This is a genomic window from Pigmentibacter sp. JX0631 (assembly GCF_029873255.1).
Lineage (GTDB): Bacteria > Bdellovibrionota_B > Oligoflexia > Silvanigrellales > Silvanigrellaceae > Silvanigrella.
On sequence record NZ_CP123622.1, the window covers coordinates 2,318,014 to 2,433,356 of the forward strand.

Annotated in this window: 101 protein-coding genes, 2 tRNA genes and 1 riboswitch (2 of these 104 only partly in view); of the genes, 62 read left to right on the forward strand and 41 right to left on the reverse strand. The window is 29.8% G+C overall.

What is annotated here, in order from left to right:
• The 6 genes from QEJ31_RS10190 to QEJ31_RS10215 all read left to right on the forward strand — a co-directional run.
• Nucleotides 1-994: the 3' portion of an AI-2E family transporter gene (locus tag QEJ31_RS10190; protein ID WP_280589832.1), read on the forward strand. The gene continues 86 nt to the left of window position 1, outside the view; only the last 994 of its 1,080 coding nucleotides appear in the window; its start codon lies beyond the left edge, outside the window; the stop codon is at nt 992-994.
• A gap of 123 nt (nt 995-1,117) precedes the next feature.
• Nucleotides 1,118-2,566, forward strand: coding sequence for a CRTAC1 family protein (locus QEJ31_RS10195; protein WP_280589833.1), 1,449 nt, complete (start codon nt 1,118-1,120; stop codon nt 2,564-2,566).
• A gap of 14 nt (nt 2,567-2,580) precedes the next feature.
• On the forward strand, nt 2,581-3,624 hold the full coding sequence (locus QEJ31_RS10200; protein WP_280589834.1) for a squalene/phytoene synthase family protein: 1,044 nt from the start codon (nt 2,581-2,583) through the stop codon (nt 3,622-3,624).
• Nucleotides 3,625-4,002: 378 nt separating this feature from the next.
• On the forward strand, nt 4,003-6,168 hold the full coding sequence (locus QEJ31_RS10205) for a histidine kinase dimerization/phosphoacceptor domain -containing protein (RefSeq protein ID WP_280589836.1): 2,166 nt from the start codon (nt 4,003-4,005) through the stop codon (nt 6,166-6,168).
• On the forward strand, nt 6,147-7,271 hold the full coding sequence (locus QEJ31_RS10210; RefSeq protein WP_280589838.1) for a response regulator: 1,125 nt from the start codon (nt 6,147-6,149) through the stop codon (nt 7,269-7,271). The genes QEJ31_RS10205 and QEJ31_RS10210 overlap by 22 nt, the downstream gene beginning before the upstream one ends.
• Nucleotides 7,272-7,476: 205 nt before the next feature.
• On the forward strand, nt 7,477-7,644 hold the full coding sequence (locus QEJ31_RS10215; RefSeq protein WP_280589840.1) for a hypothetical protein: 168 nt from the start codon (nt 7,477-7,479) through the stop codon (nt 7,642-7,644).
• 130 nt (nt 7,645-7,774) lie between these two features.
• Here QEJ31_RS10215 and ggt read toward each other — a convergent pair whose 3' ends face one another.
• Complete coding sequence (ggt, locus tag QEJ31_RS10220) at nt 7,775-9,529, reverse strand: gamma-glutamyltransferase (RefSeq protein ID WP_280589842.1); 1,755 nt, start codon at nt 9,527-9,529, stop codon at nt 7,775-7,777.
• Between the two features lie 354 nt (nt 9,530-9,883).
• Here ggt and QEJ31_RS10225 point away from each other — a divergent pair, with 354 nt between their 5' ends.
• The 3 genes from QEJ31_RS10225 to QEJ31_RS10235 all read left to right on the forward strand — a co-directional run bounded on the left by QEJ31_RS10225 (nt 9,884) and on the right by QEJ31_RS10235 (nt 12,246).
• Nucleotides 9,884-10,534, forward strand: a complete 651-nt coding sequence (locus QEJ31_RS10225; RefSeq protein ID WP_280589844.1) for a transporter — start codon at nt 9,884-9,886, stop codon at nt 10,532-10,534.
• 163 nt (nt 10,535-10,697) lie between these two features.
• Entirely contained in the window at nt 10,698-11,846 is a 1,149-nt protein-coding gene (locus QEJ31_RS10230) for a histidine decarboxylase (protein ID WP_280589846.1), read from the forward strand.
• 31 nt (nt 11,847-11,877) lie between these two features.
• The gene (locus QEJ31_RS10235; protein ID WP_280589848.1) at nt 11,878-12,246 is read left to right on the forward strand and encodes a hypothetical protein; all 369 of its coding nucleotides are present in this window, start codon (nt 11,878-11,880) and stop codon (nt 12,244-12,246) included.
• Nucleotides 12,247-12,297: 51 nt separating this feature from the next.
• Here the strand turns inward: QEJ31_RS10235 and QEJ31_RS10240 are convergent, their stop codons facing one another.
• On the reverse strand, nt 12,298-13,359 hold the full coding sequence (locus QEJ31_RS10240; protein WP_280589850.1) for an LD-carboxypeptidase: 1,062 nt from the start codon (nt 13,357-13,359) through the stop codon (nt 12,298-12,300).
• A 124-nt stretch (nt 13,360-13,483) separates the two neighbouring features.
• On the opposite strand from QEJ31_RS10240, the gene QEJ31_RS10245 reads away from it, so the two are divergent.
• Nucleotides 13,484-14,785 (forward strand): DNA recombination protein RmuC, encoded by a 1,302-nt coding sequence (locus QEJ31_RS10245; protein ID WP_280589851.1) that lies wholly within the window; start codon nt 13,484-13,486, stop codon nt 14,783-14,785.
• A 2-nt stretch (nt 14,786-14,787) separates the two neighbouring features.
• Here QEJ31_RS10245 and QEJ31_RS10250 read toward each other — a convergent pair whose 3' ends face one another.
• The 4 genes from QEJ31_RS10250 to QEJ31_RS10265 all read right to left on the reverse strand — a co-directional run bounded on the left by QEJ31_RS10250 (nt 14,788) and on the right by QEJ31_RS10265 (nt 18,616).
• Nucleotides 14,788-15,666 carry a hypothetical protein gene (locus tag QEJ31_RS10250; protein ID WP_280589853.1) on the reverse strand — a complete coding sequence of 293 codons (879 nt, stop codon included), beginning with the start codon at nt 15,664-15,666 and terminating at the stop codon, nt 14,788-14,790.
• Between the two features lie 142 nt (nt 15,667-15,808).
• Complete coding sequence (locus QEJ31_RS10255; RefSeq protein WP_280589855.1) at nt 15,809-16,183, reverse strand: RidA family protein; 375 nt, start codon at nt 16,181-16,183, stop codon at nt 15,809-15,811.
• A gap of 158 nt (nt 16,184-16,341) precedes the next feature.
• Nucleotides 16,342-17,862: a D-glycero-beta-D-manno-heptose 1-phosphate adenylyltransferase gene (gene rfaE2, locus QEJ31_RS10260; RefSeq protein ID WP_280589857.1), complete on the reverse strand. Its 1,521-nt coding sequence runs from the start codon at nt 17,860-17,862 to the stop codon at nt 16,342-16,344.
• A 55-nt stretch (nt 17,863-17,917) separates the two neighbouring features.
• Nucleotides 17,918-18,616 (reverse strand): hypothetical protein, encoded by a 699-nt coding sequence (locus QEJ31_RS10265; RefSeq protein WP_280589873.1) that lies wholly within the window; start codon nt 18,614-18,616, stop codon nt 17,918-17,920.
• A gap of 90 nt (nt 18,617-18,706) precedes the next feature.
• Between QEJ31_RS10265 and QEJ31_RS10270 the strand changes: the two genes are divergently transcribed.
• The 4 genes from QEJ31_RS10270 (at nt 18,707) to QEJ31_RS10285 (ending at nt 25,574) form a co-directional block, all read left to right on the forward strand.
• The gene (locus QEJ31_RS10270) at nt 18,707-20,563 is read left to right on the forward strand and encodes a hypothetical protein (protein ID WP_280589875.1); all 1,857 of its coding nucleotides are present in this window, start codon (nt 18,707-18,709) and stop codon (nt 20,561-20,563) included.
• Between the two features lie 89 nt (nt 20,564-20,652).
• Nucleotides 20,653-22,452 (forward strand): hypothetical protein, encoded by a 1,800-nt coding sequence (locus QEJ31_RS10275; protein ID WP_280589878.1) that lies wholly within the window; start codon nt 20,653-20,655, stop codon nt 22,450-22,452.
• Nucleotides 22,453-22,653: 201 nt separating this feature from the next.
• Complete coding sequence (locus QEJ31_RS10280; RefSeq protein ID WP_280589879.1) at nt 22,654-24,426, forward strand: DUF2079 domain-containing protein; 1,773 nt, start codon at nt 22,654-22,656, stop codon at nt 24,424-24,426.
• 185 nt (nt 24,427-24,611) lie between these two features.
• Complete coding sequence (locus tag QEJ31_RS10285) at nt 24,612-25,574, forward strand: glycosyltransferase family 2 protein (RefSeq protein ID WP_280589880.1); 963 nt, start codon at nt 24,612-24,614, stop codon at nt 25,572-25,574.
• Between the two features lie 8 nt (nt 25,575-25,582).
• Here the strand turns inward: QEJ31_RS10285 and QEJ31_RS10290 are convergent, their stop codons facing one another.
• Both QEJ31_RS10290 and rny read right to left on the reverse strand, forming a co-directional pair.
• On the reverse strand, nt 25,583-26,518 hold the full coding sequence (locus tag QEJ31_RS10290) for a TIGR00282 family metallophosphoesterase (protein WP_280589882.1): 936 nt from the start codon (nt 26,516-26,518) through the stop codon (nt 25,583-25,585).
• Nucleotides 26,508-28,082: a ribonuclease Y gene (gene rny / locus QEJ31_RS10295; RefSeq protein ID WP_280589883.1), complete on the reverse strand. Its 1,575-nt coding sequence runs from the start codon at nt 28,080-28,082 to the stop codon at nt 26,508-26,510. The genes QEJ31_RS10290 and rny overlap by 11 nt, the downstream gene beginning before the upstream one ends.
• A gap of 530 nt (nt 28,083-28,612) precedes the next feature.
• Between rny and QEJ31_RS10300 the strand changes: the two genes are divergently transcribed.
• From QEJ31_RS10300 to QEJ31_RS10320, 5 genes are all read left to right on the forward strand, one after another.
• A complete protein-coding gene (locus tag QEJ31_RS10300) occupies nt 28,613-29,959 on the forward strand; it encodes a DUF4178 domain-containing protein (protein ID WP_280589884.1) in 1,347 nt (448 codons plus the stop codon).
• 173 nt (nt 29,960-30,132) lie between these two features.
• Nucleotides 30,133-30,360, forward strand: a complete 228-nt coding sequence (locus QEJ31_RS10305; RefSeq protein WP_280589886.1) for a DUF350 domain-containing protein — start codon at nt 30,133-30,135, stop codon at nt 30,358-30,360.
• A gap of 9 nt (nt 30,361-30,369) precedes the next feature.
• A complete protein-coding gene (locus tag QEJ31_RS10310) occupies nt 30,370-31,866 on the forward strand; it encodes a polyamine aminopropyltransferase (protein WP_280589888.1) in 1,497 nt (498 codons plus the stop codon).
• Complete coding sequence (locus QEJ31_RS10315; RefSeq protein WP_280589889.1) at nt 31,856-33,475, forward strand: NAD(P)/FAD-dependent oxidoreductase; 1,620 nt, start codon at nt 31,856-31,858, stop codon at nt 33,473-33,475. Before QEJ31_RS10310 ends, QEJ31_RS10315 begins: the two co-directional genes overlap by 11 nt.
• Nucleotides 33,476-33,834: 359 nt before the next feature.
• Nucleotides 33,835-34,833, forward strand: coding sequence for a zinc-binding dehydrogenase (locus QEJ31_RS10320; RefSeq protein ID WP_280589891.1), 999 nt, complete (start codon nt 33,835-33,837; stop codon nt 34,831-34,833).
• A 119-nt stretch (nt 34,834-34,952) separates the two neighbouring features.
• Here QEJ31_RS10320 and QEJ31_RS10325 read toward each other — a convergent pair whose 3' ends face one another.
• Entirely contained in the window at nt 34,953-36,272 is a 1,320-nt protein-coding gene (locus QEJ31_RS10325) for a glycosyltransferase (protein WP_280589892.1), read from the reverse strand.
• A 391-nt stretch (nt 36,273-36,663) separates the two neighbouring features.
• On the opposite strand from QEJ31_RS10325, the gene QEJ31_RS10330 reads away from it, so the two are divergent.
• Nucleotides 36,664-38,634: a S8 family serine peptidase gene (locus tag QEJ31_RS10330; protein WP_280589894.1), complete on the forward strand. Its 1,971-nt coding sequence runs from the start codon at nt 36,664-36,666 to the stop codon at nt 38,632-38,634.
• A 9-nt stretch (nt 38,635-38,643) separates the two neighbouring features.
• Complete coding sequence (locus tag QEJ31_RS10335) at nt 38,644-39,264, forward strand: hypothetical protein (protein WP_280589896.1); 621 nt, start codon at nt 38,644-38,646, stop codon at nt 39,262-39,264.
• A gap of 133 nt (nt 39,265-39,397) precedes the next feature.
• On the opposite strand, the gene QEJ31_RS10340 is transcribed toward QEJ31_RS10335, so the two are convergent.
• A tRNA-Leu gene (locus tag QEJ31_RS10340) sits at nt 39,398-39,480 on the reverse strand.
• Nucleotides 39,481-39,550: 70 nt separating this feature from the next.
• Here QEJ31_RS10340 and QEJ31_RS10345 point away from each other — a divergent pair.
• Nucleotides 39,551-40,531: a putative sulfate exporter family transporter gene (locus QEJ31_RS10345; RefSeq protein WP_280589898.1), complete on the forward strand. Its 981-nt coding sequence runs from the start codon at nt 39,551-39,553 to the stop codon at nt 40,529-40,531.
• On the opposite strand, the gene QEJ31_RS10350 is transcribed toward QEJ31_RS10345, so the two are convergent.
• From QEJ31_RS10350 to htpX, 5 genes are all read right to left on the reverse strand, one after another.
• Nucleotides 40,528-41,934, reverse strand: coding sequence for a DHA2 family efflux MFS transporter permease subunit (locus QEJ31_RS10350; protein WP_280589900.1), 1,407 nt, complete (start codon nt 41,932-41,934; stop codon nt 40,528-40,530). The two genes, QEJ31_RS10345 and QEJ31_RS10350, sit on opposite strands and share 4 nt — an antisense overlap.
• A gap of 2 nt (nt 41,935-41,936) precedes the next feature.
• A complete protein-coding gene (locus QEJ31_RS10355) occupies nt 41,937-42,758 on the reverse strand; it encodes a nitrilase-related carbon-nitrogen hydrolase (RefSeq protein WP_280589902.1) in 822 nt (273 codons plus the stop codon).
• A gap of 68 nt (nt 42,759-42,826) precedes the next feature.
• Nucleotides 42,827-43,549 carry a hypothetical protein gene (locus tag QEJ31_RS10360; RefSeq protein ID WP_280589903.1) on the reverse strand — a complete coding sequence of 241 codons (723 nt, stop codon included), beginning with the start codon at nt 43,547-43,549 and terminating at the stop codon, nt 42,827-42,829.
• Nucleotides 43,546-44,679 (reverse strand): hypothetical protein, encoded by a 1,134-nt coding sequence (locus QEJ31_RS10365; protein ID WP_280589904.1) that lies wholly within the window; start codon nt 44,677-44,679, stop codon nt 43,546-43,548. The genes QEJ31_RS10360 and QEJ31_RS10365 overlap by 4 nt, the downstream gene beginning before the upstream one ends.
• Nucleotides 44,680-44,782: 103 nt before the next feature.
• Nucleotides 44,783-45,682 carry a protease HtpX gene (gene htpX / locus QEJ31_RS10370; protein WP_280589906.1) on the reverse strand — a complete coding sequence of 300 codons (900 nt, stop codon included), beginning with the start codon at nt 45,680-45,682 and terminating at the stop codon, nt 44,783-44,785.
• Nucleotides 45,683-45,816: 134 nt separating this feature from the next.
• On the opposite strand from htpX, the gene panB reads away from it, so the two are divergent.
• Both panB and QEJ31_RS10380 read left to right on the forward strand, forming a co-directional pair.
• The gene (gene panB, locus QEJ31_RS10375) at nt 45,817-46,623 is read left to right on the forward strand and encodes a 3-methyl-2-oxobutanoate hydroxymethyltransferase (RefSeq protein WP_280589907.1); all 807 of its coding nucleotides are present in this window, start codon (nt 45,817-45,819) and stop codon (nt 46,621-46,623) included.
• 6 nt (nt 46,624-46,629) lie between these two features.
• Nucleotides 46,630-46,902: a (2Fe-2S)-binding protein gene (locus QEJ31_RS10380; protein WP_280589909.1), complete on the forward strand. Its 273-nt coding sequence runs from the start codon at nt 46,630-46,632 to the stop codon at nt 46,900-46,902.
• Nucleotides 46,903-46,934: 32 nt separating this feature from the next.
• Here the strand turns inward: QEJ31_RS10380 and QEJ31_RS10385 are convergent.
• Nucleotides 46,935-47,010 (reverse strand) — tRNA-Trp (locus tag QEJ31_RS10385).
• Nucleotides 47,011-47,106: 96 nt separating this feature from the next.
• On the opposite strand from QEJ31_RS10385, the gene dut reads away from it, so the two are divergent.
• The 10 genes from dut to QEJ31_RS10435 all read left to right on the forward strand — a co-directional run bounded on the left by dut (nt 47,107) and on the right by QEJ31_RS10435 (nt 53,697).
• Nucleotides 47,107-47,562 carry a dUTP diphosphatase gene (gene dut, locus QEJ31_RS10390; protein WP_280589911.1) on the forward strand — a complete coding sequence of 152 codons (456 nt, stop codon included), beginning with the start codon at nt 47,107-47,109 and terminating at the stop codon, nt 47,560-47,562.
• A gap of 120 nt (nt 47,563-47,682) precedes the next feature.
• Nucleotides 47,683-48,012, forward strand: coding sequence for a hypothetical protein (locus QEJ31_RS10395; protein WP_280589912.1), 330 nt, complete (start codon nt 47,683-47,685; stop codon nt 48,010-48,012).
• A 111-nt stretch (nt 48,013-48,123) separates the two neighbouring features.
• A complete protein-coding gene (locus QEJ31_RS10400) occupies nt 48,124-48,366 on the forward strand; it encodes a hypothetical protein (RefSeq protein WP_280589913.1) in 243 nt (80 codons plus the stop codon).
• A gap of 21 nt (nt 48,367-48,387) precedes the next feature.
• Nucleotides 48,388-48,873, forward strand: coding sequence for a type II 3-dehydroquinate dehydratase (locus tag QEJ31_RS10405; RefSeq protein ID WP_280589915.1), 486 nt, complete (start codon nt 48,388-48,390; stop codon nt 48,871-48,873).
• On the forward strand, nt 48,866-49,792 hold the full coding sequence (locus QEJ31_RS10410) for a hypothetical protein (protein WP_280589917.1): 927 nt from the start codon (nt 48,866-48,868) through the stop codon (nt 49,790-49,792). Before QEJ31_RS10405 ends, QEJ31_RS10410 begins: the two co-directional genes overlap by 8 nt.
• Nucleotides 49,789-50,862, forward strand: coding sequence for a type I phosphomannose isomerase catalytic subunit (locus QEJ31_RS10415; protein ID WP_280589918.1), 1,074 nt, complete (start codon nt 49,789-49,791; stop codon nt 50,860-50,862). The genes QEJ31_RS10410 and QEJ31_RS10415 overlap by 4 nt, the downstream gene beginning before the upstream one ends.
• Nucleotides 50,862-51,443: a hypothetical protein gene (locus tag QEJ31_RS10420; protein WP_280589920.1), complete on the forward strand. Its 582-nt coding sequence runs from the start codon at nt 50,862-50,864 to the stop codon at nt 51,441-51,443. The genes QEJ31_RS10415 and QEJ31_RS10420 overlap by 1 nt, the downstream gene beginning before the upstream one ends.
• Before the next feature lie 99 nt (nt 51,444-51,542).
• Nucleotides 51,543-51,983 carry a hypothetical protein gene (locus tag QEJ31_RS10425; RefSeq protein ID WP_280589921.1) on the forward strand — a complete coding sequence of 147 codons (441 nt, stop codon included), beginning with the start codon at nt 51,543-51,545 and terminating at the stop codon, nt 51,981-51,983.
• Between the two features lie 300 nt (nt 51,984-52,283).
• On the forward strand, nt 52,284-52,916 hold the full coding sequence (locus QEJ31_RS10430; RefSeq protein WP_280589924.1) for a hypothetical protein: 633 nt from the start codon (nt 52,284-52,286) through the stop codon (nt 52,914-52,916).
• A 31-nt stretch (nt 52,917-52,947) separates the two neighbouring features.
• Nucleotides 52,948-53,697 carry an amidohydrolase family protein gene (locus QEJ31_RS10435; protein ID WP_348524558.1) on the forward strand — a complete coding sequence of 250 codons (750 nt, stop codon included), beginning with the start codon at nt 52,948-52,950 and terminating at the stop codon, nt 53,695-53,697.
• On the opposite strand, the gene QEJ31_RS10440 is transcribed toward QEJ31_RS10435, so the two are convergent.
• From QEJ31_RS10440 to QEJ31_RS10450, 3 genes are all read right to left on the reverse strand, one after another.
• Complete coding sequence (locus QEJ31_RS10440) at nt 53,694-54,716, reverse strand: hypothetical protein (RefSeq protein WP_280589925.1); 1,023 nt, start codon at nt 54,714-54,716, stop codon at nt 53,694-53,696. The two genes, QEJ31_RS10435 and QEJ31_RS10440, sit on opposite strands and share 4 nt — an antisense overlap.
• Nucleotides 54,717-54,785: 69 nt before the next feature.
• Nucleotides 54,786-55,991 (reverse strand): radical SAM protein, encoded by a 1,206-nt coding sequence (locus QEJ31_RS10445; RefSeq protein WP_280589926.1) that lies wholly within the window; start codon nt 55,989-55,991, stop codon nt 54,786-54,788.
• Complete coding sequence (locus QEJ31_RS10450; protein ID WP_280589927.1) at nt 55,975-57,468, reverse strand: PLP-dependent aminotransferase family protein; 1,494 nt, start codon at nt 57,466-57,468, stop codon at nt 55,975-55,977. The genes QEJ31_RS10445 and QEJ31_RS10450 overlap by 17 nt, the downstream gene beginning before the upstream one ends.
• A 220-nt stretch (nt 57,469-57,688) precedes the next feature.
• Between QEJ31_RS10450 and QEJ31_RS10455 the strand changes: the two genes are divergently transcribed.
• From QEJ31_RS10455 to rlmM, 4 genes are all read left to right on the forward strand, one after another.
• The gene (locus QEJ31_RS10455) at nt 57,689-57,925 is read left to right on the forward strand and encodes a hypothetical protein (protein WP_280589928.1); all 237 of its coding nucleotides are present in this window, start codon (nt 57,689-57,691) and stop codon (nt 57,923-57,925) included.
• A gap of 92 nt (nt 57,926-58,017) precedes the next feature.
• A riboswitch (cobalamin riboswitch) is annotated at nt 58,018-58,223 on the forward strand.
• A gap of 49 nt (nt 58,224-58,272) precedes the next feature.
• Nucleotides 58,273-60,423, forward strand: a complete 2,151-nt coding sequence (locus tag QEJ31_RS10460; protein WP_280589930.1) for a TonB-dependent receptor — start codon at nt 58,273-58,275, stop codon at nt 60,421-60,423.
• A complete protein-coding gene (locus QEJ31_RS10465) occupies nt 60,423-61,625 on the forward strand; it encodes a hypothetical protein (RefSeq protein ID WP_280589933.1) in 1,203 nt (400 codons plus the stop codon). The genes QEJ31_RS10460 and QEJ31_RS10465 overlap by 1 nt, the downstream gene beginning before the upstream one ends.
• A gap of 12 nt (nt 61,626-61,637) precedes the next feature.
• On the forward strand, nt 61,638-62,729 hold the full coding sequence (rlmM, locus tag QEJ31_RS10470) for a 23S rRNA (cytidine(2498)-2'-O)-methyltransferase RlmM (protein ID WP_280589935.1): 1,092 nt from the start codon (nt 61,638-61,640) through the stop codon (nt 62,727-62,729).
• A gap of 10 nt (nt 62,730-62,739) precedes the next feature.
• Here rlmM and QEJ31_RS10475 read toward each other — a convergent pair whose 3' ends face one another.
• Complete coding sequence (locus QEJ31_RS10475) at nt 62,740-63,957, reverse strand: GAF domain-containing sensor histidine kinase (RefSeq protein WP_280589936.1); 1,218 nt, start codon at nt 63,955-63,957, stop codon at nt 62,740-62,742.
• An 82-nt stretch (nt 63,958-64,039) separates the two neighbouring features.
• Nucleotides 64,040-65,119, reverse strand: coding sequence for an aminotransferase class V-fold PLP-dependent enzyme (locus QEJ31_RS10480; RefSeq protein WP_280589937.1), 1,080 nt, complete (start codon nt 65,117-65,119; stop codon nt 64,040-64,042).
• Between the two features lie 377 nt (nt 65,120-65,496).
• On the opposite strand from QEJ31_RS10480, the gene QEJ31_RS10485 reads away from it, so the two are divergent.
• Genes QEJ31_RS10485 through QEJ31_RS10500 form a run of 4 tightly spaced genes read left to right on the forward strand, consistent with a single transcriptional unit; the run spans nt 65,497 to nt 69,539 of the window.
• Entirely contained in the window at nt 65,497-66,267 is a 771-nt protein-coding gene (locus QEJ31_RS10485) for a transporter substrate-binding domain-containing protein (protein WP_280589939.1), read from the forward strand.
• Nucleotides 66,236-67,111, forward strand: coding sequence for a leucine-rich repeat domain-containing protein (locus QEJ31_RS10490; protein ID WP_280589940.1), 876 nt, complete (start codon nt 66,236-66,238; stop codon nt 67,109-67,111). The genes QEJ31_RS10485 and QEJ31_RS10490 overlap by 32 nt, the downstream gene beginning before the upstream one ends.
• 27 nt (nt 67,112-67,138) lie before the next feature.
• Nucleotides 67,139-68,329, forward strand: a complete 1,191-nt coding sequence (locus tag QEJ31_RS10495) for a multidrug effflux MFS transporter (RefSeq protein ID WP_280589942.1) — start codon at nt 67,139-67,141, stop codon at nt 68,327-68,329.
• A gap of 7 nt (nt 68,330-68,336) precedes the next feature.
• The gene (locus tag QEJ31_RS10500) at nt 68,337-69,539 is read left to right on the forward strand and encodes a phosphodiester glycosidase family protein (protein WP_280589944.1); all 1,203 of its coding nucleotides are present in this window, start codon (nt 68,337-68,339) and stop codon (nt 69,537-69,539) included.
• Between the two features lie 11 nt (nt 69,540-69,550).
• Here QEJ31_RS10500 and QEJ31_RS10505 read toward each other — a convergent pair whose 3' ends face one another.
• The 4 genes from QEJ31_RS10505 to ffh form a co-directional block, all read right to left on the reverse strand.
• Nucleotides 69,551-70,240, reverse strand: a complete 690-nt coding sequence (locus tag QEJ31_RS10505) for a transporter substrate-binding domain-containing protein (RefSeq protein WP_280589946.1) — start codon at nt 70,238-70,240, stop codon at nt 69,551-69,553.
• Nucleotides 70,241-70,468: 228 nt separating this feature from the next.
• Nucleotides 70,469-70,873: a RidA family protein gene (locus QEJ31_RS10510; RefSeq protein WP_280589947.1), complete on the reverse strand. Its 405-nt coding sequence runs from the start codon at nt 70,871-70,873 to the stop codon at nt 70,469-70,471.
• A 40-nt stretch (nt 70,874-70,913) separates the two neighbouring features.
• The gene (miaB, locus tag QEJ31_RS10515; protein ID WP_280589949.1) at nt 70,914-72,449 is read right to left on the reverse strand and encodes a tRNA (N6-isopentenyl adenosine(37)-C2)-methylthiotransferase MiaB; all 1,536 of its coding nucleotides are present in this window, start codon (nt 72,447-72,449) and stop codon (nt 70,914-70,916) included.
• A 31-nt stretch (nt 72,450-72,480) separates the two neighbouring features.
• The gene (gene ffh / locus QEJ31_RS10520) at nt 72,481-74,091 is read right to left on the reverse strand and encodes a signal recognition particle protein (protein WP_280589950.1); all 1,611 of its coding nucleotides are present in this window, start codon (nt 74,089-74,091) and stop codon (nt 72,481-72,483) included.
• Nucleotides 74,092-74,291: 200 nt separating this feature from the next.
• On the opposite strand from ffh, the gene fabD reads away from it, so the two are divergent.
• The 8 genes from fabD to QEJ31_RS10560 all read left to right on the forward strand — a co-directional run bounded on the left by fabD (nt 74,292) and on the right by QEJ31_RS10560 (nt 84,697).
• A complete protein-coding gene (gene fabD, locus QEJ31_RS10525) occupies nt 74,292-75,230 on the forward strand; it encodes an ACP S-malonyltransferase (protein WP_280589951.1) in 939 nt (312 codons plus the stop codon).
• Between the two features lie 21 nt (nt 75,231-75,251).
• Entirely contained in the window at nt 75,252-76,076 is an 825-nt protein-coding gene (map, locus tag QEJ31_RS10530; protein WP_280589953.1) for a type I methionyl aminopeptidase, read from the forward strand.
• Nucleotides 76,077-76,080: 4 nt separating this feature from the next.
• Nucleotides 76,081-76,764 carry a dihydrofolate reductase family protein gene (locus tag QEJ31_RS10535; RefSeq protein ID WP_280589955.1) on the forward strand — a complete coding sequence of 228 codons (684 nt, stop codon included), beginning with the start codon at nt 76,081-76,083 and terminating at the stop codon, nt 76,762-76,764.
• Between the two features lie 24 nt (nt 76,765-76,788).
• On the forward strand, nt 76,789-78,042 hold the full coding sequence (locus QEJ31_RS10540) for a multidrug effflux MFS transporter (RefSeq protein ID WP_280589957.1): 1,254 nt from the start codon (nt 76,789-76,791) through the stop codon (nt 78,040-78,042).
• A gap of 180 nt (nt 78,043-78,222) precedes the next feature.
• Entirely contained in the window at nt 78,223-79,737 is a 1,515-nt protein-coding gene (locus QEJ31_RS10545; RefSeq protein WP_280589961.1) for an ABC transporter substrate-binding protein, read from the forward strand.
• A 23-nt stretch (nt 79,738-79,760) separates the two neighbouring features.
• Nucleotides 79,761-82,172, forward strand: coding sequence for a hybrid sensor histidine kinase/response regulator (locus tag QEJ31_RS10550; RefSeq protein ID WP_280589963.1), 2,412 nt, complete (start codon nt 79,761-79,763; stop codon nt 82,170-82,172).
• 109 nt (nt 82,173-82,281) lie between these two features.
• Nucleotides 82,282-83,064, forward strand: coding sequence for a flagellar hook-basal body protein (locus QEJ31_RS10555; RefSeq protein ID WP_280589965.1), 783 nt, complete (start codon nt 82,282-82,284; stop codon nt 83,062-83,064).
• A 169-nt stretch (nt 83,065-83,233) separates the two neighbouring features.
• Nucleotides 83,234-84,697, forward strand: a complete 1,464-nt coding sequence (locus QEJ31_RS10560) for a TolC family protein (RefSeq protein WP_280589967.1) — start codon at nt 83,234-83,236, stop codon at nt 84,695-84,697.
• Between the two features lie 7 nt (nt 84,698-84,704).
• On the opposite strand, the gene QEJ31_RS10565 is transcribed toward QEJ31_RS10560, so the two are convergent.
• Both QEJ31_RS10565 and QEJ31_RS10570 read right to left on the reverse strand, forming a co-directional pair.
• Complete coding sequence (locus tag QEJ31_RS10565) at nt 84,705-86,162, reverse strand: HAD-IG family 5'-nucleotidase (RefSeq protein WP_280589969.1); 1,458 nt, start codon at nt 86,160-86,162, stop codon at nt 84,705-84,707.
• 49 nt (nt 86,163-86,211) lie between these two features.
• Nucleotides 86,212-87,315, reverse strand: coding sequence for a saccharopine dehydrogenase C-terminal domain-containing protein (locus QEJ31_RS10570; protein ID WP_280589971.1), 1,104 nt, complete (start codon nt 87,313-87,315; stop codon nt 86,212-86,214).
• A gap of 121 nt (nt 87,316-87,436) precedes the next feature.
• On the opposite strand from QEJ31_RS10570, the gene QEJ31_RS10575 reads away from it, so the two are divergent.
• Together QEJ31_RS10575 and QEJ31_RS10580 are read left to right on the forward strand one after the other, a co-directional pair.
• The gene (locus tag QEJ31_RS10575) at nt 87,437-88,783 is read left to right on the forward strand and encodes an arginine deiminase family protein (RefSeq protein WP_280589973.1); all 1,347 of its coding nucleotides are present in this window, start codon (nt 87,437-87,439) and stop codon (nt 88,781-88,783) included.
• An 86-nt stretch (nt 88,784-88,869) separates the two neighbouring features.
• The gene (locus QEJ31_RS10580) at nt 88,870-90,897 is read left to right on the forward strand and encodes a lytic transglycosylase domain-containing protein (RefSeq protein ID WP_280589975.1); all 2,028 of its coding nucleotides are present in this window, start codon (nt 88,870-88,872) and stop codon (nt 90,895-90,897) included.
• A 4-nt stretch (nt 90,898-90,901) separates the two neighbouring features.
• On the opposite strand, the gene QEJ31_RS10585 is transcribed toward QEJ31_RS10580, so the two are convergent.
• The 8 genes from QEJ31_RS10585 to QEJ31_RS10620 all read right to left on the reverse strand — a co-directional run bounded on the left by QEJ31_RS10585 (nt 90,902) and on the right by QEJ31_RS10620 (nt 101,851).
• On the reverse strand, nt 90,902-92,638 hold the full coding sequence (locus QEJ31_RS10585; protein WP_280589976.1) for an ABC transporter ATP-binding protein: 1,737 nt from the start codon (nt 92,636-92,638) through the stop codon (nt 90,902-90,904).
• An 18-nt stretch (nt 92,639-92,656) separates the two neighbouring features.
• Nucleotides 92,657-94,612 (reverse strand): O-antigen ligase family protein, encoded by a 1,956-nt coding sequence (locus QEJ31_RS10590; protein WP_280589977.1) that lies wholly within the window; start codon nt 94,610-94,612, stop codon nt 92,657-92,659.
• Between the two features lie 12 nt (nt 94,613-94,624).
• The gene (locus QEJ31_RS10595) at nt 94,625-95,809 is read right to left on the reverse strand and encodes a glycosyltransferase family 4 protein (protein WP_280589979.1); all 1,185 of its coding nucleotides are present in this window, start codon (nt 95,807-95,809) and stop codon (nt 94,625-94,627) included.
• A 120-nt stretch (nt 95,810-95,929) separates the two neighbouring features.
• A complete protein-coding gene (locus tag QEJ31_RS10600) occupies nt 95,930-96,859 on the reverse strand; it encodes a bis-aminopropyl spermidine synthase family protein (RefSeq protein WP_280589981.1) in 930 nt (309 codons plus the stop codon).
• A gap of 14 nt (nt 96,860-96,873) precedes the next feature.
• Entirely contained in the window at nt 96,874-97,557 is a 684-nt protein-coding gene (locus tag QEJ31_RS10605) for a hypothetical protein (RefSeq protein WP_280589983.1), read from the reverse strand.
• An 84-nt stretch (nt 97,558-97,641) separates the two neighbouring features.
• Nucleotides 97,642-99,363, reverse strand: coding sequence for an NAD-dependent malic enzyme (locus QEJ31_RS10610; protein WP_280589985.1), 1,722 nt, complete (start codon nt 99,361-99,363; stop codon nt 97,642-97,644).
• A 21-nt stretch (nt 99,364-99,384) separates the two neighbouring features.
• The gene (ung, locus tag QEJ31_RS10615; RefSeq protein ID WP_348524559.1) at nt 99,385-100,068 is read right to left on the reverse strand and encodes a uracil-DNA glycosylase; all 684 of its coding nucleotides are present in this window, start codon (nt 100,066-100,068) and stop codon (nt 99,385-99,387) included.
• A gap of 142 nt (nt 100,069-100,210) precedes the next feature.
• A complete protein-coding gene (locus QEJ31_RS10620) occupies nt 100,211-101,851 on the reverse strand; it encodes a DEAD/DEAH box helicase (protein WP_280589989.1) in 1,641 nt (546 codons plus the stop codon).
• Between the two features lie 293 nt (nt 101,852-102,144).
• Between QEJ31_RS10620 and QEJ31_RS10625 the strand changes: the two genes are divergently transcribed.
• Nucleotides 102,145-102,402, forward strand: coding sequence for a hypothetical protein (locus tag QEJ31_RS10625; protein ID WP_280589991.1), 258 nt, complete (start codon nt 102,145-102,147; stop codon nt 102,400-102,402).
• A gap of 22 nt (nt 102,403-102,424) precedes the next feature.
• Nucleotides 102,425-103,114 carry a signal peptidase I gene (lepB, locus tag QEJ31_RS10630; protein WP_280589992.1) on the forward strand — a complete coding sequence of 230 codons (690 nt, stop codon included), beginning with the start codon at nt 102,425-102,427 and terminating at the stop codon, nt 103,112-103,114.
• Nucleotides 103,115-103,255: 141 nt separating this feature from the next.
• On the opposite strand, the gene QEJ31_RS10635 is transcribed toward lepB, so the two are convergent.
• Nucleotides 103,256-103,393 (reverse strand): hypothetical protein, encoded by a 138-nt coding sequence (locus tag QEJ31_RS10635; RefSeq protein ID WP_348524539.1) that lies wholly within the window; start codon nt 103,391-103,393, stop codon nt 103,256-103,258.
• A gap of 426 nt (nt 103,394-103,819) precedes the next feature.
• Nucleotides 103,820-104,968, reverse strand: a complete 1,149-nt coding sequence (locus tag QEJ31_RS10640; RefSeq protein ID WP_280589994.1) for a glycerate kinase — start codon at nt 104,966-104,968, stop codon at nt 103,820-103,822.
• Between the two features lie 208 nt (nt 104,969-105,176).
• Here QEJ31_RS10640 and acpP point away from each other — a divergent pair, with 208 nt between their 5' ends.
• The 6 genes from acpP (at nt 105,177) to QEJ31_RS10670 (ending at nt 110,137) form a co-directional block, all read left to right on the forward strand.
• Complete coding sequence (acpP, locus tag QEJ31_RS10645; protein ID WP_280589996.1) at nt 105,177-105,428, forward strand: acyl carrier protein; 252 nt, start codon at nt 105,177-105,179, stop codon at nt 105,426-105,428.
• Nucleotides 105,429-105,525: 97 nt separating this feature from the next.
• Nucleotides 105,526-105,981, forward strand: a complete 456-nt coding sequence (gene rpiB / locus QEJ31_RS10650; RefSeq protein ID WP_280589998.1) for a ribose 5-phosphate isomerase B — start codon at nt 105,526-105,528, stop codon at nt 105,979-105,981.
• Nucleotides 105,978-107,270, forward strand: coding sequence for a serine hydroxymethyltransferase (gene glyA / locus QEJ31_RS10655; protein WP_280589999.1), 1,293 nt, complete (start codon nt 105,978-105,980; stop codon nt 107,268-107,270). The genes rpiB and glyA overlap by 4 nt, the downstream gene beginning before the upstream one ends.
• A gap of 7 nt (nt 107,271-107,277) precedes the next feature.
• The gene (nrdR, locus tag QEJ31_RS10660; protein WP_280590001.1) at nt 107,278-107,775 is read left to right on the forward strand and encodes a transcriptional regulator NrdR; all 498 of its coding nucleotides are present in this window, start codon (nt 107,278-107,280) and stop codon (nt 107,773-107,775) included.
• A 44-nt stretch (nt 107,776-107,819) separates the two neighbouring features.
• Nucleotides 107,820-108,467: a riboflavin synthase gene (locus QEJ31_RS10665; RefSeq protein ID WP_280590003.1), complete on the forward strand. Its 648-nt coding sequence runs from the start codon at nt 107,820-107,822 to the stop codon at nt 108,465-108,467.
• Nucleotides 108,468-108,499: 32 nt separating this feature from the next.
• The gene (locus tag QEJ31_RS10670; protein WP_280590004.1) at nt 108,500-110,137 is read left to right on the forward strand and encodes a hypothetical protein; all 1,638 of its coding nucleotides are present in this window, start codon (nt 108,500-108,502) and stop codon (nt 110,135-110,137) included.
• Between the two features lie 161 nt (nt 110,138-110,298).
• Here QEJ31_RS10670 and QEJ31_RS10675 read toward each other — a convergent pair whose 3' ends face one another.
• Nucleotides 110,299-110,433 (reverse strand): hypothetical protein, encoded by a 135-nt coding sequence (locus QEJ31_RS10675; RefSeq protein WP_280590005.1) that lies wholly within the window; start codon nt 110,431-110,433, stop codon nt 110,299-110,301.
• Nucleotides 110,434-110,589: 156 nt separating this feature from the next.
• Here QEJ31_RS10675 and QEJ31_RS10680 point away from each other — a divergent pair, with 156 nt between their 5' ends.
• Entirely contained in the window at nt 110,590-112,599 is a 2,010-nt protein-coding gene (locus QEJ31_RS10680) for a YcaO-like family protein (RefSeq protein WP_280590006.1), read from the forward strand.
• A 65-nt stretch (nt 112,600-112,664) separates the two neighbouring features.
• On the opposite strand, the gene pth is transcribed toward QEJ31_RS10680, so the two are convergent.
• Together pth and QEJ31_RS10690 are read right to left on the reverse strand one after the other, a co-directional pair.
• The gene (pth, locus tag QEJ31_RS10685; RefSeq protein ID WP_280590007.1) at nt 112,665-113,216 is read right to left on the reverse strand and encodes an aminoacyl-tRNA hydrolase; all 552 of its coding nucleotides are present in this window, start codon (nt 113,214-113,216) and stop codon (nt 112,665-112,667) included.
• A 7-nt stretch (nt 113,217-113,223) separates the two neighbouring features.
• Nucleotides 113,224-113,772 carry a 50S ribosomal protein L25 gene (locus tag QEJ31_RS10690; protein WP_280590009.1) on the reverse strand — a complete coding sequence of 183 codons (549 nt, stop codon included), beginning with the start codon at nt 113,770-113,772 and terminating at the stop codon, nt 113,224-113,226.
• 286 nt (nt 113,773-114,058) lie between these two features.
• Here QEJ31_RS10690 and QEJ31_RS10695 point away from each other — a divergent pair, with 286 nt between their 5' ends.
• The gene (locus QEJ31_RS10695; RefSeq protein ID WP_280590011.1) at nt 114,059-114,544 is read left to right on the forward strand and encodes an OmpA family protein; all 486 of its coding nucleotides are present in this window, start codon (nt 114,059-114,061) and stop codon (nt 114,542-114,544) included.
• Between the two features lie 56 nt (nt 114,545-114,600).
• Here QEJ31_RS10695 and QEJ31_RS10700 read toward each other — a convergent pair whose 3' ends face one another.
• On the reverse strand, nt 114,601-115,343 hold the 3' portion of the coding sequence (locus QEJ31_RS10700; RefSeq protein ID WP_280590013.1) for an HAD family hydrolase. It continues 31 nt past the right edge of the window; the window shows 743 of its 774 coding nt (coding positions 32-774); its start codon lies off the right edge, out of view; it ends in the stop codon at nt 114,601-114,603.

Sequence of the window (115,343 nt, forward strand, 5' to 3'; positions counted from 1 at the left end):
TATATTAATAGGAATTTCATTAGCATATTTATATGAACCTCTTTTAGAAAAAATTATTTTAAAATATGAATTAAAAAAACAAATTTGGAAAGTTATTATAAGCTTGTTTTTAGTTATTTTAACTCTTGCTGCAATTATTGCTCCTTTTTTAACTCTTATTTCTTCTGGGTTTCAAGAATTGAGTGCATTAATAAATTCATTGGATACTGATTTTAAAAATCCTAATTTTATAAAAGAATCTTCTGATAATTTAAGTGTTTTTTTAGATAAATTTTCAATTCACTACACTTCAGATGAATTACTACTAAAAGGAACAGAAGTTTTAAAGAAAGCAGGTACTTTTTTAGTTTCATGGTTTGGTACAGCAATTACTGGTACACCTGGAATGATGCTAAAATTTATGATTTTCATTTTAACTTGGTTTTTCTTTTTACTTTATGGCAAACATTATAGAAATATTATCTTACCAAAATTAATCCCTTGGGAAAAAGAACGAATCATCATAGGAAATAGTATATCAGCAGTTTTAAAAGCTTTAATAGTGGCAAATGTTTTAGTTTCTTCTTTACAAGCAATATTAATAACTTCTTCTCTAGCTTTTTTTGGAATTCCAAGATTTGCTTTATTAGGAATTATAGCTTTTTTTTCTTCCTTTATACCTATCATTGGCACAGCTCCAATTATGCTCGGAGCTGCTGCTTGGTGTTATTTTAGCCAAGAACGACTCGGTGCTTCAATTGGTATTATTTTATGTTCTGTTTTAATAAGTGTTGTCGACAATTTAATGCGTCCTTTATTAATGAAAGGAGGTGTAAACTTGAACTTCTTCTGGATGTTTTTAGCTATTCTTGGTGGTATGTCTCAATTTGGAATAACAGGAGCTGTCCTTGGACCTGCTTTTTTCACACTTTTTATTGCGTTCTTAAAGGATGAAGAAAATGATAGTAATGCAGAAATGGTACAACAAATAGATGAAAATCCTCCCAATCCTTGATCAATATCGCCTTATTTAAATTAAATGATTAAATTATTTTCTTTTTTTCCTCTCTCCTGTAAGTAAGACTAGTTACTTGTTTATGGATGACGTAGGGCACTTTTTTTAAACTATGGGTTCGTAATGATCAGTAAAAATAAGAAAAATAAGATACTTTTTCAAGATGCTTCGTTTGTACTAGAAGATAACTTTCCTTCTCAATACTTTGGAGTAGCTATTTTTGATATAGATGGAGATAATGATCCGGAAATCTTGGTTGCGAATGCTAGCGGAAGTAATATCATTTACAAGTATAATCAAGAATCCCAAACATTTATAAATATAGCCCCTGAAAATTTTCAAGCAAAAAAGCTAGCAACAATTAGTATATGTGTTGGAGATTTTTTAGGTAATGGTACTCCTGCTATCTATATGCTTCATTCTGATACTTTTTCGGGTATGAAAACACAATATGATAGTCTCTTCATTCCTATACAAGTATCAGATAATAAAATACTTTTAAAAGATTTCTTAGGGAAAAAATCACAGTTGAGTAACCCATATGCTGGTCGTAGCGTTGCCGCTGTAGATTATAACGGCGATGGTAAGCATGCATTTTATGTTGTGAATTATAATGCACCAAGCTTATTTTATAGTTATGATCAAGAAAAACAGCAAGTTGAAGAGCTATCCATGCAACTTGGTATCAGACAATTTGCTGGTGGAAGAAGTGTTTTAGCTCAATACATCACTAATAATAATGCATTAGATATTTTTGTAGGAAATGAGAATGACCCTAATGCGCTATTTTCAAAACAAAATGAAAAAGAATATGTTGAAATAGCTTCAAAGTATGAGCTCACAGATAAAGACAACCATGCAAGGGGAGTTGCTGTAGCCGATTTTGAAGGTAATGGAAGGGCAGATCTGGTAATTGGAACTTGGGAAGGTGAAAATTCAATTTTCTTTCAATCAGAAAATGGTGAATTTGAAAATCTTTCTCCAGCTTTATTTTGTGAACCGCGAAGTATTCGAAGTGTTATTGTTGCTGATTTTGATAATGATGGAAATGAAGAAATTTTTATCAATACAAACAGAAATAAAAATAAAATGCTTAGGTATCTTGGAAATAAAGAATGGGAGGAATTAGATATTGGTGCTTTGGCAAGTAAACAGATCAATGGAACAGGTGCTGCAATAGGAGATCTGACTGGTAATGGTTTTTTAGATATTTTTATAGCAGTTGGTGATTTATTGCCTGGGGAAAATAAACTTTTTCTTGGGGTTCCAAATGGAAACCATTGGCTACGAATTCAGCCTCTTACAAAAAATGGTTTTCCTGCTTTAGGAGCTAAAGTCAGATTGTATGTAAAAAATTTCAAAACTCAAACTAAATTTATATGTTCTGGAAGTGGGTATTTATGCCAAATGGAGCCTGTAGCGCATTTTGGTCTTGGATTAAAAGAACCAATTATTGAAAAAATTGAAATTATTTGGCCAGGTAATGGTGCGGATACTCCTCCGACCAGAATCATCCCCGGAAGTCAGATTAAATATAATTCTTTTATTCAAATACCATTTCCAAAGGTTTAAGAAAGAAAATTTAAATGGATTTGTCGACTACTCAGAAACTAGATATTGAATATCAATCAGCACTAAATTATTGTTTTACTATACTCCCTAATGTTTCAAGATCTTTTGCGATAGGTATTGAATTTTTAACTGGAGAACTTCAAAATTCTGTGCTTATAGGTTATTTGTTGTGTAGAATTATAGATACAATTGAAGATGATAAAGATCTGGATATCGCTTTAAAACATAAATTTTTGCAAGAGTTTCCTAAATGCTTTGAGAATGATTCCATTCTGATTGAGTATCAATATCTCGCAAAAAAACTGACTGGTGATAAACAGCATACAAATTTGCTAGAAAACATTGATAAAGTATTTTGTGTTTTTAAAAATTTAACAGAAGATTCAAAAATTGTTTTAAAAAAATGTGTTATAGAAATGGCCTATGGTATGGCTGATTTTGTTAGCCGTTATCCAAATGGAATAAGAATATCTTCTGTAGAAGAATATAAAAAATATTGTTATTATGTTGCTGGTACTGTTGGTGTTTTATTGACTGACCTTTGGTCTATTCATGGACGTTGTATTTCTAAGCAAAATTTACAATTATTAAATAAAAATTCCATTCTTTTTGGTGAGGCTTTACAAACTGTAAATATATTAAAAGATATAGTTTGGGATGCTAAAAATGAAAATTCAATTTATATCCCAGAAAGTTTATTAAGAAAACATGGTCTTGATCATTCAAACTTTTTGCTTCCAGAAAAAGAACAGCAATCTTTTTCTGCTATAAATGAAATGCTAATTCTTGCTAATGATGATGTTAATTACTCTTTAGATTATGTTCGAAAGTTACCATTAGCTAATTTTCGAATAAGGTTTTTTTGTATTTTTCCTTTGCTTTTAGCTATTGCTACATTGCGCGAAATTCGTAAATCAGAGAATATTATTTTTTCTGGAAAGAATATTAAAGTTTCGAGGAAGCAAGTTATATTTATAAAATACTATTCAATTCTCGCTTCCCTTTTCAATTTTTTATTGGCTGAAAATGTCGTAAATAAAATTTATTTTTTAAAGTAACAGATTTTTCCTTGACATGTAAATGAAAAGTTAATAATATCTTTTTATCCTGTAAAATAAAAATCCTAAAAAGTGAGAAACTTATGAAAAAAATAACTTCCTTGACCATATTTGTCTCAATCTGTTCAATATTTTTTTCTTCATTAGCACAGGCTCAATATTTTAAACCTTCAATAGATGGTTCATGGCTTTATTCTGTCAACAATAAAACAATCGTAGCTGATAGTGGCATATTTTGTAGTTGTCTTATTAAGCCTAAAATGTGTAAAAAAAAGATATATTAAGCAAAGAATAAATATTGCACTTTATTGACATGTTTCTTTGAACTCGGCTATTTTTTTTAGTATTCTTATGAATAAACTTAAACTGAGAAAAAAGATGAGTTCAAATACTTTTAGTTATTGTGAAAATCTTAAAACCAATAATTTTTCATGTATCCAAGAATTTGGAATCTTCCTTGCAATCAAAAAAAATGATTTTACAATTGTTTCTGTTTCAGAAAATATTTCATTCATTGCTAATTTAAAAGCTTTAGATTTAATTGGAAAAGATCTAACACTTTTTATTTGTGATAAGAGTAAGGAAAAAATTAACAAAATAAAGTCCAATTTAGAAGAAACTAGTGTTAATTTAAATTACTACGTTTCAGATATTTCTTTTTGTTTCTCTAAAAATTCAAAAACATTAAAAGAATGTTATTTTTATCAAAAAGATACTTTAATTATTGTAGAAGTCTTTAATGAATATAATTCAAAAGAAAATGAAATTATAACTAGTCTAGTATCAAATTTTAATAGATCATTGTCACTTCCAATTTATGAAGATGATGAGATACTAGCGCATGATATCTGCAAACTTGTTAAAAAGATTACAAATTATGATAGAGTCTATTATTGCCACTTTGGGGAAGATGAACACGGATATGTTATTGGAGAAGCAAAAAATGAGAATTGTGACTCAATTCTTCATCATCACTTTCCTGCATCTGATGTTCCATTTATAGTCAGAAACTTATATCTCAGAAATAGGATGAGAATTATCCCAAATGCCGACTATAAAGAAGTAAAAATTATTGGTGAAATTGAACAATTTAATTTAGATCTTTCATTAGTGCGTACAATTGGTAAGACCCATATTCAATATATTAAAAATATGGGTATTTCATCTTCAGCATCATTTAGTGTTACCAATGGAAATAGATTAGCTGGACTTATAGGATGCCATAATTATACACCGAAAGAAATATCTTTGTATATTATGAATAAGTTAAGTAATTTAATAGAACATATTTCTACGAAAATAGAAATTAATACTCTGAAAAAAAATAGTATTTACCGAGACGAAATTTTGAAAGAATTTATTAATCATTTTGTAAATTGTAGTTGCCATTTAGAAAATATGGATGAATCGCATTTTTTGGGATTACAAAATGCAGTAAAATTTGATTACATAGTTTTTGGAAATAAAAATAAGATTATACTATCTAAACAATTAGAAAATATAGTACCAGAAACTGAAATAAAAAAATTAATTAATGAATTAAATAAAGGAAAGATATTTATTACTAATGAAGTAAGAAAGTATAATAATTTTTTTAATGGTATAGCAAATTTTTCTGGGGTAATGCTTTTTAATGTAGAAGATAAATTTGGTGATTTTATTATGTTTGTAAGAAAGGAACAGATAGAAACTTTAAAATGGAGTGGCAATCCAAATGACTACAATGAATCTAATGGTCAAATAGGACCTAGGAAATCTTTTGAAACATGGTATCAAGAAGTTAAAAATAAAAGTGAGGTTTGGAATAAGTCAGATAAATTTTATTTTGATAAAATAAAATCTTTAATTTCTGAAGAAAGATCGAAGTATCTTTCTAATCTGGAAATAAATAATCAAAATCTCCAAGAAAAAAATAAACAGATTGAGGTTTTATTAAGTGAGGTTCATCATAGAGTCAAAAATAATTTATCTATTTTAAATGCACTATTTGATTGGAAAATTAGAGAAGCAAAAAACTCTGAAGTAACTAGCACTTTAAAGGAAATGAAAAGTAGAGTTTCTTCCATAAGTTTACTGCATGAATCACTATATCAAGAAAATAACTATGGTGTGATGGATTTAAAAAAATATATTCAAAACTTATCTATATTTACTAAAAGTATATACAAAGATACAAATAATCTTGATATTAAAATTAAAATACCAACTAATACGAAAATACCTTTACAACAATCACTTCCATTTGGTCTAATTGTTCATGAATTTATAACCAACTCTATAAAATATGCTTTCAAATCTATAGAGAAGCCACTTATTACTATAGAATGGAATGAATCTGATAAAAATGTTCTTTTTTCTTTAAGTGATAATGGTATTGGTTGTGAAGATTTATTAAAAGATGGAAGAAAATCTATCGGAATAGAATTAATAAAAATGTTAATAAAACAGTTAGATGGATTACTTGAATGGAATGGAGAAAATGGGGTTAAAATTGATATAAATTTTTCTAAAAGGAAATGTTCATGGTTGGAAATGAAACTATAGCGAAGAAAAAAATATTAATTGTGGAAGATGAAACAATACTAGCAAAAAATTTAGAAGATATTTTAACAGATTTAAATTACCAAGTTGTAGGGATTGCGGATAATTCAATGAAAGCTATAATGCAGTTTTTTATGCATAATCCAGATTTAATTCTAATGGACATTCATTTGAAAGGTCAGGATGATGGCATTAAAACAGCAGAAATAATATTAGAACAAAAATTAGTTCCAATCATATTTATAACTGCAAATCAAGATTCAGCGACATTTAATCGAGCAAAACTGAATGGCGCTTATGGATATGTTTTAAAACCTTTTCAAGAAAGAGAATTGCAGATAGTAATTGAAATTGCATTTTCTCAATTTGAGGATAAAATTAAAATATTGAAGTTAGAAAATCTTATTAGTGATGTTGAACGATTAAATGCTGTTGACACTTTTGCATCTGGTTTTATTCATGCTATTAATACGTCATTAACACAAATTTTTATGGCTTATAATACATTAAAAAATGAGCAAGTATTATCAACAAATTTAAACGTAATAACAGCTTTAAATTTAATAGATACCGCTTCTAATTCAATTAAGTCTACCGTAAAAAATTATAACCACTTGTTAGATTCTTTGGAATTAGACGCTCCTGTTAGTTTTTCAATTTTTGAAGGTTGTAAAGAGGCATTGGATATTTGTAAATATTATGCTCTTTCAAAGAAGGTGCTAATAAAAGAACTAAAAGGTTCAAAGCAAACTTATATTTATATATCAAGGTCAGTTTTATTTTTATCGCTTGTTAATGTAATCAAAACAATTTGTGATTTTATTCAAAATGATTCCGATTCATGGATTGAGATTAATTGGGAAGAAAATACTATCAAGGATGAAAGAATAATAAAAATTTCGTTTAGTGGGGAGCTATTAGATTCTGAAATGCGGAAAAATATTTTTAATCCTCTCTCAGATAGTAGTGAGAAAATAAAAATAAATAAATTTGCTTTGGTTACAACAAAAAATTTACTAGAAAAATGTCATAGTGATTTATTTTTTGGAACAGATGAAGATATAAATTGTTTTGCAATTAAGGTAAAAATTCTCCAAAAAAATTAGTTCAATGGTTAATGTATAGTGAATTATTCTTTATTATTAACTTTTAAAATTTAACATAGCTATCAATTTATATTTTTTAGATAAATTCTGTTTATTTTATAATAAATTTATTGACTACACAGTCAAAATAACTTATATATAAATTGTTCTTTAAAACAAGTCCTTCCTAATCCAGAATTCTTATATATATAAAGTAGGTGATACCATGAATATATATACAATCATCAAAGTTTCTATTGCAATTTCTGCATGTGGGATATTTATTTTAACAAATACAAGTTTACTAAAACCAATAGAAGATAAAAAGATAGAAAAATCTTCAAATGAAAAAAAAGTAATTAAATATATTGTTAGTAAAAATTCATATTTTTAGTAAATGCAGAGGAAATTGTATGAATATCAGAACATTTTTTATTTTAATTTTATTTTTTATTTCTTTGTTTTTTTACTTGCATTCTAATTAATTGAGTAAACATTAGAGGATGTTTAAAGAACAGGCGCAGTTACTGGAAAAAACCAATAGCTGCGCCACCTTCTGTTCGTGGATCAGTAAATCCAAAGTATTGTTTATTTAATTCTTTTACTTCTGCAGCTTGCAAGGAACCAAATGGTTCACTTAATTTAATTTTATGACCCATTTTTACCATTTTTTCTAATGTATCTGGGCTAGTCCCCTCTTCATAGAAAAAAATGTCCGGCCATAATTGATTATGAAATTTGGGAGTTGCAATACATGTAGCAATATTTTTATGATAATCAATATATCTGACTAGAAAATTAAAAACTTGGGAAATTATTCTGCTTCCGCCTGGAGCACCTACAACCAAAATAGGCTCAGATTTGTCGTTTAATAAAATTGTTGGACTCATTGAGCTTAAAGGTCTTTTTTGTGGAGCAATAATATTTTTCTCACCTTGCACTAACCCATATGAATTTGCACTTCCAATTTTTGCAGTAAAGTCTCCCATTTCATTATTAAGTATAAAACCAGCTCCTTTAACTACTTTTCCATTTCCAAATGAAAAGTTTAAAGTGTAAGTATTAGAAACCATATTTCCTTCGCTATCTATAATTGAAAAATGAGTAGTATTTATCTCTTCTTTTTTAGAATTTTTAGAACTTTCTATTTTGCTTGAAGGTGTATGTGTTGAGAGGTTTATTTTCTTAGCTAATAGTTTTGAATATTCTTTATTTGTTAATAAGTCTAATGGATTTTTTACAAAATTAGGATCACCAAGTTTATTATTTCTATCAAAATATGCATAACTCATTATTTCATTCATTAAATGAAAATATTTCGCACTATTTAAAGGGTATTTTTTTAAGTCAAAGTTTTCCAGGATATTTAACATTTCAATGATGGTCACTCCGCCTGAGCTAGGAGGAGGAACTGAATAAATGTTATAATTTTTATACTTTCCATGAATTGGTGTTTGTTCTTCCACATTGTAATTTGATAAGTCTTCAAGAGATATAATTCCTCCATTTGCTTTCATATCATCTACTATTTTTTTTGCTATTTCTCCTTTATAAAATCCATCACTTCCTAATTCAGAAATTATTTTCAACGTTTTTGCCAGATCATGTTGAATTAAATTATCTCCTACTTTTATAGGTTTTCCATTGTTAAAAAATATTTTTTTTGTTTCATTGCTAGTTGAAAGAAGTTTTTCTGAATCGATTAAAGATTGCGATAAAGCATGAGAAACAATAAAGCCATTTTCAGCAAGGTCAATTGCAGGTTTTATAACTTTATCTAGTGGAAGTTTTCCATATTTTTTTAAAGCATAAGTTAGACCCATAACTGTTCCAGGAACACCAGTTGATAAATAACTTTTATCTAATTTATCATTATCAATATTACCATTGGCTTTTAAAAACATGTTTTTAGTGGCTAAAAAGGGTGCTTTTTCACGATAATTAATGTTTATGGCTTTTTTTTCTTTATTTAGCCAAATCATCATAAAACCTCCCCCACCAATATTTCCAGCCTCTGGAAAAGTTACAGCTAAAGCAAATCCTACAGCTACAGCTGCATCAATTGCATTTCCTCCTTGACGAAGAATTTCTACGCCTATTTTTGAAGCCATTTCTTCTTCACTAACAACTATCCCATTTCTTCCAAAAATTGGTTTATATATTTCAGTATTTTTCTCTATATTTTGAAACTGTGTTGCGTCTATTAAGGGGAATGCATAATTAATGTTAACAGAATTAATTAATAATATTTTTAGTAAAAAATAAGATATTTTTTTCATTGTTTTTCCTTTGTATAATTTTGACTTTGAATATACTTTAGAAGTTTAAAAATTACAATTCTGATTTTATGAATAATTGTTACATAATTTTTAATTATTCAAGAAGAGATAGAAAAAGAATAAAAATAACGAATTAGTCCGATAAGTAATTAATAAATTAATGCGTTAATTGTTTTTAATTACTTAGTTTTTTTATAATTATTATTAAAATATTGATAAAATTATATTTTATATAATATATAAAACCATGATTTTATTAAATAAAAAATATAAAAAAAATCAAAAAAAATGATTGTGGAAAAATAAAAAATAACTTAGATAATACACTCTTTTTTTATTTATGAAGGAGTTTGTGTGTTTAAATTATACTTATCTGTAATAATTAGTTTTTTAATTTTTTCGTTAACTGCGAGAGCAGATGAATCCGAAAAAAAAGAATCCCAAAAAATAAATTTAGATATTTATGGATATACAGGATATAGATTGATGACTCTAAAAGATAAAGATGTTTTTGGAAGAAGTCCAAATTTATCTGGAGGTAATCTGACAGTTGGTGCATTATACACCTTTCAAACAAAAACAAAAATAAAACCTGTTGCAGGTTTAGCATTAGAAGGTGCCTACGTTACTGGTGATTATTACAACGACGGAAGGGTTGACGTTAAATATTCATATTCTACTATAACTGCAAATGGCGGCATAAAATATAATATTAACGACAGCTTTTCTGTTATTGGCTTGGCCGGAATTGGTACAAGCTTTAGAGATGAATATGAATATAAAAGAGATTTAATTATCGGTGATATTAAAACTAAAACAAGTGTTTCTAATCACTACATATATGGCGTAAATCTAATGGGATTATATAGATTTGGAAATCTCTTTAGTATGGGTGCAAATGCAACATTTAATGTTCATACAATGGAACAAAAATATGAAGCACTAAGTGCAGATCTTACTTATTATGAAAGATCATTAAACTTACTATTCATGTGGTCAATTTAAGAAAATTACATCACTTGCTTTTTGCAAACTCCCCTTTTATAAATTTTATAAAAGGGGAGTTTTTATACTGCAATGTATTTATTTTAATTATAAAAATATTGACATTTCCTGAGAATTATATAGTATAAAAAAAAATTAAAATAGAATATATTGGGGGATCTGTATGACTCAAAAAGTGATTCAACCTTACCAAAACTTGCTAATTAATGAATATAGTAATTTGCTAGAAAAAAAGAATTTAATTTCAGGATATCCAGAAAATCAAAAATTTAGCTACAAAGAATTAAATAAATTTTTTAAACTGTCAATTAATAATGTTGGAGATTCTTTTCAAGATTCGAACTATCCTTTAAATACATTAAAATATGAAGCTGAAGTTGTGAAATATTTTTCAGAACTTTATAATAAAAAAAATGACTATTGGGGATATATTACTTCAGGAGGTACTGAGGGTAATTTATTTGCAATTCATTTGGCTAGAACAAAATTTCAAAATGGAATAGTTTTGTTTAGCTCTCACAGCCACTATAGCATCATGAAAGCGGTAGCAGTTACCCGGAGTCAATTTTCTATTATTTCAGCTCAAGAAAATGGAGAAATTGATTATTTAGATTTTGAAAAAAATATTACTAAATTTAAAAAAATACCAATAATTGTAGTTTTAAATATTGGTACAACAATAACAGGAGCAATAGATAAATTAGAGATTATTAAAAATATTCTTCAAAAGCATAAGATTAAAAAATACTACATTCATTGTGATGCTGCTTTGCATGGTTTTATTTTACCTTTTTGTGAAAATCATTTAAATATAGCTTTAGATAAAATAGATAGTTTATCAATTAGTGGGCATAAATTTATTGGATCACCAATACCATGTGGGATTTTTTTAACTCATTTAGAATTAAAAAAAAGAATTGAAAAAAGTATAGATTATTTAAGAGCAAGTGACACAACTTTACTTGGATCTCGAGAGGGGATATCTTCGCTAATATTATGGGTTGCTATCCAACAAAAGTCAAAGGATGATTTTCGTAAATTAGTTAAAAATTGTCTTAAATTAGCTGAATATGCCGTTCGCAAAATGTTGAAAATTGGAATTCATGCTTGGGTTAATAAATTTTCTCCAATAGTAGTATTTCCAAGGCCAAATGATTCTTTAATTAAAAAATGGTCTATAGCCCCCTATAAAAATATAGCTCACATAATAACATTGCCACATATGACCAAAAAAAATATTGATAAAATAATTACCGATATGCAAATTGACATGAAAAAAAGGATAGTTTCGAAAAAAATAATTGTGCGATAATAATTTTGTTTACTTAACAAGGGGGTGTTAGATGAAGTTTCGTTCTGCTTTTGCAATTCTTGCTATGATTCTTTTTACCTTAGCACATCTGTCTGTTTTGGCAGCTTCAGGCAGTGGCGGTGGCGGTTCTGGCGGCGGCGGCGGTGGTAAGGGAGGTTCTGGAGGAGGCGGCGGAGGCGGCCAAGGTGGAGGAGGTAAAGGCGGATCAGGAGGAGGTTCGGGTGGTGGTCAACAAGGAGGTGGGCCTGGTAAAGCTGGAGATAAAGGCAAAGGCGCTGATGATAAAGGCAAAGGTGGCGATGATAAAGGCAAAGGAGCCGATGATAAAGGCAAAGGAGCCGATGATAAAGGCAAAGGAGCCGATGATAAAGGTGGACAAAAGTCCCAAAACCCTTCATAATTTATTTTGAATCTAGTAACCCTCGCTTCTTTAGGAGCGAGAGGATGTCAACTAATCACGCTGTGCATATTGTTTTGCACTATCTGTAAAAATAAAATAACTTTTATCAAACTCAAACGTTATTTTATTTAATTTAGAATCTATAGTTGCAAGTGTATTTAAAAGTATTGGGTAGTTTTTTTTTCCATGACCAAAAGTATCTAATTTAAAAACTGGAATTTGTACTTCTTCAGTAAACCGCTTAAGAGCAAAGTTTACTGAATCATCGTTACCTATAAATTCACCCAATACTATTGCTTTAGCATTTTTGAAAATATTAGATTGTAAGAGATGCGTGAATGCTCTGTCTAATGAGTATCCTTTTACGTTAGTTTCTTCTAGGAAAACAATTTTATCATCTGTTTTAATTTGCCACTGTGTTCCAATGCTGCTTAGTATAATTTCTAAGTTTCCACCGGTAGTTAGACCTTTTAAAATGTTTGAATTTCTTGCTAAATTATTTTCTAGCTTAATATTACTGTAGGACAATTCCCCTTTCTTACAATTGATTAATTTATCAAGCAAAATAAAATTCTTTTTATCTTTACTATTTTCTAAAAGTTCTCCTAGAGTAGAGCCGTGTATTGTAATCCAATTCCAGTTTTGATTAAAAAATAGATGAAGAAAAGTAACATCACTATATCCAATAAAGATCTTCCGATTTTTAGATTTTTCTAATTTTTTTAAAAATGGAAATAATCTTGAAGATCCATAACCCCCACGAGTTGCCCAAATAATTTTATTTTCATTATTTATTGCTTCTTTTATCTCATTAAACCTTTCAAGATCAGTGCTTGCTAAGTAAGGTATACTAGAATTGAAATTTAAATTTTTGTTGAAGTATAAAAAATTAAATTTTTTTAATTCTAGCAATTTCTCTGTTTCTAAAGGAGAAGAAGGTGATATTGCATTAACTTTTATTTTTTTTAAATTTTCAAACGCATTTTGATAGAAGTTAGTATTAAATTCATTCAATAATTTTTCAGCTGCTGTTTTTTCATTATAGTAGTTTGCATAAATATTTATATTTATAAAAAGTGATAAGCAAATTAATGATTTATTAAAACTCAACATTTTATCCCTCGACTATATTAATTATATATAGAAATTGATTGCAAAAAAAGAAATAGGTTAATAAAATTTACATATTCTATATTTTTAAGCATTAATTTATTTTTGAGTTATTTGGAGTTAAATAATGATAATATATTTCCTAATAATTTCTTTATTTTTCCTATTTATTGTTATTTATATAATAAAATATAAAAAAATAGTTTCGGAGTATTCTGTAAAATGTAATAAATTGATCGAAGAAAATTACGAGCAAACCGATGAGCTAAATTCGTTGAAAGAAAAAAATTCAGAATTAAGTAATAAATTAACAAAACAAGAAAATTTAATTTTAGAATATAAGCTAAAATTAAATTCACTAGAATCAGAAAATAACTTTTTTCAAAAGGAATTAAATAACCAAAAAGATTACTTTAATTTTATAAAAATAAATTTTAAGCATGAATTTGAGAATTTAGCAAATTCAATATTAGAACAGAAAACAAAAACTATAAATGAAATGGCAGAAAAAAATTTTAGTAATTTGCTTCATCCGTTTAAAGAAAAATTAATAAATTTTGAGAAGAGTATTGAACTAAAATATATAAATGAACTTAATGATAGAAACTCTTTGAAGTTTGAAATAGAAAGTTTAGTGAAACTAAATCAACAAATGTCTGATGAAACTAGATCGTTAACTCAAGCACTAAAAGGCGATTCAAAATTTCAAGGTGATTGGGGTGAATTTATTTTAGAAAAGACTTTAGAAATTTCTGGATTAAGAAAAGAATTTGAATACACTACCCAAACCTCTTTTACTGATTCAGAAGGGGATAAGTATAGGCCAGATGTAATTATTCATTTACCAGAAAATAAACATATCATAATAGATGCAAAAGTATCATTAAAAGCATATGAAAAATATAGATCGTCGACAGATGAAATTGAAAGAAAAAAAGCAATTGATGAACACATTTATTCAATAAAGAAACATATTATTCTTTTATCTGAAAAACCTTATACAGAGTTAAAAGAACTCAAAACACCCGAATTTGTTTTTTTATTTATCCCAATAGAAAATGCTTACTTAATTGCTATGCATTTTCAAAAAGAACTCTCTGAATTTGCTTGGTCTAGAAAGATAGCACTTGTTACAGCTACTACATTGTTAACAAGTCTTAAAACTGTAGCTTCTATTTGGAAACTTGAAAATCAAAATAAAAATGCTTTAGAAATAGCTAGAGAAGGGGGGAAACTATATGATAAATTTGTTGGTTTTATGGAAGATTTCGAAAAAATAGGAAAAACTTTTGACCTTGGACAAAGACAGTATAGTGATGCATTTAATAAACTTAAAAATGGTGGTGGTAATATTTTTAAACGGATTGAAAATTTAAAAGAACTAGGAGCTACACCAATAAAACAAATTAAACAAGAATTTATAGAATAGTATTAGGTTGGTTTTAAAACAACTACTTTAGCTCTTCTTTTTACAACCCAACTCGACTTCTCTTTACTAAAAACCGAAATAGCAGGGAGAGTTTCAGAGATAACTAAAGATTTAATTTTATCATTTTCATCAAATATACCCACTTTTTGTGAAAGTTTGATAATGCTTTGAAATTCTTCAGGAGAACAATGCTCCGTTACTTCTGCAGTTTGTAGTTCTGGAGCATATGCTTTCCAAAGACTATCTTCAATTTTAAAATTATACTTTTCTAATTTAAAATTAATTTGTGAAATTTGACTACTTACTATCTGGATATTTTTTTGCAATTTTAGACAGTGAGCTTCAGCATCTTTTAAATTCATTTTTTCATCAATAATATTAAATAAAATAGTTTGGATTTGTTTTGACAATAAATTGTTAATTAAAAAACTGCGCATAAATTCTGCAATTTCAATTATTCCTGAATTTTCTATAGTTTCAAGATTAATATTTGTGAAATTAGATTTAGCTTGAACAAGATCTTGGGAAGCATTTTGGATAAAAAATGTAGCTCTATCAAATGAATCCATTATTTTTTCATGTAGTGCTTCTTGTTTTGCAGGAAGATTCTCCATAATTTTTAAACGTTCAGTTATTACTTGAATATTATTTTGTTGAAAGCTAAGGCATTCTGCTAATTGATCTGAAAGAGTTTTAATGGAATCCATATTTCTTTGATTCATTAATATTAATTCTTGGTTTTCAGCACGCAGTGTATTTACTACTTTTTGACTTTCAAACCCAAACAACCTTTTTAAAAATGAGGACTTTTCAGTATGCTGAAAGTTTTTTGCTGAGGGAATAGGCTTTATGGCTGATTTTTGCATGGGTTTCATGTTCATTGAGACCTCCTCTTGTCGCATGCTGAGGTATTTTATACTTTATTAAAGTCGTCAGTCAAAAAAAGCTGAAGAATAATCTTTATAAACATGAAATTCATAGGAAAATTTAAAAGCATTTTAAAATTAATTTAAATTTTTCAAACTATAGTGTGGCAATACATTCTATTTCGACCATGACATCTAATGGTAATTTTGCAACTTGAACAGTAGACCTTGCAGGAGCGTGGCCTTTAAAAAGTCTTTCATAAACGCCATTCATTTTTTGAAAATCATCCATACTTTTTAAAAAAACTGTAGTTTTTATTACTTTATCTAAAGCTGAACCAGCTTGTGTTAATATTGCTTCCATATTTTTAATAACTTGTTCAGTTTGTCCTTCAATAGAATTAGCTTCTACCTTCATAGAGTTAGGATTTAAAGGTATTGAACCTGAGCAATAAACCATATTTCCTAGAACAATAGCTTGTGAATAAGGACCAATAGCTTTTGGAGCATTTTCTGTAGCGATAATTTTCATTATAAATTTCCTTAACCTATTATGTAAAATTTAAAATTCAATATCTTTTTAATTAATATGATTCTACAATCCAAAACTATTTTCTTAATTGAAAGAATCATTCTAATTCCTTAACAAAACCATATATAAGAAAAAAAGAAGCAAGTAAAGTTTTGTTACTATCTTGATAATTGTGCTTTCTGAATAATAGAAGTTGTGCTTCTGCCAGGTAGTAAGGAAATATGCTCAACACTTCCTCCCCATTCAAGAACTTCTTTCGCTCCAATTGTGTTCTCTAAATTATAATCAGCTCCTTTAACTAAAACATCTGGTTTCAAAGTTTTAATTAATTCAAGAGGATTATCGTCTTCAAATATCACGATATAATCAATACAAGCTAACGATGCTAAAATTGTTGCACGATCATTAGCATTTTGGACGGGTCTAGAAGGACCTTTTAATTTAGAAACACTGCTATCAGAATTTAATCCTACTACTAGAAGATCTCCTCTAGCTCTTGCTTTTTGTAAGTAGTCAACATGTCCAGCATGCAAAATATCGAAACAACCATTAGTAAACACAGTTTTTTTCTGCTGTTGTTTTAATTCATTAATTAATAAAGATAAAGAATGAATTGGCATAAGTTTTTCTGGATGAATTGCTTCGTTTCTTGATTTTATTGCATCAAGAAATTCAGCAAGAGTAATTGTTGCTGTTCCTGATTTTCCACAGGCAATTCCTGCAGCTATATTGCCCAATTCAGTAGCTCTAGATAAAGGAAGTTGAGCGGCTAAACTCATAGCTAAAAAAGAAATTAAAGTATCTCCAGCACCTGAAACATCAGCTACTTGCAATGCATGTGTAGCAAAATTTAAAGTTCCTTCAATATCTTTACCTTTTGTCATAACCCCATTTTCAGATAAGCTCATAACAAGGTTTTCACACCCGCTTGCTTCTAAGTAACAATCTGCAATAGTTTCAATTTCATTTTTGAGTGATTTTGCAACAAAACCTGGTTTTAAAACTTTTAATACAGAACGACCTTCATTTAAATTAGGTTTAATGACAGTTGAACCATGGTATCTAAAAACATCTTCACTTTTTGGATCAGTAACTATTGGAACATGATATTGTTTACTTAATAGTATTAATGATTTTATCAAAGATTTTGTTAAAAAACCTTTCCCATAATCAGAAATAATTAAACAACGATTGCCACCTTGTAGTAAAAATTTTTCATAAAGTTTAACTACTCTTTCTTCTTCACTTTTTGCTAGCTCAACAAATTTTTCTTTATCAATTCGAACAATTTGTTGCGATCCAGAAGTTAATAAACTACCAGATACAACTCTTATTTTAGCTATTGTTGGGGCATCTTTTGAGATAATTATAGAATTGGTATCAATGTTGTAGTCTTCGAGAATGCCTTTTAGAATATGGGCTTCAGCATCATTTCCAACTCTTCCACACAAAAAAGCCGCTCCGCCGACGCTGGAAATATTGGCCGCAACATTTCCAGCACCTCCTGGAACGAAGCGTCTTCCTGTTTCTAAAACTACAGGTACTGGTGCTTCGGGGGAAATTCTAGATACTTTTCCCTCAATATAAGTGTCTAGAATAATGTCTCCAGCAATAAAAATTCTTGTATTTTTAAGTGCCAAAGCGTCTTCAGGAGTGGAATGTTGTTCATAACTAGCCATAGTAAAGAATTCCCCATCTTATAGGAGTCGTTTTTCTCATCTTTCCATTGAATTATCAGTTTGGTTCTTGAAACTCAAGGACTATATAAAAATTGTCTTTCGAAGGATTTTCAATATTTTCAGAAGCATATTGATGTTTTTGGTATTGTTGGAGCCAAGCTGATATTTCGGAAATAGTTAAATCACTTAATTCCTTCAAAAAAGCTTTTTCAATCAATTTATCAACATAAAGTAAATTGCCAGTTAATGGTTCGAATTTATTCACAGCTATATTAACTACTGTATTATTTTCTCGTTTGTAATGGAAATACACTTTGTATTGTTTAGGAAAGATATTTTTTCCCAACAAATTTTTTGGTAATTTTAAGCTTTCTATAGGATTAACCTGTATGATTTGCTGAGATAAGGAACTATCTAGCATTTCATTATTGTCAATTTTATTTTGCTTTTCCTTAAATTCGGGGATTGCTTTTGTTTCTATAAAAGAGCTCTTTTTTCCTTCAAAAGTATTTTTCTTGTTTTTTTGAAATTCTTGTTTATGGGGAACTTTTGAAGAATAGACAGGGGGGGCTGGTATTTCAGTTGCTTTCTTTACGAATTCTAAATGAACAATATTGTTATATGGCACAGGGGAAGGTGTAATATTTTTGATACTTTTTTTATAATATAATAAAAATAAAAATAAATGAATAATAATAGAGCAAAAAAAACATGTTAAAAATGTAAAATTATTTTCTCTAGCCTTTTTCTTCACCTTGAGTAGATCCATGATATTATTACTAATAAAATAAATAGCCTAAAAAGCTTTTGGCGAATACCCGGAAGTAAACTTATGGGGAAACCAATGTCAAAACAAGTTAAGATTATAATATTATCGATTTTGGGTGTAGTATGCGCCTGTACGGCAATCGTTATTATTTTTACGCAAAATGAAAATTTAGAACTAAACAATTCATTACCTGAGTTGGGAACGGCAATTGCTTCGCAAGATACAAAATCTTTTCCTGTTCCAGATAATATTTCATCTAATTTAAAGTATAATTCTTGGTATGTTATTAAATTAGGAAATATTCCAATCGGTGTTGCTAGTATCGGGGTAGAGAATCAGAACTCAGGTTATCCATCAAACTATATTTTACAATTTGTAAGTAGAATCGGGGCGTCTCCTTTATTGTCTGTTTTAAAAGGTGACTTTAGTCTAGAAGATAATAAAAGTTATAAATTGCAACAGTCTATTATGTCACAAACTGAAAATGGTTCTTTCAAAGAGTTGCAAAATGTTTGGCGGCAAGAACCAAAAGATTCAGCATTGAATTTGATTAAAGATTCTGGTGCTAGTCTATTAGGAATTATTCCATCTTCTATTACAAAAGGAAAAGTTAAATTACCGATGGATGAAGGAACGGCTCTATTTTATTATGCTTCAAAAGAAAAAAATACTGCTAATAGTAAAGTATTTGTTCCTTTTTTAGGTCAATTTTTTTCCCAACAAGATATTGATGCAAAATATGATGAAGATGGTTTTCTTAATACAGCTATTTTACCTTTTGAAGGGGGAGCCGAACTCGCATTTTCAAGAGTAACAAAAAGTAAGTATAATGAATATACAAAAAATGTCGCTGATACATTAATTGATTTTGGTTGGTTTTCATCATTTAATTCTATAAAAAATGAATTTGAGATATTAAAAAAATCTTTAAGTAATTGCTCAGAAAGAACATCAATATTAAAGAATAAAATGTTACATTATTTGCCGCAAAGTTCATACTTGTCTTATAGAAGAATTGTAAATATGTCACATTTTTGTTTAAGTTTAAATCGAGAAGTAACCCAAAAAGAAAATGAAAATAATTTGGTAAAGTTAAATACTATAGCAAATGCAATAAAAAATTTATTAAAAGAAAATTCACAAGAATTACCATATTTTTTGGCCTATTCTCCGGATACAAGTTTATTTTATAATGATACAATTTCATATTTATGGCCAAGAATTACTTCACTAATTACCCAAACTGCATTAAATGAATTAGAAAATAATTTTGATTTAGATAAAAACAGAAAATCATTGGTCGGTATTCAGCTAAATATTGCTAATTTACAACCTAGAGCGGTAGTTAGAGCGCAAATAAAATTAATAGATGCATCGCTTAGTTTTAAAGTTGAAACAGCAAAAATTGCTAGTATGAGTGGAACGAGTTTAACAGAAATACCAGCATCATTTAATAAACAATTTTCAGTTATTTATTTAAATGGGCAAGCATTTGCAAAAAAAATGGAAATTAACATTGACAGTATTTGCAAGCTAAACAATGGAAAAATTGGAATTGATTTAGGAGATGCACCGCAATTTGCCATAAATGCAGATACTGTTAGAGGTGTCTGGGATATCCAAACACGAGTAGAAATAGCAAGGCAGTTTGCAATAAAGTCAACAATTTCTAAAAGCTGTACTGAGGTTTATTTTAGGGTTCCTTTGAATATAGAAAAAGCAGTAATTAAAGAAATTGAACAATTTAAAAAAGAAACCCTAGGCTCTGAAAATGAATTGTTACTTTCAAATAATGTTCAAAAAAAGTTATGGATATTGCCTGGTAAATATAGATTAACAGTCACTTCTCTTGTAACAGGTGCAGTTATTTCAGCTCAAGAATTTTCTGTTGCTAGCGGATATAATACAAATGTAACTGCAAAAATAAACTAAAAATAAATTAAATTTTAATGTTCTAAATACTTTGCATAATAAATTTTTTTATTTTACTATAAAATATGCATGTATAGAGGAATTAACATGTGAATAAAATAAGCTTTTCTTATCAAAAGAAAATTTTTATTTTCTTGGTTGTAATTAACTTTACAAGTTGTGGAAGAAATGATTCTTCTGGTCAAGCTACTAATTCTCCAATTTATTCTTTACCAAATGGGGGAATCACAAATGACATTACGGAAAATAATTCTTTTTATTTTGACCCAATTTTATATGGCAAAAATGAGAATGATAATATAACTGATAGAGTTGAAGATTTAACTTTTGCTAATGATAAGTGGATAAGTGATAAAAAAAATTTTAATTACATTACTTCTGTCGGGCACATTGTTACTCTTGATAGTGAAAATGGTAAGCCTAATGCAAAAATTTTCTATATAGCTTATTCTTTAAATGACAATTCAAAAAAAAATAGACCTATAACATTTGTATTAAATGGGGGGCCAGGTCAAACACAGTTTTTATCAGCATTAAGTGCCTTTTCTCCAAAAACTATAAACAAAGAAGAAGATAAACTTGTAAACAATAAGCATTCGATTTTAGAAAAAACAGATTTGGTCTTTGTTAGTCCTGTTGGAACAGGTCTATCATCAGCCATTGCTCCCTATGTAAACAAAAACTTTTGGGGAGTAGATCATGACGCTAAAAGTATGATGGAATTTATATTACGGTTCCAAGAAAAAAATTTAAGACAAGAATCACCTATTTACTTAATGGGTGATTCTTATGGTTCTATAAGAGCTATTATTTCTGCGAAAAATTTATATACAAAATATATGAAAGTTAAAGGATTAATTCTTTTATCTCCTTTAATAAACTATTCAAATTGGTTGAATCCCGTTGGAGTGTTTCCAACTATAGCTGTAAATGCTTGGTATCACAAAAAACTTTCTCAAGAATTGATGAATAAACCTTTCAATGAATTTATGAAAGAAGTAATTGATTTTACAAAAAGTAAATATTACCCATGCCTTAATTTTTGGAGAGATAATTATAAGGATTTTATAAATTTAGTTTATAATAATCCTGATAAAGACACAGCCTTACTGCTTAAAAATTTAATTAAATCTAGTAGTTCTTATGATGAAATTGTTTTAATTTTAAAAAATGGAAATTTTTATCAAAAAAACTTAGCCGAAAAAATAGAAAAAGTAATAAATTTATTGCAACCTATGGATTGGGATTTAGCAAGTATAGCAAGTAATTATTCAAATATTTTACCGAAAATATTTAGAGATTTAACTGAGTTAAATTATAACAAAAGACCTTTTTTTGATCTACTTAATTTTCATTTAACATCGCTTTTGGCAGAAGATAATAATTCTATTAGCGCTTACGATGGTAGAAAAATAAGTAATTATAAAAGAATATCTTTTAATGATATTTTACAAGTGGATAATGATTCTGATTTTTTATTTTATCAAAATAAAATGCTTGATTTATGGAATAATTTATTAAATACTGAGTTGCATTATTATTCTGCTAGTGAATTTATAACCAAGAATGAAAATGTAGAAAAAATATGGGATTTTCATCATATAAATGCTTTTAATACTTTAAACGACAATATATTTGATTTAAATTTTTACTATGATTTTCTTAATTTAATAAATTTAAACTCAGAATTAAAAATATTTATAGCTAATGGAATTTATGATTCTGTAACACCATTTTATCAAAATGTAATTGACTTAAAAATTTTTCTTTCAGATGAAGTAATTATAAAAAATATTAAAATGATTAACTATAATAGCGGGCATTTTATTTACTTAGATCCCGTTTCGAAAGATCTTCTGCAAAATGACATTAAAGATTTTTATGATTAAATCATATTACTTAATTAGGCAAAAAAACTTGGTTGCATTTTAAGATTCTAAGATCAAGTAATCATTTATTTTTTTTAGATATCCTATTTAAATAATAAAAAATTGTGTTAAATTGAATAAATCGGAATAATTTTGCATTTAATAAAGGCATTTCTGGTGAGATTCTTTTGGTTTGAGTTATTTTATGTAGGAGAGTCCTCCATGAGTAAAAATAAAGCTTTTAATTTAAATATTAGCAAGTTTTCGTCCTTTTTTAAATTTTCAATTGCTATAGTAGGAATACTAGTTATTTTTGCAATAGTTCCAAACTCTTTTGCTATATCTATTGTTGGAGCTGCTTTTAGTTTTTTCTGGCTCTTAACAAATAATAAAAAAATAACCTATTTTGAAAAATTAAGAGAACAAAGTTTCTTTAAATTTCTAACATTGTGGACTTGTTTAGTTGTTACTGCAGGTTGTATTCATGCATATTTAAGATACGTTTCTCCTGGATACGATTTATCTTGGTTTGCTCAGACAATTACTAATGCAACTATCGGGGACGGATTAAGAGTAACATCTGAAAGAGAAATAACTCACTTGGTGCAACACTGGGAACCAATTCTATTTACAGCAACTCCTTTAACTCTTCTTTTTAATGGTTCTATTTCCATTGTGCTTTGGCAGGGTTTAGCTTATATTGGTGGATCTATAGCTGCTTGGAAAATATCAAAATTTCTTTTTAATGATAGTAATCTAAAGTCCTTGAAATACCTTACTACAATTCTATTTTTGTTGGCCTGGTTAAATGTTAATCCCCTAATGTTTGATGCTCATCCACCGGTTTTTGGAACATTACTTATAATTCCTTGGATTTTTTATTGTATTATTACGAAAAAAAGTCCTTTTATTATTATTCTTCTTTCATTAATTTTAATGCAATGTGGCGAAATATTTTTTGCAATTGCTCCTGTTTTTATTATTTACTGTTTAATTCAAAATAAAGTTACTAAATTAAAAATAATGTTATCTTTAATTATCTTTTTTTCTGGATTTCTATTAGTAGGTGCATATCAGAGATATTTTGGACCATTTATAACAGGAGATCCTTTTTTTCCTTTTCAAAACCGATATTCTTCAATAGGTGGAGATGGTATTGGAATTTTAAAAACTTTTTTTACTGACCCTTTGCAAGTTATTTCAAAAATATTTACAATTAACAAACTAAAAACAATCTTAAAAATATTTATTTATTGTGGGCCGTTTGTTTTTTTTGCATTACTTTCACATAAATATAGAGTTATTGCAGTTTGTTTAATATTTGCGTGTTTACCCTATTTTATTCAAGCTGGTCTTTCTCCCAGTATGGAAACTAATGTGCATTATGTGTCTTCAATAGGTACCATATGGTGGTTACTTTCTGTCATAGGGATTTATTATCTTTTATATGAAACAAAAAGTAATAGTAAACTTCTTCCATTTAAAAAACTAATTTTTAATGAACAAAAACTTTTCCCTTTTTTTCTTATTTTATTTTTTCTTAATACTTCTGAATGGAGAAAAAGTTTACTTTATCCTTTTAGAGCCATTGTGGATAGAGATAATGTAAATAGTGAAGTAAGAAAGTATCTTACAAATATTCCAAGAGAAAAGGGAGTTATTTTTGTCGGATCAGAGTGGCTTTGTCCTCTGTCTGCTGATTATAGAAAATGGCTTTTGTGTGAAGGGATTGCAAATAAATTATTTCCAAAAATGCCGTTAGATGTTGTTGTTGCAAATAAACCAGATTTAATAAATTTTTATAATAATTTAGAACCTTCATTGAAAAATAGTATTATTGGAAATACTATACTAGCTTTAAATAATGATAACCCAGAGATTGTTGGATGGAAAAAAGTGGGAGAATATGCACAAAATTCAGAACCAAATACTAGTAAATTCAAAAATATTTTACATTTTACTATTTGGGAAAAGATAGATTCTATTGATAAGTAATACAATTTTTTTATAAAGTTTTTAGAAATATTCTCAATTTGATTAAATTTTTTTGCATTAAATTAAAGATTTAAAAAAAGGAGTTGAAGTTGAGTAAAAAGTTTGGAATTAGTAAATAAATCACTTAGTTGATTATTTGCTTTATTTTTGATCTTATTATCAATAATAATTTAAAAGGAGAATAAATGACTTTTGTTTCAATTGTTGTCCCATGCTATAATGAGGAATTGGTAATCAGGCATACCCATCAAAAAATATTAGAAACTATGTTAAAATTAGAGCATGAAAAAAAAGTTTCTTTTGAAATTGTATATGTTAATGATGGAAGTTCTGATAGTACTTTAACAATGTTACAAAATATTTATCAAGAGTCTTTAAACTCTCTAAATAAAGAAAATAAAGTGGTTATTATTTCTCTTGCGAAAAATTTTGGACACCAAGTAGCTCTTACCGCAGGGTTAAATTATGCAAAAGGAGCAGCTATTATTTCTATTGATGCTGATTTGCAAGATCCTCCAGAAATTATGGAAAAAATGTTAAATTATTTGGAACAAGGATTTGATGTAGTTTATGGGGTCAGAATCTCAAGAGAAGGAGAAACTTGGTTCAAACTCATTACAGCAAAATTATTTTATATTTTATTAAAAAAAATTACTAACTGTGACATACCTTTAAACTCTGGTGATTTTCGTCTTTTAAGTAGAAGAGCTGTTGATGTTTTTAATTCATTGCAAGAGAGAAATCGTTTTATCAGAGGATTGATTCCATGGATTGGATTAAAACAAACACCTATTTATTATGAGAGACATCCAAGATTTGCTGGGACAACAAAATATCCATTAAGAAAAATGATTAAGTTAGCGTTTGATGGATTTATTGGTTTTAGTCATTTTCCAATAAAATTTTCTTTTTACTTGGGATCAGTAACTGCTATTTTTTCTTTTTTATATGGAATTTATATTTTGCTTTATTCATATTTTAATGAATATGCTATCCGTGGATGGAAAAGTATAATGGTTACAATTTTATTTATAGGAGGAGTGCAATTAATTTCTATAGGTATATTAGGTGAATATATTGCCAGAATATACGATGAAGTAAAGAAAAGACCCCTTTTTATTATAGATGACAAAAATAGTAGATTTTAGAAAAAAATTTAAAGTGAATTTTTAAGAATACTACTAACCAACCAAGTTTCTTCTTCAAGACTTCTGCATTGAAGTCTATGGCAAGCAATTGTTTTATTTAATTTAGGACAAATTTCGACTAAAAATCCACAAAACCAAAGATCTTTTTCTGCCACTTCATAGGGTAACTTGAGTTGTGGATTAGTAAATTTACTTATAACTCTGCTTTTTTCCATTCCTATGACGCTGTCGTAAGGGCCTGTCATTCCAACATCGGTCAAAAAAGCTGTTCCATTTTCAGTAATTCTTTCATCACTTGTTGGCGTGTGTGTGTGAGTACCTATCAATGCTGCTAAAATACCATCATAATACCAAGCTATTGCTTGTTTTTCTGAGCTTGCTTCAGCATGAATATCCGCGATGACAATATGTGAACCAGAATTTACCTTATCTTGAAAATTATCTTTTTCATGTTTTAGAAATTCAAAAGGATCTTTATATTCTTCTTTCATAGCGAAATTACCCATTAAATTAATAATGTTTAAGGTTTTATTTCGCTTCTCAAGAAAAAACTGAGGTACTTTGTCGATATCACTTATTCCAATTAAATTTTGCGGTAGAATAAGATCATGATGTTTTTTTCTAAGAATATGTACATCAGATTTATCTTTCCAATGGTTTCCCATAGTAAAGGCATCTACGCCTGCAAGTTTCATTTCATCATATATTTTATGTGTTATTCCAAAACCACCAGCTAAATTTTCGCCATTAATAGTTATAAAATCTAATTGAATTGCTTGTTTTATTTCAGGCAATATTTTTTTTACTATCCTTCTCCCGCCTCGGCCTAGGACATCTCCAAGCATAAGGATTTTTATGCTTTGCTCTTGAGTCTTGGTTAAGTTAACTAAAGAAGGATAGAAGTTTTCGTGCGAAAAATGATTTACTATTATTTTACTTTGCAAGATGTGTTGCCCGCTGCTCTCTAATCATTGTTACTTTAATATTACTTGCTTGGTGAAGATCATTGCGTAGCTTTTTAGCGACACTTTTAGCTAATAAAGTTACTGCTTCATCATCCATAACAGTAGGAGAGACCATTGCTCTCACTTCCCGGCCAGACTTAATCACAAAAGCCTGTTCAACGCCATCAAATTCTTCAACGGTGGTTTCCATATCTTTTAAGCGATCGATAGCTTTTTCTAAAAACTCTTTCCGTGCACCTGGTCTAAAATTACTCAACATATTTGCTGTTTGAACTATGATGGTTATTGGATTTACACCATGTAAACTTTCACTGTGGTGTTTAGCTGCGGCTTCAATAACTTCTTGTGATTCTCCATATTTTTGCAAAAATAAAGCACCTACATGGGAATGACTGCCTTCTGCCTCTTCATCTAGACTTTTGCCAATGTCATGTAATAAAGCTGCTCTTTTTGCCAAGCGGACATTTAAATCGAGTTCTGCAGCAATAATGCCTGCTATTTGAGCTGTTTCAATAGAATGTTGGAGAACAGATTGTCCACCTGTTGATAGATATTTTAATTTTCCAAGCGCTTGTATTACTTCAGGATGTAATCCTGTAATCCCGCAATCAAAAGAGGAACGTTCACCAGCTTCACGAATCATTTGTTCGAATTCACTGCGAGTTTTTTGCACTACTTCTTCAATTCTTGCTGGATGGATACGCCCATCAGCAACTAAACGTTCGATAGCTGTTTTTGCAATTTCTCTTCTGATGGGATTAAAACAAGAAATGATAACTGCTTCAGGAGTATCATCGATGATAAGATCTACTCCAGTAGCCTGCTCTATTGTTCTGATATTCCTGCCTTCGCGGCCAATTATTCTTCCTTTCATATCATCAGTGGGTAAGCTTATTACTGATACAGTTGAGTCAGTTACAAACTCGTTAGCGATTCTTTGAATGGAAGTTGCTATGATTCCTCTGGCTCTCTCTTCAGCAATTTTTCGTGCTTCATCTTCTGCAGCACGAATTTCAGAACTAGCTGATTTTCGCACTTCGACTTCTATAGTTCTTTTTAATTGCTCACGCGCTTCTTCAAGCGATAATCTAGCAACGGACTCTAGTTTGTGTTTACTATCTTCTAAATTTTCTTCAGCTTTTTTTAATGCTACAGTGACTTTTTGTTCTTCAGTTTCTAGTAATTCATATTTTTGTTTTAAGTCTTTTTCTTTTTGGTCAAGCTGTTGTGCTTTTTTATCTAGGGTTTCTTCGCGTTTTTGAATGCGGGCTTCAATTTTTTTAATTTCAAGGTTTTTTTCACGCTGAATGCGCTCAAAGTCTCTTCCTTCGTTAATAGCAACATCTTTGGCTTCTTTTAAAGCCTTTTTTACAAGTTCTTCAGCTTGTTGTCTGGCTTCAGACAATCTTTTCTCAGCTTCTTCATGTTTTATCTTCAGTTCTCGCGCTAAAGCACGCATATTCATGGTATGCACACCTAAAAACGCAAGGGCTGCCACAGCTAGACCGATAGCTATGATCAATACATATTCCCAAGCACCCATTTTTAATTAACTCCAATTATCAATTAATTTGTTTTTCAAAACCCATCCCAAGTCCTTTTAAGGGCATAGATAGGAATTTACAGTTTTTGACCTTAGAACATCGTATAGATTTTTACCAGTAATAGGAATAATGTGAAACAGACTATTATTAAAAATAAATCTACTGAATTCAGTCTCCCAAGGGGGTCGAAAGCTTCCGTCAATCTCATGGCATTTACTAAATGCTTAAGTTTTAAACAATGTTGAAAGGAGAAGAAAAAGGAAAATATTTTTTTTAAAAATAAATTTCACTTGCTCAAACAATGAAAGAAATAATTTTACAATTAATTAAGATGATAAATTAATGATGAGTTTGAAAGAAATATTTGTTTAGCATATCTTGCATTTTCCTTTCTGTTAATTTACTAAGCTATTGTTTTATTTTTATTAATAAAAACTTTTATAAAAAAGAAGTTTTTTTACTACAACTTTATATTTAATTATTTGCGAATATTTAAGGCGAATTGGTGAAAAGTAGGAATAAGAGGTCTTTGAAAGAAAAAAGAGGAGTAGTAACTTGCTATAATTGTTTAGCTAATATTCCAACAAAAATAAGTACAAAAACTAAAAAATTAAAATGTGCCAAATGTATATCTAAAAATATTGTAAATAACAATTTAACTTTGGAAAACTCAGAAACGGTTTCTAATAGTCAAATTTCTAGATCTAAAGAAGATGAAATGAAAAATTCTGTTAAAGAACAACTAGAAAATGAAAGAAAAATTTCAATCAAAGAACAATTAATTCCTTTGGGAAGTTTAGTTACTATTAAAGATCATAAATGGGAAGTTTTAGGATATTTAGAAGTAGCTGAAAAGTTTGATGGTGAAGAGGACGTTTGGTGTGAATATTTACTAGAGAATAAAAGTTTAGGGTATCGTTGGCTAACTGAGTTTGATGGGCATTGGAATTTTATTTCTCCTTGTGAAAAGAAAGACATTAAGTTAATCCCTAATACTAAAAAATATTCTTTAAATAAAGTTCCAGTATATTTTGAAAGAGAATATCAACTTTTTCATATAGGAAAAGGGGTTATTAAATTTATCAATGGCAATTTTTTTTGGCCAGTTAAAATTGGTGATACTTTTGATTTTGAAGACTTCATATCACCTCCTTATGTTCTTACATGTGAAATAAATGGTAACGAAAAAAATTGGTTGCATGGTGAATATCTAAATAAAAAAGAAGTAAAAAAAATTTTACCTGCAAAAAAAATTTTACCTGCAAAAAAAATTCCTTATAGATTTGGTGTTTATCTTAACCAAGTAAATAAATATAGAGAAATAAGGAAAAAGTTAAAAAAGTTATGGTTTTTATTTTTAATTATTGTTACTTTTTTTCAGTTTTACTTTGTTTTGACAGCAAAAAATAAATTAATATTCGAACAATCTTTTGTGCATTTACCTAGGGTTAATGAAAAATCACAAATTTCTAAACAATTTGAACTAACAGATGGCGATAAAAATTTAGAACTTAAGTTAACCGCATATGTCAATGATAATTTTTTTGATATGAATGGGAAAATAATAAATGAAGAAAATGGTAAAATTTATAATTTTTATGATAGTATTTATTACAGTTCAGAAGAAGATTCTGGATCGCAAATTAATACATTAAATTTTTCATCTATTCCTAATGGAAAATATCGTTTCATATTAGAAGGCTCAACCGATGCTTTAACTGATATACCATGTAAAATAATGCTGTTAAGAGATGTCACAAATTGGTCAAATTATATATTGTCTATTATTTTTCTATCAATAATACCTTTAATTTTTCTTATATTAGAATTAAGATATGAAGAAAAAAGATGGAAAAATAGTAATTTTATCCCATAATTAGAGGAATAAAATGATAAAATATATTTACATAATATCGTCAATTTTTGTCTGCGGAAATTTTTTTCAAATATCTAATAAAGGAGAGATATTAATTAATACTTTATTACCATTGATTTATAATCCAACAAATTTTGGCAGTAGCGATCACCATCATAAATAAAGGTTTTAAAATGGAAACTATATTAGATTATATAAATTTGAAATATATTATTTCAGCAGTTGTTTTTTCACTTTTAGGTGTTATTATTTTAGCAATAGCATTTTATATTTTTGATAAATTAACACCAGGCAACTTATGGCATGAAATTGTGGTTAATAAAAATATTGCACTTGCCATTACAACGGCAGCTATGACTCTTGCAATTGCACAAATTATAGCATCAGCAATACATGGATAGTAAATAAAAATGATCTATGTATTGCTTTTTTCTGTATTTATTATTTCTACCTGTGGTCTTATTTATGAACTTATTGCAGGAGCTTTAGCCAGTTACTTGCTTGGAGACTCTATTACTCAGTTTTCAACTGTAATAGGTTCTTTTTTATTTTCAATGGGAATTGGTGCTTACTTATCAAAGCATGTTAATAAAAATTTAATATATACTTTTATCCTAGTTGAATTAATAATTGGAATGGTTGGAGGATTTTCTGCAACTATTTTATTTATTGCATTTGAGTATATCGTTCATTTTAGAATTTTACTTTACTTAATAGTAGGTATAATTGGTACATTTGTTGGGTTTGAAATTCCAATTTTAATGCGTATTTTACAAAATAACTTTGCCTTTAAAGATCTTGTAGCAAAGGTGTTTACCTTTGATTATGTTGGTGCATTAATAGCTTCTATTTTATTCCCACTTTTTTTAGTACCACATTTAGGTCTTATAAAAACAGCTCTTGTGTTTGGTATTATCAATGTTTTAATTGCAATTTGGGCCATCTTCATATTTAAAAATAAAATTTCCAATATAAGGACTTTGCAAGGAACAGCATTTTGTGTTTTAAGTATTTTAATAGTTGGAATTATTTTTTCTGATAAGCTAGTAGAAATTAGTGAAAAAGGAAACTATCAGGATAAAATTATATATTCAAAATCTTCAAAATATCAAAAAATTGTGTTAACAAAATCTACAAATGAATTTAAACTATATTTAAATCGCAATTTGCAGTTTAACTCGAAAGATGAATATAGATACCATGAATCACTAGTGCATATTGGACTTTCTAGTATAAACAATCCTAAAAATGTTCTTATTTTGGGAGGTGGTGATGGATTAGCTGTAAGAGAAATACTAAAGTATAATTCAATTGAAAAAATAACTTTAGTTGAATTAGATAGTGAAATTACAGAAATGTTTTCTAAAAACAATTTATTAACAAAGATTAATTCAAGATCTCTCCTTTCTGAAAAAGTGAATATTATAAATGCTGATGCTTTCGTATGGCTAAAAGAAAATAAAAAAAAATTTGATTTTATAGTAGTAGATTTCCCAGATCCAAGTAATTTTTCAATTGGAAAATTATACACAAATTCATTTTATAGATTACTTTATAATGCTATAGAAAATAATGGATTAGCTGTAATCCAAAGTACGTCACCTTATGTGGCTAAAAAAAGTTTTTGGTGTGTGAATAATACTTTAAGATCCGTTGGTTTTCTAACTTATCCATATCATGTTTATATCCCTTCATTCGGTGATTGGGGTTATATTTTAGTTGCAAAAAACAATTTTCAAGTCCTAAATCAATTTCCTAAAGATCTAAAATTTATTAACTATGAATTAGCAAAAACATTTTTTCATTTTCCGCAAGATAGCAAAGTTGAAGTAAATGAAATAAATAAATTAAATAACCAAATTTTAGTAAGATATTTTGAACAAGAATGGTCTGATTATGTCCAGTAACATTTCCTCTAGAAGAAAATTTATAAAAAAAATTGCCTTGGCTTCTGTTTTAACCGCTTCTAGCGGATATGCTTTGCGAAAAATTACGGCTCAAAAAAAAGAATTATCTATAACTGGTTCTATATTAGGAGCTAATGCAAAAATAGGCCATAAAGTAAATACAGAAATTAAAGATATTAAATTTTCAGCAGTCGAAAAAATAAGTACACTAATAATTGGTGGTGGAGTAGCAGGATTATCTGCTGGCTGGTGGTTAAAAAAAAATAATTACAAAGATTTTAAAATTTTAGAAATGAATGCAGAAGTTGGCGGTAATTCTTTTTATTCTGAAAATAATATTTCGAAATATCCTTGGGGTGCGCATTATTTAGTCATGCCAACAAATGAATCTATTTATCTAAAAATTTTATTAGAAGAAATGCGAGTTATTAAAGGGTATAAAAATTCTTTACCAATTTATGATGAATTTTCTTTATGCGCCGACCCACAGGAAAGATTGTTTTTCCAAGGAGAGTGGCAAGAAGGATTGTTACCTTATAAGGGTGTATCAGAATTAGATAAACAACAATATAAAGAATTTTTTACTCTAATAGAAAGATTAAAAAACCAAAAAGGAGCTGACAATAAACCGCTGTTTGCTATCCCAATAGATTATAGTTCCCAAGATAATGAATATTTAAATTTAGATCATATTTCCATGGCAGAATTTATGCACCAAAAAGGCTGGAATTCAAAAACATTAACTTGGTACATTAATTACTGCTGTCGGGACGATTTTGGAATGGGATATGAAAAAGTTTCTGCTTGGGCAGGGTTACATTACTTTGCTGCACGTAATGGGAGAGCTGCGAATGCAGAAGCAAATACAGTGCTTACTTGGCCTGAAGGTAATGGATTTTTGGTTAATTATCTTAAAAAGTATTCAACAGAAAGTATTGTAAACAATTGTTTTGTTACTTCTATCGAAAATTTTAAAGATTTTTGTAATGTTAATGTTTTTAATACGAAAGATAATACTTATATTCAATATCAAGCAAAGCAAGTAATATTTTGTGCGCCAAGATTTATTGCAAATAAAGTGATAAAAAATTATGAAAAAATGAATTTACCTGAAACCTCATCTTGGCTAATAGCAAATATAACTTTGCAGAATGTTCCAGCATCACTATCAACATCAATGGCTTGGGATAACGTCAGTTACTATAGCAATTCTTTAGGATATATTGTTGCAAATCATCAAAGTTTAAAAATTCCTAAAAATGATCTTGTGTTAACTTATTATTTACCACTCGACATTCTATCAGCGAAAGAAGAAAGAATGCTTGCTTTAAAACGCAACTATAATGACTGGCTTAATATTCTTTTATCAGATTTAAATAAAATGCATTCTGAAATTAAAAATTCCATTAAAAATGTTGATTTTTGGATTTGGGGGCATGGTATGGCAGCACCAGGGATTGGTTTTCTCTGGAGTGAGAAACGGAAAAAACTAATGGAACCATTTGGAAATATTGATTTTGCTCACTCTGAAATGAGTGGCATTTCATTATTTGAAGAAGCTCAATATAGAGGAATTGAAGCAGCTAAAAAAGTTTTACTTCGGGGATGAAGGAAAGGTGGGAGAAAGGTATGGTATTAGATATGATTAAATTATTAATTGATTTTGGAAATAGCCTTTAAAGCATGTTCTAAAAATAAATATTTTTTTACTAGACTTTAGTTACTTTTTTTATCACCATTTACTCAATAAATATCTATAAATTTTTAAAAATTATTCATTTTTTAATAAAATTGTAAGTTAAATTTATTTGACATTTTGTTTAGAAAAATAGTAATAGTTAAATGTAGATAATATTTTTAATTGTTTTTTATTAATAAAATATTTTTATAATATAGGAAGTTAAAATAAATTATAATTCTAATTGCAAAAGAAATTAGCATAAGAAATACTAGATAAGGAAAAGTCTTTTGAAAGCATATGAGATTAATAATTTTGGTGATGAAAATGTTTTTCAAAAAGTTGATATTGATATCCCCAAAATAAAAGATTATGAAGTTTTAGTTAAAGTTATAGCTACAAGTGTTAATCCAATTGATTATAAATTGCGTAGAGGTGATGCTCCAAATTTTGTAAAATTTCCAGCAATTTTACATGTCGACTTTTCAGGTGAAATTGTTGAAATTGGTACAAATGTAAGAAAAAATTTTCCTGAATATAAAATAGGTTTAAAAGTATATGGGTTAGCCGGAGGTATTTTAAATAAATCTGGAGCATTAGCTGAATATATAGCTGTTAATATTTTTCAAATTGATTTAGTACCAGAAAATATTAGTAGTATTCAAATCGCATCTGTGCCATTAGCTGCTTTAACAGCTTGGGAATGTATTTTAGATCGAATTAAATTGAAAAGAAATTCTAAAATATTAATTCATGGGGGTGCCGGAAGTGTAGGAAATTTTGCCATCCAATTTGCAAAAATGAAAAATGCTGTAGTTTACACAACTGTTAGTAGTAATGAAAAGTTAGAAATTGCTAAAAGAGCGGGTGCAGATTTTGTAATAAATTACAAGTTAAATTCTAAAGAAGAATATGTAAGAGAATATACAGATAATAATGGATTTGACTTTGTAATTGATACAGTTGGGCAAGAAAACTTTTATTCTGCAGTATACTGTACAAAATTCAAGGGACATATAGTATCAACTCTAGCTAGAAATTCATTTGATTTATTGGAATCATCATCTAAAGGATTAAACATTCATCTAGTAAATGTAATGATACCATTAATTAAAAATTTAAATTTAATTCAGCAAAACAATAATTTAAAAAAAATATCAAATTACTTAAAAAATAAAAAATTATTGCTTAATATAGACAAAAAAGTTTTTAATTTTAGTGAAGTTAGTCTTGCTCATAAATATGCAGAAAGTGGTAGTTCATTAGGAAAAGTTTGTATTAAATTTTGAATTATGAATTCAGGAAAATTATTGCATAGCAAAAAATATTAGTATTTATTAATTTTTTTTGTTATTTTAAATTTATGAAGATTAATTTTAATTTTTCGCTTGAAAAATGCACAGATAAATCAATTAACCTCTCTCTCAAATTTACTACTATGTGGAGTAGGTAGTTCGGAACTTTTGTGTGAGTGAGAGTAATATTTAATAAAGCGATGTCCAAGGGTATCAAAGAAAACAGCCCCTTTATATCCTAAAGCAGTTAATTCTTTTTCTAATTTTGCATCACTCATCTGACAATTAGCAAAGTAGAAATATTTTTCATCAAATATATCAGCTTTCAGCATGATAAATCTTTGTGCAAGAAGCATAGAGTTAATTATGATTGGATTTCTAGTATTAATTGCATTACCCAAATTTTGGGACATGTAGTCAGAAAAAACAGAATCCTCGGTTGGTAAATTTTTTGAATGTTTTTCATTCAGATAGTAATTATATACCTTATTTCTTTTTTGATATCTTTCAAGCATATCAAATAAAACAATATCAAAAAATAAAGCACCTTTGTTTCCTAAGATGGCGGAACATTCAGGTCTAACTGACATCTTTGCAGCTGAAAAATAATATGAATCATGGGATTGTGTATATATTGATGGTGTTGTTGAAAGATTAAGCTTTTGATTGGCAAAACTCGATGCAACTCTTCCGTGTTCAAGATTTGATAGAGCAAAGTATTCTTCATAAACAGAGCTATTCATATATGATTTTATAGCAATATATTTAGCGCCAAATTCAGGAATTTCACTTAAAGTTGAAATTTTTTCCGTAATTCTAGTATTCGTATCAACATATAAGCCACCATATAAAAGTAAAGCAATTAACCTTAATGCGTCGGTACTATAGGCGGTTTTCTTAAAGTAACCACTATTTTCACCATAAATCATTTGAATGATTTCATTTCGTTTGTTTATACTGAGATAGCTACAACTAGGCGTATTTTTAAATTCATTTAATAGATCACTTACGCTCTTTACAGTGAACTTAATGGGTGGAATAGTATTTTCTGACAGTATTTTTAGTGATCTATTTGTTATTTCAATTTTTTCTGCATCAACCCAAAATATTCCTTCTGCATTTAATTTTTTTAAATTAGATAAAAAGTAAAGTTGAATTTTTTTTGGTATTTCTTTGCCTAAATAAAACGTATGAACTAGTTTTTTGTTTAAAGAAACACCAGTAATATTTTTGAGATGTATAATATTATTATTTATTGTTCTTGCGGGATAAGATGTTTTACTTGCAAAACCAAGTGAACGACAGGTGGGGCAAATGTCACATGTATAAGAAATATTATTTTGAATAAATTCACTTTTCTTGTTGCAAATAATGCAATTAGTTTCAAAATACTTATGAGGATTTAAAATAGTTTTCTTTTTAAATAGACGCATCCTTGCTCTCCTATACTATTCTATAAATATTTAATGTTGCATATCATTTTGTCTGATATACTTCTTTTAAATATTTGGATTACATTAATTTATAAATTTTAATTGCACAACAACATTTTTTTATATTTTATAATTATCTTAAAAATTAGTTATTTAATTATTTTAAATTAACAATTGAGTAAATGTAAAACAATTAATTAAAAAACAAATTGGAAGGTTAAAAAATTAAGCAATGATTGGTTAATAGCGACTATAAAAATCAATAATATCAATATGTTAAAAATTGTATTTTAATAAAGTTCATGAAAAAAAAGATTATTTTTTTTTTATTCAATCCGAAAAGACCGGAGAAGCCTTTATAGCGTTGAAATGTAAAGGATGGTGATAAAGTATGAAAGAACCTACTCCTTCAATTTTAAAAATTTTTTTATCAGTTAGTATTGCTTTCTTATTTTCGTGTAGTAATTCAAAGAAAGAAAATACTGGTAATGGTAATAGTAAAGCTAAATTTAGAATTTGTACATTTGAGAATTCAAAATACAATCAAGGTTTGCCAAATCCATTTTGTACAGATCTAAATAACAATTCATTAAATCCTTTAGGAAAGTATGAATGGCATTTAAAAAATACAGGTCGTAATGTTTTTTCTTCGCAAAATCCTTCTGCTAACGAAGATATAAATGTTTATGATGTTCTTAATACTTCTTGTTTAAGTGGAAAGAATATTCCTGTTGCCATTGTCGATTCTGGTTTAGAGATGTTACATCCTTCCTTACTACCTAACGTAAATAATTCTGGTAAAGTTCAATCTATTAATTTTTTAGCTAATGAAATAAATAATCAATGCATTAATGATCCTACACCCGATTCAAGCGTAACAACAGATCATGGTACCATGGTTGCTGGAATTGTTGGGATGAGAAGTAATCTAGGATATGGTGGTAGTGGCGTCGCTCCACTTGTTTTACTTTCCGGATATAATTTAACAAGCAGTGCAGAAACCCAAACAATTTCCAACTTTGGAGATTCTTTAGGACAAAGCGATGAGTCGAAGAATAATTACATTTTTAATATGAGTTTTGGCTCAAAATCAGATATTCCTATTCAATTTGACTATGTATATCAATTATTAGCCGATGGAATTTTTCTTGAAGGAGTGAATTCCTTACGAAATGGGAAAGGTGCTATTTTTGTAAAATCTGCTGGAAATTCATTTAAAGATTATAGCTCTTCAGTATCATTCTTAAATTGTGCAAATGCTAATATTATTGGAATTACCTGCATTCCTGCCAATATGGATCCTGTTAATACTCTTCCTTATGTTATTGTTGTAGGAAGTAGCAATGCTTCTGGAAAGCACGCTAGTTATTCAAGTACGGGCTCAAATCTTTGGGTATCTGCTCCTGGTGGTGAGTATGGTTTAGATAAAAATTGGATAGTTAGTAAATATGATAGTACATTGCCTCCTTTTTCTATAAGTTCTACTGATGTGTTATTTTTTCCAGCAATTATTACAACAGATCTTTCTGGTAGTCATAGAGGTTACAGTTTACCTTTTTTTGGAAAATTAAATTATGATAAAGCTATTTTTATTAAAAATTCATTTAATGCTGGTTTAGCATTAGATGATGACGGAAAAATACTGAATTCTAATTACAATTATGTAGCTACAATGAATGGAACTTCTTCAGCTGCACCAATAGTTTCTGGAGTTGTTGCTTTACTATTAGAGGCAAATCCTAAATTAACATGGAGAGATGTGAAACATATTTTAGCTTCTACTGCAAAACAAATTGATCCAGGATTGTCTGCAAAAAATTCTGCAATTGGTGGCGGTGTTCTTTATACCTTTGAACAAGGTTGGGTGAAAAATGCTGCCGATTATTTTTTCTCGAATACCTATGGATTTGGGAGGGTTGATGCAGGCAGAGCGGTTGCGATGGCAAAAACCTATATCTTAGGATCGCTTGGAAAATTTATTGAAACAAATTTTTTCTCCCCTTCTATTACTTTGCCTATTAATGTTCCGTTAGGTCTCAACGGAACAGACGATCAAATTAAAATAAACGTCACAAATTTCCTTACTATTGAATCTGTTACTTTGTCGGTTTCAGGTACTAGCAATTACTTGGCGGATGTAGCTATTGAAGTTTATTCTCCTTCTGGAACGAAAAGTATCGTTTGGAATGCTGGTAATTCAGCGACAAGTAGCACTGCTAAATTTTTAAATACACATATATCTTCAAATGCGTTTTATGGTGAAAATTCCCATGGGACTTGGGTAGTAAAAATAATTTGTACTGGGATTAGAGCTACCAACGCAAAATTTAGTGATGTAAAATTAAAAATTTCTGGGCATTAAGGAAAAACTATGAAAGTATTACATTTTATTCAACTCTGGATACTGTTTATATTGATTATTGGCTGCAAAAATATTAATGGAGATTCTTCTATGCAAAATGAATCTCCTTCAATTATTCAGAAAAACTATTCTGAATCTATAAAACAGTATGAAAATGAAAATATTTCACAAGATAATAATATCTATGTTACTTATAAAAATATTGCAGCAGAAAAAAAAGCTAATTTTCAAAGTGATAAAAATGATGTGTATATAAAAAACGATCAGCTTGTCATAGATAATTTTGTAATTTATAAAAAAGAAAAAGAATCTGAAGACAGCGGTTCTGTTAAAAAAAATGATAACTTTGATGTAGTGTACAATAAAACTTCAGGTAACTTTGCAATTATTACAAACAATATTATTGTTAAAATTCAACCGAGTAAAAAATTAATTTTACCTAATTCAACAAATTATAAAATAAAAAAATCATTTAAAAAAATTGGGGTTTATATCATTCAAATACCTTCAAATATAGATATTTCAAAAGTAAAAAATGAGCTTGAAAAAGCAAATCACATAGCAGAAGGAAGTGATAGTAAAGTAATTATTGAAACTATAGAACTGGTAAAAGTAAATAAACCGGCTTAAATAAAATTACTTATAAAATACAACAAAATTTATACAATATTTTAAGCTTAGTATTAAATAAAAAACAAAATGTTAGAAGTGGACTATTCAAAACAACTGTTTTATAAAAAATTGTTTTTAAATGACAATTAAGTGGTGCGGATGGGCGGACTCGAACCGCCATGCTTGCGCACACGCCCCTCAAACGTGCGTGTCTACCAATTTCACCACATCCGCAGTGAAGGCCTTACTACATCAAGCGAGCTTAAAGGTCAACTTGTATTCCGCATTTTATTAGGAAGTCTGAATGAGAAATGGCATAATTTTTTTCTTATTTATAGTAGCAGTTTTTCTTTTTCCATATTTTTTTCCAAACTCTGCAAAATTAAATGGAACGTTCGCCTTTGTTTTAGGAATTATTTATTCCTTTTCGCTTGGAAATAAATATCTTTCCCTAACCCAATCCTGGGGAAAAAGACTTTTAAGCTGGTCAATTGTAGGCTTAGGTTTCGGGATGAATTTAATTACAGTATTAGAAGTCGGTCGAACGGGTTTAGTGTACTCTATTTTGGGAATATTATTAACAATATTATTTGGTTATGTCCTTGGAAGAACTTTAAAAATAAATCCAGAGCAGTCGTTGCTAGTTTCATTTGGAACGGCGATTTGTGGTGGTAGTGCAATTGCTGTATTATCGCAATCCATTAAAGCTTCCGGTGCAGCGATTAGTGCCTCACTAGCGGTTGTATTTTTATATAATGCTTTAGCATTGCTTATTTTCCCCCAGATTGGCTCTTACTTAAATCTTAATCAAGAACAATTTGGTTTATGGAGTGCGCTTGCTATTCATGACACAAGTTCAGTAATTGGCGCAAGTTATCAATATGGGGACAAAGCATTAGCTATTGCTACTACAGTAAAATTAGGCAGAGCTTTGTGGATAATTCCATTTGCTATTATTATTTCTTCCTTTTATAAAAAAAATTATTTCAATAAAAATTCTCTTAGGGATGAACAACAAAAAAAGAATATCCCTTGGGTAATTATAGGCTTTTTATTAGCAGCAGCTTCTGCCACATGGATACCTATCGTAAATAAATATGGATCAATTTTGAATTTAATTTCTAGCAAATTACTTGTTCTTACTTTATTTCTAATAGGAACAAATTTAACAAAAGAAGTTATTCAAAAGGTGGGATTAAAACCTTTTATCTTAGGAGGTATTTTATGGGTACTTATATCTGCGATAACTCTGCAATTGATCATTCTTGGAATTATTAGTATTTAATTAGCATTTTTTGAAGCGTTTTCTCCATCGTGAGTTTTTAAACCAAAACTCACAAAAACTTGCAAAAGTATTATTCCAGCTAAGATATATAAAGTAAAATGAAAAGCTTTTAAACCTTCAAATTTAAAGATATCTGTTTTTAAAGAGTCTAGAAATGTTAAAAGTAAAAAAGAAACAAAGCCGACAGAAATTCCAGAAGTAAATTGTCTTATAGTAATATCTAAACTGGTTGCATTGGCGGATTTGCTTTTCGGGATATCAACATAAATTAAAGGACCATTGCTGGAAAATAACAAAATATTAAAAAAACCTAATAAGAAACAGGAAATGCATATATATAAATAGCTACTAGAATGATCGATTTGTGCTATAAGTAACAAAGCAAAAGATATACCAAACGGAGCAACAAAAATAATTTTTTTAAAACCAAATTTTTTAATAAAACGTGAAGATATTCCTCGCATTGTAAATGCTCCAAGAGCCATAGGAGCTATTAATAAACCCGATTTTATAGGAGAATATTGAAATTGCAATTGAAATAATAGAGGTAATAAAAAAGAAACACCTCCAGTTGCAATATAAGAAATAAAATTTCCTAAGACCCCAATTCGATATGTTCTAATTTTAAATAACTGTAAATTTAGTATAGAATTCTCTTTATAATGAATTGCATGAAATATAAACATAATAAAAGTAATCAAGCCAATTGATAAAAGAACTTTTAATATTAAAGTTGGTAATATAGATTCCCCAATTGATTCGAGAGAAATAGCAAAACAAGATAGAGATGTTCCTATTAAAAAAAATCCTAGAAAATCTGGTTTCTTTTTTTGTGTAGATTCTTCATTTATAATATACTTTTGGGCTAAAATAAAAGTGATAATTCCAATTGGAATATTAATAAAAAAAATCCATCTCCACGTTGTATATGTAGTTATTAATCCGCCAATTAATGGCCCCAGTATTGGTCCTGTTAATGCAGGTAAAAAAATATACATTGTTGCTTTAACTAATTCTGATGGTGGAAAAACACGCACCATAATAAGTCGGGCCACTGGAGTCATCATTGCAGCACCAAACCCTTGTAGTGCCCTGAATATTGATAATTCAAGCAAAGAATTTGATAGTCCGCAAAAAATAGAGCTTATAGAAAATACGATAATGGAAGTAGAAAAAACATTTTTTGTTCCATAGTTATCTGCTGCCCACCCACTGATAGGAATAAAAATAGCTAAACTGATAAGATAACTTGTTATTGCTAATTTTAAATTTACTGGATTTGTATTAAAAGCAAGTGAAATATTTGGTATAGCTGTATTTAAAATAGTAGCATCCATCATTTCCATAAATAAAGCAGAAGCAAGAATCCAAATAATTACTTGTTTATTTAATGGAAATGACATTGTTACCTAATTTTCCTGTCAACTATTGCAGGCAATTTGGCACGAGATTCTAAAATTTTATCTTTACTAATTTGTGCAGACAAAATTCCTACTTCTTCGCCCATTCTTGCGACTATTTGTCCCCAAGGATCAATTACCATGCTGTTACCGTAATTTCTCTTTTGGTTATTATAGAAAAATCCAGTTTGATTGCAAGCTACAACATAGCATTGATTTTCAATCGCTCTTGCGCGTAATAAAATTTCCCAATGTTCTTTCCCTGTTTGCCATGTAAATGCTGCAGGGACAAAAATAATATCAAACGGAAAGTTTTTTTGATTTCTAATATTTTCTGGGAATCTTAAATCGTAACAAATAATATTTAAAGCTTTCCAATTACCTTCAGAAGTAACTAAAGTATAGTCTTCAGCCATTGAGCCATATTCGTATGAATTGCTTTCGCAGTACAGTGGTTTGCCATCAGCATCTTTTAAATTAAATAAATGTAGTTTTCTGTATATTGAAATTAATTCACCAGATTTATTATAAGTTACACATGTATTAAAAACTTTTTCCGGATTTTCAGAAATTTCTTCTGAATGACTGCCCGCTACCAAAATAATATTATTTTCTTTAGATACATCTTGAAGTTCTTTAAAAATATCTTCTTTTAATTTACTTTTTGTATATTTTCTTTGTTTTTCATCACCCATATAACTAAACATTTCTGGTAATACAATTACTTCAGAACCTTCTTGGGCAGCTATTTTTATTTGTGAAATTATATTTCTTACATTTTCTTTAACATCATTTTGTGGATTAGTTTGAATACATGAAATCAACATTTTGAGCCTCCTTTAGAAATTTATTTGTAATCTTTTTCTCTAAAAAAGGCTAGTCATATTTGGCTTCCTTAAGCCTGTGAATTAATGAAATTTATAACTTTTGCAGAATTGCTTCCACCTGTTGTAGAATTAATCTGATTTATAAAGTTTGCTAAAATACCTGAACCGGAACTACTTCCCGATGAAATACCAGCACTGCTAAAAGTCGACTGTGCTGAACTTAAGTATGAATAGATATTTGCTGCATCAGTTGTGCTCATTGCAGATGTTAAACTAGTTGAAATAGTTCCTGCTGCATTAAGGCAATTTGCTTTTATAGTAAGCATAGCTAAACTAGCATTTGCAATTGCTAACATATAATTTTGATTAGAATTTCTTTGACCTGCAGGCACTAAACTAATTGTATTTACAGCTTTTGTTACTAAACTAATATTACTTTGTGAAGCTGCTGGCATAATGGCTAAGACAGTTTGTAAATTATTTTTATAATTACCATTGGAACTTATAATTGAAACGGCCATATTTAAGATATTTATTCCTGCGGCTAGTAAGTAAGAAGTTGATAGCAATCCAATTGCTTGCTGATCGCTTGAATTTGCAGAAACATAAGGCTCTAATAAATTAATTGATGTATTATAATCACCTGAATTTATGGCGTCTTCAGCTTTTTGTTTAGTATCTCTTTGAGGTAAATCAGAAAATAAATTTCCATTATTTCCGCAACTAGTAATAACTCCACATATGAATGTTAAAAATATAATTTGCACAATGACAAGAATACTTTTTTTCATAGCAACCACCCTAAAACAATTCTTCCATAAATTCTTTGGCTAGGATATTCTCCTGCTCTTGAACCTATTTCTTCTGTGTACATTCCAGATTCTATTTTAATGATTTTTGCATTGAAAAATAATCCAAATGTTGGATAGCCTTGATTTATTCCAGCACTAATTCCAAATTGTTCTAAAAGTCTATATTCTAGACCCATATGAATTCTTTTAGCAATTACTGCATTCTGATTATTTGTTACGTCTCTTAAATCAGTGGAAATTGTAACCTTACTTTTTTTTGTTCCAAATGATGTACTAAAACCTGCATCTAATACCGTTGGTTCAGCTGTTGGTGGTGTGTTACCGTCAGGAACCCATCGATATTGCATTCCTATATTTCTACAAACAATCCCAATTTGAGTTGAATAATCTTTACTTAAAATAATCATTGTACCTAAATCGGCTCCAACTCCAGAGCCCTGATTTAAGTTATTATTTATCACTGTAGATAAAGCTCCATTTGATAATTGAGATTCAGCACTTAAAGCAGAAATGGATAAATTGAGTTCCTTTTTTTGCAGAAATTTTCCATTCATCCCAAAATAAAATCTTTCACTAAAAAAATCATGCGCAAGTGTTAAATAAACACCGCTTCTGTTTGCGGCATAAATATTAGCAGTAGGTATGCCTGTATTGGGATCAATCCCTTCATAAGCATTAGCGTTTGCTCGGTCTAAAAATCCAATTGCCAGCTTTCTAAAAACAACACCTGAATAGTTCTGAGCTGCAGCACTGAAAACTGAATTTTGATTTTCAGCTAAAACTTGTAATGCACTTTTATTTCCACCATTATAGCTATCATATAGTTGCTTTAAGTTTTGAGTTCCTTCTAATTGAGGGCTTACTGCAATTATTTCACTTAAAATACCTTTTCCTTGCGCTATCCCTGCCGGATTATAAAAGACAGCATCCATACCTTTTGCAGTTGCTATTCCTACGTCGCCTTTTCCAAGAAATTCTGCTGAACGAAATTCTCTTTGTAATTCTTGAGGATGTCCACTTGGCTGAATAAATAAAGAAATAATTACAATTAACTTAGATAGAGTCTTGAAGTATTTAATAAAATTTTTTGTTCCTATAAATCCAACCATGGATTTTCCTTAATTACAATTTTTAGTTGCAAAAAATTCGGAATAAAAAAAAGGAACTTAATCTACATAAGTTCCTAGTGAGAGAGAATAATGACAAAATAAATTACATAACTAAATTGTTTTGTTTTAATGCTTGAATACGAACTTCAAGTGGTGGATGTGTAGAAAAAATCTGCAATAAAGAAGATTTATTAGATATTTTAAAAGCAGCTATCGATTTTGGAGTTTCTTCTCCTTCTGGTAAAGGATTTTCATACACTCTTTGTAAGGCTGCTAGCGCTGCTATCATGCTAGATTTACCGGCTAACTGAGCCCCACCTAAATCGGCTTTAAACTCACGCATTCTAGAGAACCAAGCAATTACTATAGAACCTAATATGCTGAATAAAATTTCTAAGACTATAACTACAATCAAATTTACTAATGGGCGTATGTCTTCTTTCACAAATTGTGTTGTAGCAAAAGCGATAATTCTAGCAAAAAACATGACAAAGGCGTTCACAACTCCTTGAATAAGAGTCATAGTAACCATGTCACCATTAGCTATGTGTGAAATTTCATGAGCCAGTACACCTTCAACTTCTTGTTGATCCATTCTTTCTAAAAGACCTGTAGAAACAGCGACTAAGGATCTTTTTTTCGAAGGTCCTGTAGCAAAAGCATTTAATTCAGCACTTTCATAAATTCCAACTTCAGGAGTATTAGGAAGCCCTGCTTTTTGCGCCAATTTTGCAACTCTATTATAAAGATTTTTTTCAGCAGGAGTGCAATTTTCGGGATCTATCGGCTTAATACCCATAGCGAATTTTGCAACCCAACGTGAAATGGCAAGGCTGATAAAAGCTCCCCCAAAGCCCCAAATTAGACAAAAAATCATGAGTGAGGAATAATTTATTCCTCTTGCTGTCATGTAATGATTAACACCAAGTAATGAAGTGACAATAGAAATTGTCACCATGACTAAAATATTTACCATGATGAAAAGAAATATTCTTTTAAACATGCTGATATTTCCTCCTCTATAAATTCAGTTTCAAATATACTATAAAAAACTTTAAGTCGAAAGATATAAACGTTTTTCGGTCGTTTTTCTTGCAACATAAAAGGTTCTTTAATATGGTGTATTCAGAAAGTAAAATGTCAACAATTGATAAAAAAAGAAAAAAAGTACGTATTCATGATTTTCTTGAAATGAAAAAAAATGGAGTTAAAATTTCTGTAATAACCTGTTATGACGCATCTTTTGCAAGATTAATTGAATTATCCAAAATGGACATTGTCCTAGTTGGAGATAGTTTAGGGAATGTAATTCAAGGTAAAAATTCGACTTTACCAGTAACTGTAAAAGAAATGTCTTATCATATTAAATGTGTTAGAAGCGCATTGCAAACTCCTCTTTTAATTGGTGACATGCCTTTTTTATCTGCGGGAATATCTGTTAAAGATACTATGAAAAATGCTGGGCTATTTATGCAGTCTGGAGCAGAAGCTGTTAAAATAGAAGGAGCTACACCTGAGATCTGTGAACAAATAAGTCATTTAACCCGGCACGGGATTCCTGTTATGGGGCATATTGGTCTTATGCCACAAAGTGTACATGCATTAGGTGGATACAGGATTCAGGGAAAAAATGAGAGTGATAAAAAAAGACTGCTAAAGGAAGCAAAACTATTACAAAGTGCAGGCTGCTTTGCTATCGTGCTAGAGTTGATCACTCCAAATCTTGCTGAAGAATTGTCAAAAGCTTTAAAAATTCCAACTATAGGGATCGGTTCGGGAAATCATTGTGATGGCAATGTTCTTGTATTACAAGATATGCTTGGAATGAATAAGAATTTTAAACCAAAGTTTTTAAAACATTACTTGGAATTAGAAGAATCAATTGTTCATTCTTTAAATCATTACTGTAGTGAAGTAGTAAACAAATGTAGTGAAAATGAGTAATTTTACATGACTAGTGATAAAAAACTATCGATTGAAGAAATCAAAGCAAAGATTAAAGTTGTATGCATTTGTAAAGGTATTAAGCAAGGTAAAATTTGTGAAGCTATCAGTAAAGGTGCTGATACTAGAGAAAAGGTAAATATAGCTACGGGTAGCGGTAATGGAGGTTGTAAAGCGACACGCTGCGGACCTGTTATTGATAAGTTAATCGAAAATAAAGGAAAACCTATCATCGAGCCGTATAAAACAGAAATTGAAGATGATGACAACTATTATTGAAGTGCTTGATTTTAAGCGAAAAATATAACAAGTGGCAGGCCAGGAGGGACTCGAACCCCCAACAAGCTGATTTGGAATCAGCCGCTCTACCATTGGAGCTACTGACCTACTTGAGAGCTTTCCGAATATCAGTTGTAGAGTAAGAGGTCAAGCTTTGAATGTGACTTCATTCATAAATTTAATTCATCAAGTAAGGGGAAATACATGTTAAAATTGGAACATTCGGGTGTTGGAGAAATATTTTATGCCACAAGTCAATCTGCTGGATTTGATATCTGTGCAAATGAAAATCACATCATTCCGTCGGGTGAATGGAAATTAATCAAAACGGGATTGCGAATTATTGAGTCAATATCAGAACAAAAAATGAAAGTAGGGCAGCTCGAGTATCAAGTCATCCCAGAAATTCAAATTCGTCCCAGAAGTGGTTTAGCCTTAAAGCATGGAATTACTGTCTTAAATTCTCCAAGTACAATCGATGCCGATTATCGGGGTGAAATTATGGTAACTCTTATCAATCATTCAAAGTCTGATTTTTCTATCCAAGTTGGTGATAGGATTGCTCAAGGAGTTTGCGCATTAGTGCTTCAATTACCTGGAATTCATATTAAAAAAGTTGAAAGAGGAACTGGTGGATTTGGTTCTAGTGGGAAAAATTAGAGAAATATTTTTCCCAGCAAGTCTTGACTGATTAGTCAATATTGGTTAAACTTCAGCAACTTTCGGAACGATGCTAGCGGCAAGATCATTAATTCATTAAAGATTCAGGAGCCCGGCGCAATGCCAAGAAAATCCAAAAAAAAGAATAATATATCAGAATCCATTGAAACTATCCCTGTTTCTTTGGACAAAACAATTTATTTTATTCCTGAAAATGTTCCTTCTGGACAAAGAATTTTTTGTGCAGCCAAAAACATTTGTTATAATTTTGATGATGTTATTAATTGTCTTGAGCATGGAACTATTGATAAAATAGTATTTCATCCTTTAACTAGTCACTCAACAAGGCACTATATTTATCACTGGGCTAAAATTTTTAATCCAAAAATTCAAGAATTATATACCACACATTTTCCATCAAAACCGTCAGGTTCAAATCAAGTAGCGTAACAAAATTTTCTATTATTTTTATTGTAGGAAATTTTTTACCAATCAATCATCTTGCTCTTTATCCTCAAATTGTTAATATAAAAATGCATGATAAATTTTAAAGGGTTTTGAATGAGTCATTTATTTTTAAATCAAAACTATGACAGATTAAAAGTTTTTCACAGAATTAAATCATTAAAAGATTTTATTGCTTTTGAAAACAGGAAAATTATTTTTGAAGATGAAACTTTTCTGAAAATAAAAGAAAATGTTGATATTTATAAAAATAAAGAACAAGTTAGACTAAAAAAAATTGAATTACTGACAAAAATTCTAGAAAAAATTGAAATAAAAATGCGATTTAATAATTTTTAATAAACATAAAACAGGAAAAAAATGAATACAGTTTTAGTAATTAATGGACCAAATTTAGGAATTTTAGGAAAAAGACAACCTCATATTTATGGTTCTAAAACCTTGACTAATATACTTGATGAAATGAAAAATCTTGCTAAAGAAAAAAAAATTAAAATTGAAGATATTCAGAATAATGTTGAAGGTGAAATTATTAATTTTCTTAATGAAAAATTTCTTGAATATTGTACTTCTAAAAAAGAAGTAAATAAAAAAAGACTAATTGGGATAATTATTAATCCAGCTGGTTATACTCATACTAGTGTTGCACTTAGAGATGCTTTAGAAGTTTTCAAACAGGAAAATATTCCTATTTATGAAGTACATTTAAGCAATATTTTTGCTAGGGAAGATTTTCGTCATAAGTCATATATTAGTCCTATTGCAAATGGAGTGGTTTCGGGGCTAGGATCATATGGCTATATAGCTGCACTGCAAAAAATATTTGAACTGGAAGAAAATGTTTGAGCAATTGCTTAAAATAATTTCATTAGAATCATTGATCTTTGTTTTCAAAGAGAAAAATTTATTTCAAGAATTTCAATTTCACCAAGAAACACAAGCACTAAAACATGCAGAAATTTCAAAAATTTCTGACTCAGATATTTTAAGAACAATTCTTCCAATTGAATTATCAAGCAAAATGTTTGGGAGTGGTAATTTAAATTTATTAGCATTTATTTTTGCATTAAGACATAAAATTGTAGAATTAAATTCTTTATTTCATCTTTCAGCACTTAAATTATTAAGAAGTTCATCATATCTTACTTTAAAAAATGAATATGACATTATTTTTGGGAAAGAGTTTTCCTTAAATTATCACGAGTTAGAAAATTATTTACATCCAAATTTTTGGGGACAAGCGAAATCTATTCCAATAGTAGGTTTTTCTGCTGTTGGTTGTCATTTTGTTTTAAGAGATGTTACTTATTGTAGAGCTTTTGATGCTTATAGTCTTCCCTTTTGTAACTATGTCACTAGTGAATTATTTTGTGATCATCATTTGCGGGAGAAATTTTGGGGAGAACAAATTTTCAATGAGTGCTCGGTTCAAGCAAAAATTGCTCAATTTTATTTAAATATTCATAATTTTAAAGAAATTGATGAAGAATCATTAAAGAAAATATTAGATAATTTTTTCCATTACTTTGATGAATCGTTTCGGCGAAAAAAACCTTCAAGCATTAGCACAGAAAAAGTTAAAGAACTTTTAAATTTTTATAGCTTTTCAACTTTAGAAGAATTAAAAATTGTTGGAGGAGAAGAGCTGCGGAAACGATTTTTGGAAAAGGCAAAGTATTTTCATCCTGATAAAGGAGGTTCTCAAGATCGTTTCAGACAAGCAAGAGAATACTATGAAAATTTAAGAGAGCTTTTGGGCAAATGACAACACAATTCTTTAAAGTAGATCCTTTTAATTTTGTTCCGATTTTAAAAACTCCATGGGGTGGAACACAAATTTCTTTGTTAAAAAAAACTTATTTTCCAGAATTCAAGGCTAAAATTCCAGATTTTATAGGAGAGAGCTGGGAAATCTCTACAGATAAAAATTACCCTTCCCTTATTTTAATGAATGGAAGAGAAAAAATACCACTGACAGATTTATTGCAACAAAATTCTTCCATGATTTTAGGTGAAAAAATTGCAAATAAGTATGGAGCACATTCTCCGTTGCTCCTTAAGTGGCTGCATGCAAAAGATAATTTATCAGTTCAGCTGCACCCAAAAAATGGAAATCCGTTACTTAATGAAAGTGAATGTGGTAAACCTGAGAGTTGGTTGGTTTTGAATGTTGAAAAAAATGGTTATGTTTATTTAGGCTTTAAACCAGATCTTTCTAAAGAAGAAATTATTGAAAATTTATTAAAAGATGATTTAGAAAAATGTTTAAATAAATATTATCCAAAAATGTATGATTATATTTCTGTTCCCCCAGGATGCGTTCATGCTGTAGGTCCAGGAGTTTTTTTGGCAGAACCGCAATATGTTTTACCAAAGAAATCAGGTAAAACATGGAGAATTTCTGATTGGAAACGGCTTTATGATGAAAATGGTAAACTTTCAGCCTATGGGAAACCTAGAGAATTGCATGTCAAAGAATCATTAGGTGCGATTGATTGGAATCTTCCAAGAGGGAAAGAGCTAGAAAAATTATTGATTCAGCAAATGGAAAATGGGAAAATATTTTTAGGAAACACTTACAACCCTTTTTCACTCCAAATTTTTTATAACACACAAAAAAATGGTTATACTGCTATAGAAAAAGATAGTTTTACATTAGCAACTGTTTGGGCTGGCGAGGTAACATTGGAAACTAAGTATGATTCAATAACTTTGCAAGGTGGAGAAAGCCTTCTCATTTCTGCTGATGTTAAAAGTCTTTCAATTAATATGATAGAAAAATATAGAGAACAACCTAAAATTGCTTTTTTTGCATTGAATGATGAGGTTATTTAATGGCTTTTATTAATGAAGCAACAGGAGATATTCATTTTAAGGTCTTATACATTGGTAGTAAAAATGCAGGAAAAACTGCCAATATCCAAGCGTTATTTTGTGAAACCCTAGCTAATGATAATAGCTTGGAATTGAATGAAGTGATAGCTGATTTACCAAGAAATAATTTTTTTGATTTTCTTCCAATAAGCTATGGTAAAGTAGCTGAAAGAAATGCAAGAATACATCTTTACACTCTTCCTTCACATCAATTATGGCCAACTGTAAATATTAGTTTACTATTAGGTATAGATGGAATTGTAAATATTATAGATAGCAGAGTTCGTTACTTAGATAAAAATTTAACATTTTTAGTAGAAATTAAAAAAATGTTCGAATCTATACAATTAGATTTTAATCAAATTCCAATTATATATCAAATGAATCATTCAGATTCTTATGATGCTCTGCCAGTAGAAACTCTCCAAAAAAATTATAATTTAGATTCTTCTGATTGTGTCCAAGCTGTTGCAATACAGGGATTAGGAGTTATGGAAACCTTCGCGAAAATTGCAGAAAAAGTAGTCCAAAAAGTAATATAAAAATAAAAAATAAAAAAATATTTTTTTAGTTGCATCTTTTTTTGAAATGAAATAGTACGTTATTACTGTCTTGCTAAATCATTCAAAAAAGAGGAAAAAATGAATATTAATAAATTAATTTTAAGTGCTATTCTGTTACCTTCTTTCGCCTTTGCTGCAGATGAATTGCCGTTACTTTCTAAAGTAACAGAAACAGGTAAAGTAGCCGCTGGATATAATAAATCTATAGAATGTACAATATATCAAAGTAAAGTAAAGTTGAGATATACTGCGGGATTTGCAGCAGTTGTCCATGAAAAGCCAATTTCTTTTGGAGGTGGCATTAATTTCATGCTAAGTGACGCAAAAAGTGCGATACTAAAAAGAAATGTAGTGCGTACGGACTCAGAAACTATTACCTATCAGGCTTTCATGTTAAATGATTATGGAAAACAAGAAACTATAGAATTAGGGACTTCTGTAAAAGGGACATGGGCAATAGAGAATCCTTCTGTTGGAGCAAATGGCTTTCGTTATTTACTAGACAAATTATGTAAGTGAAATTAGAACTTCATCTTTTAAAAGGTGAAGTTTTTTTTTACAATATTAAAAAATAGAAAAATAATACTAAAGATTTTGATTTTCCATTCATTTCAAAAAATAACATATAAAATTTTTAAATAATTCTTACCGATTAGAAATTAAAAAAAAATTCAATTTATATTATTAGGTTAATTTAATAATTACTAGAAAATTATTTGGTACAGAAATTGCTAATTAAATATTACTATTAATTTATATTAATAAATAAAATAAATTAATAGTAATATTTATTTTCTTAAATAATAAGGAAAAATTATTATGAAAAATTTCTTGAAAATAGCTTTAATTAGTTTTCCAATATTAACTACTTTTACAGCTCAAGCTAATGTATTTGCCCCTCTAGTAGAAAATTTTAAAGGATCTTACTTATTTTGTGTAAATGAAAAAAATACTTATAAATGGAAATGGGCTGCAAAAAATGAGAATTTTAATAATAAGTATAAAGGAATAAAAAAAATAACCACTCACTCTGAAGAATGGACATGGTTAAAAGGTTCTCCATCCTTAAATAAACACTTTAATATCGTTTTAGATATCAAACATGAATTTCAAAGTATGAATGAAGCAAAGGAGTTTTGTGAAGAATTAAAAAATATTTGCACATCGCAGTACGGTGATGATTATTCATTAGTAGGAGTATCAAGTTATGCAGTTCCTGGATGGGGATTAGTGAGTGTAAGGTATCCTACTCCTGTTGTTGAAACTGAATCTACTGCTCAAAATGATTATGCAAGTGAAACTGAACCCTTGCTAGGATATGAAGTGGAAAATATAAAATCTAAAACGTCTTCTTGTCCAAATTGGAATTATAAAGAGTTTCCTAATGCTGGTGGAGCGAAATATGATGTTGAAAGAATGATTACAGATCGTTTATTTTCTCAGAAAAAGTGATAAAATTCTCCGAAAAGAAAAGGAGAGTTTTATTAAAATTTTTGATGCTCATTTTCATATCATAGATAAACGATTTCCTTTAGTGCCTAATAATGGATTTATCCCTGAAGAATTTAATGTGTCTAGTTATTTAAAAGAATTAAAAGACTTTAAACTTGTGGGGGGAGCTGTTGTTTCAGGATCCTTTCAAGCATTTGATCAAAGTTACTTACAAGATGCTTTAAAAATTTTAGGAAGTAACTTTGTTGGTGTTACTCAAATTCCTGCTGATACTTCTGAAAAAGATATTTTAGCCTTGAATGCTATAGGGATTAAGGCCGTAAGATTTAATATCAAACGCGGAGGATCCGCTACACTAAAAGATTTAGTTTATTTTAGTCAAAAAGTATTTTCACTGTGTGGCTGGCATACTGAAATATATATAGATTCGAAAGAATTATTTTCTATTCAGCAACAAATCTTGCAAATTCCCAAATGTTCCATTGACCATTTGGGATTAAGTAAAGAAGGAATTCCTGTTTTAAAAAAGTTAATAGAAAAAGGAGTTTTTGTTAAAGCAACTGGATTTGGACGACTAGACTTTGATCCTATCCCAGTTATGCAAGAATTTATATCTATAAATCCTAATAGTTTAATGTTTGGGACAGATCTTCCTTCAACAAGAGCGCCAAAACCTTTTACTTTAAATGACATTAAAATTATTGTTGATGCATTTGAGAAAAAAGTTTGGAAAAATATTTTTTATAGAAATGCAGAAAAATTTTATAATTTAAAAAACTAAAATATCCATCCAATTTTTAAAATATTCCAATATATTATAGGATAGTTTTTTAAATTCTCACTAATAGTCTTTTTTAATTGATCATTCAGAGATGAGTATTCAGGAGATTGAATGGCGTAAGAAATATATTGTTGCACTGTAGGATCTGTTAGATTAATATTATTCTCAACAGAAACATCTAAGGTAAGTTGCGCTCCAATTTCTGTGCCGATAGCAAACCAGCCGAAACTTCCACTCCAAGTAGCTAGCAATCCAATTTGCGGAGTCCAATAAGTTGAATTAATAGTAAGAGTGTCTATAAAAGGAGTTGTTAATTTTTGGGGAAAATTTGCAACTGTTAAGTTGATATTTCCTGTAGATTTAAAGAAAAATTGCCGTTTTCCATAAGCAGCTCCGATAAAAAAACTTCCTCCAAAAGGAAATATACTTAATTTTCCTTCATACTGCCAATAAGATAATTTTAAGGTATCAAATTGAAAATCTTGTGATGAATTAAGCATCGATTTTAATTGTTTTGATCTAAATAAGTCAAATTCATTAAAGTAACTATAGCTTGCCGATAATCCAATATATTTCCAAAATTTCGATTCAATACTTAAATTTGGACCATTAATAATTCCAAATCCTACCATAGGTCCTACACGAATTGGTCCAAACAATCCTTCATCGTTATCAGTTTCTTTTTTTTCTGAATTTTTTTCATCTTTGTCCGACTTTTTTTCATCTTTCTCATTACTTTCTTCTTCTGCTAATTCATCTTCTTTTATATTATCATTCTTATTTATTTCATCTTTTAAGTTGTTATTTATTGGCTTTTGACCTGGTTTTTTAAAAATTTTTTGATTATTTTGACTAGGAAATTTTTGCTCAATAAACGGATTATCATTTATAACTGGATTTACTAAATTATTTTGCAAATTTCTTTGTTGAAGTGGAATTGTAGGATCAATTTGAGAAAAACTCTTTAATGAAAGGCTAATAAAAAATATAAAAATAAATATTTTCAATAAGCTCTTCATATAAAGAGGAACCTCAAATATAAACGACCAGAGAAAGATTATTAATTTATATTTTAATGTAAAAAAAAATTAAATCAAGGAAATAAAATCACTTGCCCATAAGTCACCACGAATTTTTTCGCTTGCTGATAGCGCTATGTTGTTATCTGAAATTAAAACATTCTTTTCTTCAATAGCTCTGGAAAACTTAGAATTTTTATTAATTTTTTCAAGAAAATCATTTTTATTTAGATACTTTTCTAACCAAGAAAAAGGGATACCATTCGGGGTTCGCAAAAGTGTGAAAATCATTTCATCAATATATTCCCTTTTAGTACGTGGGCTTTCGTAATGAATAGAAAAATTTTTCCCTCTCTCAATTTTGTCAGTGAAAATTAATCTATCATTTCCTGGATCTATTTCTTGAAATGAACTGGGACCAATTCTGTATCTCATACCAAAAGGTTTATCCGGTGTTTGTGGGAGTAGTCCATGTGAACCTGTTCCAAGTCCTATATAGGGTTTACCGTACCAATACAAATTATTATGCTTTGTAGGAAACCTAGAGAAATTACTCGTTTCAACTTGTTGTAATGATAATTTTGAGCAACTTTTTAATATTTCTAAATATTCATTCACAGCATTATCTTCATCAGAATAATTTTTCTTTGCAAATAAAGTTCGTTGCTCGATAGTTAAAGCATAAGCTGAAATGCCAGTTGCGCCATTTTGAACTAATTCATTAATTTCTTCTGTTATAGTTTTGGAACGATATTCTTTTTTTAAGCCATAAATTAAATCTACTTGTATATTGTTAAATCCTGCAGAATTTGCCCAATTTAGGTTATCAATTACATTTTCTGGTGTATGTTTTCTTCCTAAAATTTTTAAAGTCGAGTGACAAAGAGATTGAGCTCCCAATGTAATTCTAGTAAAACCTATTTTTCTATAATCATATAAACGGCGTTTAAAATTTGTTAATGGGTTAGTTTCTAAAGTAGCTTCCTCTATTTTAAAATAGTTATTTAATATATTAAAGAATCTTTTATAAGCAGAAGCTTCGAATAAACCGGGAGTACCTCCGCCAAAGTAAATAGTTACATTTTGTTGATAGTACTCTTTAAGATTTTCAATAAAGTAAATTAATTGCTCTTCTAATTCATCAAAATAAAAAGAAATATCTTTTTTAGAAAACTTAGCAGTTTTGGTGAAATCACAGTAAGGGCAAATATGGGGGCAAAAAGGAATATGAAAATAGAATCCAATATTTGCTTTTTGATTAGGAATTTCGATCATTTTTTATTATCCATTTTCTTGAAGATGCATTGCGCCAAATTGAAAATAAAGTTTCTAAAGAATTATACATTAATACAGGCTCTAAATTTGCGAAATTGAGACGCATAAAATTATAATGTTTACTATCTTTTGAAAAATAGTATCCAGGTGCAATAGATATTTTTTTTTCTAATGCACGTTCTTCAACTACCTGTAAATTTTCACCAGGTGGAAATTCAAACCATAAATACATTCCAGAATCAGGTTGATTCCATTTTGAACCTTGAGGTGAAAGTTTTTTTAACATTGCGATTAAAGTATCCCTTTTAGAACGGAAGGTGTTTTTAAGTTTTGCAATATGTTTCTTTAAAATACCTCTAATAATTAGTTCGTAAATTATTTGTTGATCAATAATTGAAGGTGAAATACATTGTGCAATATAAAGGGTATTAAGATATTTTATATTTGCTATACTTGAAACAATATATGCAATTTTTAGACCTGGAGCGAACACTTTAGAGTAACTTGAAATATAAAATGAGTTATTTAACCCTTCAATAGTGGCTAAATTTGGAATTATAAACTCATCATAATTAAGTTCACTATAAATATCAATTTCAATGATAATTGCGTTTATTTCTTTTGCTATTTTAATAATCGCATGTCTTTCAATTGCGGTTAAAGAACCACCTGTAGGACAATGACAATTAGTGTAGATTATAAATGCTTTGGGTTTTTTATTTTTTATTTCTAAAATTTTTTCTTCACTCAAAAATATTTTTTCAAAAGATCGTTCAACAGAAATTACATTGTACTTTTTTAAAAGATCTGAGTAGAAAAAAAAATCACTATTTGGAGTTTCAAGCACAAGATAATCATTTCTTGACAGAAAGCCACTTAGAATAATTTCTATGGCATGCTTTTCCCCACTTGCGAGCAAAATCTGCTCCGTATTTTGAATTGGCATTCCTTTATTTTCAAGATCAAAAGCTATTATTTCTTTCAAGTTTTGGAAGGAGTTGTGTTTAAAAGAAGAATAAATTAAAGTTTGAGCTGAAAAACAAGTTCTCGAGATAGCTCTTAACTCTTCCATAATACTAAAACTTTTGTAAACTTGATTTCCGCCTAGATTTGCATAATCTTCTGGAAGCTCTAGATAGTGAGGAAGTGGGCAATTCATTTGCTGTTTTTTTAAAACAAGGTTGTGATTTTCCTTTTTTGGAGAGCTAGATAAGTTAATCTTATTTTTTTTGTAAGAAACATAAAAACCACTTCCTAATTTGGCTTTTATAAATCCTCCATCACATAACTTATTGTAAGCAGTAATAATTCCAATTTTGTTTATTTTTAATTCGGCAGATAAGTCTCGTATACTAGGGAGTTTAGAGCCAAACATAAGTGTACCGGTTTGAATTGCATGGCTGAAATGGTCAAATATTTGTTGGGAGTAAGACTTACTAGAATCAAAATCAATCGTTATTTTTCTAAATTTTGCCATACTAATAAGCCTTTACAAATAGTTATTCATTGCAGAATTAAACTCATATCTAACAGTTTATAACAAAATAAGAAAATAATTCCCAGTACAGTTCCAAAAAAAATAGGAGTACAGTTGAGGGTTAATATTGTAAACTGTACCTATCAATTAAACTGTTAAAATTATAATTTAATGCCGAGACTTTCTAGAACTTTTATTTAGAATTTTTTATGAGGTAGTTATGAAAGAACAAAATGCTTATGATATTCACTCTGTTTATTTAAAATCTAATGAAACAGGAATTGAAAATTGGGAAAGAATTGAAGGGGTATATGATTTTGAAGCTAGGGAAGATGCTGAAAAAGTAATCCCAAGTTACCAAGGTTTAAAATCTAAGACAAAATTGAAATTGAATATCCAAAAATCAGCAACTGTCATTCCAGGTGCAGTACGAAGAATTGTAAAGTTTTTCAAATAAAAATTAATTTTTGCAAAGTGTTTTGGTTTCCTTCTTTTCATATACCTTCTAGAAATAATTCACCGTCAATTGACTAAAATAGTAAGCTATGTAACTTTTGTGAAGTTGATGGTTTTGCGTTTTTTATTTGATAAAAAACCAAATTAAAAGGGAATTTAGTGTAAATCTAAAACTGTCCCGCAGCGGTAAAAAAGAACGAAATTTGCAATATAGCACTGGTTAATCTGGGAAGCTGCAAAAAGTAGGAATTAAAAAAGGCTTTTAAGTCCGAAGACCTGCCATCATGCGTTCCTTGTAGACGCTTATGGAACAAGATCCGAGGGGATCTTCTATAAAAAGAAAAAAACATGAAGTTTATTATCGCAACAAAACTTTTTTTGTTGCCTAGTTTGGCATATTCCCAAAGTCCAGCTCCAATTATTGTGTTACCTAAAGATGAAAGTTCTGATTTAGGGAAAATGCAATCAAAAGAAAAATTTAAAACTTCACAAGAAATTTTAGAAGATCCTGCTTCTGGAAATATCAATCAGGAACATATTTCTGCAACAACAGAACCCGGGACATTACCAGAACCAAAAAGTATTTCTGATTTGGCAAAAAGAATAACTACAGGACAAGTAGAACAATTTGGTGGTGAAGCTGGTGCTTTGCGAGTCCGTCTCAGAGGTGCTCGGGCTTTTGAGCCCACTTACTATTTTAATGGACTTCCTTTGGCTGGATCTGATTCCAGTGAGCAAATAGTTTCTTTAATTCCTATTTCAGCAATAGCAAGCCTGCTGGTTTATCCCGATAGCCCACCCTTTTGGTTAAGCAGTATGGGCATTAGTGGCGATATAAATGTGATCAGTTGTCAGAAAGATAATTGCTTTGCTAAAAATAGAGCGTCTGATGAAAATTTTTTCAAATTAAATTCTAGAGTGGGTTCATTTCATTACTGGCAAAACTCTATTAGTCATGCTCTTCAGTTGAATAAGAATTATTCTGTGTTTTCTGCGGTAGAAGCAACAAGTAGTAAAGAAGACTATCCTGTATTTAACAATAATAATTCTATATTAAATGCAAATAAAGGTCAGTATGAAAATTTGCAAAATAATGATTTTCATAAATATTCAGGATATTTTCATTTAAATATAAATTCTAATTTTTTCGGAAGTATAAATTCAGCTAATTTATATACAGATTATGAAAAGGGAATTTCAGGAGCAGTCAGTAGTTCTTCAAGTGCAAGAATTAAAAAGAAACTATTTATAAGCACTCTTCAAGCGGAAAAATTTTATCCAGATAATGGAATAATGTGGAACAATCAATTAGGGATTATTTTAAATAAATCAGAAATTTCAAATTTTTCTGAAGGATTTACTACTCAAGCAAATTCAAGTTTTAATACAACGGCGCAAGTTAAATCATGGGTAACAATTCCATCTCAAATTATTTCAGAAGAAAAGTCTGGTATTATTTTAGAATACCTTAATTTTACGCAAAATACTACAGCCGCGGTTCCTGCAGCACTTGATAATTCTAGTGATAGTCAAAGTAACTCACAAAGGCAAGAATTTCATTTAGGACTATTTGAAAGTATTTATTTTCCAGTAACTAAAGATTATTCTTTATCATTTAATTTAAATAGCTGGGTTTCAGCAGCTCAGTCGCAGATGTCTATTGATTGTAATAAAGGAAATTTACAAAGCATTTGTAATACTAAAAGCAATAATATGGATAAAAATATTTACGGTTATTCTTTTTCAATTCAACAAAAATATTTATTTATTATAAATTATTTGCGCTATACCTTAGCAATGCGTAGACCTTACTTAGCTGAAATTTATGGTTCACCAAGTGGAATTTTGGCAAATAATAATTTGCAAGAGGAACAAAGCAAAAAAATTGAATTTGGGTTTACATTTCCCTATTTTGAAATTGGAACTTTTTATACAAAAGATTCTAATTTAATTTTTCTGCAAGAAATTAATCAGTTTACTTCACAGTATCAAAATATAGAAGATTCAAATCGTGTTGGATTGTATTTAAATTCAGATGTTTACTTGTATAAAAATTGGAAATTCTATTTTTCTTACCAATATGTTAAATCATTAATGACTAAAAATAAAAACGAATATTTTGTTCCAAGAAGCTCAGAAAATTCAATTAATTCTGGAACAAGCGTTGATAATATATTTTTAACAAAGTTTAATGAATACTCTACATATTTTGGCTCATTTGTAAATTTAAATTGGCAAAGCGAGTTTTATTTGGATTACTTAAATATAAATAAAGTAGAGATACCTCCTATTTACAATACGGGTTTTTCTTTCCAATTTAAAAATAGAAAAGAACAAAGAAACTTTATTTTTTCTTTCGATATTTTTAATATAGCTGATGAAACTTATGCAAGAGTATCAAACATCACAGGTTTTTCACAACAAATGCAAACAAATGGTTATATTGGTTACCCTCCCCCCGGAAGACGATTTTATCTTACAATTTCAGGAGAAATATAATGAATAAATTAACCTTTAAAGTAATAAATTTTTCTCTCATTTCTGTTTTAATTGCATGCGGCAAGAAAGAGAATGTAAATCCAGAATTTGTTATCACAGATGATAAAACAAGTTTTGTTGCAAATAAATACAATAACTTCAGTAATTTATATACATTTGATTTTGATACTAAAAAATTAGAACTTATTTTATCTAGAACTCCTAGTGGAGATGCAAATGTATATCAAAAAATGAATGATTCTAATGGCATTGAGGGATTTTATTTTGCTGAAAGATTTTTGTCTTCTCCAACTCGTATTACTTATCTTAAAGCAAACAAAAAAACTTCTGGGATTGAAAATACCAATTTTCCAATAAATATTCACAATTTAATTATGTTTAAAAATAAACTTCTTGGGATTGGCTATGAAGCAGAAATCATAGCTTCATCACCGGATTTATCGAATACCTTTATAAGTAAAGTTAAACTAGATACCGGATCTGTTTCATTAACTACTGAAGAAAAGCAATTAAAAACAACTCATTTATTAACAGCAAATAATAAAGTGTATGTTCTTACTTTAGGAACCTATGATTATGCTGGGTATCAAAAAAATAAGCCCTATATTTTTGAATTAGCAGATGATTTGAAAACTATAGTTAAGAAAACAGAAATAACCAATTGTTTTAATCCTGCAAGTCAAGTTAAAGTAATTGATACCAGTAAAGTTATCTTAAATTGTAATCCTTATTCTGAAGATAAAGGGCTAGATACAAATTTAGTTTATATTGATGTTGCTAGTAATAATATAATCATTAAAGAAATATTAAGGACAGATAAAAATGGTGATGTTCAACAATATGAATTAGGTGGTGTTTCTGCAACGAAAGATTCTATCTTAATCACAGAAAGAAAAGATACTGGTAGCTATACATGGGATAAAATTAATTCTGCCTATTGGTTTGACCTGAATAATCCTGAAACTATTGTGTTAAATGAGAAAAATCGCAAGAAATATGTAAAGAGTTTAGCAGGAAAAGTTACATATAATTATAGTAAAAATATGTATTTATTTAGCTGTGTGGTAGATCCTGCAAGTTTTACTTGTATAAATGGAAAAGCTGCGATATCCAAAGACCTGCTCGGTGAAAAGTCTGAAATCATAGATTTTAATATACCTGAAATTAATGAAATTCAGTTCCCTATTCCAATTTATCCATGAAAGTTTGCTTCCATGTCTTATTCTTTATTGCTTTATTGTAGATCTGGCTTTGAAAGCGAATGTGCTGCGGAAATCTTGGCTTATACAGCTGAACGTTCCGTTGCAGGCTTTGTCAAAGCGAAGGGAAACACCGCCCATGTTCTTTTTCAAGGACATGATCCTCAAGCAGTAATCAATATTTGGAATGATTTGCAATTAAAAGATCTTATTTTTGCAAGACAAATAATTTTAGTTGCTCCCTTAGTGGCAGACTTACCTGAAACCAATAGAACAAAACCTATATATAACTTATTTTTAACAAATTTTGCCGATGTTTTAAATGGAAGACATATTTTAGATGATCTTTTTATAGAAACTTTTGATACAGATTCGCAAAAAGAGCTATTAAATTTTTGTAAAAAATTTACAAGTCCTATGCTTTCAGAGCTAAAGAAAAATGGTTTTATTATAAATGATAAATCTCAGCGCGCTTTACGAATGCATTTAGTATTTTTAACAGGACAAAGTTGCTATATTGGTTTATGTGCCCCTAAAAAGGCTTCGCAATGGTTTATGGGAATTCCGAGATTTAAATTTCCTATCGATGCCCCTAGTCGCTCTACTTTAAAGCTAGAAGAAGCATTGCATGTTTTCTGCAATTCAGCAGAAAGGGAAAGTGAATTGCAAGCAGGTATGACAGCTGTAGATTTAGGAGCAAGCCCAGGGGGATGGACTTATCAATTTGTGCGCAGAAATATCTATGTTTTTGCGATAGATAATGGACCAATGCAAGATAAATTAATGAAAACTGGTTTGGTTGAGCATTTGAAAGAAGATGGGTTTAAATATAGATCAAAAAAACCAGTGGATTGGTTAGTTTGTGATATGGTTGAACAACCTAAGAAAATTGCCCAATTAATAGCTGATTGGGCTAAGTTTAAATTAAGCAAAAGGTTTATTTTTAATTTAAAATTACCAATGAAAAAAAGATATATTGAAGTAACAAATTGCTTAAATTTAATTCGTAGTGAATTAGACGCAGAGCGAATTCGCTATACTTTGCAAGCGCGCCAACTCTATCATGATAGGGAAGAAGTTACTGTGTATTTAAAAATTGAAAACTAATATTTTCATTTTATCTAGGTAACTCTATAACAAAACAAGTATTTTGAATTATTGTATCCAAGTAAAATATTCCTTTATGTTCTTCTATAATTCCTTTGGTAGAGCACAATCCTAATCCAATGCCTTTTCCTACTTCTTTTGTTGTAAAAAAAGGTTTCATTAAATTTTCTCTGTTCTCCTTTGAGATACCTACTCCATTATCAATAAAACTTATTTTAATTCTATCTGATAAAACTTGAAAAGAAATATTAATTACTTTATTTTCCACGGTTTCAAGAGCATCATAGGCATTTAGAAGTAAATTTAAAAAAGCTTGGCGGATGTGATTAGGTTTACAATTGATATAGATATTTTTTACATTTTCAGAGTGTTCTATATTAATTTCAATGCTTCTATTTTTAATTTTTTCATTGCAAAGTAATAAAGTTTCATTTAGCAATCCTAATATAGAATATGGTTGAAGAGGTTCTTTTTCAGAATTTTTGGCAAAAAGTCTTAAATTGCTAATTATATCTTTAATTCGATCTTTAGTAACCTCAATTTTTTCTATTTCATTTAATAAATAAGTCCCATCTATTGTTTTATTTTCTTTTATATATTCTTTCATAAGATGTGTCTTACCGGTAATAATCATTAACGGATTGTTAATTTCATGCGCTATCCCAGAGGCCATTTCTCCTAAAGAAAGCATTTTTGCATGCTGAATCAGATTTTTTTCATCATTTTGAATTTTTTTAAACAATTTTTTCATTTCAAAGTTTTGAATGACTAGTTTTGCCAATGCTTTCAAAATACGTTCTTGATCGCTATTTAGTTTACTTGGTTTATAATCTATTACACAAAGTGTTCCTAATTTGTAACCTGTACTTGTGATTAATGGAGAACCCGCATAAAATTTAATTTTAGGATCTGCAGTTACTAAAGGATTATCTTTAAATCGTTCATCATGTTCTGTATTTTCAACAATAAAAATTTCATCTTGTTGAATGGCATGCCCACAAAAAGAAATATCACGAGGGGTTTCTGCTGCATTTAGACCAAGATTTGCTTTAAACCACTGCCTTTCTTTATCAATAATACTAATTAAGCTGATTGGTGTATGACAAATATAAGATGCTATAAAAACAATTTCATCTAAATTAAATTCTGGAGGAGTATCTAGTATCCCATAATCGTATAACTCTTTTATTCTTTTGTCTTCATTTTCTAAAATAGGTGCTGCTAACATAAATTTCACCTTAGAAATAAATTTGAATTTATTTTAAGATGATTATGATAAGTTTTCAAGCATTAGCTGAAAGATGTAAGAGTCAAAAAGATTGAGATAGTAGAAAGTTATATTCAGCTTGTTTGAAATCTGAAATAAGTTTTTGGGCATCAGCTTCTGAAGTGTTATAGGAAGTGATGATTCTTATAGAACAAATATTTTTTTCGAAGTTTTCTTGGGTAATATAAAACAAATAATTTTTAGCTAAGTCGTCTTTAAGATTTATTGGTAATTCAATAAAAATTTGGTTAGTCTCAACTTTATTAAGAATTTTATACAGTTTCGTAGATTTTAATTCTTCTGCAATATAATAAGCTTTCTCATTAGCATTAGCCGCATTTTTTAACCACAAATTATTTTTAAAATAAGGAATAAACTGTGCAGGTATGAATCTCATTTTAGAAAACAATTGCATAGATTGTTTTTGAATATAAAGCATGTCTTTGATTAGATCTTTATTAAACACAACTATGGCCTCTGCCATAATGGCTCCATTTTTTGTTGCGCCAAAAGATAGTATATCTACTCCTGTATCAACAACCATTTCTTTGAAAGTTTTCTTTAAGTAAGCAGCTGCATTTGCTATACGAGCGCCATCCATATGCACAATTAAACCGTTTGCATGGGCAAAATCACAAATTTCTTTAATTTCCTCACAAGTATACACAGTCCCTAATTCGGTTGATTGAGTTATAGAAACTGCTCTTGGTTTATTAAAATGGATATTCCGGAAATTTTGGAATACTTGCTTAAGACTACTTAAAGTAAGTTTTCCATCTGATGCATGCGATGGGGCGGTAAAAATTTTAGCTCCAATAAAGTTCTCAAGTGCTCCACCCTCGGCGGTATTAATGTGGGCAATATCTGAACAAATTACCCCTTCGTAACTGCGCAAAATACTTTTCAAAGCAACTACATTTGCTGCAGTTCCTGTCCCAACAAAAAAAACTTCACAATCTTGCTTAAATTGTTTTTGAAACTCTTCCTTTGCTAGTTTTGAATAAGTATCTGATCCATAAGGAATTTCTATACTTTCTAAGGAAGTCATTAGAATAGCTGCAATGTCAGGATGTGCTCCTACATAGTTATCACTTGCAAATTGAATAATTTTAGTATCTTGCATAATAAATCCTAAACTTTTAAGTAAAAACAGCTTGCCAAAATTATATGATGTTTGGTAGGTTCATACGTAGGTAATAAATGTTTTAAACATAATTACCAATTAAAGCAAACTTTTTTAAAGGGTGCAAAGATGAGGATTAGTCAAGTATTTCAGGCGTTTAAAATATCTACTTTAAATTTTAATAGCTTACCTAAAGCTTCATCTTCCGCACATCATTCTTACCATCATCATCATCATCAATAAATAGATTTCTTTTTCCCTTTTCATTTTTATAAATTTTTTTGAATCAACCGCTTTCTGCGCTAAGTTAATAATTTGATATTATTGATTTTTCTGTTAAAGAAAAGCATGATTAAACTGTCTAGAATGGGTGTTTTATGTATAAGTTTTTATATTTATTTGTGTTTTTTGTATATTCTGCAGTTGCTTTTGGACAAGATGCTGATCTGAGTTTTGAAAAAATTCAGAAGTCGGGAGTATTAAAAGTGTGTTCACAAGCTGGATTTATTCCTTTTGAAGTAAAAGACAATAAAGGAAATTGGAAAGGTTTTGACGTTGATATCATGCAAGAGTTTGCAAAAAAATATAAGCTAAAATTAGTTATGATGGATACTACTTTAGATGGTTTAATTCCATCTTTATTGACAGGTAAATGCGACTTTATTGCTTCAGGATTAACAATAACGGAAGAAAGGCAAAAGGCAGTATTGTTTTCAAAACCAGTTTATACAGTCATTGTTTCTGCAGCGTTATTGAATACCCCAGAAAATAAAGAAAAGTATAAAACGTTTAGTGATTTAGATTCTTTGGGCACAAAAATTGCAACTCATACAGGAAGTGCTGCCACATTATTTTTAAAAGGTTATTTAAAAAAGGCTACACATTTGCAATTTGATACAGAAAGTGATGAAGTGAATGCTGTAGTCCAAAAAAGAACCACAGCTTTTGTTGAAGATAATGTTTTTATCGCACAAGCAAAAAAGGAAATGAAAATAGATTTTTATACTCTTTACTCGAATGAGAAAGGAGATTTGGCAATGGCTGCAAGAAAAAAAGATCAACAGCTAATAGAAAAATTTAATGAATTTCTTGCTCAAATTGAAAAAAATGGTCAATATGCAAATATTAAAAAGAAATATTTTAATTGATGCATTTTATGGAGATGCTGAAATGGAATTTGCTAATTTAATTGAATATCTAAAGCTTGAAAATATATCACCTGAACATGATTTCAGTAAAAAAAGTCTTTATCGAATAGCGAGATCTAAAGACATAAACATTGTTGCAAGTACTTTAGAGCAAATAAAATTTTTAGATTTAAGTGCATTTCCAGAAGCGAAAGTACAAGTACTTGAAAGTTCATTTTTTAAGTTTTTACCGAATGTAGTTGAGCTAAATATAGATTATCAACCTTTGTCTAACTCAGATGACATATATATTTTTTCAAAATTAAAAAAACTTTCAATGAAAGGTTTTAATTTAGTCAATATTTCTTTTCTGCCGAGTTTTATCAATTTAGAGGAAGTAGTTCTTGATGATAATAAAATAATTATTTTGCATGGGCTAGAAAATTTAATTAATTTAAAAAAATTATCCTTGAAGAAAAATAAAATTAGAAAAATTGATGAAATTTGTGAATTAAAAAACTTACAAGAACTGAATATTTCTGAAAACGATATTAGTGACTTGGGAAGTTTAAAGAATTTAGCACAGTTAAAAAAATTATCAGCTAATAAAAACATGCTAGATAATATTGATTCATTTGATAGCTTAAAAAATTTGATCCAATTGGAATTGGCTGAAAATCAGATTCATTCCATAGAACCCTTACAGTTTTTAATTAATTTAACAAAATTAGATTTACGAAAAAATAGAATTAAAAATATTAAATGTTTAAAAGATTTACGAAATTTATTTGAATTAAGTTTATCAGGCAATCCATTGTATGATGATGATTTAGATATATTTCCTCGTTCTTTAAGGATTGATTAATAATTTAGAATTATAACTTGGATTTTTATGACTAAAAGTATGCAAAATTCCCATAAACTTATTTTTGCTACTGTCTTGTTTTTAGTCCCAATTTCACAAGCTGCAATCGATATTTATTCTCCTTCTTTGCCTAATATAATGAAGAATTTGCAAACAACTGAAAGTAACGTACAGCTAACAATTTCATTATTTTTAGTAGCTTTAGGAATTGGTCAATATTTGTATGGAGCCATTTCTGATAATTTAGGAAGGAAAAAAACACTTTTAATTGGTATGTTGATTTTTACAATAGCTAGTTATTTTAGCTATAAAGCAGATAATATTTATATATTAATAGTGAGTCGTTTTTTTCAAGGTTTAGGTTCTGCTTCAATTGCAGTGTTATCAAAAGCTATATCTGTAGATTTATATGCTGGTGTTTCTTTAATGAAAGCTAGTGCTTGGATTGGTTTAATTTGGGGAGTAGCACCTATCATTGCTCCAGTAATTGGTGGTTATCTAGATGAATTAGGTGGTTGGCGTCTTTGCTTTTTGTTTTTAACTATTTATGGCTTTATTGGTTGTTTATTTATTCTGTTTTTTATTAAAGAAACATTAAAAAAATCTGAGCCTTTTTCTATAAATGGAATTATAAGTAATTCATTTATTATTGTTCGGAATAAAGATTTTTTAGGTAGCACACTCATAGTATCTGCAACTAATTTAGGCCTTTTTGTCTTTACTCTAATGGCTCCTTTTTTTATTCAAGTTATTGCTAAAAAATCTCAAATTTATTTTTCTTATCTAGCCCTTGTTGTTGGAATTATTTATATACTTGGAGCATATGTAAGTAATTTCGCGGTTAAGTATTTTGAAGGAGACAAAGTAATAAAACTTGTTTCTAAAGTACTATTATTCTTTGGAATATTTGTTTTAATTTTTTCTGTATTGTTTCCTTTTTCAATCATTCTTTTAATGCTTATTTCCTGTCTATTTGCATTTTCATCAGGTTTTTTATATCCTTTCTTGGTTAGTAGGATGTTTGCTCCTTTCGAAAACAAGGCTGGAATAGTTAGTGCTAATTATGGAATTATATCGTATGCCTTTTCTGGATTAGTAACTATTCTATTAAGTTATATTAGTATAAAATCTGTTTTGGAAATTTCCATAGCTTATTTTATTGTTTCATTAATCACTTTTTTATCTTCAGCATTTATGTTTAGAATAAAAATCAAGTAGTTAGGTTATGATGAAAAAAAATTATTTTTTATTAATTATTGCTGTTCTAATTCAAGCTTGTAACAGTGTAAATAAAAATTCCAAAGTAGAATTAGAAAATGTTAGTACTATAAACCACAATGGAATTATAATAAGTCAAGAAAATATTGTTGGGCAAGCATCGGCTAAAATTTTTTCTGCTGAAATTCCACAAAAAAAATTTAATCTTGAATTAGTAAAACCATATGATGCGATTGATTCTAGCTACCGAGTTTCCCAATGGGCAAAAGAAAAATCTGCTTTAATAGCAATTAATGCAGGTTTTTTTTCTATTTATGAAAAAGCAAAAGGAATTCAGTTACCTAGTTATAACTTAAATACCTGTTACCCCAATAATTATGATCCTTATAATGCACTACCTGCAAGAAATTTGAAAATAAATGCAAAATGGTTTGGAACATTTCCTAATGAAAATGGCGTAGTGGCGTGGTCTAAAAAGCAAGAATTATTTTATATTGATAAAATAAAAAATATAAATTACATAAAATTACTAGGGAATGATATTTTATTTAATAATTTTAATAGATATCCCTTAAATTCAAATATAACTGTTTTTACAGATATTTGGAAAAAACCTATTCCTATTTATAAATCAGGGATGTTACTGTATAGTGATAAAAGTAAAATTATTAAAATAGAAAAGTTATCATCTAAAGGAAAAGGTTTTATAGTTCCTAAAGATGGATTTGTTGTATTTCTTTCAGATGCAGTTAAGTTACCTCCATTAAAAATTGGTGATGCTCTGACATTAGAAGTTAAAACAATATCTTCCTCAAATTTAGAAAATAAATTAGAAAAAATTGATTTCATTGTAAGTGGAAATCCAATTTTAATTCAAGATGGAAAAATTCAAGAAAATTATCCCAATACTCATTTTTATTTAAATTCATATGCAAGAACAGCGATATGTCAACTAACTAATAATAATATTTTATTACTAGTCGTATCTGGTAATGATGAGTCGCTCGGAAAATCAGTGGGTTTAAGTATTCCTGAATTATCCACAGTTATGTTACAAAAAGGCTGTTATAATGCAATAAATCTTGATGGAGGACACTCTTCTGTTTTTTATTTTAATGGAAAAGTATTAAATAGAAATTTTTCTAGTAAAGAAGATGATTGTTTTAAAATTCATGAGCGTTCTGTTTCTGATCTTATTTTGGTAAAATGAAGTAATTATTTTCAATCTAAATCAGGGTTGTATATTTTTTTCAATGCGCTTTTTATTTTTTCAATAGAACTATCTTCTACATTTAAATTAAAGGCGATATATCTATTAGGGTCTGCTTCTTTGACTTCATATGCCTTTTCTAATTCATTTTCATTGATATTAAATTCTTGAAGTTGAGACTTTAAAACAAATTCATTAGCTATAATTAAGTCTTCTCTTTTTCCAATCAGTTTCTTGAAGTTGACTTCTTGTGAGGCTGATAATTCTAAGTTAGTAAATTTAAGATTTTCTAACATTTTATGTTTAATATCATCTCTAATCACTCCAATAGAATATTTTTTTGCATCTTCTAGAGTCTTTATATTAATATCACTTCTTTCTTTTAGTTTAAATAAAAATGTTTTTGCTTTGTACAAAATGCAACAAAATTTAAATAATTTTTCTCTTTCAGGGGTTTTGGCAATGGGATAAATCATCGTTCCATTTTCTTTTTGTGCAATAATGTAGGCTCTTGACCAAGGAAGCAATTCTATTTCTGCTTTGATTTTTAGGTTTTTTCTTAATTTATTAATTCTATCTGCTAAAACACCTTCAGTTTTTCCATCCTTACCTATAAATGTTAAGAAGGGTAATGTTTCAGTAACAATTTTAAAATCTTGAATTTCATTAGCAAAACACTTCTTTGTTATAATAAAATTCATTACAATAAATATTGGAATTAATAAAAAAATTTTTTTTTACTGGATAAAAAATCATAATATATACCTCAATATATTTCACACTAATTAAACTAGAATAATTTTTGTGCTATAAAATTATTTATTTTATTAATTTAGCAGATATAACGATAAAGAGTCAATATATTGAAATTAGATTAGTGTTTATTTAATGACGTATTTTTATAATATAATTAACATTCTAAATAGAATTTAATTTATAGCGGCAACACAATCTACTTCTATTAAGTATTCTGGTTGAGCTAGGGCTTGTACTCCTAGCCACGTGGAAGCAGGTTGATTTTCAGAGCCGAATGTTTCGATCAATAACTTACTTATTAAATCGGCATCTTTTCCAGGTTGGAAATTTGGAATATAAAGTCTAAGCATTTGAATATTTTCTGCAGAAGCGTTTACACAATGCAATGCATGAAAAATATTTTGCATTACTTGTCTAAATTGACCTTCTAAAGTTTGTGCTAAACATTGACCTTCAGAATTCCATGCTACTTGTCCAGAGATATGAACAATTTTATTTTTTTCAGCAACAACAACCTGAGAAAACCCCCAAGGTTGACTAGCAAATAATTCTTTTGGTTGAAAACATTTTCTTGACATAATTTATCCTGAATAAAACAAATAAAAATTTATTTAATATTTAAATTAAATGACCTTCTAGAGCAGTTATATTGGCATTTGTTATTTTAACTTGAACAAGTTTTCCAACAATATTTCTTGGAGAATGAATTTTTACCAACCGACCTTCATATGTTCTACCATACCAAGAATGCTCATCTTTTCTATTTTTATATAGAACTAAAACTTCTCTAACACGATTTATTTCTGCTTGATTTTGTCTTTCTGTTTCTTTTCGTTGGAGATCTAACAAAATTTGCAGTCTTTTATCTTTTATTTCTTCTGGAACTTGTTCCTTAAAACGAGTAGCAGGTGTTCCTTTGCGAATAGAATATTTAAAAGCAAAAATAAATGCAAATTGCATTTCCTGAACAAGGCTCAAAGTATCTTCAAAATCTTGATCTGTTTCACCAGGGAAACCAACAATTATATCCGTACTAAATGCAATTTCAGGGCGTACATCTCTAATCCATTTTACCCGTTCAAAATATTCAGCTCGTGTGTATTGACGATTCATTCTATCTAAAATTCTATCACTTCCAGACTGAACGGCTAAATGAAATGAATTAGTTACTTTAGGTAGATCAGCAAAAGCCTTTGCAAGCTGAGGAGTGAAATCATGGGGATTTGAAGTCGTAAAACGAATCCGTTCAACACCAGGCACAGCACTCACTGTATATAAAAGATCAGCAAAAGGTAATATTCCATTTGAGGAATGAATGTCTTTTGCGCCTATTAAATCGAGTCCATATGAATTAACATTTTGGCCTAATAAAATAATTTCTTTTACACCTTTATCAACAAGGTAATTTACTTCATCAATTATTTCTTTTTCAGGTCTACTTTTTTCTCTGCCTCTTGTATAAGGCACGACGCAGAAAGTGCAAAAGTTATTACAACCTTTAATAATATTTACATAACGAGTAACTTCATTTTTATTTTCATCGTAGTATGGAGGAACAACGTCAATAGGAATGGAATAACCTTCTTCTTTGTTATCAAATTTAGTTAAGATAAAAGGATTTTCTTTTGTTTTATGAAAAACTTCTTTTTCTTTTTTTTCTTTTTCTGATTTTTCAATAACTTTTTCTAGAAGATTAGGAAGATCTTCAATTTGATCTGGACCAAAAATCATATCAATATACGGGACTTCTTTTGCTAATGCTTCAGATTCAGCTTGAGCAACGCAACCAGAAACTGCAATTATTAAATTTGGATTTGTTTCTTTCAGTGGTTTTATTTCACCAAGACGGCTTACGACCTTATGTCTAGCTTTTTCACGAATATGGCAAGTATTTAATAAGACAAAATCAGCGTCTTCTACAGCTTCAGTGGGACGATAATTTAGTCTTCCTAACAATCCTAACATTCTTTCAGAGTCTGCAACATTCATTTGGCAGCCCCATGTTTGGATATAAACTTTTTTTAAATATGTCTCATTTTTTTCACCAACATTTGGATATTCTACTTGTGGTTTAGGCATGTATTTTGCAAATAAAGCTTCGGGGCCTACAGGTGTTGAGGAGTTTAATAAAAATTTATTTTTCAAGCCAAACATGGTTGCATTCCTATCTTTTTATACAATATAATTAACGTTTTTTTTGTTTTTTTAATTTCTCTTCTTTTTTTCTTTTTTTCATCCTGTTTAATTCAGCAAGGTCAGCCGAGCTGAGACCACCACCTCCAGTTTGAGGCATTCCTCCTCCAAATAAGCTGTTTAATCCACCCATGCCGCCGGCTCCACCGCCCATAGCACCTAGTCCGCCGCCAGCTCCGCCCATCATTTTTGCCATCTTAGCCATTTTCGCCATTTGGTTGATTTGACCTAAGCCTGGAATTTTAGATAACATTCCGCCGCCCATCCCACCAAATCCACTAAACATTTGCATCATTTGGCGCATTTGCATGAACTGATCGACGAGATCTTTTACATCTTTTTCTGTGTGGGCTGAACCTTTCGCAATTCTGGCAATTCGGCTCCGTGCAGATTGTGATTTTTGGATGATCAATAAATCAGGATTTTCTCTTTCTTTTGCAGTCATGGATTGAACAATCGCACCTTTACGAATGATATCTTTATCATTCACTTTATCCATATCTTTGTCAGAAATTTGAGAAGCAATAGGTGTTTTTGCTAAAACATCTTTGATGGGTCCCATTTTGCCAATTGTCCCAATCATTTCAAGAAAATCATTAAAATCGAAATGACCTTCCATCAAACGATTCGCACTTTTTTCAGCTTTTTCCATATCCAGAACTTTAGTGAAGTCATCCATTAATCCGACCACATCACCCATGCCTAAGATACGTCCAGCTATTCCTTCTGGTCTGAACTCTTCTAATTTATCAAGAGTTTCTCCCGTACCAACAAATAAAATATTTTTTCCTGTGACTTTCTTAACAGAAAGTGCAGCGCCACCACGTGTATCTCCGTCAAGTTTAGTTAAAATAACTCCTGAAAGGTGCAAGCGTAAGTCGAAAGCTGAAGCTGTGCGAACTGCGTCTTGTCCAATCATGGAATCGATCACAAGCAGAATATTTTGTGGATTAACAGCAGATTTAATATTTTCAAGTTCATTCATTAAATGATTATCAATTGCCAAACGGCCAGCAGTATCGATTATGACTAAATCGAGCCATTCATTTCTAGCATGCTCAATCCCTTTTTGGGCGATTTCAACAGCATCATTTGAGTCTAGAGTAAAAACGGGGATATTAATTTTTTCCCCAAGAATTTTTAGTTGGTCTCTAGCGGCTGGTCTATAAACATCTGCAGCAACAAGCAGAGGACGCATTTTTTGTTTTTCAGCTAATAGTTTTGCTAATTTAGCCGCATGTGTTGTTTTACCTGCACCTTGCAATCCTACAAGAAGGATAACAGTCGGGCCTTTTGTGTTTTTAATAATATCGGTTTGATTTCCACCCAGAAAATCTACCAATTCATCATGACATGTTTTAATAAAGTGATCGCCAGCGGATACTTTTTGGCCAGATTTTGTTTTTATAGAAACCACATCATCTAAAGCTTTTTGGCGAATATTTTCAATAAATTCTTTTGTAACTTTGAGGTCAACGTCCGCATCGAGCAGCGATCTTTTAACTGCATCAAGAGCAGGAGCTATGTTTTCGTCGGTGAGCCTTGCTTGTCCTTTTAATTTGAGACTTGCATCTTTAAAACCTTGGGTGACTAAGTCAAACATGTTGTAACCTTTCCACAAAAAATCAACCTTAAACGAGTTTGTATAACTCTCAAATATGTGAATGGTCAATGTAAAACATGTTTTCTGAGGTAGCTCTTTTGGAGTGACAGTCTCAAATTTAATAGTAGAGACATGTTAAAGAGTTTGCTATTCAACTCCTGTGCTGTAAATTTAAAGCATTTTCAAGGAAAGGAACTATAATGGATAAAATTTTTATGTTTCCCGGACAAGGAAGCCAAACGATAGGGATGGCTAAAGATATTTATCAAGAATTTAAAGAAGTTAAGTTGGTATTCCAAGAGGCTTCAGATACTCTTGGATTCAGTATGGAGAAACTTTGCTTTGAAGATTCAGAAGGTAAATTAAATTTAACAGAATTTACACAGCCAGCAATATTAACAGTGAGTACAAGTATATTAAAAGCTATAAATGAAAGAGTAGATATTAAACCAACAGCAGTTGCTGGACACAGTTTAGGAGAATATTCTGCACTCGTCGGTATTGGTGCTTTGGCATTTTCTGATGCGCTAAAAGCAGTTCATTTTAGAGGGCAAGCCATGCAACGGGCGGTTCCAGTTGGTGTTGGTGCTATGGCTGCTTATTTAGGTAACAATGGAACAGAAGTGGAAGCTATTTGCAAAGAAATTTCAAAACCACAGCAAATAGTTGAAGTTGTAAATTTTAATTCTCCAGGCCAGTTAGTACTAAGTGGGCATAAAGCAGGCGTTGAAAAGGCTTGTGAAATCATTTCAGAAAAAAAATTAGGGAAAGCAAAAGCCCTACCAGTTAGCGCTCCCTTTCATTCAACATTAATGCAGCCAGCTGCTGACGAAATGCGCGAACATTTACAAGATATTCAACTTAATCAGTTCACCACCGAAATTGTAGCAAATGTTGATGCTAAAATTCATTTAGCAAATTCGTATTCAAAAGATATACTTGTAAAACAAATTGCACATCCCGTGTTATGGACACAAACTTTAAAAACGTTAAATTCTAAATACGCAGATGCCCTTTGGATTGAAATTGGGCCTGGCAAAGTATTACAGGGATTAGCTAAAAAAACGCTGGAAAATTCTCAATGTTTTGGAACAAGTGATCTCGATTCATTATTAAATATGATTCAAAATTTATCTTAATTTATTTGGAGTAGTTATTCAGTGCCTAAGTTAAAATCTCAAGATGACATTCTAAAAATGCGCGCTGCCGGGAAACTTGCGGCACAGACATTGCGCTATGCTGGTGAATTAGTGAAGCCAGGAATTAGTACAGAAGTAATTAATCAAGCAGTTCACAATTTTATAGTAGAGCATGGAGCATATCCTAGTCCCTTAAATTATAAGGGTTATCCAAAATCTGTTTGCACTAGTATTAATGATGTTATTTGTCACGGTATTCCTAGTGAAAAAGAAATTCTGCAAGAAGGAGATATTGTTAATATTGATGTCACTGTAACTTTAGAAGGATATTTTGGAGATTGTTCAAGAACTTTCTTTGTAGGAGAGCATATCCCAGATGAAAGGATTAAGGTAACAGAAGTTGCGGAAGAAAGCTTAGTACGTGGTATTTTAGCTGCAAAACATGGAAATAGACTTGGTGATGTCGGTTCGGCTATTCAAACTTATGCAGAAAAAGAAGGTTGTAGTGTTGTTCGTGATTTTGTCGGACATGGAATTGGCAAAGTCTTTCATGAACCCGACTTACAAGTACCGCATTATGGAAAATCAGGAACAGGTCTAAAAATTGTACGCGGTATGATATTTACTATTGAGCCTATGATTAATGCAGGTGATTGGCGAATGAAAATGCTCAAAGATGGTTGGACTGCAAAAACCATTGATGGAAAAGCTTCGGCGCAGTTTGAGCATACAATTGCTATTGTAGGTGATGGAATTGAAATTTTAACCGCTTTAGAAGATGATCCAATTGCGATTAAAGTAAAAAAACTAGGTGGAACTGTTTTATGGCCTGAATTAAAGGCTTAATAATTTGCAAAATTTCATTCTTTCACAAATTAATATTACAAATATTATGGCTATCTCTGTTGATGGAAAAATTGCAAGCCACTCTTTTGAATCTACATCAGAAAGAAATCAAATTGGGATGCTCTGTACTGCCGATTTTCAAAGATTGAAAGAAGCAGTGGCTTTTAATGATTGTGTATTTATTAGTTCAAAAAGTATTGAAGTTGAAAAAGGTGCTTTTAGAGTTCACAAAAGTTCAAAAAACAGAAAAGAACCAGATTGGATCGTTTTTACTTTATCAGGAATATGTAATTTTTCCCATCCTTTTTGGAGTCAAGCAGGAATTCCAAAAGCATTATTTCATGTTTTAGATTTTAATATTAACGCTCTTCCTGCTTTATCCATTAATGAAATTATTCTAAATAATGAAAAAATTACTTTGTACAAAGGAAATATTCCAGGATTACTAGAATATCTTGTAAAAAATAAGAAAACAAAATATGCATTACTTGGTGGTGGAAAGTTAAATGCTTCTTTTTGGGAGCAAAATTTAGTAAATCATCTATTCCTAACTTTAAGCCCCATGTTATTTGGAAAATTAGATCTTCCATCGTTAGTTTCTTCTTCGCACCTTCTTTTAAAGAAACTAAAATGTGAAAGTATTGCCCAATCTGGTGATTTTATTTTTATTGACTATAAGGTGCTTTAGTTGCATTTATAGGATGAAAGTAATATGGAAAATAGTACAATTAGTAAAAATATTGAAATAAAAAATTATGAGTTTAGTAAATTTCAAAGAATTGTTTTTATTTTTACTATAATTATTATTTGTGCGATTGGATTTGTAGCTTCAGATATATATCTCCCTTCACTTCCAGCTATTGCTGAATACTTTAAAATTGAAGCTTATTGGGCTCAATATACGATGACCGCTTTTTTAATCGCTATGGCATTTTGTCAAGTATTCTGCGGAGCGCTTTCTGATAAATTTGGACGAAAAAAAATTTTAATTATTTTTATGATAATTTTTATTTTAGCATCTTTAGGTTGTTATTTATCACAAAATATATATCAGCTCATTCTTTTTAGAATATTTCAGGCTTTAGGGGCTTGTGCTGGGATGACTATTGGTCAGGCAATTGTAGCAGATTTATTTAATGCAAAAGATATGGCTAAAATTTTGTCTATAACTATACCTTTAGTTGCTTTTTCTCCAGCTATTGCGCCAGTTGTTGGCGGGTATATTGAAACAATTTATAATTGGCAGACAAATTTTTTAATTTTGGCTGGTTATGGAGTTTTTATTATAATTTTATTAGTCTTACCAATTATTCCTGCTAGTAAAAAACAAATTCATTCCTCAGAAATAAAAACATTTGATTCCAAAACTTTATTTAAAATTATTACTAACAGAAAATTTTTCGCACTTGCCTTTTTTATGAAAGTATCAAATGCATCTTACTTTTCTTTCTTAGCAGCAAGTCCATTTTTATTGAAGAAGTTTGGTTATTCTCCTACGGTGGTAGGTTATGCTTTTTGTGCAGCTTCTTTTCCTTATATGTTTGCATCGCTGTTAGGAAGAAGACTTTCGATTAAAAAAACTAGTTTTCAAATAATATTTATAGGCTTGCTCTTAAATTTATTAGGAGCTTCTCTTCTTATTATTCATTATTTCCTCCATTGGGAGCATTTACTGGCTTTAATGATTCCTGTTTTTGTTATTACTATAGGAAATGGATTGCTGATGCCTTTTTCTTCTGCAAATGCCATTTCATTATTTCCGAAACACGCGGGAATGGTTACTGGTACCATTGGATCTATTCAACTCACTGCAGCAGGTATTGCTACAGGAATTATTGGCTTAATAGAAAATGGTACTCTTTTACCTATTGGTCTTTTTATTTTGATAATTGCTATAATTGCAATATTTATCTTCTTGTCCACTTTTCAACTTACTAAACAATTAAACGGATCTGTTAACATATAGGAAAATATATATTATTAGCTCTTTTTTTAAATAAATTTAATTATTATAAAAAAAAATAAGTTACTATTTGTCTAATTAACAAAACTTTTATAAGTAAAATTTGACTTTATTCTTTTTCTAAAACAAATTCTACCAGGCTGCTTTTGCAGTAAACTTAAGTAATCTAATTAAGGCAAAACTATGTATAATCTTAAACTTATTTTATGCTTTGCTTTTATTAATTGCTTTGCGTTAGCTAAACAGGAAGACAAAAAAAAACTTATTTACTATTGTGGCAATAGAGCAGATATGCCTTGGGATGAGAATTCTGATTTAGCTTGTAGTGGAAGTTTTTATCCTGCAGTTCTAGATTCATTATTTTATATTGATCACAATGCAGAATTAAAATCTGACATATTAGATGCCTTTCGTTGGGATTATAAAAATAAATATTATAAATTGAAATTGAAAGATAATCTTTATTTTCACAATAAAAGAAAAGTTACTGCAAAAGATTTAGAGTTTAGTATTTTAAGATATTTTTTTGTATTTAAACCAAGCATAGGAAACACCTTTCATTTAAATATTAAAGGAACAAAAAAAATAATTAAAGGACAAAGATTTCAGTCAGGGTTGGTTGAAGGTGTAAAAATTCTAGATGATCTGACTATAGCATTAATACCTGCAAAAGAAAATCCATCCTTTTTATATACATTTACGCATTTTTCTTTTGCATTGGTTCCTAAAGAGGAATTAAAAGATGATTATATTACTTGGAAAAATTGGCCTATAGGTTTAGGTGCTTATAAAGTAACTGATTTTAATAAAGATGATAAATCAGTTACTTTATTATTAAATAATAAAAAAAATTATCCTAATGCAGCAGAAGAAATATTATTTCAACAGGAAAGAAAAATTGAACCAGATATTACAATAAAAGATTTTATTGCTGCAAAAAATCATAAGTATGTAAAAGAAAGACTTTTAGTACCAATGTATAGAAGAGTAATAGAATTTAATTTCAATTCAGAATACGGCCGCTCAAAAGAATTTAGAAGAGCAATCGCTTTGGCAATTTCAAGAGAGGAAATGGTTAAAAAAACTTATATTCCAACAAACCCTTTATATGAAATTTTACTATCTTCAAGTCTTGGAAGAATAAATATAAAAGAAAGTCAAAACATATTAGAAGCTAAAAAAGTGATAAAATTAATTACAAAAAATAAAAAAAATGTATTTTTGATACCATTTTCTGAAGATATTTCATATTTAGGCCATGAATATAGATATATTTTAAAAAAGCAACTTGAAAATGTAGGAATTAATATATTATTCATAGAAAACAATAAAAATATTTGGGATCCATTTACTATTGAATTTTTAAATGCACCGTTCTATATTCATTCCACTGAGGGTGATTATTATGATCCTATTTTAAACTTTACTAAATATAAAAAAGGATCTCCTGCACAAAACGCTTTTTTGAAGGATGACCTTATTGAAGTATTACTAGAAGAAACAAAAGAAGCTCCAAGTAGAGATATTTTAAATGAAAGGTTGAAAAATATTTCCAGATACTTTTACGAGCAAAGGATACTAATTCCATTATTTGAAATTCCGAGTATTGTTTACTATAAGAAAGAGAAGATTAAATCGATTGGAAGGCAATTTGGAGGAATAACTCTCTATTTACAAAATATTGAAGTTAAGAAGTAATTATAATTTTTTAGGAAATTAACTTGAAGTTGAGACCTATTTCAGAAGAAATATTAAAGCGTTCTGCTAGAAAAGGATTGATTTTTTCTGTCGTATCTTTTTGTATAATTTTGATTATCTTATCTTTGTATGCATATGATGTTTATTTTGGTAGAACTCAAAAATTAGTAAGAGGTTATGTTCCTGAAATTTCTTCAGCCCTTATTTTTGGTGATGTTTTATTTGTAAAAAAAATGATTTCTTCTATTGAAAAAAGTTTGTATTTCTCAACAATTTATATTTACGACCAAGTTGATGATAAATTATTGCTTTTCAATGGTGAATCTCTCTCTTTAAAAAGTAAGCTTGTTATAAACAAAAAGTATTCACTAATCTTTCGAAATGGAGAAATATATTTTTTAACTACCCTACCAATGCAGGGAAAAGATATAGAAAATATATTAAGCATAACTTTTATCCAAAAAATAAATTATTTTTTAAATTTTCTTATTTTATTTTTAGTAATTCTTTTCCCTGTTTTAACATTTCTTTATGTCAGAAGACAAAGTAAAAAAAATTATGAAGAAATGTTTATTCCAATTATGACTCTTTCTGAAAATTTAAAAGGTATATCTACAAGTAAGGAACAATATGAAAAATTTGTTAATTACTTGGAACTTGACTTGATTTATAAAAATATTAATTCAGTTTACTTAGAATTGAATAATGCGCAAGAACAACTAAAACAAATGCATATGATGCGAGCTATTTCAAATACAATCCAAATGTTAGCACATGATTTAAGACACCCATTTGCCCATATTAAAAATGCTTTGCATGTGATGTTAAGACTTTCAAGTTATGATGAAATTCGTCAATATATAAAAGATACTGGGAGAGCTATTGAAAAAGATATTATGAAAGTTGAAAATATGTTATCTGATCTCCTTCATTTTCGCACTGAAGGACAGCCTAATATTGTTGAAACTAGTTTTTATAAATTAATTTATTCAGTTGTTAAAAATTGTTTTGAGGTACAAAATAAAACTAATATTGAGCTTCTATATGATTTCAAGCATCAATATTTTGTAAATGTAGATATTCAGAAAATGGAAAGAGTTTTATCCAATATTATTACTAATGCAATAGAAGCAATGAATGGTAAAGGAGTCATTCAATTTTCAACAAGAGAGTATTTTGATTTAGGTCAATTATATATTGAGATTTGTATAGCCAATACAAATTCGTATATTGAAGAGGAATATAAAGACAAAATATTTGATTTATTTTTTACTAAAGGTAAAAAAAGAGGTACTGGTATTGGATTAGGAATTGCTAAAGAAATAGTGCAACAACATGGCGGTGATATATTTTTTCAGTCATCAAAAAGTGATGGGGTAAAGTTCTTTATTAAAATACCGCACACGAAAAACCTAGTTTTAGACTGTAAAAATGACATTTTTTTTCCTTCTAATGCTCAATATTTTGAAAGTAATTTTGATTCCCATTATAATATATCTTTAATTGAGTATGAAAATAAATCTGATATTATTGAAAAAAATCTCTTAAATGAGTTATCTGATTTTAATTTGAGCAAAAAATATAAAATACTTATTCTTGAAGATGATGAAGTTTACGTTAAGAATTTTTATACTTTAATTTCTAATGAAAATTTAAGACAATATTTTGAATTATACTCTTATAGTAATTATGCAGAAGCGCATGCAGCATACTTTCAATTAAATCCAGAGTTTGTTATTTGTGATATAGATTTAGGTTTAGAAGATTTAAATGGATTTGATTTCGTTTCAGAGTTAAGAAAAAATGGATCTTTAGCTAAAATTTGTATCCATACAAATAGGTTTTTTAAGTGTGATTTAGAAAAATCAATTTCTGTTAAATCCGATTTTTTTATTGCAAAACCAATGTCTAGATTTCAATTTCTAAAATTTTTATATTCATTGATAAATCCAAATTATTCCGAGAGTTCTTTTTTTACTTCTAGTGAAGAAAAAATTGAAATAACAGAACAAACAAATATAAATATCTTGCCACTTGGACAAAAAAATTTAGAGTTAATGAACGAAAGTATTATTATTTTTATTGATGATGAAGAGATTTATCATAAATTTTGGGAAATGAGTGTCAGTGACGCTAAAGTATTATGTTTTTCTGATCCTACTGCAGCAATAGAATATATTTTTTTAAATCCTCACATAAGTCCAAAAATAGTATGTGTTGTAGTCGATTATTATTATGATAATATCTGCAAAGATATTATTCAACTCGAATTTTTGGCAAAAATTAAAGAAATATTAGTAAATGCACCTGTGTTTGTTTCAACAAACGGAATTTTTGTTAATAATGAATTAGAATTATTTGATGGTGTGATTAAAAAAGAACCACACTCTTTATCTAAATTAAAAGAATTATTTAGGGAAAAATTTATCTCATAGTGCAAATTTTATTCTGATATTATTTTAACTTTAGCAAAAAAATTCAGTGTTAGTATTATTTTTCTGAGCTAAAATTTTAATAAGTTAATTTTTTTAATAGGAAAAATTTATGCTGAAAAACGTATATTCTCCCTTGTCTGGAGGGGTCTTACAAGAAAGAATGATGGAAATAATTTCTAATAATTTAGCAAATACAAACACAACCGCATTTAAAGAGGATGAAATTTGTTATCAAGCACAGGAGGCAAATCCTTGGCCTAGTTACGCAACACCGCATCCTCCAGCGCCATTTAAAATTAATATGCAGGAGCTTTGGCCCTTAAAAGGAAATGAGATGGCGTATGTAACTTTAAGCGAGATAAGAACGGCTCATTCTCAAGGTCCTATGATTAAAACGGGTAATTCAATGAATGTGGCAATACAAGGGGATGGTTTTTTTGAAGTGATGACCCCTTTTGGTGAAAGGCTTACTCGAGATGGGGGATTTAGTGTTAGTAATGATGGTATTTTAATTTCGAAAAGTGGAGCTGTTGTTCAAGGTGAAAACGGAGCCATTACAGGGTTGAATGGTAAAGATATTAGTATTCTTCCAACTGGCGAGATCTATGTAGGAAAAAAATTTATTGATAAATTAAAAGTAATAGCTTTTAAGGATGCAACACTTTTAGAAAGACTGGGTGAAAGTTTATGGATCCATAATGGTCCTCCTGAAAATTTAAAAAAACCAGAAGGTGAAGTCACTCAAGGATATTTAGAAGGAAGTAATGTGAATCCTATGCGAAACTTAACAAATATGATTATTGCGCATAGAAGTTATGAAGCTTTACAAAAAACTGTAAAATCGCATGACGAAACTATGCAAAATGCTAATAAAATTTCAGAAGTTCAGTAACAAATTGTCAAAATATGTGATAATTTATAGTAAGAAAATCTTATATTTCCAAAAAGGTAACAATATTATTAATAAAATAAACAAATCCAAATTTTTTGAATATTTTGTTAACTTGAAATTCGATCGTTATTAAGTTACAAGTATTTATTTATGAATTTGGAAGGTGTAAATGAAAAAAAATAAACTCCAGAATCTTAATATTACAAATCCCCTAATGTTAGTATTATTGGGACTTAATGTATGTTTCTCTCATAAAACTTTTTCACAAGAAAAAACGGAATCTACAGCCCCTGCAAAAAATTCAACTGTCCAATTTCAAGCAAGTTCTAATGCGAATGAAACCAGTCAGCCTGTTTTAAACTTAGAAGCTTCTATGAATATGGCTGAAGTTTATTCATTCAAAGCAAAAGTGGATCTCCAAGAATTTTATATTGCTGAAGCAAAAGAAGATGCTGTGTTTCGTGGAATGTTGCCAACTGTTTCATTAAGTGGCAATTATATGCAAAATAGTAGTGATGTAAATCCGCTTGTTGGAAATTCTGCAGCGATGGCTTACGGATTTCCTGATACTACTAGTTCAACTGGTACGTTATCTGTTTCCCAGCCAATTATAGGTTTATTGCCTATGTTTTATTCTCTGCAACAATCTTCAGCGCTTACTAGAGCTGCCCTGCAAACAAGAATTCAAAGTCGAATCGATGCTAGATTTTATGGTGCTCAAGCTTTTATCAATCTGCAAAAAGCAGATCAGCTTTTAAAAGCAGCTAAATCAGCCATGGAAGTTTCAGAAAAACAATTGAATGATGGAAATGCGCAGTTCAATGCTGGAAGATTGACAAATGCTGATTTACTTAAATTTAAATTAGATTTTGAAAACTCAAAAACCAGTGTATTGCAAGCACAAACAACTTATAAAGTGGCTTTAATTACTCTTGCAGAAGCTATTGGTATAAAAAATAGTTCTGCTATTACAGTAACAAGTAGTGAAAAATCCGTGTGGGAAATGAAATCACAAAAACTGCCTTCATTAGAAAATATTTTATATCCAGGTCTTGCGAGAAGAAATGATCTTTTGGCAGCTAAAGAAAATGTTGAAGCAGCTAAACAAGGCAAAAATTATTCTTACACTAGTTACTTACCGTCACTTAATTTTGTTGCTAACTATACTAGAAATTTTATGGCAAAGGATGTAACAATAGCTGGGCAACCTTATAGTGCATCAAGTATTCAAGATCAGTTTAGTTATGGAATTCAACTTTCATGGGTAATACTTGATTGGGGTGTAAGACAAGCACAAATTAGTGGTGCTGTAGCTGCAGAGCAAAAAGCAAAATACAGTTTAGAAAATCTAAATTTAAATGCAAGAATTGATATAACTAATAGTTATTTACAATTGCAAAATGCTATTCAAGTACTAGATTCAGCAAAAGTTTCAGTCCAATATGCACAAGACGTTTATTCTCAAATGAAAGCGCGTTTTGACAATGGTCAAGTAACTGCTACCGATTTAATAACCGCAGCGAATGATCAAACTAATGCCAGAGCAAATTTAGCGAATGCTAGAGGATCTTTGGATTTAGCGTGGATTACTTTTCAAAAAAGTACAGGTTCAAAGCTAACGTCATTGAATTAAAAAAAAATTATTCATTTAAATCATGTGGCATAAAATCTCGAACCGCACGAAAGTTTTTGTGCGGTCCATAATGAATTAAATTTGTTAATTTGCTTGTATAGAGGCATGCATAAGTTTCAACTTGCGCTGCAAATCGGGAATTTTGGCGTCCTGTTTTCATTAATTCTCCCCATATTGGATGGAGATTGTGATGATAATTTTTAATTTCTTTTTTTTCTAATTCTTTAAGTTTAAGTAAATCATACCCTATTTTTTTTATTTTTTTTGCAATTTCTTCTTTCTTTTGAATGCTTGCATCATTTTCTTCTTGCTTTTCTAAAATTTGATGACGCTCAAATTCATTTTCTAAATGAACTCGTTTTTTATTCAGAGAATCACATAGATCATATTGATCTTTTAGGTTTTGAATTTCTTTAATTTCTTGTTCTAATTCTTCTATAACAAGCATAGTTCTCCAGCCAATTTCTTTTTTACTTCTTAATATATCACCATAAATATGATCTCCTATGTATAATATTTCGGAACCAGTTTTTATTCCTAAAATATCGTAAAGCAATTTAAAATGCCCCCCTTGAAAAACTTTATTTTCAATAGGACCTTTTTTACTAAGGGTGAGCAAGTCAATATTTTTTAGTGAAAAAGAGTCAAGCTCAACTGAATAGATTGGATTTTTACTCATAAAAAATAAAGGCTTTTGCGAACCAGTGATCACTAAATCAAATAGGTCTAGCCATTTTTTATTTTCATTAGATTTATTGCTAGAACAAACATAATTCATCACAATATTTGTATAGTCCCATAAACTATTCGTAACAATAAAAACTTTTCTACCTGAAAGCTTTATGTCGCGCAAAATAGGAACTAAATTAGGATCTTTTTTTATATATTTTCCAGGGTTTTCTGAAACTTTATTTTTTATACTCCCATCCCTATGGCATAAGTCTATACTTTTTCTTACATCAAGATAAATATCATTATAATTTTTTTGGTTTAACTTATCACTTTTGTCTTTAAAATCGACTAATTGAATAAATAAAAAAGCTTCAGCTAAGGAAAAGAGTGTATCAATTAAAGCAAAATTTGGTTCTTCATAAGTTATAACATTCTCAACATCATATAATTTTCTCCGTTCTTCTCGAGTAAGTTCTTTGAAACCATGATAGGCAACTTTTACATATCTATGTCTATCCATTTTTAGTACATTACCTTTGATTTTATCAATTACTAATCCTCTAATCATATACTTATGATCGAATTCCCAATTTAGAATTTCTTTTGAATATCCTATTTCAACAAGTTTTTTTAATGTTTCGTGGTAAGCTAGTTTTTCAAAAGTTTCGGGTTTGTATAAGGCTAAAGTATAGTCCATATCGAAACCAATAGCTTTTATTGATTTCATGTTTAAAGTTCGATTGCAAAAAATTTTTTCAAATATAGGAATATCTTTTAATTCATCAGGGAACATTTTTTCCAATCTCCATAGATTAAATGAACCCTAATGAAAAGAAGCTATTTTATGAATAGAATTTTCCAAAACGGTTCTTTATAAATTTATCATAACTGATGTCTTCTTGTCTTATGAAGCCGGATTTAGGGAGTTCAGAATTTGCATGCAAGTCTAAAACCGCACAGATTCCTGCTGCAGTAGTGATTTGAATTGCACCCCAGTGTTCTTCTCCTATCACAGAATGATAGATTTTTTTTGCATAACTCTTTTGACTAAATTGACCATTTTTTTCGCCTGTTACCGTAACAAAAATGATAACTACATCTTGCATGGTATGGGGTAAGGCTCTTTCAAATATTTTCTTTAGCCCATCTCTATCCTCAATAAATTTTAAATCATGAAGAAGAATTTGTAGTATTTCTCTGTGCCCTGGATAGCGAATTGATTTGTAATCCATGTGTTTTACTTTATTGGCAAAAGATTCAGCTAACGTACCAAGTCCTCCAGAAGTATTAAAAGCTTCATACTCGTCCCCATCAATGCTAAGAGTTTCTAAACCTTCAAGTGGGGGGACTAATTCAAGTTTACCATTATGTAAAACTTCACATGGATTACAATATTCGTTGATAAGTCCTTCTGTGCTCCAGGTTAAATTATATTTCAATTTGTTGTGCGGAAATTTAGGCAATGCCCCAACCCGCATTTTGATAGAATTTATTGTTTCAAATTCATTAGCTAAATCATGGGCAACTATAGTAATAAATCCAGGAGCTAACCCGCATTGTGGGATAAATGCGTTTTGGGCATTTTTAGCAAGTTCTTTAATAGCAGAAGTGGTTTTTACATCTTCTGTCAGATCTAAATAATGGACTTTTAAATTACGTGCAACTTCTGCTATTCCTTTATTACAATAAAATGGAGCGCAGCTAAGAACATAGTTTTTATTCTGCAATGCTCTTTCAATACTTTTTGGGTCCATAAAGTCAGCGGCATCATAGCTTACATTATCAAGGATTTTTCCTGAAATTTGATTGAATGCTGCTTTTTTAGCATTTTCTTTACTTGTATCATAAACTGTAATTTCATAATCGCTACAGCTGGAGAGTAAATTGACTACTAACTTGCCTATTTTTCCTGCACCAAATATGGCTACATTTTTTTTAAAGGACATTGAGGAACTCCTCTAATTTTTCAATTGTGACTTGATCATACCTATGTGATCTATGTTAACGGTTAGAATGTATTTTTGTCATTATGATTGCATTTGGTCAAGGAGTTTGGTGGTGAAAGAAATGCTGAATGAATTTCAAGGGAGTAATTTTCATTTTTGGGATTCTTTGTCTCAAAATGAAAAAATAATACAAAGTTCAAAATTTAAAAGTAAAATTGGAGTCCATTCAGAAATAGGAAAATTGCGAAAAGTTTTTTTGCATTCACCAGGCCAAGAAGTGGAACTGATGACTCCAAAAAACGCTTCCGAGTTATTATATAATGATATTATTTATTATAAAAATATTGTAGCGGGGCATTCACAATTAAAATCAGTATTAAGTCTTGTTTCTGAAGTAATAGAAGTTTCTGATTATTTAAAAGATATTCTTGAAAATAAAGCTGCTAAAGATAAACTTTTAAATAAAATACTTTCTTTTCAGGGGTGTCTAGATTTAAAAGATGAGTTGATGGATTATTCTTCCCATGATTTATCTCATGCTTTATTAACAGGAATACCTTTAAAAAGAAATACTTTAGAGGCATGGTTATCAAATAAATCCTTTTCACTAGTTCCTTTACCAAATATGTATTTCATGCGAGATACTAGTATGGTTGTAGGTAACAGAGTGATTGCGTCTAAAATGGCCAGTCCAGTTCGTTACGCCGAATCCATAATTATGCGTACAATCTATGAATATCATCCTAATCTAAAAGGGCATGGCTTATTGCTAGATGCTACAGAAAAACAAAGTGACAATGATTTTACAATAGAAGGCGGCGATATTTTAGTCATTAATAAAGATTTATTATTAATAGGTATAAGTGAAAGAACTACTTCAAAAGCAATTGATTCTCTTGTTGAGTCATTACTTAAAGCAAGAGCTGAAGATGGTTATTTAGAACCTTTTAATATTTTATGCGTAATTTTGCCAAGAGAAAGAAGCACTATTCATTTGGATATGATTTTTACTGTAGTTAATAAAGAACAAGCAGTGGTTTATTCCCCTTATGTTTTGGGTAGAGAACGTGCAAGAGTTGTAAGAATTAGAGTCAAACCTGATGGAGATAAGAAATTTAAAGAAGTGGAAGATCTTTTACTAGGTTTAAGAAGTGTAGGGGTTCGAATGGATCCTATACCTTGTGGTGGAGATGAGCCTCTTCATCAACAACGCGAACAATGGAACAGCGGGGCTAATTTATTTTCTTTTGCTCCAGGAAAAGTAATTAGTTACATTCATGAACATACTTTAAAAGCTTGTGAATCTAGCGGTTTCAAAATTATTTCTGCAAAGGATGTAACTAAACATCCCGCATTACTACAAAGTGACTCTCCAATTGTGGTAACAGTCGAAGGAAGTGAATTATCAAGGGGTGGAGGGGGGCCGCGTTGTATGACTTGTCCTGTTTTGCGAGATAATGTGGAATAATTTCGCTTACCCCTTTGCAATAATTTACTCTCAAGTCATAATTAACAATGTCGATACAATGACTGAAAGATAGGGGTTTTAAGTAAATGTTAATCAAAATAAAAAAAAAGAATATTTTTATTTTTTGTGCATTAATTATAGTTCCCTTTGCGTTACTTCAAGTTTCTTGTTCAAGTAATACAATTTTAACAGAGAACCTAGAATTAACTTTACCAGAACAAAAACAAATGCTATCAAGTATTAAAAGAAAAAATGATAATTTTTATTTATCTAATTTAAAAGATTATTCTTCACCTAAAGAAAGTCAATTAATTAATGAAGCGCAGTTTAAAAATTTAGCGGTTTATAATGAAAATGTTCGTGTATTATCTGATTGGGTTTTGCGAAGTTTATCCCAAAAAGAGAAAACTCAATTATCAAGAAATTGTGAAGCCCTTGTGGGAAATTTTAAAAATCAGTTTCCATTAAATGAGCAAACTTTACCTTGTGCTGCATGGTGGATTGAAAGAAAAAACAATGAAGAGTCAACTTCAGGTAATAAAATTCCAATTCAACAAAATTATCGAACCTTACTAAATAAACAAAAATTAGACATTGCAAATTATCGTTCTATGAGCTTTTCTGAAGCATTTTCAATAATGGAGCCAGCAAATTTAGCACAAGCACAAAAATTAACAGCCTCAGCTTTAGATTATTTGCAAGATTGTTCTTATGCTGGAGCAAACTCTGCACTTTTATTAAGACTTGAAGCTTTTTTACCAAATAAATCCGTTTATAATGATATTGAAAGAATTTATTCAAAAATGCAGAAGTGTTTGCTTCCTAATATGGATCCTACTGAGAAAATTCATTTACGTATTGGACTGCTTCGATTAATTTCAGGGCATCCAAATTTAGCAAAAGAGGCACTTGAAAAAACTTTATTAGAGAAAGAACCTATTGAAAGTTCGAGAAGTTTATTTTGGTTGGGTGCAATTTATCAAAAATCTAAAACTTCTCCGAAAGAAAATCCATATTGGCAACGTTTGATTAAAGAAAATCCCATATCTTTACCGGCAATCTTTGCAGCTCAACAGTTAGGAATAGATCCAATGAATAATTTGGTTCCTGATGAAGAAATAGCTTTGCAAGCAAGGGATTCTTCTGGTTGGAGCGATGATAACTTAGAAGCTTTTGTTTTTGACTTATTTAAAGCAAGAAATGATATTTCTGCTGCCACTGAGTGGGCTAGTTATGTAGGAAGAACTAGTTCAGTATCTAATCCAAATATGTTACTATATTGGGCATTAGCGCAAAATTCAGTTAGGAATTATCGTTACTCTATTTTTATGCTTGGAAGATACGGAAAATCTATTAAAAATTATCCTGTCAGTAGAACTCTATTAAATTTACATTTTCCAAAACCTTATTTAAAAGAAATTGCGGAAAACTCGGAAGATCTAGATCCCATTTTCGTTCTTTCTTTAATTCGACAAGAAAGTGCGTTTGATACTTATGCGCGTTCATTAGCAAATGCCCGAGGTTTAATGCAGGTTTTACCTAGCACAGCTAAATCTATTAAACGGAAAATATCTTCAAATCATTTATATGACCCTGAAACAAATATTGAGATTGGTGTATCATATTTAAGTCGATTATTAAAAAGGTATGATGGAAGAATTGAATATGTATTAGCTTCTTACAATGCAGGCGCTTCAAATCTTGATAAATGGAGAGAAAGGGTTCCTGAAAATAACATGATGCTATTTTGCGACTATATGCCATTTAAGGAAACTAGAAGTTATGTTTCTTTAATACTTCGAAATTATTATTGGTATAGTCGTATTATTTCTGAAAAAGATGATTTATTTACAAAAAAAATATTGCAACAAAGCGCAAAAGCAAGATGGCGTTCAGATAGAGTTTATGCTTTGGTAGCTTATACATGGAATTCAGAAGTTGATCTTAAATATAAAAATATTTTAGAAAAAATTTATATTTTTGGAAATAATTCAGCTAATATTAGTTCCAATCCTAACACTGAAAATTGGTTGAATGAAGGTAAAACTCAAAATAGATCATACAGTAATTTAGATGATGAAAAAACTACTTATTATTTCAATAAATCAAAGTGAAATTTTATTTAATAATATTTTTAATATCGATTATTTTATCAGCATAAGTTAAAATACCGTAGCGATGCGATACAATAATGGTTGTGCACGAGTTTTTTATGCTGCTAAGAACTTTGGCAATAATTAGTTCGTTTGTTTCGTCTAAGTTCGCAGTAGCTTCATCTAAAATCATTAAAGAAGGTTTATTTAATATGCTTCTTGCAAGACAAATTCTTTGTTTTTGTCCAGCAGATAAACCAGCAAAATTTTCATCTAATTTATAATTTAAACCCTTTTCATTTAGGACATCCCCAAGTGATACAAGATGAAGTGCTTCGATAAGTTCATTATCGGTAACTTTTCTAGACAGCCCGTAACTCAGATTTTCTCTGAGGGTTCCTTTTATCAAGAAAGGCTCTGGTCCTACATAGCCAATACGTGTTTCATTTTTTGAAATATATTCCCAAGCAGGTAAACCACCAATCGATATTTCTCCTTCGCTTGGTTTTAATATCCCAGTCATTAGCATTAAAATTGTTGATTTTCCTGTTCCACTAGAACCAATTAAACCAATTTGAGAACCTTTTGATATATTTAAATTTAGATTTTTAAATAGAGGAATTGAATTTGGGTATGAAAAGGTAACTTCTTTTATAGTAATGTCAGGAGTGTCAATTTTATCTGAAGTAACAACTAATTTTTGGTTTTCTTGTTCAACAGATTTAGTGTTTTTTATTGGGCCAAAAAAACTTATTTTTGAATTATTTTCTTTTGATAATTGAAAGAAGTTTTTAGAATTTATAGAATCTAATGATAATTTAAATTGCGGATAAAATATAACGGCATTACCAAAATATCCTGATAAAATCGAAAGACTTTGAACAAATCTAGCCAATAAATAAATAAAAGATAAGAGTACAACCGAATTAGTATGCCAAACACTATAACTAATAATGATTATAAATACCAAAAGAAAAATACCTAAGAATGGAGCTGTTTGTGCGCTCAGATTACTAAAGAAATTTGCACTTACTGATTTAGTTGAGTAGTTTTTTAAGGCATTACTAGTAACTTTAAATTCATCTTCTCTTTTTTTCATAAGCTTAATAAATAAAAAATTTCTAGCAATTTTTTCAATACCTTCATTAACTATTTTTTGTTCTCTAGGTACTTGCTTTGCAAAAAGAGAAACTTTCTTATTTATATAAATTATTGTCAGACCTATTAAAGTTATTCCTGTTGTTGCTATAAAAGCCTCTTTCCAAGCGACTAAAAAAAGTAATAAAAAGAGAAAAAGACTTTGCATGAACATAAAAATAAAATGAGTAAAATTCAAAACAAATTCAGAAGATTTAGTGAAAACTTCTGCTAGGGTGAAATTTATAGTGGAAGGATTTTTATCTTTTATATTTTCATCAAATAAAATTCTATATACATAATTTCTTTTCAATTTTAAAAGAACATGGTCTTTTAAAAAAGCTGCCGTTTGAGTAGTGGTAAGTTGAACGCCAAATCTTACAATAGCTACTACCAAAAGTAGCAAAGTAATCTTATTTAATGATATTCTTGGAATTTCATAGCTAAAAATTTTATTAGGAGTTGAAATGAAATCAAAACTTCCTAGCAGCAATTGTATGATTATCGAAATGCTTAATTCAACAATTGCGATACCAATTGCTGCAAGTATTGCGAAGCATAAGTATTTAATACCCCGCTTGCCCAAAAGAGTTATTGAGTTTTGTAAAACTAAATTTCTATTCAAAGTTTCTCCACATCCAACTTATTGAGTGTATCTATCTTCTAAAAAAAATCCAATCGAATTCAGAAAATCTGGTTTCCAATTTGGCGATACATTCACTCTAGCATAACAAAAAGATTGCTCTTCTATTTTTTCTAAACAAGAATTATATTCTATATTTTCAGGCAAAGATAAATAAATCCACCCAGCTTCGTTTATATTATAAATTTTATTAGATGAAAAACCATTTTTTGCATAAAATATTGCTTTTATAGTGACAGGGAAGTGACGTGTTTCGGGACCTAAATAAATTCGCAGTTCTTTAATTTTAAACAATATTTCTGTGTTTGGTTTCAACCAACGTCCTTGGTCAGCGCCTTTGGGGATAAATAAGAACTGAGAAGGAGTAAAGAATGAAGAAAAATATTTTCGTTGTTTATTAATGTTTTCAGTTGTTTGTGGTAGTTTTCCAATACCGACTGGAAATTGTGGAATCCCCCTTTCCTGCCATTTAAATTGAGGTATAGAAGAAGAATTATAAGCTAAGTAGAAGCATACTCCCAAAATGTAGATATTTAAAAATGCAATCAGCCAAGTTAAAAATGTAAAAAACTTTTTTAGTTGGTTTGGGGTTAGTATAAGAATAGGAGAACAGATTGAGAAACAAGCTATGATCGCTAAACTTGGAACAAATATCATATAAGATGTTAATGAAAGAGCTAAAAAAGGAATCATTGCCAATACAGAAAAATTTAAAATAACGTTTAATTGATTATTATTTTGATTTTTTTCAATATTTTTAAATACATGTTTAACACCAATTATAAAAATAATTACTGAGATTAGCAATATTGCACTTCCAACAATTACTCCAAGTTCTGAAAAAAGTGCTAAAGTTAAGTTTGTAGGGACATCTGGAATTATATTGGGGAAATTAAGTTTTTTAGCATAATAATCAATATATCCTAAAAAAGAACCAACCCCACTTCCTGTATAAAAATGTTCTTTTAAATTTTCAATTAATATTGATAAATGTTTATATCTTTCATAATCAAAATATTGATATAAAGAGATGATACTAAAGTCATTCGTAATATTTTTAAACGAATTCTTAATTCTGATTATTGAAGTAGTATTTGAAAATGTATAAAATATATATGAAATTAAAGTAATCAAACTATATGCAATTGTGATTTTTAAAAAGGATTTAAAATTTAAATTTTTAACATAATAGATTAAATTAATGATAAAAATAAAAAATATAATTGCTGATATTCCTAGATAAAAAGATCTGGAATTATTTAAAATCCCACTAATAGCTGTTAATAAAAAAAGAATAAAATAAGTATATTTTGTAAATTTACTTGATTTTACTAGAAAGACAAAAGATAAAAATGTTCCTGAGAAAATTGCAAAGAAAAAAGAAGCAACTCCAGAGTCATCTAAAAGAGCAGGAGCTCTAAATGCTTCTATTGATGTTAAACTCTCTTCTGCAAGAAAATGAATATTTACTTTACTTTGATAAATAGAAACAACTGAATTTATTATAACAATAAAGAAAAATTCGATAAAGAAAAAATTTAAAACTTTATTACTAGGATATTCTCTTTGGCTATTGAAAAATGTTGCAACTGGAAACATAAATAAAATAAAATACATTAGATAAAGTCTGGTTTGAGTAAATAAAAAGTCAGAAGTAATTGTATTTGTAAATGAGTAATTTTGAATTGATATTGCAGATCTGAGTGATGGTTGATAAAAATTACAAAAAGCATGAAGAAAAATACATCCAATGAAGAGTAACAAAGATAACGAAACTTTTGTGAAATTAATTAGGCAATAAAAAAGCCCAAAAATAAATCCAAGAAAAAAACAACCAAGAATTAGAAATTTTAAATTAGGGATATTTAAAATATATGGAATTCGTATACAAATAAATGCCAGAAATATATTTAATAAAAGAAATAAATTAGAAACATTTAAAGTATATTTAATCATATTAAAACTCTTTTATAATATTTCAGTTACTAATTGAGAATTTTTTTTCCAGCTTTTATCTTGAAATATTTTATCAATTTGTAGATGAATTTTTCTATTTTCCTTATCTAATAAAAGTTGCATTGTTCTTGAAAAGTTTTCTTTATCACAACTAATTCCACCATATTCATTTATCAATTCATCAATTGGTGGACATCCTTTTAGTGCTAAAACTATGCAATTCAATTTTATGGCTTCGGCTGTTACTATTGAATAAGCTTCAAAGCGAGAAGCAATTAAAAGTGCGATTGTTTTTTTAAGTAAAAATTCTTTTTCTTTTTCGTTTACTCTTCCTATATAGACAAATCTCGGATCGTTTGGTAATTGATATTTTAAATCTCCAGCAAATATCACTAAACAATTTTGAGGTGTATTATTTAAAATAAAGTCTATATTTTTATTTTTATCAATTCTTCCTAAGTATAGAAAAAAATCAGTATTTGTTAAGTTAAAAATTTCAGGTCTTATTTCTTCAGCATTTTCAGGATTAAAATCATGAAATCCCGGAGGAAGAATTATTGAATTTATAGAGCTACTCACATGCCATATTTCCTGACAAAGATTTTTTTCAGCCTTTGAAACAAAAGCTAAAGTATTTGAATTTGAAATCATTTTTTTAACAAAAGCTAATTTAAATTCTGGCTCATTGTGAGCTGTTACTATAAATAATTTTTTTGTTTTAATATTTTCTTTTAATGCATAAAAGTTAGGGGCATATAAATAAGATTTTACTATAACTAAGTTAAATTTGGTCTGATTTTTTTCTAAGTACTGCCAAAGATCAGGGCACCAAGGACCTTGAGATTTTAAAAACAGATAGTCTAGTATCGGTGAAAGTAATAGATAAAAATTATTGTTTATTTTATTTAAATATTTTATTGTTCTTTTTACTAAAGCAAATAGAATTCTTTGTCGTGAATGAATTACAGGAAAACGCTTTATGGAAAAATCTAACCCAGAAGTTTTTATAGATTCATAGTCGGATAAATTATTATTCCATTTAATGTAATCATCGCTTTTACTTGTGAGAACCTCAACATGAATACCACTTTCCGCTAATGCTTTTGCAAGATTAAAAGCGTATACCTCTGCGCCTGCTTGAATGTGCTGCCCACATCTTTGAACAACGATAGCGATGGATTTTGCTTTCTCATTCAAGATAAATTCCTTTCTAGAGCAATTAGATTGGTTATCTCCAATCAATTGGTGAGATTGTAATTTATTTTTTTAGGGTTTTGCAATAATTATTAGTAAATTTTTTAATTTGAGTTTATCCACTTATGATCTTGAAATTGTAAAAAATGGAAGGGATACATCCTTAATGTATTTATTTGAGTTATTGCTTTCAGGCAATTTTACATCAAAATTGTCTTGATTAACTGAGTTAGTTATATGTGATTTAAACTCATAGCAGTCTGTAAAGTAGTACCTACATTTTATATAAATTTTATTTTTTTTAATTGATTTAAAAAAGAATGAGACAAAGGTAAGTAAAATTGATTGTCCCTTATTTAGGGGATAACAATTAAAGTATTCTATTTTATTATGTTGAAAAAATCCATTATTATTTATTAATTTTATAATTGTAGATAATTCCTTTTCTCCAATTGCAGAAGAATTTAGCATCATATAAAAAGAAGAATTGCCATATTTAATTGCTTGAAATGTTGAATGCAAAAAAACATCTAGATCCTTGCTATTTTGTGGTGGGTCAAAGCATATGACATCAAATAATTTATTTAAATAGTTTGGAATTCCATGATAAAGATCGATATGAAAAAAATTAATTGGAAATTTTGCTTCGCTTGTCAGAATTTTTAATTTACTTAGTAGGTTTTTGTCGCAATCTAAGACTGTTACATGCTTAAAATTTCGTAGAGCTAATTCAACCGATACTAAATCATCATCTCCCATTAATAAAACTTCTTTATCTCTGAACCCATTTATTTCAAGTAAATCGGCTCTTTTTTTTCTAGTTTCTATGGTACAGGGTAGTTGGTTATAGTTTTGTATAAATTTTAAAGAATTATTGTCTGAATATTCTTCTTTTTCTAGGTCAATAAAGCGCTGGTTTTCATTTAATATTTTTAATAAAAACTCTTTTTTTTCATCAACACTTAAATTTAGTATATGCTTTATCGTTCTGCTTTTAAAAAATATAATTAAAACTTTTGAAAGTATAAACAAAAATGCTTTTGATAAGTTCATTGGTTTTTTCCAATTTAAAAGTACAATGTTTTAAAAAGTAATATTGCTGCAGAAAGGATGAGCAAATATCCGACAAATGCTTCAACTTTATATATTTTAATTTGCATGAATTTTTTATTAAGACCGTAGGCAAGAAGTCTATATAGTTTAAATATAGCAACGTCACCAATATAAACTCCTAGAAATATTGGTAGTATTAAATACTCTACCGGGTAATCATCAGAAATATCTTGTCCTATCCACCAAAGATACCAGAACGGTAACAAAGAAGGTATCGTCAAGGTTCCAACTATTCCTTTTATAAAAGAACTTATTAAATTTGTTTCTTCAATGGGTGTTTTATCTGAAGAATATAAATTAGATTCTAAGCGAACTGCATTTTTTTTTGAATTAAATACAAATGTTAAACCTAGAATTAGAATAAATAATATAAATATTATATTAAGAAAAATAGAATGTTTTTTTTGAAAATTGAGAATAAACTCAGCATGTAAAGTTTGATCAGCCATTAAATAGGCAATAAAGCACACTACAGCATCTGTAAGAATAATTCCTGTTTGAAATGCAAATAAATTTTTCTTTTGTTTTTTTAAATAGAGTATTATTAACTGAATATTTAGTGGACCTGGAGGTGAAGTGGAAACAAGTCCTCCCAGTAGTGCGGCGGCAAAATATATAAATAGAACATCAATAAACATTCAAAACCTTTAGCTCTAAAGTATAGTAATATTAGATGCTAACATCTTTTTTTCAAAAGCTAAAGGTAGGTGTGTAGTTTCTATCTAATTTGATGAGTCTTTCTGAATATATTTTACATAACCAGTTTTCCATATATTTGCATGGATATTTTCATGAATCTCTTGTTCAGTTGTTTTTGGTGCGACCCCTGAATTTTGCGCAGCTAAAGAAGTTGCATGGGCTATTTTATACGAAACTTCAGCTATATCTGTTAATGAAGGGAGTAAAGATAAGTTTGGATCACGATTTATTTGAGCGCATTCGCTGATAACTTTCGCACAGGCAACGAGCATTTCATTATTAACACGAGTTGCTTTCGATGCAACAACTCCTAAGCCAAGGCCCGGAAATACAAAAGCATTATTGCATTGTCCAATTGGAAAAACTTTACCATTGTAACGAACATCTTGAAATGGACTTCCTGTTGCTACAAGTACTTTTCCATTAGTCCATTCAATCAGATTTGCTGGTAGAGCTTCACAGCGTGATGTAGGATTTGAAAGAGGAAAAATAATAGGACGATCACAGTATGAAGCCATCATTTTTACTATTTCTTCTGTAAATGCACCAGTTTGAGTTGAAGTACCGATTAATATCGTTGGTTTTACATTTTTTACAACTTCAGAAAGAGAAATGATTTTACCTTTTACTCTGTCCCAATTTTCATAAACTTCAACAGGTTGAGCATATTTTTTTTGAAAATATTCGAGATGATCCATATTGGCGTGAAGCATTCCGTGCATATCAATTAAATACATTCTTGATAGAGCTTCTTGTTCAGATAATCCATCGGAGACCATCGCTGCAACGATTTGATCAGCAATACAGCATCCAGCTGTACCCGCACCATGGATGACAACCTTTTGATCGCGCATTTTAGTGCCATTTACTTTTAAGCCAGCTAATATCGCACCTAAAGTAACAGCAGCAGTTCCTTGCATATCATCATTAAAAGTACACATTTCATCTTTATAGCGATCTAAGTTTTTTCTTGCAGTTTGTCTTCCAAAATCTTCCCAATGTAAGTAAACATTGGAAAATCTTTTTCTTAAAGCGGAGACAAACGCATCAATAAAATCATCGTATTGTTCACCTCTAATGCGCTCATGACGCCAACCAAGATAAAGAGGATTTTGCAATAGTTCTTTGTTATTCGTTCCTACGTCAAGGACTATAGGTAAAACTTTAGTAGGATGAAAACCTGCGCATAAAGTATACATTGCAAGTTTTGCGATGGAGATAACTATACCACCCACACCTTGATCACCTATTCCTAAAATAGCCTCAGAATCTGTTACACAGACAGCACGAACATCATAGGCGTCAGGAATATTATTAAGTATGTCTTCAATTTGAGACATTTGCGGATAAGAAATAAACAATCCTCTCGGTCTACGGAAATTTTGATTAAATTGTTGAACAACATCTCCAACTGTAGGTGTATAAAAAACAGGTACCATTTCTATTAAATGCTCTTGGAGTAAACGAAAAAATAATGTTTCATTTCTATCATACAATTGAGTGAGAAAAATATTTCTTTCAATGTCTGTTTCTTTTTTTAAATATTGTCCATAGACCCGAACTACTTGTTCATCAAGAGTTTCAACTACGTTAGGAATAAGTCCATCAAGTTTAAATTCTCTTCTTTCTTCTAGTGTAAAAGCAGTGTCTTTATTCAAAAAAGAATTTAATAATAATTGTTTACCACTAATGGAAACTTCATAGTACTTTTTTCCATCAAAGTTATTCTTTTTTTCTTTAAACATACAAAGTCTCCGTTAAAACAGCTAAGTCGTCCAGTTAATCTCATTTTGACCCAAGGAGCGTAAAATTTCATTAACTGTTGAAAAATGTTTACAGCCAAAAAAACCTCTATGCGCCGACAATGGGGAAGGATGTGCCGACTTTAAAATTTTGTGAATTTTATTTGTGATCATTTTTTCTTTTGCTTGAGCCGCAGAGCCCCATAGAACAAAGATAATAGGTGAATTTTTTTCATTTAAAAGAGAAATAACTCTATCGGTAAATACTTCCCAGCCTTTTTCTCGATGAGAAAACGCTTGATTAGCTCTAACCGTTAAGACTGTATTTAATAATAAAACACCTTGATTAGCCCAATTTTCTAAATCTGATTCAGTAGGACGTTTTCCTGTATCTGATTGAATTTCTTTGAAAATATTATTTAAAGAGGGGGGGAGTGTTACACCTTTTTCTACTGCAAAAGCAAGACCATTTGCTTGACCTTTTCCGTGATAAGGGTCTTGTCCAATAATAACAACTTTAGTTTGTGAATAATCTACTAGTTTAAATGCTCTAAATATTTTTTCTTTTGGGGGATAGTATTCAAAACCTTGATTTGTTTCACTACGTAATAGTTGTCTCAGGTCTTCAATGTAGGGTTTTGAAAACTCATCTAAAAGTAAAGACCTCCAGCCTTCTGCAAGAAAGCTAAGGTCTTTTTTTGTTTCAATTTGGTTTTCATTCACTAGGAAATCTCCAATAAATTAGGGCTCATTATAAATGAAAACTTTTTATAATGAGCCCCAAGCTTACATTCATTCTGTTTATATACTCAACAAAATGAGATTTTTCCAAGAAAAGGAAGGCAATATTTTAAGCTATTGGATAACTTCTTTTGCTTCCTGAGTCAGCTGATTTTTTTATAGTCCCACGGCCACCAAAACTATTTTGACGATCTTGTTTTTGGCCAGACTTTTTTTGGTCTCCAAAGCGTCCAGAACTATTTCCAAATCTACCGCTTCTTTCAGAAGAGCGCCCATTAGATTTGCTTGGACCTCTTGGGCCTCTATCATTTCTTCCGTAACCACCTCTACCTGAACGGTTTCTATCGCCACCAAATTTAGGTGCTTCTACATTTGCGCCAAATTCAGTTTTAAAAGTTGGAGCTATGTCTTCAACTTGAAGACTTTTCCCTAATTGTCTAGTTGCTTCTGACTTAAGTAATGTTGAAAGAATTTCTTTCAATTTATTTTCTTCAAGACTTTCAACAACTTGGTTTACAGATTGGTGAATATAATCAGGAATAACAACTGAGTCTTCATTTATACGGAACAACATATTGTTAAAGAATTGAGTCGCAATTTTTTTAGCGCTAGGCAATTCCAAACGAACTGGATTGATTTTTATTTTGCTGCATACAAATTGAAATTCTCTGCGTTCTACATGGGTAATAATTGTCCATGCTTTTCCTGTAGCTCCTGCTCTTCCTGTACGACCAGCACGGTGGGTATATGTTTCCACATTAGTAGGTACGGTATAGTTTATAACATGAGATAACCCAGAAATGTCTATGCCACGCGCAGCAACATCAGTAGCAACTAATATTCTAAGCTGTCTGTTTTTAAAGCGATCCATCGTCAAGCTACGGTCATTTTGTGTCATTTCACCATTTAAAACGCCAGCTGCAAAACCTCTTTCAAGTAGAGCATTGTGGATATTACGAGTTTCTTCTCTGGTTTTACAGAAAATGATGGCATGTTCTGGATCGTGATAAATTAAGAGTCCTAGTAAGGCATCAAGATTTCTGCCCATTTTTACTTCGATAAATCCGTGATCTATTTGCCCAGTACTAGTATCAGTGCTAGCTACTTTAACTTCAAAGGGATTTGAAACCATTTGTCTTGCGATATTAGTAACTTTTGGTGGAAAAGTGGCAGAAAATAAAAGAGTTTGAGCTTTTTTTCCGATTGCTGTTTTAATTTTAATAATATCTTCGGCAAAACCAAAATCTAGCATTTCGTCCATTTCATCAAGGACAAGAATTTCAACACCTGTAAGGCTTACAATCCCTTGTTCTAATAAGTCGTTAAGACGACCAGGGGTAGCAACTATAGCGTCTACGCCTCTTTGAATGACTGAAGTTTGGAATCTGTAGCTCTTACCTCCAGTAACAGCTAATATTTTAAATCCTTGAGGTTTAAAGTTTGTTTCAAATACGTCAGCAACTTGTTGAGCAAGCTCCCGAGTTGGAGTAAGTACAAGAATTCTTGGTTTTCCGCCTACTTGTGGTTTTTGAAGACGAGAAAATGCAGGTAGTCCAAAGGCTAAGGTTTTACCAGAACCGGTTCTGCTTTGTGCAATAACGTCTTTGCCTTCAAGAACGGGCTCATAAGTTGCTTGTTGAATAGGGGTAGGCTTAGTAATTCCTTGAGATTCAAGGTTTTTACGTACTACTTCTGGCAATAGGTTAAAAATAGAAGACTCTTCTGCTGTGGGTGTATTGGTATTTGTCATTTGCTTCCCAAAAAAATAAGGATAAGAAGGGGTTAGCTACTTAAAGCTAATTACACTCAGGCGAGAATTGAGAAAGAATCATTCAAAGCTTAAAAAATACAAGCGTTTTAGTAGGTTGCAAGTATAGCAATATTTATAGTGCTTTTTGCAACAAAAGAGTTAGTCTTTCTGAACCCATGCCAGCAGTCCCTTAAACTGTATTATACTAATGGTGTCAAGAGGGTTTTTTTTATTATTCACTAATGGTATGTTAACAAGGTTTTTGAACGTCTTCCTATCGAGGGGTAAATGTTATGCAAAGTCAAGATGATTTGAGAGTAGAGCTTGAAAGATTAAGAGCAGAAAATGCTGCATTAAAGAGCGAAAAAAAAGGAGCTTCCTCTAGAGAAATAAGTTTCAAAGTTGCCGAAAAGGGGGGGCTTTCAGTTTATGGTTTAGGTCGTTTTCCTGTAACTCTTTATAAAGAGCAATGGGTTCGTTTACTAGATAAGCAAGACGAAATTCGCAATTTTATTAAAGAGAATGAAGACAGATTAAAATCTAGAGAATAACTTTTACCTTGGCGAAATAAGAGTGAAATATTTAAAAGAATTTAAAGAAATATTTATCATTATATTTTGTATCTTTGTTTTTCGCTCTTCTTTTGTTAATTGGTATGTTATTCCTTCAGGTTCTATGCTCCCTACCCTAAAAATTGGCGATCATGTTGTTGTGAATAAAATGGCTTATGGATTTATGCTTCCTTTCATGGAAACACGAATATTCAGTTGGAGTAAGCCACAACGTGGAGAAATAGTTGTGTTTCAAGGCCCTCCACAAGAAGGAGGGCAAGTTTTAATTAAAAGAATAGTCGCTATAGAAAATGATAAAGTTGAATTTGTAAAGGGATTGTTACATGTCAATGGGGTTCCTGTACAGGAATCCATTGAAAACAATCGCGAAGTTTTAACGGATACTGGTAGTGCAGACGATTTCAACGATTATAATTTAATTAAAGAAACTAGTTTATCGCAAAATTCTTTTTACATATTAAAGAAAAAAAATGAAGGTATGACATTCATGGAAAAGAAAACCTGGATTGTTCCTGCAGGAAAATTATTTTTTCTTGGAGATAATCGTGATAATTCTTTTGACAGTCGTTTTTGGGGAATGATTGATGAAAAAAGTATTTATGGTAAAGCTTTTTTCATCTCTTATTCGACTGGAGATAAAGGGATGTGGCCACATTTTAGAAAAGATCGCTTTTTTCAAAAATTACAATAATTGAATTATTACTTTAGTTGTTTCTTAAGTTCTGTTGCTCCTTGCATGAGCGCTGAATTAGATGCAGGTACATTTTTCAAAGCATTTAAGATCATAAAGTCGTGAATCATTCCGTTATATCTTGAAGTAACAACTGGAACTTTAGCTGAATTTAGTTTTCTTCCATATTGCTTTTAAAGCAACTACGGTTGCAATATTCGCGCCAGCGCTATCTCCAATAACATCAGACTGTTTTACAAGATCTTTGATAAATCTTTCATATCCTTTATATTCTCCCAATACCCATCCTCCTCCATGAAAATAAATAAATGCAGGAAGAACTTTTTTTGAATTATCAGGGCGAATTATTTTTACTTTAATTTTATTGCCATTGTTTCTAGGAATAAGTCTTTCTGTTACTACTAATTTATCTTTTGCCTTTGTATTGTCTTGTGCATCTTGAAAACCTGTAAAAGCTTTTCTTGCATCTTGAATTGGAAGTTCAAATAATTGAGTCTTATTCTAATTTACCATTTCAATTAAGTTTTGTGTATTATATTCTAAATTATTATTTGCATAAAGATTTTGAAATGAAAAAAATAACGAAATAATTAATGATTTATTAAGCATATATTCCTCTGATAATTAAATTTAGTTTAAAGAAATAAAAAAAAGGAATATATTGACTAGTATAGGATTAAATTGTTGTCAATTATTTTAGATTAATTATTTATAATTCAATTTATCAGCTATTTCTTGGCCAATATGATATAATTTAATCTTTGAGTTTTTCATTAATTCATTTGCTGTGAAACCTGTATGGCCGTCTTCCACTATTGTGATTATTTCTGCTAAACCTAATTTAGATTTAAGTTCAAGTTTATTCTTTGTTACGTTTCCAAAAATACCTATTAATTTATGGTCATTTTTTAAAGCTAATTGTGATACTGTACTAACGGCTTTTCCGTATAAGGTAAGGTCATCTAAACTTCCCTCACCGCAAACAATTAAATCTGAACCACTAAAACTCGGGGCTAAGGCAATAGCTTTTGCAATTTTCTTAGAACCCATTTCAATTTTTAAATTAGGAAAAATTGCAGACATTCCTATGCATATTCCGCCTCCTGCACCTGTAAAAGCATCTTCTAGCTTCGGAATTTGCGGACAATCGTGTTTAAGAACATTCCAAAAATGATAAATTTGTTTTTCAATATGTGGTATACTAGAATCTTTCGCTCCTTTTTGTTTTAAAAAAGAGGTTAATGTGACTCCAGGTCCTTTAGCTGGCGCATTTACATCACAGAGAGCGTGAATTCTACATTTTTTCATGTATTCAGGTAGCTCTTCTTTTTTGAATGAACGAATTTTAGACATATTGTTGATGCAAGGTCTTAGTCTATTTCCTTGTTCATCATAGGCTGATAATCCAAAAGCACTGGCTATCCCCCAACCTGCGTCAGCAGTAAGAGTACCTCCAATACATAACCAAACTTCTTGCGGTCTTAATGGAAAAGTTTTTTGCAATAACCGCCCAAAACCCCATGTATTAGACTCTAATAAGACTTCTTCTGTCGCGAGTGATTTTGAGTTTCCTAAAACTTCAGCAGATTCGAGTACGGCAAGGCGTCTGGCATTCTGCCAATAAATGTTAGCTTCAGTCTGCCTTCCTAGAAGATCAGATACTTCTATGCGAAGCGATTCCATTCCTATATGAGCAGCAATTAAGGCAGCGCTACCTTCGCCTCCATCCGCCATGGGGCGTTGAATAATTTCAATTTTGGGATTTCTATTTCTTATTCCATCAGCAACTAATTCACAAACTTGGCGAGCTGTAAAGGTACCTTTGAATTTATCAAAGGCTAAGACTATTTTCATGATTTGCTCCTTACGCCCAATAATAGATTCTTAGAATTCAGAACTCAATATACTATAGAACAAAAAATGTGATGTTCAAAAGTTACTCTAAATTGTGCATTGCTTTTATCATTCCTCTTTGTTAAAGAAGCCTTAGCAGAGGTATTTGTTAATATCATAACAAGTTTCCTCTTTTTTAGATTAAATTCTTCTTTTGGGGTAATACACAATGGATACGCAGCTTGATGCAAAGCAAATGGAAATGAAGTTAATTAAGATCGTAGCAGAAAAGTTGAATATAGAGGAAAAAAATATAACGACAGCTTCTCGCTTTCAAGAAGATCTTGGTGCTGACTCTCTAGACATCGTTGAGCTTCTTATGGAAATTGAAGAAGTGTTTGGTGTAAATATTTCTGATGAAGAATCTGAACGCCTAAAAACAGTAGGCGATGCGGTTAAATTCATCGTGGCAAAGCTATAAAGGCAAAGTCAAAAAAAAGGCACCTATTTGGTGCCTTTTTTTTTGTTTTTAAATTCTAATTTTCTTGGCTTAGTAATTCAGAGAAAAGGGAAAGAACATGAAAATAGCTATTGCAGCAGATCATGCTGGTAGAGAACTTAAAAGTTATGTAATTGATTTCTTGACTCTCACTAATCATCAAGTGCTTGATTATGGAGTTGCCGCAGATTCTTCTGCTTCTGTTGATTATCCAGATTATGCAGATATTGTGGCCTCTGAAGTTTCAAGCGGTCGATGCGATCGTGGAATTTTAATTTGTGGAACTGGCATAGGAATGTGCATTACAGCAAATAAGTTTCCTAGCGTAAGAGCTGCTGTAGTTAATGATGAATTTACCGCACGCATGAGTAGAGCACACAATGACTCTAATATTATGTGTTTAGGTTCAAGAATTGTGAATTATCAAAGAGCAATTGACTTTGTGAAAATTTGGCTTGCAACTGAATGTGAAGAAGGTCGCCATAGAAGTCGTATTAGTAAAGTAAGTGCAATAGAAAAGAGGCTATCTCAATGAATCAATTTCTCTCTTTAGAACGAGCAGAATTATTAAACACTGATCCTGAAATTGCGAAACTTTTTGGAAAAGAAAGTCAACGGCTGAATGAAGGTTTAGAATTAATAGCATCAGAAAATGTGGCAAGTCCTGCAGTTTTAGCTGCGTTGAGCAGCGTTTTATCTAATAAGTATGCAGAAGGATATCCTGGTAAAAGATACTACGGTGGTTGTGAATTTAATGATGAAGTTGAGCAAATTGCTATCGATAGAATCAAAAAAATCTATGGAGCTGAACACGCAAATGTTCAACCACATAGTGGAGCACAGGCAAATCAAGCAGTTTTTTTAGCAGTTTTAAAGCCAGGTGATACATTTTTAGGAATGAATTTATCACACGGCGGGCATTTAACTCACGGTTCTCCTGTAAATATTTCTGGTATGTACTATAAAGCGGAAGCTTATGGTGTAGATGAAAATGGTTTTATTAATTATGAAGATGTTGCAAAAAAAGCGCATGAATGTAAACCAAAATTAATTATTGCTGGCGCTAGCGCTTATCCTAGATCCATTGATTTTGCAAAATTTAAAAAAATTGCAGATGAAGTTGGTGCTTTGTTAATGGTTGACATGGCTCATATAGCGGGTTTAGTTGCTGGCGGACAACATCAAAGTCCAGTGCCATTTGCTGATTTTGTCACAACAACTACGCATAAAACTCTGCGTGGACCGAGGGGCGGTGTTATTCTTTGCAAAGAAGCTTTTGCAAAAGCTATCGACAAGGCAATATTTCCTGGCTTGCAAGGTGGTCCTTTAATGCATGTTATTGGAGCTAAAGCTGTCGCTTTTGGTGAAGCTTTAAATCCAGCTTTTAAACTTTATGCTGAACAAATTGTTGTAAATGCCCGTGTACTTGCTGATACACTGTTAGAAAATGGTGTTGAACTTGTTTCTGGTGGGACAGACAACCATTTAATTTTGATAAATCTAAAAAATTCTCCACTCAGTGGAAAAGATGCTGAAGAGAGACTTGCAAAAATTGATTTAACAGTAAATAAAAATAGTGTGCCAAATGATCCTCGCAAACCTATGGTTACTAGCGGTATTCGAATAGGGACACCTGCTGTGACAACACGAGGATTAGTAGCTGATGATATGAAGATACTAGGCACAGCTATTGCCTATGCATTAAAAAATGATGATTCATTGTTAGATAAGGCAAAAGAGTTGGTAGCTGGACTTTGTAAAAAATATCCTCTTTACAGTGATTCTCTTCAACATAAAGGTTATGTTTCTCCTCATTTAGGATAATTACTATATGAAGTGTCTTCAGTGCCAAAATCCTGAAAGTAAAGTTTTAGAAAGTAGAGAAAGTAGGGATGGAAGAACGGTAAGAAGACGAAGAGAGTGTGTCTCTTGTGGATATCGTTTTACTACTTTTGAACGTTCTGAAGAACAGCCTTTATATGTGATTAAAAGAGATGGAACGAGGGAGCTTTTCAATCGAGAAAAGCTTCTAAAAAGTATGGGTATAGCGTGTCAAAAGCGCTCAGTGAGTTCAAAAAGTTTAGATGCCATTTCAGATTGGGTGGAAAGCACTTGTCATTCCTCAGAAGAAAGAGAAATGCCTTCTTATAAAATCGGTGAACTTGTTTTAGAAGCCCTTTTAAAACTAGATCCGGTTGCTTATGTAAGGTTTGCTTCTGTATATCGGGCATTTTCAAGTCCTGAAGATTTTGTTTGTGAATTGAAAATGTTAACTGAAAAAGCTCAAAATAAGAATAATTTTAAAATTGATCTTGAAAAAGATAATTGAACTGAATATTTTAAATGTACATGATTTTAAAAGTTGGAGTTTTTATGTTTACTGGAATTGTCCGGGATTTGGGTAAAGTTGAATTTCTTTTGAAATGCGAAAACTCTTTAAAGCTCACTATTTCATCTAATTTAGATATCTCATTTTATGCATTAGGTGCTAGTGTTTCATGTAATGGATGTTGTTTAACAGTAATTGAGTCTTATGCAAAAAATAAAATTAGTTACTTTACTGTAGATGTGGGATATCAAAGTCTTGCTCTTACTAATTTAGGAAAATTAAAACTTGGCTCAATTTTAAATATAGAACCAGCTTTGAGACTTGGTGATTCCTTAGGTGGACATCATGTAACAGGGCATGTCGATGCACTTTGTAATATCTCATATTTTGAAAAATTGGATGATGAATTTTGGAAACTTAAAATAAATATTCCGCAAGAGTTTTCTCAATGGATAATATTGAAAGGAAGTATTGCTGTAGCAGGAATTAGTCTTACTATTGCAAAAATTGATACCTTTCAAAATGGTGATTCTGTCATAGAAATTATGATAATCCCACATACTTTTAGTAACACTATTTTGCACGAATTTAGGGCAGATATGGAGATAGAAATTGAATTTGATCAAACGGTTAAGACTATTGCTTCTGTTGTGAAAAATATGTTACCAGGTTATATTCAAGCACGTAAATAGCGGCTTCAACAATTTGGGAAAATAGTAAACCTATGTCTTTTGATCTGCAAAAAAATAATGTTGCGGTTCATTCCTCTCGCCTAACTCCGGAATTCAAAAAAGTATTCTACGCTGAGTCTGGTAAAACGTATTTGAAACAGGTGAAAGCTCTGCCTCAAATGAATGCTGAAGGATGTACGGAATCACAAGTTGTGAAGTTAAATGATGATTCACAATTAATTTCAGATTCTAAAATATATGCGTTAAAAAAAAGACTACTAGCACCTGCTTGGTGGGTTGAAGGTCTATTATTGAGTTTAGGAGCCAAAGAAGCTTGGTTTGATTCTCTAGTAGCAAAACGCCTAGGTAAGGTGGTTACTGCGCCTTCTAAAATTAATGCAAAAAATATTGTACTTTTATTTGGTATTTGGCATGAAGCTTTATCAAAGATATTTGCTTTAAAAAAAGATAATTTATCACTTAAATTTCAAATAAATAAATATTTATCTGGCACTCAAAAGGATGTTTTAGAAGCTTGTAAACTATTAGAAGAAACCTGGGTGACACCATATAATTTATATGAAATTAAGCATGCGAAAAAAAATAAGCAGTTTAATTTGGCAAAATCTGGAAGTTTTTCCTTTATCAGGCATGCTCAGGTTGAAAATGATGTCGATGGAATTTGGCTTTCAATGACTTTATCCCAGCCTATTCAAACTTTATATATGATGGAAAAGGTTAATTTTAATAGTAATTCTCTTAAAGCGTCATTTATCAGTATAAATCCTGTGGTTATTCAATCTATGGGACGTAAGGCAAGTATCAAAAAAATATTAAACTATCTGTTTCTAGAATATTCAAAACAAGAAGGGATAGAATTTAATATCAGCAATTGGGGTTCAATACCTATTGATACAAAAAATATTAGTAGTTTTCATAAAGAAATACTGGCTAGTGTACCTTCTTTATATGATCATGGTGTTTTAGGTTGGAATATAGCTGCGCCTAATATCAAACTTTCTGAATTAAAAAATAAAATGTTAGATAATTTTAGTAATTCTTCAGATAATAGAACAAGTTCTATTGTCTATTGTTGGCAAATGTCAGAACAGGCAAAAGAGGCTTTTGAGTTAGAACAGGCCATAAGTGAAAAACTTATGACTTTTTCGCAAGAAGAAAATTTACATGAAGCAAAAACTATAAATTCTTTATATAAAGCAAAGAAATCTGAAACTTTATTTCCAGAGCCACCTCCAGATCAATTAACTAAAATTAGAAAAGAAAAAGCTTTAAAACAAGAAAAATTAGATAAGTTAGAGAAAAAAATTGAATTGAAAAAAGAAACTACATTGAAAAAAACTTTAACTAAAAAAGTTCCTGTGGAAACTTTATTTGATGCATCAGAACAAATAAAAAATAAAAATTGTGAAATATTTGAAAATAAAAAGAATGATCTAGAGAGAATAGAGAAAGTTACTAAGAAAAAAGAAATTGTCAGAAAAAAAGAATTGTCTATTAAAGAAACATTGTCAGACGATGACTTTATAGTCTTAGTTTCAGAATTTTATGAATCTCTAAAACCTTTACAAAAAAAAGCTTTCGAACGTGAACGCGCTGGTATGAATCCGGAACAATTTAGGCTTTATATGACACCTATTTTAAAACGTAAAAGTAACAAGGTATTGAAATAATTTACTAATAATAGCTTTCTTTACTAATGATGAATTTCAGAAAACCTGCAAAATTTTTAATAAATGCATTTACTTTTAAGTGCAAGTTATTGCACAAAAAAGACTGAATACTAAAATTCTAATAGTATTCAGTCTCGTTTAAAATGAACTTATTTAAGTAACTATTTAGACTCAGTATCATCATCCATTTCGAAACCAAGTTCTTTCAGTTTTTCAATAGTTTCAACAGTGAATGAGGTTTCTGTATCATTTTTTAAACCCAAACCGCGAAATTCTTCTAAGTGATTTCTTCCCATAGTGTTCCTTTCATTTATTCAAGTTGTTATTTAAGACACAAATTTATTGTATCATTAGTTTTTTTGAATTACAACTTTCTTGAAAGATTTTATTTATTTTAAGTAACTGACTTGTAAAATTTTAAAATTATATATTTTTCTAATAGGTAATTTATAATGCATAATAATGGGTATCTTATTTCAAAATCTTTTTTTGATTCTATGGAATGTGACAATATTGTATCTAAAATAAAGGAATATACTAAAAGAAAATATGATTCTATAATTGCTTTAGATCAAGCTGATTTAATAGTGCCAGAAATAAAAGATTTGTTAACTTCTAAAAAATTAATTAATTTTTTAGAAAATTATATAAATAATGATTTACTTTTGGCTTCTTCAAAATTGTATGTTCGAGCAAATAGGCAACCTCCTTTTTATGATTCTCTACAAATATCAAGTTATCCACTAAATAAATTATTAAGTGTTTGGATAGCTCTTGAAGATGTTATTCCTTTGAATAGTCCCATGTATTACTATCCAGAGTCCCATTTGAGAACTTATCCCCCTCTCTATGAAAGAATTTTGGATTCTAATTTCACGGTATTAAATAACTACGTATTTTATGAGTCAGCATATGAAGAAGATTTAAAAGATTACAATTTTAAATCTTGCGTTCGAAAGATTTTTCTTCCAAGAAAAGGGGATTTCATGTTAATGCATGGAAACTTAATTCATGGAGATTTGGGGCCATTTGATTATTCCAAAGCTAGAGCTTCATTGCTTGCATATTTTCTTCCTAAAAATGAAAATAAATATTATTTTACAGATTATCCATTAACTAAAAAAGAAAAAAAGTTTGATACATTAAGAGCGGAAATATTACCTAAAATATTTTATTCAGAGCCTAATGAAAATAATTCTAGTGAAAAAACCCCTGAAAGAGAAATACTTCCTGCCAAAGCGGTTGAAAATTTATTTACATTTTTTAAAGATAATAAATTTCAAATAGATTTAAATTCATTAGGTGAAAAGATTATTTCATACGAATGCTTAATTGAAAAATCTAGTAGTCTTAATTCATATGGTTATGGTAAAGGTAGTAGTGAAATTCAATGTATTGCAAGTGCTATGTTTGAATCTTTTGAGCATCTGATAAGTAAAGGATTTTTTGTAAATAGTGAAAAAACAGTATTTATTTCTATTAAGGTAGCATTGCAGGACTGGACATGTTTTCCAGAAAAAATATTAGAAAAATGTAAAGAAGATCAGGAACCTCTTTTGTGGGATATTTTTAATGGTCTTAATACTAATGAAAATTTAATTATTCCTAGTGTGATTTTAGATACTCCTGGAGGAAATCGTTCGCTAAAAGGTAATTTTCCGTTTTTTAAGTTAGATGGTGCATTTTCTAACTCTGGAACTGCAGCTGGATCAACCTATAGTGAAGCTGTGTTACACTCACTCAATGAATTAATAGAAAGAGACGCTCATTCTCTTTTGCTTATAAAAACATTTTGTAAAAATACTCCATGTAATTTAAGAATTATTAATAAAGAAACATTGCCTGAAACGTTAAAATTAATATTAGCAGATTGCGAGAGAGAAGTAGGTTATTCATTTACCTTAATTGACATGACTACAGATTTTAATATTCCAGCTATAGCTTGTTTTACTCATAAAATAGAAGGAACTGACAGACCAATTTTGGGTTACGGATGTTCTCCAAGTGCTGATTATGCAGTTGAAAGAGCAATTTTAGAGACAGTTCAAACTTGGCATAGTTACTTAAGAGACAAAAGAAAATTTATTGAATCATGGAATTCAATTGATGTTCATGTTGCTAAAATTGAAAAAATGAGGCTTGCAGCTCAAGAAAATTATCAAGAAATTATTGAAAAAGGTTTATATGAAATTATTGATTATAGTATTTTAAAGGAATTATCTTTAAATAATTTTGGTGATATATCACATTTTGCGAAGAATGTTGAAATTGTATTAAATAAAATTATAAAAATATTTTCAAACAAAAATATGAATATTTATGTAAAAAAACTATTTGACAATCAAAATACTGGATTAGTTTGTGTTAGATCTATTGTTCGAGAATTAGAAGTATTTAATCTTATTACTTCAGGACTTCTTGTCGCTCCTAGCAAAAGAGGAATTAAGATCCTGAATAATTAAACGTTAATTTCTTGCTTACAATCTGATTTATCTTCAAAAACAAACAAAGTATAGATTTTGATAATTTACTTACTAGACTTTTTTGTTACTTGTCGCATTATATCTGCAATTCTATTTTTTGCTGTTGGAAAACTTTCTTTTTCTAAGAGAGCAAATTCGTCTGCAGTAAATTTACTTAAAACCCAGTTTGATACAGCGCTTTTGTGCTCAGGTTTTCCTATTCCGACTTTAACTCTATGGAATTGATCTGTACCAGTACGTTCTAAAATGCTTCTAATGCCATTATGTCCACCATGTCCGCCTCCAAAACGAGTTTTTACCGCACCATGTGATTGATCCAAATCATCAAAAATAACTATCAGATTTTGTGGAGGAACTTTAAAAAAGGCAAGCGCTTGTTGGACACTATTGCCCGAAAGATTCATATATTCTTGGGGTTTCATGAGGAAAACATCATGCCCTTGCCAGCTTGTACGTGCTGTCAGTGAAGCAAATTTTTGTTGAGAAACAAAAACACCGGCTTCAGCAGCTATTTGGTCTAGCAGCAGAAAGCCGATGTTATGTCTTGTTTGCTCATATTGATAGCCAGGATTGCCCAGGCCAACTAGAATAAACACGGTCTAATTAGATCTTAACTAGGGAAGCAAGAGCTAAATTTTGACCTTTTCCAGTTCTTACAACCACTTCTTTATCAAGAGAGAGATCGTGTAAATGAATGGATTGCTCTACTTTTAAGCTACTAACGTCAACATCAATTACTTTTGGTAGTTTAGCTAAAGGAGCTTTAACTTCTAAGTAACGAGTACGAATGCTAAAAGCACCTTCTTTTTCTTGTTCACGAGTTAAACCAACAAAGTTTAATGGAACGTGAATGCGAACCTTGTCATTTGCTTCAACTTCTTGAAAATCAAAGTGAAGAGGCTTGTCATTCAAAGGGTTAACTTGAACTTCACGCATAAGAACAGTCTTTTCAACACCGTCTAAAACGAGTTTTAGAACAGTAGAACGAGTGTGTCCTTTTGGAAGATTGGAAGTAGCGATTTCAATTTTGGTTGAAACGCCTTTTTTGTAAAGGATTCCAGGTACAAGCCCGCTATGGCGTTGCTTGCGAACGGTTCCTCTTGATGCATCTCCACGCTTTGTAGCTTGGATCACGATAGTTTCGGCAGTCATTGGGATTACTCCTAATAAGGTCAATACCATAGGATTTATGGTAAGGAGATTCCATATATCAAAAAATCTAGTAGAGCAATAGAAGGTTTTTGGTCCTAGAAAAAAAAGATTGCAAGGAAGCCAAAGAACAATTAAGTTAGTCACAATTTAAACTGAACCCTTTTATTGACTTTTTTTATGTTTGAATTAAAGAAAAAATGGTTTGATTTTTATTAGTTTCTTCGTTTATAACTTCATTTCTAAGAGTTTATTTGGTCGTAGTTTAACGTTAACTGTGGAGTTTCCAATGAAAGTATCCAAGATTTTTCTAGCTACAGCTGCATTTTCTTTAGCAGTTGTTACTGTAGGCTGTAACAGCACTAAAAAAACTGAAGCTGAAAAGCCAAAGCCAGTAGAAGTTGCAGCTGAACCTGCTGCACAAGTTAAAACAGAAAATCCAGAATCCAACTTTAAAACAATTTACTTTGATTTTAATAAGTTTGATATTCGTGGAGATCAAAAAGAAGCAGCTATGCAAATAGCTGAAGCTTTAAAATCATCACCAAATATCCAAATTCAAATTCAAGGTAACACGGATGATCGTGGATCTACTGAATATAATATGTCATTAGGTGCAAGACGTGCTGAAACGCTCAAAAACTTCTTAATTGCTAATGGTGTTCAAAATACTATTGAAACAATTAGTTATGGTAAAGAACGTCCAATTGCACAAGGTCAATCAGAAGAAGCTTGGGCAAAAAATCGTCGTGATGATGTAGTAAGAATGAAATAAGTCATTTTATTTCTTTATTAGAAGCAGTAATGAATAATAATTATTACTGCTTTTTTTTATTTTTTATTTTGTTTGATATTTTCTTCTAAAGATTCAACAATATCTTTTAATGTTAATTTATTTCCAACTAATAAAGTTTGAATTCCTAGAGTATGCGCAGGAAGATCATAGTAAGGATCATTTCCAATCATAACTGTTCTTTCTGGTAAGGCTCCTATTTTTTTTAAAGTGTCATTAAAAAACTTAGTGTGCGGTTTAGTTGTTTTCATAACATCCCAAGAAGTCACAAGATCGAAATCATGTAAATATAAGTCACTTGCCTTTAAACGTAACTCAATTTCTCTTCTCCCGAAAACAGCATTCGTAGCTAAAGTAATATGTCGATTTGATGTATGTAATAAATCAACTAATTTTCTTGCGAATGGATCTGAATGTAAGAACAAACAAATAAACGGATAATCTGAATCAAAAAACTTGCTGACAAAACGTTCAATTTTTAGCCTACTTGTATTTAATTCAGTTGCTAGAGTTTCAAAAAAAGCTTCTTCATTTGAAGCAAAAGAATGAGAGGACAAAAGAATTTCTTTGGTCTTCTGGGCTGCTTTAAGTAACTTTGAAATGGATCCAAAACTCCGCATTCTGAAAAGCACTCCAAGAGCAAATAAATTATGAAATAATGCTCCTGGTTGATTAATTAATGTGCCATCCATATCTAACAGAACATGAGTTTTATCATTCCACCAATCACCCGAAATTGTAATTTTATTTCTGATCCTCTTAATTTCTGAAGATTTTTCTT

Bases quoted from the DNA above. Each gene is read 5' to 3' on its own strand.
- QEJ31_RS10195 (WP_280589833.1), top strand. From the start codon at position 1,118: ATGATCAGTAAAAATAAGAAAAATAAGATACTTTTTCAAGATGCTTCG.
- QEJ31_RS10200 (WP_280589834.1), top strand. From the start codon at position 2,581: ATGGATTTGTCGACTACTCAGAAACTAGATATTGAATATCAATCAGCA.
- QEJ31_RS10205 (WP_280589836.1), top strand. From the start codon at position 4,003: ATGAGTTCAAATACTTTTAGTTATTGTGAAAATCTTAAAACCAATAAT.
- QEJ31_RS10210 (WP_280589838.1), top strand. From the start codon at position 6,147: ATGGTTGGAAATGAAACTATAGCGAAGAAAAAAATATTAATTGTGGAA.
- QEJ31_RS10215 (WP_280589840.1), top strand. From the start codon at position 7,477: ATGAATATATATACAATCATCAAAGTTTCTATTGCAATTTCTGCATGT.
- ggt (WP_280589842.1), bottom strand. From the start codon at position 9,529: ATGAAAAAAATATCTTATTTTTTACTAAAAATATTATTAATTAATTCT.
- QEJ31_RS10230 (WP_280589846.1), top strand. From the start codon at position 10,698: ATGACTCAAAAAGTGATTCAACCTTACCAAAACTTGCTAATTAATGAA.
- QEJ31_RS10235 (WP_280589848.1), top strand. From the start codon at position 11,878: ATGAAGTTTCGTTCTGCTTTTGCAATTCTTGCTATGATTCTTTTTACC.
- QEJ31_RS10240 (WP_280589850.1), bottom strand. From the start codon at position 13,359: ATGTTGAGTTTTAATAAATCATTAATTTGCTTATCACTTTTTATAAAT.
- QEJ31_RS10245 (WP_280589851.1), top strand. From the start codon at position 13,484: ATGATAATATATTTCCTAATAATTTCTTTATTTTTCCTATTTATTGTT.
- QEJ31_RS10250 (WP_280589853.1), bottom strand. From the start codon at position 15,666: ATGAACATGAAACCCATGCAAAAATCAGCCATAAAGCCTATTCCCTCA.
- QEJ31_RS10255 (WP_280589855.1), bottom strand. From the start codon at position 16,183: ATGAAAATTATCGCTACAGAAAATGCTCCAAAAGCTATTGGTCCTTAT.
- rfaE2 (WP_280589857.1), bottom strand. From the start codon at position 17,862: ATGGCTAGTTATGAACAACATTCCACTCCTGAAGACGCTTTGGCACTT.
- QEJ31_RS10270 (WP_280589875.1), top strand. From the start codon at position 18,707: ATGTCAAAACAAGTTAAGATTATAATATTATCGATTTTGGGTGTAGTA.
- QEJ31_RS10280 (WP_280589879.1), top strand. From the start codon at position 22,654: ATGAGTAAAAATAAAGCTTTTAATTTAAATATTAGCAAGTTTTCGTCC.
- QEJ31_RS10285 (WP_280589880.1), top strand. From the start codon at position 24,612: ATGACTTTTGTTTCAATTGTTGTCCCATGCTATAATGAGGAATTGGTA.
- rny (WP_280589883.1), bottom strand. From the start codon at position 28,082: ATGGGTGCTTGGGAATATGTATTGATCATAGCTATCGGTCTAGCTGTG.
- QEJ31_RS10305 (WP_280589886.1), top strand. From the start codon at position 30,133: ATGGAAACTATATTAGATTATATAAATTTGAAATATATTATTTCAGCA.
- QEJ31_RS10310 (WP_280589888.1), top strand. From the start codon at position 30,370: ATGATCTATGTATTGCTTTTTTCTGTATTTATTATTTCTACCTGTGGT.
- QEJ31_RS10315 (WP_280589889.1), top strand. From the start codon at position 31,856: ATGTCCAGTAACATTTCCTCTAGAAGAAAATTTATAAAAAAAATTGCC.
- QEJ31_RS10325 (WP_280589892.1), bottom strand. From the start codon at position 36,272: ATGCGTCTATTTAAAAAGAAAACTATTTTAAATCCTCATAAGTATTTT.
- QEJ31_RS10330 (WP_280589894.1), top strand. From the start codon at position 36,664: ATGAAAGAACCTACTCCTTCAATTTTAAAAATTTTTTTATCAGTTAGT.
- QEJ31_RS10335 (WP_280589896.1), top strand. From the start codon at position 38,644: ATGAAAGTATTACATTTTATTCAACTCTGGATACTGTTTATATTGATT.
- QEJ31_RS10345 (WP_280589898.1), top strand. From the start codon at position 39,551: ATGAGAAATGGCATAATTTTTTTCTTATTTATAGTAGCAGTTTTTCTT.
- QEJ31_RS10350 (WP_280589900.1), bottom strand. From the start codon at position 41,934: ATGTCATTTCCATTAAATAAACAAGTAATTATTTGGATTCTTGCTTCT.
- QEJ31_RS10355 (WP_280589902.1), bottom strand. From the start codon at position 42,758: ATGTTGATTTCATGTATTCAAACTAATCCACAAAATGATGTTAAAGAA.
- QEJ31_RS10360 (WP_280589903.1), bottom strand. From the start codon at position 43,549: ATGAAAAAAAGTATTCTTGTCATTGTGCAAATTATATTTTTAACATTC.
- QEJ31_RS10365 (WP_280589904.1), bottom strand. From the start codon at position 44,679: ATGGTTGGATTTATAGGAACAAAAAATTTTATTAAATACTTCAAGACT.
- htpX (WP_280589906.1), bottom strand. From the start codon at position 45,682: ATGTTTAAAAGAATATTTCTTTTCATCATGGTAAATATTTTAGTCATG.
- panB (WP_280589907.1), top strand. From the start codon at position 45,817: ATGTCAACAATTGATAAAAAAAGAAAAAAAGTACGTATTCATGATTTT.
- QEJ31_RS10380 (WP_280589909.1), top strand. From the start codon at position 46,630: ATGACTAGTGATAAAAAACTATCGATTGAAGAAATCAAAGCAAAGATT.
- dut (WP_280589911.1), top strand. From the start codon at position 47,107: ATGTTAAAATTGGAACATTCGGGTGTTGGAGAAATATTTTATGCCACA.
- QEJ31_RS10395 (WP_280589912.1), top strand. From the start codon at position 47,683: ATGCCAAGAAAATCCAAAAAAAAGAATAATATATCAGAATCCATTGAA.
- QEJ31_RS10400 (WP_280589913.1), top strand. From the start codon at position 48,124: ATGAGTCATTTATTTTTAAATCAAAACTATGACAGATTAAAAGTTTTT.
- QEJ31_RS10405 (WP_280589915.1), top strand. From the start codon at position 48,388: ATGAATACAGTTTTAGTAATTAATGGACCAAATTTAGGAATTTTAGGA.
- QEJ31_RS10410 (WP_280589917.1), top strand. From the start codon at position 48,866: ATGTTTGAGCAATTGCTTAAAATAATTTCATTAGAATCATTGATCTTT.
- QEJ31_RS10415 (WP_280589918.1), top strand. From the start codon at position 49,789: ATGACAACACAATTCTTTAAAGTAGATCCTTTTAATTTTGTTCCGATT.
- QEJ31_RS10420 (WP_280589920.1), top strand. From the start codon at position 50,862: ATGGCTTTTATTAATGAAGCAACAGGAGATATTCATTTTAAGGTCTTA.
- QEJ31_RS10425 (WP_280589921.1), top strand. From the start codon at position 51,543: ATGAATATTAATAAATTAATTTTAAGTGCTATTCTGTTACCTTCTTTC.
- QEJ31_RS10430 (WP_280589924.1), top strand. From the start codon at position 52,284: ATGAAAAATTTCTTGAAAATAGCTTTAATTAGTTTTCCAATATTAACT.
- QEJ31_RS10440 (WP_280589925.1), bottom strand. From the start codon at position 54,716: ATGAAGAGCTTATTGAAAATATTTATTTTTATATTTTTTATTAGCCTT.
- QEJ31_RS10445 (WP_280589926.1), bottom strand. From the start codon at position 55,991: ATGATCGAAATTCCTAATCAAAAAGCAAATATTGGATTCTATTTTCAT.
- QEJ31_RS10450 (WP_280589927.1), bottom strand. From the start codon at position 57,468: ATGGCAAAATTTAGAAAAATAACGATTGATTTTGATTCTAGTAAGTCT.
- QEJ31_RS10455 (WP_280589928.1), top strand. From the start codon at position 57,689: ATGAAAGAACAAAATGCTTATGATATTCACTCTGTTTATTTAAAATCT.
- QEJ31_RS10460 (WP_280589930.1), top strand. From the start codon at position 58,273: ATGAAGTTTATTATCGCAACAAAACTTTTTTTGTTGCCTAGTTTGGCA.
- QEJ31_RS10465 (WP_280589933.1), top strand. From the start codon at position 60,423: ATGAATAAATTAACCTTTAAAGTAATAAATTTTTCTCTCATTTCTGTT.
- rlmM (WP_280589935.1), top strand. From the start codon at position 61,638: ATGTCTTATTCTTTATTGCTTTATTGTAGATCTGGCTTTGAAAGCGAA.
- QEJ31_RS10475 (WP_280589936.1), bottom strand. From the start codon at position 63,957: ATGTTAGCAGCACCTATTTTAGAAAATGAAGACAAAAGAATAAAAGAG.
- QEJ31_RS10480 (WP_280589937.1), bottom strand. From the start codon at position 65,119: ATGCAAGATACTAAAATTATTCAATTTGCAAGTGATAACTATGTAGGA.
- QEJ31_RS10485 (WP_280589939.1), top strand. From the start codon at position 65,497: ATGTATAAGTTTTTATATTTATTTGTGTTTTTTGTATATTCTGCAGTT.
- QEJ31_RS10490 (WP_280589940.1), top strand. From the start codon at position 66,236: ATGCAAATATTAAAAAGAAATATTTTAATTGATGCATTTTATGGAGAT.
- QEJ31_RS10495 (WP_280589942.1), top strand. From the start codon at position 67,139: ATGACTAAAAGTATGCAAAATTCCCATAAACTTATTTTTGCTACTGTC.
- QEJ31_RS10500 (WP_280589944.1), top strand. From the start codon at position 68,337: ATGATGAAAAAAAATTATTTTTTATTAATTATTGCTGTTCTAATTCAA.
- QEJ31_RS10505 (WP_280589946.1), bottom strand. From the start codon at position 70,240: ATGAATTTTATTATAACAAAGAAGTGTTTTGCTAATGAAATTCAAGAT.
- QEJ31_RS10510 (WP_280589947.1), bottom strand. From the start codon at position 70,873: ATGTCAAGAAAATGTTTTCAACCAAAAGAATTATTTGCTAGTCAACCT.
- miaB (WP_280589949.1), bottom strand. From the start codon at position 72,449: ATGTTTGGCTTGAAAAATAAATTTTTATTAAACTCCTCAACACCTGTA.
- ffh (WP_280589950.1), bottom strand. From the start codon at position 74,091: ATGTTTGACTTAGTCACCCAAGGTTTTAAAGATGCAAGTCTCAAATTA.
- fabD (WP_280589951.1), top strand. From the start codon at position 74,292: ATGGATAAAATTTTTATGTTTCCCGGACAAGGAAGCCAAACGATAGGG.
- QEJ31_RS10540 (WP_280589957.1), top strand. From the start codon at position 76,789: ATGGAAAATAGTACAATTAGTAAAAATATTGAAATAAAAAATTATGAG.
- QEJ31_RS10545 (WP_280589961.1), top strand. From the start codon at position 78,223: ATGTATAATCTTAAACTTATTTTATGCTTTGCTTTTATTAATTGCTTT.
- QEJ31_RS10555 (WP_280589965.1), top strand. From the start codon at position 82,282: ATGCTGAAAAACGTATATTCTCCCTTGTCTGGAGGGGTCTTACAAGAA.
- QEJ31_RS10560 (WP_280589967.1), top strand. From the start codon at position 83,234: ATGAAAAAAAATAAACTCCAGAATCTTAATATTACAAATCCCCTAATG.
- QEJ31_RS10565 (WP_280589969.1), bottom strand. From the start codon at position 86,162: ATGTTCCCTGATGAATTAAAAGATATTCCTATATTTGAAAAAATTTTT.
- QEJ31_RS10570 (WP_280589971.1), bottom strand. From the start codon at position 87,315: ATGTCCTTTAAAAAAAATGTAGCCATATTTGGTGCAGGAAAAATAGGC.
- QEJ31_RS10575 (WP_280589973.1), top strand. From the start codon at position 87,437: ATGCTGAATGAATTTCAAGGGAGTAATTTTCATTTTTGGGATTCTTTG.
- QEJ31_RS10580 (WP_280589975.1), top strand. From the start codon at position 88,870: ATGTTAATCAAAATAAAAAAAAAGAATATTTTTATTTTTTGTGCATTA.
- QEJ31_RS10590 (WP_280589977.1), bottom strand. From the start codon at position 94,612: ATGATTAAATATACTTTAAATGTTTCTAATTTATTTCTTTTATTAAAT.
- QEJ31_RS10600 (WP_280589981.1), bottom strand. From the start codon at position 96,859: ATGAACTTATCAAAAGCATTTTTGTTTATACTTTCAAAAGTTTTAATT.
- QEJ31_RS10605 (WP_280589983.1), bottom strand. From the start codon at position 97,557: ATGTTTATTGATGTTCTATTTATATATTTTGCCGCCGCACTACTGGGA.
- QEJ31_RS10610 (WP_280589985.1), bottom strand. From the start codon at position 99,363: ATGTTTAAAGAAAAAAAGAATAACTTTGATGGAAAAAAGTACTATGAA.
- QEJ31_RS10620 (WP_280589989.1), bottom strand. From the start codon at position 101,851: ATGACAAATACCAATACACCCACAGCAGAAGAGTCTTCTATTTTTAAC.
- QEJ31_RS10625 (WP_280589991.1), top strand. From the start codon at position 102,145: ATGCAAAGTCAAGATGATTTGAGAGTAGAGCTTGAAAGATTAAGAGCA.
- QEJ31_RS10640 (WP_280589994.1), bottom strand. From the start codon at position 104,968: ATGAAAATAGTCTTAGCCTTTGATAAATTCAAAGGTACCTTTACAGCT.
- acpP (WP_280589996.1), top strand. From the start codon at position 105,177: ATGGATACGCAGCTTGATGCAAAGCAAATGGAAATGAAGTTAATTAAG.
- rpiB (WP_280589998.1), top strand. From the start codon at position 105,526: ATGAAAATAGCTATTGCAGCAGATCATGCTGGTAGAGAACTTAAAAGT.
- glyA (WP_280589999.1), top strand. From the start codon at position 105,978: ATGAATCAATTTCTCTCTTTAGAACGAGCAGAATTATTAAACACTGAT.
- nrdR (WP_280590001.1), top strand. From the start codon at position 107,278: ATGAAGTGTCTTCAGTGCCAAAATCCTGAAAGTAAAGTTTTAGAAAGT.
- QEJ31_RS10665 (WP_280590003.1), top strand. From the start codon at position 107,820: ATGTTTACTGGAATTGTCCGGGATTTGGGTAAAGTTGAATTTCTTTTG.
- QEJ31_RS10670 (WP_280590004.1), top strand. From the start codon at position 108,500: ATGTCTTTTGATCTGCAAAAAAATAATGTTGCGGTTCATTCCTCTCGC.
- QEJ31_RS10675 (WP_280590005.1), bottom strand. From the start codon at position 110,433: ATGGGAAGAAATCACTTAGAAGAATTTCGCGGTTTGGGTTTAAAAAAT.
- QEJ31_RS10680 (WP_280590006.1), top strand. From the start codon at position 110,590: ATGCATAATAATGGGTATCTTATTTCAAAATCTTTTTTTGATTCTATG.
- QEJ31_RS10690 (WP_280590009.1), bottom strand. From the start codon at position 113,772: ATGACTGCCGAAACTATCGTGATCCAAGCTACAAAGCGTGGAGATGCA.
- QEJ31_RS10695 (WP_280590011.1), top strand. From the start codon at position 114,059: ATGAAAGTATCCAAGATTTTTCTAGCTACAGCTGCATTTTCTTTAGCA.